This window comes from Nocardioides sp. FY1077 (assembly GCF_058681775.1).
This window is the reverse complement of sequence record NZ_JBZWDB010000003.1, coordinates 228,834-342,481: the sequence shown is the minus strand read 5'-3', so window position 1 is coordinate 342,481 and position 113,648 is coordinate 228,834. Positions and strand designations below refer to the sequence as shown.

General features: G+C 73.8%; 101 protein-coding genes (1 of these 101 only partly in view). 66 read left to right on the top strand and 35 right to left on the bottom strand.

Annotation, left to right across the window (positions count from 1 at the left end; translation table 11 throughout):
* Positions 1–203: 203 nt before the first annotated feature.
* From AC4OR8_RS11145 to AC4OR8_RS11125, 5 genes are all read right to left on the bottom strand, one after another.
* Positions 204–1,079, bottom strand: coding sequence for an ABC transporter ATP-binding protein (locus AC4OR8_RS11145; protein ID WP_492165625.1), 876 nt, complete (start codon positions 1,077–1,079; stop codon positions 204–206).
* The gene (locus AC4OR8_RS11140) at positions 1,076–2,008 is read right to left on the bottom strand and encodes an ABC transporter ATP-binding protein (protein ID WP_492165624.1); all 933 of its coding nucleotides are present in this window, start codon (positions 2,006–2,008) and stop codon (positions 1,076–1,078) included. The genes AC4OR8_RS11145 and AC4OR8_RS11140 overlap by 4 nt, the downstream gene beginning before the upstream one ends.
* Positions 1,998–2,972: a branched-chain amino acid ABC transporter permease gene (locus tag AC4OR8_RS11135; RefSeq protein ID WP_492165623.1), complete on the bottom strand. Its 975-nt coding sequence runs from the start codon at positions 2,970–2,972 to the stop codon at positions 1,998–2,000. The genes AC4OR8_RS11140 and AC4OR8_RS11135 overlap by 11 nt, the downstream gene beginning before the upstream one ends.
* A 15-nt stretch (positions 2,973–2,987) precedes the next feature.
* Positions 2,988–4,304 (bottom strand): branched-chain amino acid ABC transporter permease, encoded by a 1,317-nt coding sequence (locus AC4OR8_RS11130; RefSeq protein ID WP_492165622.1) that lies wholly within the window; start codon positions 4,302–4,304, stop codon positions 2,988–2,990.
* Positions 4,305–4,521: 217 nt separating this feature from the next.
* Complete coding sequence (locus AC4OR8_RS11125; protein WP_492165621.1) at positions 4,522–5,286, bottom strand: DUF554 domain-containing protein; 765 nt, start codon at positions 5,284–5,286, stop codon at positions 4,522–4,524.
* A gap of 130 nt (positions 5,287–5,416) precedes the next feature.
* On the opposite strand from AC4OR8_RS11125, the gene AC4OR8_RS11120 reads away from it, so the two are divergent.
* Positions 5,417–5,992: a GNAT family N-acetyltransferase gene (locus AC4OR8_RS11120; protein WP_492165620.1), complete on the top strand. Its 576-nt coding sequence runs from the start codon at positions 5,417–5,419 to the stop codon at positions 5,990–5,992.
* A 16-nt stretch (positions 5,993–6,008) separates the two neighbouring features.
* On the opposite strand, the gene AC4OR8_RS11115 is transcribed toward AC4OR8_RS11120, so the two are convergent.
* The gene (locus tag AC4OR8_RS11115; RefSeq protein ID WP_492165619.1) at positions 6,009–6,452 is read right to left on the bottom strand and encodes a hotdog fold thioesterase; all 444 of its coding nucleotides are present in this window, start codon (positions 6,450–6,452) and stop codon (positions 6,009–6,011) included.
* Positions 6,453–6,512: 60 nt separating this feature from the next.
* Between AC4OR8_RS11115 and polA the strand changes: the two genes are divergently transcribed.
* The gene (polA, locus tag AC4OR8_RS11110) at positions 6,513–9,206 is read left to right on the top strand and encodes a DNA polymerase I (protein ID WP_492165618.1); all 2,694 of its coding nucleotides are present in this window, start codon (positions 6,513–6,515) and stop codon (positions 9,204–9,206) included.
* A 59-nt stretch (positions 9,207–9,265) separates the two neighbouring features.
* Here polA and AC4OR8_RS11105 read toward each other — a convergent pair whose 3' ends face one another.
* Entirely contained in the window at positions 9,266–10,573 is a 1,308-nt protein-coding gene (locus AC4OR8_RS11105; protein ID WP_492165617.1) for a lipopolysaccharide biosynthesis protein, read from the bottom strand.
* A gap of 177 nt (positions 10,574–10,750) precedes the next feature.
* Here AC4OR8_RS11105 and AC4OR8_RS11100 point away from each other — a divergent pair, with 177 nt between their 5' ends.
* Both AC4OR8_RS11100 and AC4OR8_RS11095 read left to right on the top strand, forming a co-directional pair.
* The gene (locus AC4OR8_RS11100) at positions 10,751–11,359 is read left to right on the top strand and encodes a hypothetical protein (protein ID WP_492165616.1); all 609 of its coding nucleotides are present in this window, start codon (positions 10,751–10,753) and stop codon (positions 11,357–11,359) included.
* A complete protein-coding gene (locus AC4OR8_RS11095) occupies positions 11,356–14,076 on the top strand; it encodes a hypothetical protein (RefSeq protein ID WP_492165615.1) in 2,721 nt (906 codons plus the stop codon). Before AC4OR8_RS11100 ends, AC4OR8_RS11095 begins: the two co-directional genes overlap by 4 nt.
* 87 nt (positions 14,077–14,163) lie before the next feature.
* Here AC4OR8_RS11095 and AC4OR8_RS11090 read toward each other — a convergent pair whose 3' ends face one another.
* Positions 14,164–14,967, bottom strand: coding sequence for a class I SAM-dependent methyltransferase (locus AC4OR8_RS11090; protein ID WP_492165614.1), 804 nt, complete (start codon positions 14,965–14,967; stop codon positions 14,164–14,166).
* Between the two features lie 41 nt (positions 14,968–15,008).
* A complete protein-coding gene (locus AC4OR8_RS11085) occupies positions 15,009–15,905 on the bottom strand; it encodes a hypothetical protein (RefSeq protein ID WP_492165613.1) in 897 nt (298 codons plus the stop codon).
* Positions 15,906–15,955: 50 nt separating this feature from the next.
* Here AC4OR8_RS11085 and AC4OR8_RS11080 point away from each other — a divergent pair, with 50 nt between their 5' ends.
* The 5 genes from AC4OR8_RS11080 to coaE all read left to right on the top strand — a co-directional run bounded on the left by AC4OR8_RS11080 (position 15,956) and on the right by coaE (position 20,742).
* Complete coding sequence (locus AC4OR8_RS11080; protein WP_492165612.1) at positions 15,956–16,867, top strand: phosphotransferase family protein; 912 nt, start codon at positions 15,956–15,958, stop codon at positions 16,865–16,867.
* A 65-nt stretch (positions 16,868–16,932) separates the two neighbouring features.
* Positions 16,933–17,550 (top strand): hypothetical protein, encoded by a 618-nt coding sequence (locus tag AC4OR8_RS11075; RefSeq protein ID WP_492165611.1) that lies wholly within the window; start codon positions 16,933–16,935, stop codon positions 17,548–17,550.
* Between the two features lie 334 nt (positions 17,551–17,884).
* Positions 17,885–19,363, top strand: coding sequence for a 30S ribosomal protein S1 (gene rpsA / locus AC4OR8_RS11070; protein ID WP_492165610.1), 1,479 nt, complete (start codon positions 17,885–17,887; stop codon positions 19,361–19,363).
* A 119-nt stretch (positions 19,364–19,482) separates the two neighbouring features.
* On the top strand, positions 19,483–20,112 hold the full coding sequence (locus AC4OR8_RS11065) for a sulfotransferase family 2 domain-containing protein (RefSeq protein WP_492165609.1): 630 nt from the start codon (positions 19,483–19,485) through the stop codon (positions 20,110–20,112).
* A gap of 42 nt (positions 20,113–20,154) precedes the next feature.
* The gene (gene coaE, locus AC4OR8_RS11060) at positions 20,155–20,742 is read left to right on the top strand and encodes a dephospho-CoA kinase (protein WP_492165608.1); all 588 of its coding nucleotides are present in this window, start codon (positions 20,155–20,157) and stop codon (positions 20,740–20,742) included.
* Between the two features lie 106 nt (positions 20,743–20,848).
* Here the strand turns inward: coaE and AC4OR8_RS11055 are convergent, their stop codons facing one another.
* On the bottom strand, positions 20,849–21,832 hold the full coding sequence (locus AC4OR8_RS11055; RefSeq protein WP_492165607.1) for a sigma-70 family RNA polymerase sigma factor: 984 nt from the start codon (positions 21,830–21,832) through the stop codon (positions 20,849–20,851).
* Between the two features lie 234 nt (positions 21,833–22,066).
* Positions 22,067–24,262 (bottom strand): S9 family peptidase, encoded by a 2,196-nt coding sequence (locus AC4OR8_RS11050; protein ID WP_492165606.1) that lies wholly within the window; start codon positions 24,260–24,262, stop codon positions 22,067–22,069.
* 67 nt (positions 24,263–24,329) lie between these two features.
* On the opposite strand from AC4OR8_RS11050, the gene AC4OR8_RS11045 reads away from it, so the two are divergent.
* From AC4OR8_RS11045 to AC4OR8_RS11035, 3 genes are all read left to right on the top strand, one after another.
* A complete protein-coding gene (locus AC4OR8_RS11045) occupies positions 24,330–25,037 on the top strand; it encodes a LamB/YcsF family protein (protein WP_492165605.1) in 708 nt (235 codons plus the stop codon).
* Between the two features lie 83 nt (positions 25,038–25,120).
* Complete coding sequence (locus AC4OR8_RS11040; protein WP_492165604.1) at positions 25,121–25,726, top strand: 5-oxoprolinase subunit B family protein; 606 nt, start codon at positions 25,121–25,123, stop codon at positions 25,724–25,726.
* Positions 25,723–26,601, top strand: coding sequence for a 5-oxoprolinase subunit C family protein (locus AC4OR8_RS11035; RefSeq protein WP_492165603.1), 879 nt, complete (start codon positions 25,723–25,725; stop codon positions 26,599–26,601). Before AC4OR8_RS11040 ends, AC4OR8_RS11035 begins: the two co-directional genes overlap by 4 nt.
* Positions 26,602–26,613: 12 nt before the next feature.
* On the opposite strand, the gene AC4OR8_RS11030 is transcribed toward AC4OR8_RS11035, so the two are convergent.
* Positions 26,614–27,993 (bottom strand): DNA polymerase IV, encoded by a 1,380-nt coding sequence (locus AC4OR8_RS11030; protein ID WP_492165602.1) that lies wholly within the window; start codon positions 27,991–27,993, stop codon positions 26,614–26,616.
* 196 nt (positions 27,994–28,189) lie between these two features.
* On the opposite strand from AC4OR8_RS11030, the gene AC4OR8_RS11025 reads away from it, so the two are divergent.
* Both AC4OR8_RS11025 and AC4OR8_RS11020 read left to right on the top strand, forming a co-directional pair.
* On the top strand, positions 28,190–29,320 hold the full coding sequence (locus AC4OR8_RS11025) for a DUF4192 domain-containing protein (RefSeq protein WP_492165601.1): 1,131 nt from the start codon (positions 28,190–28,192) through the stop codon (positions 29,318–29,320).
* Between the two features lie 34 nt (positions 29,321–29,354).
* The gene (locus AC4OR8_RS11020) at positions 29,355–30,818 is read left to right on the top strand and encodes a glutamate-cysteine ligase family protein (RefSeq protein ID WP_492165600.1); all 1,464 of its coding nucleotides are present in this window, start codon (positions 29,355–29,357) and stop codon (positions 30,816–30,818) included.
* A gap of 395 nt (positions 30,819–31,213) precedes the next feature.
* Here AC4OR8_RS11020 and AC4OR8_RS11015 read toward each other — a convergent pair whose 3' ends face one another.
* A complete protein-coding gene (locus AC4OR8_RS11015; RefSeq protein ID WP_492165599.1) occupies positions 31,214–31,624 on the bottom strand; it encodes a hypothetical protein in 411 nt (136 codons plus the stop codon).
* A gap of 107 nt (positions 31,625–31,731) precedes the next feature.
* On the opposite strand from AC4OR8_RS11015, the gene AC4OR8_RS11010 reads away from it, so the two are divergent.
* The 7 genes from AC4OR8_RS11010 (at position 31,732) to egtD (ending at position 39,030) form a co-directional block, all read left to right on the top strand.
* Entirely contained in the window at positions 31,732–32,133 is a 402-nt protein-coding gene (locus AC4OR8_RS11010; RefSeq protein ID WP_492165598.1) for a universal stress protein, read from the top strand.
* 73 nt (positions 32,134–32,206) lie between these two features.
* Entirely contained in the window at positions 32,207–32,776 is a 570-nt protein-coding gene (locus tag AC4OR8_RS11005) for an HhH-GPD-type base excision DNA repair protein (RefSeq protein ID WP_492165597.1), read from the top strand.
* A 136-nt stretch (positions 32,777–32,912) separates the two neighbouring features.
* A complete protein-coding gene (locus AC4OR8_RS11000) occupies positions 32,913–34,532 on the top strand; it encodes an RNA polymerase sigma factor (RefSeq protein ID WP_492165596.1) in 1,620 nt (539 codons plus the stop codon).
* Between the two features lie 228 nt (positions 34,533–34,760).
* Positions 34,761–36,041: an ergothioneine biosynthesis glutamate--cysteine ligase EgtA gene (gene egtA, locus AC4OR8_RS10995; RefSeq protein WP_492165595.1), complete on the top strand. Its 1,281-nt coding sequence runs from the start codon at positions 34,761–34,763 to the stop codon at positions 36,039–36,041.
* A complete protein-coding gene (gene egtB, locus AC4OR8_RS10990) occupies positions 36,034–37,365 on the top strand; it encodes an ergothioneine biosynthesis protein EgtB (RefSeq protein WP_492165594.1) in 1,332 nt (443 codons plus the stop codon). The genes egtA and egtB overlap by 8 nt, the downstream gene beginning before the upstream one ends.
* The gene (egtC, locus tag AC4OR8_RS10985) at positions 37,358–38,056 is read left to right on the top strand and encodes an ergothioneine biosynthesis protein EgtC (RefSeq protein ID WP_492165593.1); all 699 of its coding nucleotides are present in this window, start codon (positions 37,358–37,360) and stop codon (positions 38,054–38,056) included. The genes egtB and egtC overlap by 8 nt, the downstream gene beginning before the upstream one ends.
* Positions 38,053–39,030 carry an L-histidine N(alpha)-methyltransferase gene (gene egtD / locus AC4OR8_RS10980; protein WP_492165592.1) on the top strand — a complete coding sequence of 326 codons (978 nt, stop codon included), beginning with the start codon at positions 38,053–38,055 and terminating at the stop codon, positions 39,028–39,030. Before egtC ends, egtD begins: the two co-directional genes overlap by 4 nt.
* A gap of 144 nt (positions 39,031–39,174) precedes the next feature.
* Here the strand turns inward: egtD and AC4OR8_RS10975 are convergent, their stop codons facing one another.
* A complete protein-coding gene (locus tag AC4OR8_RS10975) occupies positions 39,175–39,390 on the bottom strand; it encodes a DUF7455 domain-containing protein (RefSeq protein ID WP_492165591.1) in 216 nt (71 codons plus the stop codon).
* 412 nt (positions 39,391–39,802) lie between these two features.
* Here AC4OR8_RS10975 and AC4OR8_RS10970 point away from each other — a divergent pair, with 412 nt between their 5' ends.
* From AC4OR8_RS10970 to AC4OR8_RS10960, 3 genes are read left to right on the top strand one after another with little or no spacing between them, the layout of a single operon-like run.
* Entirely contained in the window at positions 39,803–41,884 is a 2,082-nt protein-coding gene (locus AC4OR8_RS10970) for a DNA gyrase/topoisomerase IV subunit B (protein WP_492166412.1), read from the top strand.
* A 57-nt stretch (positions 41,885–41,941) separates the two neighbouring features.
* The gene (locus tag AC4OR8_RS10965) at positions 41,942–42,409 is read left to right on the top strand and encodes a hypothetical protein (RefSeq protein ID WP_492165590.1); all 468 of its coding nucleotides are present in this window, start codon (positions 41,942–41,944) and stop codon (positions 42,407–42,409) included.
* Positions 42,410–42,424: 15 nt separating this feature from the next.
* Complete coding sequence (locus tag AC4OR8_RS10960) at positions 42,425–43,465, top strand: GNAT family N-acetyltransferase (protein ID WP_492165589.1); 1,041 nt, start codon at positions 42,425–42,427, stop codon at positions 43,463–43,465.
* A gap of 29 nt (positions 43,466–43,494) precedes the next feature.
* Here AC4OR8_RS10960 and AC4OR8_RS10955 read toward each other — a convergent pair whose 3' ends face one another.
* The 4 genes from AC4OR8_RS10955 to AC4OR8_RS10940 form a co-directional block, all read right to left on the bottom strand.
* Positions 43,495–43,989, bottom strand: a complete 495-nt coding sequence (locus AC4OR8_RS10955) for a beta-class carbonic anhydrase (RefSeq protein ID WP_492165588.1) — start codon at positions 43,987–43,989, stop codon at positions 43,495–43,497.
* Between the two features lie 80 nt (positions 43,990–44,069).
* Positions 44,070–45,863 carry an MFS transporter gene (locus AC4OR8_RS10950; protein ID WP_492165587.1) on the bottom strand — a complete coding sequence of 598 codons (1,794 nt, stop codon included), beginning with the start codon at positions 45,861–45,863 and terminating at the stop codon, positions 44,070–44,072.
* A 7-nt stretch (positions 45,864–45,870) separates the two neighbouring features.
* Entirely contained in the window at positions 45,871–46,602 is a 732-nt protein-coding gene (locus AC4OR8_RS10945) for an LppX_LprAFG lipoprotein (RefSeq protein ID WP_492165586.1), read from the bottom strand.
* 4 nt (positions 46,603–46,606) lie between these two features.
* A complete protein-coding gene (locus tag AC4OR8_RS10940; protein ID WP_492165585.1) occupies positions 46,607–49,165 on the bottom strand; it encodes a DNA gyrase/topoisomerase IV subunit A in 2,559 nt (852 codons plus the stop codon).
* Positions 49,166–49,593: 428 nt separating this feature from the next.
* Between AC4OR8_RS10940 and AC4OR8_RS10935 the strand changes: the two genes are divergently transcribed.
* The 5 genes from AC4OR8_RS10935 (at position 49,594) to AC4OR8_RS10915 (ending at position 55,316) form a co-directional block, all read left to right on the top strand.
* Positions 49,594–49,878, top strand: a complete 285-nt coding sequence (locus tag AC4OR8_RS10935; RefSeq protein WP_492165584.1) for a GIY-YIG nuclease family protein — start codon at positions 49,594–49,596, stop codon at positions 49,876–49,878.
* Positions 49,879–50,106: 228 nt separating this feature from the next.
* Positions 50,107–52,818, top strand: a complete 2,712-nt coding sequence (locus AC4OR8_RS10930) for a bifunctional acetate--CoA ligase family protein/GNAT family N-acetyltransferase (protein ID WP_492165583.1) — start codon at positions 50,107–50,109, stop codon at positions 52,816–52,818.
* 46 nt (positions 52,819–52,864) lie between these two features.
* On the top strand, positions 52,865–53,479 hold the full coding sequence (locus tag AC4OR8_RS10925) for a sulfotransferase family 2 domain-containing protein (RefSeq protein ID WP_492165582.1): 615 nt from the start codon (positions 52,865–52,867) through the stop codon (positions 53,477–53,479).
* 88 nt (positions 53,480–53,567) lie between these two features.
* Entirely contained in the window at positions 53,568–54,155 is a 588-nt protein-coding gene (locus tag AC4OR8_RS10920) for a DUF5998 family protein (protein WP_492165581.1), read from the top strand.
* A gap of 9 nt (positions 54,156–54,164) precedes the next feature.
* On the top strand, positions 54,165–55,316 hold the full coding sequence (locus AC4OR8_RS10915) for an alkaline phosphatase family protein (RefSeq protein WP_492165580.1): 1,152 nt from the start codon (positions 54,165–54,167) through the stop codon (positions 55,314–55,316).
* Positions 55,317–55,365: 49 nt separating this feature from the next.
* On the opposite strand, the gene AC4OR8_RS10910 is transcribed toward AC4OR8_RS10915, so the two are convergent.
* A complete protein-coding gene (locus AC4OR8_RS10910) occupies positions 55,366–56,040 on the bottom strand; it encodes a thymidine kinase (protein ID WP_492165579.1) in 675 nt (224 codons plus the stop codon).
* Positions 56,041–56,118: 78 nt separating this feature from the next.
* On the opposite strand from AC4OR8_RS10910, the gene AC4OR8_RS10905 reads away from it, so the two are divergent.
* Positions 56,119–57,432: a GNAT family N-acetyltransferase gene (locus AC4OR8_RS10905; protein ID WP_492165578.1), complete on the top strand. Its 1,314-nt coding sequence runs from the start codon at positions 56,119–56,121 to the stop codon at positions 57,430–57,432.
* A 3-nt stretch (positions 57,433–57,435) separates the two neighbouring features.
* Here the strand turns inward: AC4OR8_RS10905 and AC4OR8_RS10900 are convergent, their stop codons facing one another.
* From AC4OR8_RS10900 to sepH, 3 genes are all read right to left on the bottom strand, one after another.
* On the bottom strand, positions 57,436–59,436 hold the full coding sequence (locus AC4OR8_RS10900) for an SDR family oxidoreductase (RefSeq protein ID WP_492165577.1): 2,001 nt from the start codon (positions 59,434–59,436) through the stop codon (positions 57,436–57,438).
* Between the two features lie 638 nt (positions 59,437–60,074).
* Positions 60,075–61,394, bottom strand: a complete 1,320-nt coding sequence (locus AC4OR8_RS10895; RefSeq protein ID WP_492165576.1) for an HNH endonuclease signature motif containing protein — start codon at positions 61,392–61,394, stop codon at positions 60,075–60,077.
* A 248-nt stretch (positions 61,395–61,642) separates the two neighbouring features.
* Entirely contained in the window at positions 61,643–62,674 is a 1,032-nt protein-coding gene (gene sepH, locus AC4OR8_RS10890; RefSeq protein ID WP_492165575.1) for a septation protein SepH, read from the bottom strand.
* 106 nt (positions 62,675–62,780) lie between these two features.
* On the opposite strand from sepH, the gene AC4OR8_RS10885 reads away from it, so the two are divergent.
* Positions 62,781–63,416 carry a trimeric intracellular cation channel family protein gene (locus AC4OR8_RS10885; protein ID WP_492165574.1) on the top strand — a complete coding sequence of 212 codons (636 nt, stop codon included), beginning with the start codon at positions 62,781–62,783 and terminating at the stop codon, positions 63,414–63,416.
* Positions 63,417–63,458: 42 nt separating this feature from the next.
* On the opposite strand, the gene AC4OR8_RS10880 is transcribed toward AC4OR8_RS10885, so the two are convergent.
* Positions 63,459–64,706 (bottom strand): MFS transporter, encoded by a 1,248-nt coding sequence (locus tag AC4OR8_RS10880; RefSeq protein WP_492165573.1) that lies wholly within the window; start codon positions 64,704–64,706, stop codon positions 63,459–63,461.
* Positions 64,707–64,849: 143 nt separating this feature from the next.
* Here AC4OR8_RS10880 and AC4OR8_RS10875 point away from each other — a divergent pair, with 143 nt between their 5' ends.
* The 3 genes from AC4OR8_RS10875 to AC4OR8_RS10865 all read left to right on the top strand — a co-directional run bounded on the left by AC4OR8_RS10875 (position 64,850) and on the right by AC4OR8_RS10865 (position 67,343).
* A complete protein-coding gene (locus AC4OR8_RS10875) occupies positions 64,850–66,025 on the top strand; it encodes a ferrochelatase (RefSeq protein WP_492165572.1) in 1,176 nt (391 codons plus the stop codon).
* Positions 66,026–66,045: 20 nt separating this feature from the next.
* The gene (locus tag AC4OR8_RS10870; protein ID WP_492165571.1) at positions 66,046–66,867 is read left to right on the top strand and encodes an inositol monophosphatase family protein; all 822 of its coding nucleotides are present in this window, start codon (positions 66,046–66,048) and stop codon (positions 66,865–66,867) included.
* A 185-nt stretch (positions 66,868–67,052) separates the two neighbouring features.
* Positions 67,053–67,343: a DUF4193 domain-containing protein gene (locus AC4OR8_RS10865; protein WP_492165570.1), complete on the top strand. Its 291-nt coding sequence runs from the start codon at positions 67,053–67,055 to the stop codon at positions 67,341–67,343.
* Between the two features lie 114 nt (positions 67,344–67,457).
* On the opposite strand, the gene AC4OR8_RS10860 is transcribed toward AC4OR8_RS10865, so the two are convergent.
* Together AC4OR8_RS10860 and AC4OR8_RS10855 are read right to left on the bottom strand one after the other, a co-directional pair.
* Complete coding sequence (locus tag AC4OR8_RS10860; RefSeq protein ID WP_492165569.1) at positions 67,458–67,775, bottom strand: DUF4235 domain-containing protein; 318 nt, start codon at positions 67,773–67,775, stop codon at positions 67,458–67,460.
* A 19-nt stretch (positions 67,776–67,794) separates the two neighbouring features.
* Positions 67,795–68,265: a DUF3093 domain-containing protein gene (locus AC4OR8_RS10855; protein WP_492165568.1), complete on the bottom strand. Its 471-nt coding sequence runs from the start codon at positions 68,263–68,265 to the stop codon at positions 67,795–67,797.
* A 74-nt stretch (positions 68,266–68,339) separates the two neighbouring features.
* On the opposite strand from AC4OR8_RS10855, the gene dut reads away from it, so the two are divergent.
* From dut to AC4OR8_RS10835, 4 genes are read left to right on the top strand one after another with little or no spacing between them, the layout of a single operon-like run.
* Positions 68,340–68,891: a dUTP diphosphatase gene (gene dut, locus AC4OR8_RS10850; RefSeq protein WP_492165567.1), complete on the top strand. Its 552-nt coding sequence runs from the start codon at positions 68,340–68,342 to the stop codon at positions 68,889–68,891.
* Positions 68,888–69,649 (top strand): DUF3710 domain-containing protein, encoded by a 762-nt coding sequence (locus AC4OR8_RS10845; protein ID WP_492165566.1) that lies wholly within the window; start codon positions 68,888–68,890, stop codon positions 69,647–69,649. Before dut ends, AC4OR8_RS10845 begins: the two co-directional genes overlap by 4 nt.
* A gap of 4 nt (positions 69,650–69,653) precedes the next feature.
* A complete protein-coding gene (locus AC4OR8_RS10840) occupies positions 69,654–70,016 on the top strand; it encodes an OB-fold nucleic acid binding domain-containing protein (RefSeq protein WP_492165565.1) in 363 nt (120 codons plus the stop codon).
* Positions 70,013–70,747 (top strand): DUF3159 domain-containing protein, encoded by a 735-nt coding sequence (locus AC4OR8_RS10835; protein WP_492165564.1) that lies wholly within the window; start codon positions 70,013–70,015, stop codon positions 70,745–70,747. Before AC4OR8_RS10840 ends, AC4OR8_RS10835 begins: the two co-directional genes overlap by 4 nt.
* A 40-nt stretch (positions 70,748–70,787) precedes the next feature.
* On the opposite strand, the gene AC4OR8_RS10830 is transcribed toward AC4OR8_RS10835, so the two are convergent.
* Together AC4OR8_RS10830 and AC4OR8_RS10825 are read right to left on the bottom strand one after the other, a co-directional pair.
* Positions 70,788–71,459 carry a potassium channel family protein gene (locus AC4OR8_RS10830; protein WP_492165563.1) on the bottom strand — a complete coding sequence of 224 codons (672 nt, stop codon included), beginning with the start codon at positions 71,457–71,459 and terminating at the stop codon, positions 70,788–70,790.
* 1 nt (position 71,460) lies between these two features.
* Positions 71,461–72,108, bottom strand: coding sequence for a potassium channel family protein (locus tag AC4OR8_RS10825; RefSeq protein ID WP_492166411.1), 648 nt, complete (start codon positions 72,106–72,108; stop codon positions 71,461–71,463).
* A 47-nt stretch (positions 72,109–72,155) separates the two neighbouring features.
* Between AC4OR8_RS10825 and AC4OR8_RS10820 the strand changes: the two genes are divergently transcribed.
* The 3 genes from AC4OR8_RS10820 (at position 72,156) to AC4OR8_RS10810 (ending at position 78,415) form a co-directional block, all read left to right on the top strand.
* On the top strand, positions 72,156–74,198 hold the full coding sequence (locus AC4OR8_RS10820) for an APC family permease (RefSeq protein ID WP_492165562.1): 2,043 nt from the start codon (positions 72,156–72,158) through the stop codon (positions 74,196–74,198).
* Positions 74,195–75,370: a class I SAM-dependent RNA methyltransferase gene (locus tag AC4OR8_RS10815; RefSeq protein ID WP_492165561.1), complete on the top strand. Its 1,176-nt coding sequence runs from the start codon at positions 74,195–74,197 to the stop codon at positions 75,368–75,370. The genes AC4OR8_RS10820 and AC4OR8_RS10815 overlap by 4 nt, the downstream gene beginning before the upstream one ends.
* A gap of 198 nt (positions 75,371–75,568) precedes the next feature.
* A complete protein-coding gene (locus tag AC4OR8_RS10810) occupies positions 75,569–78,415 on the top strand; it encodes an aconitate hydratase (protein ID WP_492165560.1) in 2,847 nt (948 codons plus the stop codon).
* A 101-nt stretch (positions 78,416–78,516) separates the two neighbouring features.
* On the opposite strand, the gene AC4OR8_RS10805 is transcribed toward AC4OR8_RS10810, so the two are convergent.
* Entirely contained in the window at positions 78,517–79,788 is a 1,272-nt protein-coding gene (locus AC4OR8_RS10805) for an alpha/beta fold hydrolase (RefSeq protein WP_492166410.1), read from the bottom strand.
* 95 nt (positions 79,789–79,883) lie between these two features.
* Between AC4OR8_RS10805 and AC4OR8_RS10800 the strand changes: the two genes are divergently transcribed.
* From AC4OR8_RS10800 to AC4OR8_RS10765, 8 genes are all read left to right on the top strand, one after another.
* Complete coding sequence (locus tag AC4OR8_RS10800; RefSeq protein ID WP_492165559.1) at positions 79,884–81,221, top strand: hypothetical protein; 1,338 nt, start codon at positions 79,884–79,886, stop codon at positions 81,219–81,221.
* A complete protein-coding gene (locus tag AC4OR8_RS10795) occupies positions 81,208–81,723 on the top strand; it encodes a SigE family RNA polymerase sigma factor (protein WP_492165558.1) in 516 nt (171 codons plus the stop codon). Before AC4OR8_RS10800 ends, AC4OR8_RS10795 begins: the two co-directional genes overlap by 14 nt.
* Positions 81,720–82,022, top strand: a complete 303-nt coding sequence (locus AC4OR8_RS10790; protein ID WP_492165557.1) for a thiamine-binding protein — start codon at positions 81,720–81,722, stop codon at positions 82,020–82,022. The genes AC4OR8_RS10795 and AC4OR8_RS10790 overlap by 4 nt, the downstream gene beginning before the upstream one ends.
* 134 nt (positions 82,023–82,156) lie before the next feature.
* Positions 82,157–82,765 (top strand): thioredoxin-like domain-containing protein, encoded by a 609-nt coding sequence (locus tag AC4OR8_RS10785; RefSeq protein ID WP_492165556.1) that lies wholly within the window; start codon positions 82,157–82,159, stop codon positions 82,763–82,765.
* Positions 82,766–82,836: 71 nt separating this feature from the next.
* Complete coding sequence (locus tag AC4OR8_RS10780) at positions 82,837–84,780, top strand: M3 family metallopeptidase (protein WP_492165555.1); 1,944 nt, start codon at positions 82,837–82,839, stop codon at positions 84,778–84,780.
* Positions 84,781–84,849: 69 nt separating this feature from the next.
* A complete protein-coding gene (locus AC4OR8_RS10775) occupies positions 84,850–85,254 on the top strand; it encodes a YjbQ family protein (RefSeq protein ID WP_492165554.1) in 405 nt (134 codons plus the stop codon).
* Positions 85,254–85,796 carry a GNAT family N-acetyltransferase gene (locus AC4OR8_RS10770; protein ID WP_492165553.1) on the top strand — a complete coding sequence of 181 codons (543 nt, stop codon included), beginning with the start codon at positions 85,254–85,256 and terminating at the stop codon, positions 85,794–85,796. The genes AC4OR8_RS10775 and AC4OR8_RS10770 overlap by 1 nt, the downstream gene beginning before the upstream one ends.
* Positions 85,797–85,833: 37 nt before the next feature.
* Positions 85,834–86,205 (top strand): hypothetical protein, encoded by a 372-nt coding sequence (locus AC4OR8_RS10765; protein ID WP_492165552.1) that lies wholly within the window; start codon positions 85,834–85,836, stop codon positions 86,203–86,205.
* Positions 86,206–86,785: 580 nt separating this feature from the next.
* On the opposite strand, the gene AC4OR8_RS10760 is transcribed toward AC4OR8_RS10765, so the two are convergent.
* On the bottom strand, positions 86,786–87,556 hold the full coding sequence (locus AC4OR8_RS10760) for an SDR family NAD(P)-dependent oxidoreductase (RefSeq protein ID WP_492165551.1): 771 nt from the start codon (positions 87,554–87,556) through the stop codon (positions 86,786–86,788).
* Between the two features lie 79 nt (positions 87,557–87,635).
* Here AC4OR8_RS10760 and AC4OR8_RS10755 point away from each other — a divergent pair, with 79 nt between their 5' ends.
* From AC4OR8_RS10755 to AC4OR8_RS10725, 7 genes are all read left to right on the top strand, one after another.
* On the top strand, positions 87,636–88,184 hold the full coding sequence (locus AC4OR8_RS10755; RefSeq protein WP_492165550.1) for a TetR/AcrR family transcriptional regulator: 549 nt from the start codon (positions 87,636–87,638) through the stop codon (positions 88,182–88,184).
* Positions 88,185–88,475: 291 nt separating this feature from the next.
* Entirely contained in the window at positions 88,476–89,804 is a 1,329-nt protein-coding gene (locus AC4OR8_RS10750; RefSeq protein ID WP_492165549.1) for an HNH endonuclease signature motif containing protein, read from the top strand.
* Positions 89,805–90,369: 565 nt separating this feature from the next.
* Positions 90,370–91,140 carry a hypothetical protein gene (locus AC4OR8_RS10745; protein WP_492165548.1) on the top strand — a complete coding sequence of 257 codons (771 nt, stop codon included), beginning with the start codon at positions 90,370–90,372 and terminating at the stop codon, positions 91,138–91,140.
* Positions 91,141–91,244: 104 nt separating this feature from the next.
* On the top strand, positions 91,245–92,708 hold the full coding sequence (locus tag AC4OR8_RS10740) for a PepSY-associated TM helix domain-containing protein (protein ID WP_492165547.1): 1,464 nt from the start codon (positions 91,245–91,247) through the stop codon (positions 92,706–92,708).
* Between the two features lie 150 nt (positions 92,709–92,858).
* On the top strand, positions 92,859–93,527 hold the full coding sequence (locus tag AC4OR8_RS10735; protein ID WP_492165546.1) for a TasA family protein: 669 nt from the start codon (positions 92,859–92,861) through the stop codon (positions 93,525–93,527).
* A 129-nt stretch (positions 93,528–93,656) separates the two neighbouring features.
* Entirely contained in the window at positions 93,657–94,277 is a 621-nt protein-coding gene (locus tag AC4OR8_RS10730) for a signal peptidase I (protein WP_492165545.1), read from the top strand.
* Positions 94,274–94,636 carry a hypothetical protein gene (locus AC4OR8_RS10725; RefSeq protein ID WP_492165544.1) on the top strand — a complete coding sequence of 121 codons (363 nt, stop codon included), beginning with the start codon at positions 94,274–94,276 and terminating at the stop codon, positions 94,634–94,636. Before AC4OR8_RS10730 ends, AC4OR8_RS10725 begins: the two co-directional genes overlap by 4 nt.
* A gap of 19 nt (positions 94,637–94,655) precedes the next feature.
* Here the strand turns inward: AC4OR8_RS10725 and AC4OR8_RS10720 are convergent, their stop codons facing one another.
* Positions 94,656–95,465, bottom strand: a complete 810-nt coding sequence (locus AC4OR8_RS10720) for a response regulator transcription factor (RefSeq protein ID WP_492165543.1) — start codon at positions 95,463–95,465, stop codon at positions 94,656–94,658.
* A 124-nt stretch (positions 95,466–95,589) separates the two neighbouring features.
* On the opposite strand from AC4OR8_RS10720, the gene AC4OR8_RS10715 reads away from it, so the two are divergent.
* The 4 genes from AC4OR8_RS10715 to AC4OR8_RS10700 all read left to right on the top strand — a co-directional run bounded on the left by AC4OR8_RS10715 (position 95,590) and on the right by AC4OR8_RS10700 (position 99,033).
* Positions 95,590–96,057: a hypothetical protein gene (locus AC4OR8_RS10715; protein ID WP_492165542.1), complete on the top strand. Its 468-nt coding sequence runs from the start codon at positions 95,590–95,592 to the stop codon at positions 96,055–96,057.
* Positions 96,058–96,295: 238 nt separating this feature from the next.
* Positions 96,296–97,600: an MFS transporter gene (locus AC4OR8_RS10710; protein ID WP_492165541.1), complete on the top strand. Its 1,305-nt coding sequence runs from the start codon at positions 96,296–96,298 to the stop codon at positions 97,598–97,600.
* A 60-nt stretch (positions 97,601–97,660) separates the two neighbouring features.
* On the top strand, positions 97,661–98,335 hold the full coding sequence (locus AC4OR8_RS10705; protein WP_492165540.1) for a hypothetical protein: 675 nt from the start codon (positions 97,661–97,663) through the stop codon (positions 98,333–98,335).
* A gap of 20 nt (positions 98,336–98,355) precedes the next feature.
* Positions 98,356–99,033 carry a response regulator transcription factor gene (locus tag AC4OR8_RS10700; RefSeq protein ID WP_492165539.1) on the top strand — a complete coding sequence of 226 codons (678 nt, stop codon included), beginning with the start codon at positions 98,356–98,358 and terminating at the stop codon, positions 99,031–99,033.
* An 88-nt stretch (positions 99,034–99,121) separates the two neighbouring features.
* Here AC4OR8_RS10700 and AC4OR8_RS10695 read toward each other — a convergent pair whose 3' ends face one another.
* Entirely contained in the window at positions 99,122–99,331 is a 210-nt protein-coding gene (locus AC4OR8_RS10695) for a DUF6458 family protein (RefSeq protein WP_492165538.1), read from the bottom strand.
* A 226-nt stretch (positions 99,332–99,557) separates the two neighbouring features.
* Between AC4OR8_RS10695 and AC4OR8_RS10690 the strand changes: the two genes are divergently transcribed.
* A complete protein-coding gene (locus AC4OR8_RS10690) occupies positions 99,558–100,232 on the top strand; it encodes a vitamin K epoxide reductase family protein (RefSeq protein ID WP_492165537.1) in 675 nt (224 codons plus the stop codon).
* Here AC4OR8_RS10690 and AC4OR8_RS10685 read toward each other — a convergent pair.
* Both AC4OR8_RS10685 and AC4OR8_RS10680 read right to left on the bottom strand, forming a co-directional pair.
* Complete coding sequence (locus AC4OR8_RS10685; protein WP_492165536.1) at positions 100,211–101,053, bottom strand: MBL fold metallo-hydrolase; 843 nt, start codon at positions 101,051–101,053, stop codon at positions 100,211–100,213. The two genes, AC4OR8_RS10690 and AC4OR8_RS10685, sit on opposite strands and share 22 nt — an antisense overlap.
* An 81-nt stretch (positions 101,054–101,134) precedes the next feature.
* Positions 101,135–101,800: a TetR/AcrR family transcriptional regulator gene (locus tag AC4OR8_RS10680; protein ID WP_492165535.1), complete on the bottom strand. Its 666-nt coding sequence runs from the start codon at positions 101,798–101,800 to the stop codon at positions 101,135–101,137.
* Between the two features lie 71 nt (positions 101,801–101,871).
* Between AC4OR8_RS10680 and AC4OR8_RS10675 the strand changes: the two genes are divergently transcribed.
* Together AC4OR8_RS10675 and AC4OR8_RS10670 are read left to right on the top strand one after the other, a co-directional pair.
* Positions 101,872–103,191, top strand: coding sequence for a cytochrome P450 (locus AC4OR8_RS10675; protein ID WP_492165534.1), 1,320 nt, complete (start codon positions 101,872–101,874; stop codon positions 103,189–103,191).
* Positions 103,192–103,279: 88 nt separating this feature from the next.
* Entirely contained in the window at positions 103,280–103,750 is a 471-nt protein-coding gene (locus tag AC4OR8_RS10670) for a DUF1360 domain-containing protein (RefSeq protein WP_492165533.1), read from the top strand.
* Between the two features lie 37 nt (positions 103,751–103,787).
* Here AC4OR8_RS10670 and AC4OR8_RS10665 read toward each other — a convergent pair whose 3' ends face one another.
* Entirely contained in the window at positions 103,788–104,699 is a 912-nt protein-coding gene (locus AC4OR8_RS10665) for a GTP-binding protein LepA (protein ID WP_492165532.1), read from the bottom strand.
* 266 nt (positions 104,700–104,965) lie between these two features.
* Between AC4OR8_RS10665 and AC4OR8_RS10660 the strand changes: the two genes are divergently transcribed.
* Positions 104,966–105,772, top strand: coding sequence for an endonuclease/exonuclease/phosphatase family protein (locus AC4OR8_RS10660; RefSeq protein ID WP_492165531.1), 807 nt, complete (start codon positions 104,966–104,968; stop codon positions 105,770–105,772).
* Between the two features lie 245 nt (positions 105,773–106,017).
* Here the strand turns inward: AC4OR8_RS10660 and AC4OR8_RS10655 are convergent, their stop codons facing one another.
* Complete coding sequence (locus AC4OR8_RS10655) at positions 106,018–107,262, bottom strand: ROK family transcriptional regulator (RefSeq protein ID WP_492165530.1); 1,245 nt, start codon at positions 107,260–107,262, stop codon at positions 106,018–106,020.
* A gap of 272 nt (positions 107,263–107,534) precedes the next feature.
* Between AC4OR8_RS10655 and AC4OR8_RS10650 the strand changes: the two genes are divergently transcribed.
* On the top strand, positions 107,535–109,658 hold the full coding sequence (locus AC4OR8_RS10650) for an MMPL family transporter (protein WP_492165529.1): 2,124 nt from the start codon (positions 107,535–107,537) through the stop codon (positions 109,656–109,658).
* A gap of 73 nt (positions 109,659–109,731) precedes the next feature.
* Positions 109,732–113,648, top strand: the 5' portion of a protein-coding gene (locus AC4OR8_RS10645) for a 3-keto-alpha-glucoside-1,2-lyase-like domain-containing protein (RefSeq protein ID WP_492165528.1). 808 nt of this gene lie beyond the right edge of the window; 3,917 of the gene's 4,725 nt are visible here — the first part of the coding sequence; its start codon is at positions 109,732–109,734; its stop codon lies beyond the right edge, outside the window.

Below are 113,648 nucleotides of genomic sequence, written 5' to 3'. Positions count from 1 at the left end.
GCCCAGCGGGTGTCCTGGCAACCGCGCTCAGCGGGCGCGCGGCGTCACCGGTCCGCAGCAGGGTTGTCGGGGCAAACCCTTGGTTGTCGACCGAGGCTTCGGCCGACAACCAAGGGTTTCACCGGATGTCCGGTGAAACCCGCAACGCACACGCGCCCGCCCCCAGCAGGGGACGGGCGCGGCGTACGGCGGTGAGCTGCGGCTCAGGCCTTCTTGGCCAGGGTGCCGAGGTAGAGCTCGATGACCTTGGGGTCGGTGGCGAGCTCGCGGCCGGTGGCGGTGTAGGCGTTGCGGCCGTGGTCGAGCACGTAGCCGCGGTCGCAGATCTGCAGGCAGCGCGCGGCGTTCTGCTCGACCATGACCACGGAGACGCCGGCGCGGTTGATCGCCCGGGTCTGCATGAACACCTCGTCCTGCATGACGGGGGAGAGGCCCGCCGAGGGCTCGTCGAGCAGCAGCACCGACGGCTCCATCATCAGCGCGCGGCCCATGGCGACCATCTGCCGCTCACCGCCCGAGAGCGAGCCGGCCCGCTGGGCGCGACGCGTCCCGAGCGCGGGGAAGATGGAGGTCACGAAGTCGAAGCGCTCGGTGTACTTCGACGGGGCCTGGTAGCAGCCCATCTGCAGGTTCTCGGCGATGGTCAGGCTCGGGAAGACGTTGTCGCTCTGCGGCACGAACCCGATGCCCTTGCTGACCAGGCTGTCGGCGCGCTGGTTGGTGACCTCCTCGCCGCGGAGCAGGACGGTGCCGGTGTGCACCTTCACCAGGCCGAAGAGCGCCTTGAGCAGCGTCGACTTGCCGGCGCCGTTGGGACCGATGATGCCGACGAGCTCGCCGGGCTGGCAGTACAGGTCGGCGCCGTTGAGGATGTTGACCCCGGGCAGGTAGCCCGCGATCAGGTTGTCGGCGCGCAGGACGGCGCCGTCGGCGGCCGCGAGGTGGGCGGTGCGGGCCGCGGCGGCCCGCTCCTCGGCGGCACGCTCGACCGCCGACGCCGACGAGACGGCCGTGGCGCCCGAGGGCTCGCTCGCCCCGGTGCGGTCTCCGGGGGAGCCGGGGGTGGGGTCGGTGCTCATCGGGTCTCCTTGCCGGGCAGGATCTCGGCCTCGGCCTCGGCCGCGAGGAGGTCGGGGTCGAGCTCGCGGATGTCGGTGTCGTGGTGGGCGCCGAGGTAGGCGTCGATCACGCGCTGGTCGGCCATGATCGAGTCGGGCGGGCCCTCCGCGATCACCTTGCCCTGGGCCATCACGACGACCCAGTCGGAGATGTCGCGCACCATGTCCATGTCGTGCTCGACGAAGAGCACGCTCATGCCCTCCTCGCGCAGCGACTTCACGTGGCCCAGCAGCGACTGCTTCAGGGCGGGGTTGACCCCGGCCATCGGCTCGTCGAGCATCACCAGCTCGGGCTCCACCATCAGTGCGCGCGCCATCTCGAGGAGCTTGCGCTGCCCGCCCGAGAGGGAGCCCGCGAAGTCGGACTCCTTGGCGTCGAGCTTGAAGCGGGCCAGCAGCTCGCGCGCCCGCACGGTGTTGGCGTCCTCCTGGGCGCGCCACAGGAACGCGAACGGCCCGGCCCAGAAGCGCTCACCGCGCTGGCCGGTGGCCCCGAGGCGCATGTTCTCCAGCACGGTCAGCTTGGAGAGCACCTTGGTGAGCTGGAAGGTGCGGACCATGCCCATCCGGGCGACCTTGGAGGCCGAGACCCGCTTGAGCGACTTGCCGTTGAAGTAGCGCTCCCCGGTGTCGGGCTGGTCGAAGCCGGTCAGCAGGTTGAAGAAGGTCGTCTTGCCGGCGCCGTTGGGCCCGATGAGCGCGGTGATGACGCCGCGCTGGATCTCGAGGTGGTCGACGTCGACGGCCTTCAGGCCACCGAACTGGCGGGTGATGTTGTCGACGGTGACCACGGGGTCGGGCTTGGGGACGCCGGGCTCGCGGGCCAGGCCGGCCAGGGCGGCCGCCGCGGCGTCGCGCCCCGTCGGGGCGGGTGTGGTGTCAGCGGGCATCGATCGCGATCTCCTTCTTGTCCCCGAAGATTCCCTGCGGGCGGTAGATCATCAGCAGCATCAGCGCCAGGCCGACGGCGGCGAAGCGGACGTTGCCGATCTGGGTGTTGTCCATCAGTGCCTCGGGGATGAGCCCGTTGTTGGTCAGCATCTCCAGGGCCACCCCGAGGAACGACAGCAGCGCCCAGAAGATCACGGCACCGATGACCGGCGACAGCACGCGGGCGGCGCCACCGAGGATGAGCATGGTGAAGGCGATGAACGTGAAGTCGGTGCTGAAGGTGTCGGGCTGCACCGAGGCCGGGCCGAGCGCCCCGACGAAGCCGCCGAGGGCGCCGATGACGCCACCGAGGATGAGCGCCTGCATCTTGTAGGAGTAGACGTTCTTGCCGAGCGAGCGCACGGCGTCCTCGTCCTCTCGGATGCTCTTGAGCACGCGGCCCCAGGGGCTGCGCATCAGGACGAACACGAAGAGGCAGACCAGCACGACGACGATCCAGCCCACCGTCATGACCCACAGGTCGTTGCGACCGAAGGAGAGGAAGCCGTCGTCGAGGGCGGGGTAGGGGTTGAGGTCGCGGAAGCTGCCGGTGAAGCCGCTGACGCCGTCGCGGGCGTTGAAGTAGTCCTTGAACGACGTGGTGAAGATCAGCCGCAGGATCTCCGCGGCGGCGATCGTCACGATGGCGAGGTAGTCGGCGCGCAGGCGCAGCGTCGGGATGCCCATGATCAGCGCGAGCGCGACCGCGGCGAGGATGCCGAGCAGCAGCGCCACGCCGAGCGGCAGGTCGAACGAGGCGATCCCGACGGCCATCGCGTAGGCGCCGGCGGCGGCGAAGGCGGCCTGGCCGAAGTTCAGCAGGCCGGTGTAGCCGAAGTGGATGTTGAGCCCCATGGCTGCGAGCACGTAGGAGATCGCGATCGGGGTGAACGCGTCGTGGAGCGGGGTGGTGATGAGGTCCATGGTCTTCCTTCCGCCTCAGCCGATCCGTTCCCGGCGGCCCAGCAGGCCTTGGGGACGGACGAGCAGGATGACGATCAGCAGGAGCAGGGCTCCGGCGTTCTTGAGGTCGGACGGGATGACGACGGTGGAGAGGTCGATCAGCACGCCGATGATGAGGCTGCCGACCAGGGCGCCCCACACCGAGCCGAGGCCACCCACGCAGCAGGCCGCGAAGAGCAGCAGCAGCACGAGCTGGCCGATCTGGTAGGTCACGCCGAGCTGGAAGCCCAGGAACACCCCCGACAGCGCCGCGAGCGCGGTGCCGACGATCCAGACCAGCGAGATGACCCGGTCGACGTTGATGCCGGTGGACGCCGCGAGCGCGGGGTTGTCGGCGACGGCGCGGGTGGCGCGGCCGAGGCGGGTGTAGGAGAGGCCCAGGATGACCACCGTCAGCACCACGACGCAGGTGATGGCGATGATGATGTCGCGGGTGGTGTAGGTGAACAGGCCGAACGCGTCCTTGCCGTCGGGCGTCAGGTACTCGTCGTAGTTCTCCTGCCGCGAGCCGGTGAGGTAGGCGTAGATGTTGCGCAGGAAGAACTGCAGGCCGATGGTCACGATCATCGCCGCGATCAGGCCGATGCCGCGCCGGCGCAGCGGGCGCCACAGCACGCTGTCCTGCAGCCAGCCGAAGCCCATCGCGACCACCACCGTCAGCGGCACCGCGAGCAGGAATGGCACGCCGGCGACGTTGAGGAAGTAGGCCGTCATCGCGCCGAACGTCACCAGCTCGCCGTGGGCGAAGTTGGTCAGGCCGGTGGTGCCGAACACCATCGACAGGCCCAGGGCGGCCATCGCGAGGATGAGGCCGAAGAGCAGCCCGCTGTAGATCAGGCCGGGCACGCGGTCCCAGGCCGTCTCGACCTCGCGGTTGTCGGGGCCGATGAGGAACGTCGTGTTGAGCGTGCTGAGCCCGCTCTCCAGGGTGTTCGTGGTCGAGGCGCCCGGACGCATCGTCACGCCCTCGGGCAGCGTCGACTCGTCGAGCTCGACGGTCACCGGGCCGGGGGCGGACTCGAAGGTGATGGTGAAGACGCCCTCGGCGTCGGTCTCGCCGGTGACGGGCTCGGCGCCGGGCGGTGTCACGGTGACCACCACGCCCTCGACCGGTGCGCCGTCGGCGGCGGAGTTGACGAGGCGTCCGGTGACCGTCTTCTCGGTGGTCTCGCCGGTGCCGCCCGCCTGGGCGGGCCCGGCCGCGAGGCCGAGGGAGACGGTGAGGGTGACCATCAGCAGGACGAGGGCTCGCAGCAGCGATCTCCCTGTCGCCTTGGTGTGACCGGTGTGCATGTGGCTCCTGTCGGCCTCGGGCTGTGCTCGCCGCGCGGGATGGCCGCGCGTCACGCCGGGTGTGGTGCGCCACCTCCGGATCTCCCGGGGCGTCGGCGCCCGTGAACCTTATTGGGTCGGGGCCCCGGCGAACAGCACTTGAGGTAACGACACGAGCACAGTCGCGTTGCGCCCGGCGCCCCGCGCCGGAGGGAGCACAGGGTCCGGCACGGCCCGTTCAGCGCGCGGCGGCGACCAGCGTGACCAGCAGGGGAGCGACCAGCAGCGCCGGCAGCAGGTCGGCCACGGCCACCTCCCGGATGCGCAGCAGGCGCAGCGCCACCCCCACCAGCAGCAGGCCGCCGGTGGCGGTGACGGCGTCGAGGTGGGCGTCGGGCAGGACGTCGCCCAGGCCGAGGCCCACCAGCGTCAGCCCGCCCTGCACGACCACCACGGTCAGCACGGAGGCGGCCACGCCCCACCCGAACGACGCCGCGAACGCCATCGCGGCGAACAGGTCGAGCACCGACTTCAGGTAGAGCTGCTCGGCGCCGTTGCCCAGGCCGTCGTTGAGCGCACCCAGGATGGTGAGCGGCCCGGTGCAGAACACCAGCGACGCCACGACGAAGCCCTCCACGAACCGGTGGCGCTCCGCCGTACCGGTGGAGGTGGTGTCCCCGGGCGTGCCGCCGAGGCGGCGCTGCAGCCGGCCGCCGAGGCCCTCCACCCGCTGCTCGAGGCGCAGCAGCGAGCCCGCGATGCCGCCGAGCAGCATCGCGCCGAGCACGATCAGCATGGGCGCGCTGTCGCCGACGACCGCCGCCAGGCGCGGGGAGAGCACCTGCGCGGCCGAGGTGGCGGCGATGAGCAGGGTGACCAGCCCGAGGGCGTCGGTGACCAGCTCGCGGGTGCGCACCGGGAGGCGGTTGCCGAGCAGCACGCCGGCGCCGGCGCCGAGCAGGACCGCCACGACGTTGACCAGGGTGCCGGTTCCGGGGACCACGCCCACTCCTCCCGATGCCTGGCTGGGGCTGCGACGTGGGGGAGCGTAGTCTCGCCCCGGTGCGACGCTCCTGCCGGACCCGGCGGGACGAGACGAGGACCCCGATCGGGGTCGGGGGAGGCCCGAGACGATGTTCCGCTCGCTGGTGTCCCTGCGGCCCGCCGAGGTCGGCGACGCGCTGTTCCTGGCCGGCATCTGGACCGACTCGCTGCGCCACGCCGACACCCAGGACCAGATGGCCGACGTCGAGGTGGTCATCAAGACCGCCCTGGAGTCGCCCGACCAGCGCCTGCTCGTCGCGGAGTACGACGGGGAGCCCGCCGGTGCGGTCTTCCTGCGGCTGACCACGGTCAGCCCCCTCAACCTCGAGCCGGTCGTGCAGGCCTGCTCCCCGCACGTGCTGCCGTGCTTCCGGCGCCACGGCGTCGGGCGCACCCTGATGGAGTCGGCCGTCGCGTTCGCCGAGGAGCTCGGCGTGGGTCACGTGATGACCGCGGCGTCGGCGGGCTCCCGCGACGCCAACCGCTTCATGGCCCGCCTGGCCCTCGGCCCGCAGGCCACGCTGCGCCTGGCCGCCACCGCCGTCGTGCGCGGCAAGATCGAGGCGCAGCGACCCGGCGCCACCCGTGGCGCCTCGCGCCACCAGCGCGGCCAGGTGCTCGCCGCGCGGCGCTCGCGCCGGCGCGCCGAGGCCCAGACCGGCTGACCCGCCGGCCCGGCGGTCACATGCCGAGCGTCTCCTTCGGCACCAGCGCGCAGGTGATCCGCGAGGTGCAGACCCGCTTGCCGCGCTCGTCGGTGACCACGACCTCCCAGCAGGCCGACGAGCGGCCCAGGTGCACCGGAGTCGCCGTGCCGGTGACCGTGCCGCCGGTGGCCGAGCGGTGGTGGGTGGCGTTGATGTCGACGCCCACGGCGACCTTGCCCAGCGGCTCGGCGTGCAGCGCGGAGCCCACCGAGCCCAGGCTCTCGGCCAGCACCACCGACGCGCCGCCGTGCAGCAGGCCGTAGGGCTGGGTGTTGCCCTCCACCGGCATGGTGGCCACGACCCGCTCCACGCTGGCCTCGAGCACCTCGATGCCCATCTTCTCGTTCAGCCGGCCCATCCCGTGGGGCATGCTCGCCATCAGGTCCTCGACCGACCGTGCCGGTGTCTGCTCGCTCATGGGCGTCAACCTACGCGCCGCGAGGGAGGGGCTGTCCGTCGTGACGGCTAGAGTCGCCGGGTGCCCGTGAAGAGCTCCACGACCGCCGCGCCCGCCCGTCCGCGACTGCTGCTGCTCGACGGCCACTCGCTGGCCTACCGCGCGTTCTTCGCCCTGCCGGTCGACAACTTCTCGACCTCCACGGGCCAGCACACCAACGCCGTCTACGGCTTCACCTCGATGCTGATCAACGTGCTGCGCGACGAGCAGCCCACCCACCTCGCGGTGGCCTTCGACGTCTCGCGCCAGACCTTCCGCCTCGAGCAGTACGCCGAGTACAAGGCGGGTCGCAACAAGACGCCGGGGGAGTTCAGCAGCCAGCTGCCGCTGATCGAGGAGGTGCTCGACGCCCTCCACGTGCCCTACCTGAAGAAGGAGGGCTACGAGGCCGACGACATCATCGCGACCCTGGTCACCCAGGCGCTGGCCGCCGACATGGACGTCCTGGTGCTCACCGGCGACCGCGACTCCCTCCAGCTGGTCACCGAGTCCTCCACCGTGCTCTACCCCATGCGCGGCGTCTCCGACCTCGCGCGGATGACCCCGGAGGCCGTGGAGGCCAAGTACGGCGTGCCGCCGCACCGCTACCCCGAGCTGGCCGCGCTGGTGGGGGAGGACTCCGACAACCTGCCCGGCATCCCCGGCGTCGGCCCGAAGACCGCGGCGAAGTGGATCACCACCTACGACGGCCTCGACAACGTGATCACCCACGCCGACGAGGTCAAGGGCAAGGCCGGTGACAACCTGCGCGCCCACCTCGGCGACGTCATCCGCAACCGTCAGCTCAACGCGCTGGTGCGCGACCTCGAGCTCGAGCTGCACCCCGACGAGCTCGCCGTGCGCCCCTGGGACCGCCAGGAGGTGCACACCCTCTTCGACGGCCTGGAGTTCCGCGTGCTGCGCGACCGGCTGTTCGAGACGCTGTCGTCGGAGGAGGAGCTGGAGGGCCCGGGCTTCGAGGTGGAGGGCACCACCCTCGGCGCCGACGAGGTCGCCCCGTGGCTCGCCGAGCGCGGCACCGGCGTCGTCGGGGTGCACGTGCGCGGCGCCTGGGGCGCCGGCTCCGGGCGCGTCGACGGGCTGGCGCTGGCCGGGGCCGACGACGCCACCGCCTACCTCGAGGTCGCCACCCTCACCCCCGACGACGACGCAGCGCTCGCGGCGTGGTTGGCCGACCCGGAGCGGCCCAAGGTGCTCCACGACGCCAAGGGCCCGATGCTCGCGCTGGCCGCGCAGGGCTGGCCGCTGCACGGACTGCAGAGCGACACCGCGATCGCGGCCTACCTCGTGCGCCCCGACCAGCGCTCCTACGACCTCGCCGACCTCACCCTGCGCTACCTGCGCCGTGAGCTGCGCGAGGAGACCGAGGGCGAGCAGGGCCTGCTCTTCGACGAGGACGACGCGGTGGCCGACGTCGCGATGCTGCGCGCCCGGGCCGTCCTCGACCTCGCCGAGGCCCTCGACACCGCCGTGGAGGAGCACGGCGGCCGCGAGCTGATGGCCGACGTCGAGCTGCCGCTGGTGGCGCTGCTCTCCCGCATGGAGCAGGTGGGCATCGCCGTCGACACCGACCACCTCGAGTCGCTCGAGGCCCACTTCGGCACCGAGGTGAAGCAGGCCGCCGAGGAGGCCTTCGCCGTCATCGGCAAGGAGATCAACCTCGGCTCGCCCAAGCAGCTGCAGGTCGTGCTCTTCGACGAGCTCGACATGCCCAAGACCAAGCGCACCAAGACCGGCTGGACCACCGACGCCGACGCGTTGCAGGCGCTCTACGTGAAGACCGAGCACCCGTTCCTGCTCCACCTGCTGCGCCACCGCGACGTGATCCGGCTGCGCCAGACCATCGAGGGCCTGCTGAAGACCGTGGCCCCCGACGGGCGCATCCACACGACGTTCAACCAGACCATCGCCGCGACCGGCCGCCTCTCCAGCACCGACCCCAACCTGCAGAACATCCCGGTCCGCACCGAGGAGGGCCGCCGCATCCGCGAGGGCTTCGTGGTCGGCGGCGGCGGCTTCGAGTCGCTGATGACCGCCGACTACAGCCAGATCGAGATGCGGATCATGGCCCACCTCTCCGAGGACGACCTGCTCATCGAGGCCTTCCGCTCCGGGCGCGACTTCCACTCCATCACCGCGGCGCGGGTCTTCGACACCCCCGCCGACGAGGTCACCAGCGAGCAGCGCGCCAAGATCAAGGCGATGAACTACGGCCTGGCCTACGGGCTGTCGGCGTTCGGCCTGTCGCAGCAGCTCGGCATCGAGCCGGGCGAGGCGCGGGGGCTGATGGAGGAGTACTTCGAGACCTTCGGCGGCATCCGCGAGTACCTCGGCGGCATCGTCGACGAGGCCCGCCGTTCGGGGTTCACCGAGACGATCATGGGCCGGCGCCGCTACCTGCCCGACCTCACCAGCGACAACCGCCAGCGCCGCGAGATGGCGGAGCGGATGGCGCTGAACGCCCCCATCCAGGGCTCCGCCGCCGACCTGATCAAGGTGGCGATGCTGCGCGTCGAGCGTGGCCTGGCCGCGCAGGGCCTGCGCTCGCGGATGCTGCTGCAGGTGCACGACGAGCTGGTGTTCGAGGTCGCGACCGGGGAGGCCGAGGCCCTCGAGGCGCTGGTGCGCGCCGAGATGGGCAGCGCCGCCGACCTCGCGGTGCCGCTCGACGTCTCCGTCGGCACCGGCCACAGCTGGCACGACGCCGCGCACTGACCCGGGCCCCGCTGGGGCCACGCCCGGCGCCGCTGGGCCGCTCGGACCGCGCGGGTGTCCTACGCCGCGGGCTCGCTGCGCCCGACCGGGGTCCCGACCGGGGTCTCGACCGGGGGCCGCCTCATTCGCCACAGGCTCAGCCCGAGCAGCAGGGCAAACAGACCGCTGTCGACAGCGACGACCGTCGTGAGGAGCCCGGCGAGGGAGCTCGTGACCGATGCGCAGGCCACGAGCACCGCGACAGCCAGCCAGACGACAGCCGCCGATCGCTTGCCTTGCCGCGCCAGGACCGAATACACCAGCAGCTGGAGCATGGCGAGCAAGGTGCCGAGAACGGCGAAGACCCAGAGGGAGCCCTCGACGTCCGCGTACTCACCGCCGCCCACGAACACGATTGCCAGGTCATCGAGAAGCCACGCGCCGCCGGTGCAGAGCACACCCAGCGCAGCGGTCAGTCCGAGGCTGCGGCCCAGCGTCCGACGCCGCTCCTCCGGTGTGGACATTGCCGGGAACGCCACCACGACGACGAACTGCGGAAGGAAAAGCACCGCCTTCACCACGATGAGGCCGGCGGCGTAGAGACCGGCGTCATGGGAGTCGAGGACGTTGCGGGCGACCACGATGTCGGCGTTCGTGAGCGCGAAGAACGCCAGGAGTGCGGCCGAGGCGAGGGTCGCCTCCTTGAGTACGGGGCCGGTCTCGTGGTGCCGACTCGAGGCTGGGTCGGCGCCACCCTCACGTGCGGGTCGTAGGACCCACCATCCGACGAGGGCAGGTACGAACAGCCCGAGCATCACGCCGACCATCGCGCTGGTCTCGGAAGGCGCCACGACGAGGCACACCGTGCCGAGGACCACCCGCGGGACACCGACCCCCAGGTAGATCAGCGAGAGGGGGAGCCACCGTCGTTCGCCTTGCAGGATGCCTGCTTGACCGCCCATCACGGTCAGTGGCACGGCAGAGACCGCCAGCAGCACAGCGGGCCAGATCGAATCGAGCTGGAGCACCTGCGTGACAACAGGTGACAGGGCCAGCATCACCGCACCCAGGCCCCACGCCGCCCGCCAGCTCACACCGAGGACGACCCTCTCGATCTGCTCGACATGGGACACATCGGCAGACACCCGGCGTGCGGCGGTGGCCTGGAGACCCAGCTGCAGTACCGCGACCACCATGAGCAACGCCATGAGTGAGGCGACGGCTCCGTACTGCGTGGGCCCGAGCAGACGCGCGGAGATCATCTGGAACGCGTACGTCGCGACGTTCATGACCGCCATCGCGATCGCGATGCCCGCGCTGCTGCGGAGGACCGCGGGGACCCCGCGGCGATCCGGCGGCGATTCGCGGCGATCCGTCGTGGCAGTCACGGCCCGAGACTAGGTGACGCCCTCAGCTGTCCCCTCATCTCATCGCCTGCAAACGCGCGCGGAATGAGACGGACACCACGTCTTGGCCTAAGGTTACCCGTGAGTTCGCTTCTGGGAGGGAGTGAGCCCCCAGGTCCTGTCATGTGGCCTGGACTTCACAGGGAGGGGCGCTTTCGCATGCGCACAACATTTCTGACCGGTCTGCTGCTCGCCGCCGCAGCAGCGCTGACCGTGATCATCAGCGGAGCGCTCGACCTGGATGTCGAGTCTGTCGCGCTCTTCGGCATCGCACTCGGCGCAGTCGTCGGCCTAGCGCCCGGCAGCACACCGGCGTGGCGCCTCGGCGGGTTCGTCGCAGGCCTGCTGATCGCCTGGGTGGGTTACCTGGTACGTGCCGCGGCGTTGCCCGACACGACCATCGGCGTCGCCGTATCGGTGGCACTGGTGATCGCATGGTGCACGGCCGCCGCGGCCGCCAGCGTGGGGCGTATCGCCCTGTGGTCGACCCTCCTCGGCGCAGCCGGCCTCGCCGGTGCGTACGAGTCTGTGTTTGCCGCAGCGCCGAGCGAAGTGGTCTCGTCGTCGACCGACACCGTCACCGCGGTGGCTCTCACCTTCGCCCTCGGGTTCGTGCTGGTGGCCGCACTCGGCGCTGGACGGGCCATCAGCCACGCCGGGCCGTCCCAGCAACGAGATGACGGCGATGCACTGCGCCGGCTCAACGACCCCGTCCTTCCCATGGCCGGAGACCCGGCCTCCCACCGCACGCTGGAGCAGACCCGATGAGCCGTTCGTCCACCCACGCCGCCCGCCGCTCCGTGCGCCGGCCTCTCCACGTCGCTGCCGTCGTGACGGCAACCGCTGTTGTTGCTTCCTGGGGCGTCGGATCGGCCGCAGCGGCCTCCGACTCCGCGGACGGTGACGTGGACGTGACCAACACCGAGACCGTGCAGGTCTACACCTCCGCCGACGGTGCGGTGGAGACCCAGCGGGTCTACGAGCAGGTCATGTTGACCGGCGACGGCACCGTCGACGTGTCCAACCCGGTCTCCACCGACGGTCTGCGCAACCTTGAGGGGTTCGGCGGGTTCGACGTCGAGGACGGCAACCAGGTCACCTCGGTCGATGTCGACGGCACCGAGGAGCTTCGGACCGTCAGTGACTTCGACGGCGACCTGCCGCTGTCACTGGCGGTTTCGTACGAGCTGGACGGCGAGTCCATCGACCCGGACGACATCGTGGGTGAGTCCGGTCAGCTGTCGGTGTCCTACACCGTCAAGAACATCAGCGCCGTGCCCACGGAGCTGACCTACGACGACGGCAGGGGCGGCACCATCACGGAGACGGTCGACGTCCCGGTGCCGATGGTCGGGTCACTGACGACGGTGGCCCCGCCGAGCTTCGACAACGTCACCTCCGGCCAGGCCAACATGGCCGGCGACGGCAAGGGCGGCACGAAGATGTCGTTCACGATGACGCTCATCCCGCCGATCGGGTCGGACACCGCAACCTTCGGGTACACCGCGGACATCGTCGACGGCGTCGTGCCACGCGCCGACATGTCAGCGCTCCCGGTGAATCCCCTGGAGAGCCCCAGCTTCGCCAGCGCGGCCGGCAGCTACAAGGGCGGCGCTGAAACCGGCGTGGAGCTGACGAACGGCGCCGTGGAGATCGACTCCAACCTGCTGAAGCTGCGCGACGGCGCCGGCGACCTGCTCGCCGGTCTGGTCAAGCTGCGGGACGGCGCGTCCGAGCTCTCTGACGGTCTCGTCGACGAAGCAGCGCCGGGGTCGCAGGAGCTTGCAGACGGTGCAGCGGAGCTCCAGGCTGGGCTGGGTCGCCTCGACGCGGGCGCGGGTGAACTCGCCGACGGCCTCGGCGACCTCAATGAGGGCGCCGAGCAGTTGGCCGACGGAAGCGGCAAGCTAGCCGGCGGAGCGGGTGACCTCGACGCCGGTGCTTCCGCGCTTGACGAGGGTGCTGGGAAGCTCGACGCCGGTGCAGGTCGCCTGGCCAGCGGCACGGGTGAGCTCAAGGACGGCACGGAGCGCCTGCGCGCCGGCACTGGGGCTGCACTCGCCGGTGGCCAGCAACTGACTGGCGGTCTCAGCCAGATCAGCGATGGTCTCGACACCCTTGGCTCAGTGGAGGGTCTCCCGGCTGCCGAGGCTGGTGCAGCGGCACTCAAGGCCGGGGTCGATGAATTGATCCTGGGCTTGGGAAACGCGGACAACCCAGCATCGCTCGTGGGCGGGCTGGCCAAGCTTGCTGCCGGCCTCGGCGAGGCTCAGACGGGAGCCGCCACGATCAGCGGTGGGCTGACCTCCGTGCGGGACACCGCGCTCGCACCGTCGCAGGCTGGGCTCTCCCAGGTCATCGGTGGCTTGCAGGCAGCCGTTGCGAGCAACGCTTCCGCGGAGAGGATCCAAGGTGCAGTTGCCGCTGTGGCAACCTCTGGTGACTGTGGTCCGAACTGCCAAGCCGCAGTGGGGCAGCTTGTTGGGACCCTCGGCAGTGTGGATGCCAGCACCAAGGCATCGCTGAACGGGGCGATCGGCGGCTTGCAGCAGGTCAGTGCAGGTGTGTCCGGTGCGATCGGTGCCCTCAACACCCAGCTCATTCCTGGTGCAAATCAGCTGGCGGCCAGACTGGGTGAGGCGAAGACTGGTGCTCAGACGTTGACGACGGGAGCCACCAAGGCGCGGGACGGACTGCTTGCGGTTCAAGCCGGTCTGGTCAAGCTGCAGACGGGCATCGCTGCGGCCGCCGCGGGTGTCGTTGCTCTGTCCGCTGGTGCAGAATCCGCGGTGCAAGGGAGCAGCGAGCTGACTAGCGGGCTTTCACAGCTGGACTCCGGTGCGACCGACCTCGATGCCGGTGCGGGTCGACTGGTCACCGGTGCGGGCGACCTCGCAGAGGGCACGGGCACTCTCGCCGCGGGTACTGGCGACCTGGCCGCTGGCACGGGTGCCCTTCTCGACGGGGCGAGGCTCCTCGCCGGCGGTTCGGATGAGCTATCTGCCGGGGCGGCGAAGGCTGCCGAGGGTTCGGGCCTCCTCGCCGAGGGTGCGACGGACGCTGCTGATGGATCCGACCTCTTAGGCGGCGGTGCCGCCGACCTCGCCGCAGGGCTCACCAGCGCTGCGGAGGGTTCTACCCTGCTCGCGGGCGGTCTCATTGAAGCCGCCAACGGCGCGCCGGCCCTGGTGGATGGTGCCCAGCGCTTGTCCGACGAGGGCACGAAGAAGCTGATCGCCGCCGGTGAGGGCACCGCACAGGAGTACGGCCTCATGTACGCCACCCTGGTCGCCGGTGCCGAGCGGGCCCAGACCGAGGACATGGCCTACGGCGCTCCGGAAGGGGCCGAGGGGCTCACCGCCTACAGCTACGTCATCCAGGGCGAGAACGGCGAGGGCAACCGCAACTTGGTGCGTGGTGCCGCGGCGCTGACGCTGCTCGGGGCCGGAGGCGGGCTGTTCTTCCTCCGCCGCAGGTTCCTGTGACCTGAGGGCCACCAGCACGCCCACGACGGGCCCGGACCGACACGGTCCGGGCCCGTCGCGCACCTCGGGTGCGCGGCCCGGCGGGGCTCAGTCGCGCAGGTCGCAGGCCAGGATCGCCGTGCCGGGGGTGAACCGGCCGCGGGTGGCCGACCAGCCGCCCCACACCCGGTCGTGGTGGTCGGGCCACTCCGGCTCCACCAGCCGGGTGATCGCGAACCGGTGCCCGGCGAGCACCGCCACCCAGTCGCCGAGGGTGCGGTGGTGCTCGACGTACGACACGCGGCCGGTCGCCTCGTCGACCTCGACGTACGGCGTGCGGTCCCAGTACGACTGGGACGCCACCAGCCCGGCCTCGCCGGGGTCGTCGGGGAACATCCAGCGCGTCGGGTGGGTGATCGAGAAGGCGAAGCGCCCGCCGGGACGCAGCACGCGGGCGGTCTCCGCCACGGCGCGGTCGAGGTCGCTGACGAACTGCAGCGCGCCGAAGGAGGAGAAGACGACGTCGAAGGAGGCGTCGGCGAAGGGCAGGTCGGTGGCGGTGGCCTGCACCGACGGCACGGCCGGGCCGGTGACCTCGTCGATGCGGCGGGAGTGCTGCAGCTGGCGGAACGACAGGTCGACGCCGTAGGAGCGTCCGCCGGCCGCGCGCACCCAGCGGCTGCACTGACCGGCGCCCGAGCCGACCTCCAGCACGTCGCGCCCGGCGACGGGGCCGAGCACGCCGGCCTCCGCCTCGGTGAGGCCCTCGGGCCCCCACACGAAGCCGGCGTCGCCCAGGAACTCCCCGTGGGTGGCCTGGTAGTCGTCGGCGTAGCGGTCCCAGTCGGGGCCGTTGGCCCGGCGCGACTCCGCCTCGTCGACGACGCGGCGCTCCACCCGCACCGGCGGCATCGGCGGGTGCGAGCGGGAGTCTGGTGCCTCCGGGGGACGGGTCACGGCAGCGCGACGGGCTTGCGGCGGCCGGGCAGCCGGCCGACGAGGTCGCCGAGCGGGCCGACCGCACGCCCGAGGGCGTCGGCCGACTCCGCCAGTGACGGCACCACCTGGGCCAGCTCCACGAGTCGCGGCTGGATCCCCTCCAGGGTGTCGCCGAGCGTGACCAGCTGGTCGAGGGTGCCGCCGTCGGCGACCAGCTTCTCCAGGAAGCCGTCCTCGGTGAGCATGCGGTCGGCGAGGCCGCCGGGGCGCAGCACCGCGTCGAGGACGCCCTCGGGCGCGGTCAGCCGGTCGAGGGCGCCGCCGTCGGCGAGCAGCCGGTCGAGCAGCCCCTCGTGGGCGATGAGCTGGTCGAGCGCCCCGCCCTCGGCGAGCAGCCGCTCGAGCGGGCCGTCCGGCGCCAGCAGCCGGTCGACGGGCCCGTCGGGGGCCAGCAGCCGCTCGAGGCCGCCGTCGCTTGCGCTGAGCCGGGCCAGGGGCCCGTCGTCGTCCAGCAGCCGGTCGAGCAGCCCGCCGCGCTGCAGCAGCCGGCCCACCGGGCGGTCGGGCGAGGTGAGGTCGTTGACGGTGCGGGCCAGCCGCATCGGGCCGTCCTCGTCGGTGAGCACGTCGGTGAGCTGCTGGGCCAGGCCGTTCTCGCCGATCACCCGCAGCACCAGGTCGGCGTACCCGCCGGGACGGCGCAGCGGGCCGTCGGGGGCGGCCAGGCGCCCCAGCTGCAGCGTGGTCTGGGTGGCGGCCACGCCCACCCGCACCGGCAGCATCGCGGCGTCGGCGGCCGCGGCGAGCGCCCCGGGCAGGTCGCGCGGCAGGCGACGGGGGAGCCCGGCGGGCCAGCGCAGCGCCGGTGCGGGTCGGCCGGGGGTGGCGGGGCTGGGCAGGGCGGGGCTCACGGGGTTCACCGTACGGCGCCCGGGACGCGGGCCGTGGCAGCATCTGGCCCATGAGCGGTGCGCACGACGACGTCGCCGGGCTGACCCCGCTGGCCGGGGGCTGGTCGGGGGAGACGTTCCTGGCCGAGGTGGCCGGCGAGCGCTCGGTGGTGCGCGTCTACACCGGCGGTCGCGGGCCCGACGCCCCGGCGGTGGACGCCGCCGTGCTGCGCCTGGCCCGGGGGCTGCTGCCGGTGGCGGAGGTGCTCGAGGTGCGCCACGGCGACCCCGCCCGCGGCCTGCCGGCGCTGTTGGTCACCTCGTTCCTGCCCGGGGTGCGCGGCGACCTGGTGGTGCCCGACCTCGACGACGCCGACCTCGCCTCGCTGGGCGAGGAGCTGGGCCACGCCCTGGCCGAGCTCGCCGGCGTGCGGCTGCTGCGCCGGGGCCCGTTCGTCGACGCCGAGCTGCGCATCGGGCACCACGAGCCACCCTGGGACGTCGACGGGCTGCCCGCGCTGGTGGAGCTGCTCGCCTCCGCCCTCCACCTCACCGCCGAGGAGCTGCGCGGCCTGCAGGAGGTCGCGGCAAGCGCCCAGGAGCTGCTCGACGGGCTGGCGACGACCTGCCTGGTCCACGGCGACGTGAACCCGAAGAACCTGCTGCTCGACCCCCGTCCCGGCCGCGGGCGGTGGCTCGCCGGGCTCGTGGACTGGGAGCACGCCCACGCCGGCCTGCCGTGCGCCGACCTGGGCAACCTGCTGCGCTTCGACCGGCAGCCGGCCTTCCACGACGCCGCGCTGGCGGCGTACGCCGGGCGCCTCGGCCTCGCGCCCCCGGACGTGCTCGCGCTCGCCCGTGCCGCCGACCTGCCGGCGCTGCTCGAGCTGGCCACCCGGCGCGGGCAGAACCCGGTCGCGGACCGGGCGCACGAGCACCTGCGTGCCATCGCGCGGACGCGTGACCTGCACGCGGTCCCGTAGGGCCGGCCCCAGCAGGACGCGGTGGCACCCAGGTGCGTCGGCGGCCCGTGAGTAGCGTCCGGTGGGTGAGCACCCCTGACCCCGACGCCGTCGTCCTGACCTCGGCGTGGGCTCGCAGGTCGTGGGCCGTGGCGCACGCGCTGACCGCCCTGGCGCTGGTCGGGGTGCTGCTGTCGTGGACCGGTGTCCTGGTCGTGGTCGGTTCGAGGGTCGTGCCGTTCTGGGGGGTCGCCCTCGCCCTGCTGCTCGGGTGGACGGCCCTCCGGCTGGGCCTGAGCGCGTGGCGGGTGTCGAGGCCGTCCCCGGCGACCCGGTGGCGGTGGGTGCACCGTTCGGTCACGGCGAGCGCGTGGGTGCTGGTCCCGCTGACGGCGGCCGCGGGCGGGTTCGGCGGGCCGTCGTACGTGGTCGTGGAGCCGGCCGGGTCCGGTGGGTGCCGGGCGGTGGTGACGGAGAGCAGCTTCCTGGCGACCGGGTGGGGGACGGTGCACGTCGCCGGCAGGTGGGGGCCGTTCGCGCCGAGCGTGGGCAGCTACCGGACAGACGACGGGTTCCGGCCGGTGTCGACGGGGTCGTACAGCGTCAGCTGGGACGGGCGGTCCGGTGGGTTGCTGAACGTGGGTGGGACGTTGCCCGGTGGCGACGGTGAGAGTGGCTCCGGCCTCTTCGTCTTCACGTGCTGAGGGCGGCCGCCGACAGGTCGCTGCCCCTGCAGCCGGCCTCGGGCGGGTGGGTCGCGGTCGGACGAGTCGTCCGGAGTCGTCCGGAGCCGGGTGGCCCTGGACGGTCCCGGGCCCGTCCCGGCGCGGGTTGGACGCGGCCTCGCGCGCGGGCGTAGGCTGAGTCAGCGCTCGAGGTCTGCCTGCGTCCCGGACGGAGTGGACCCAGGCTCGCTATCGCGCCCGCCGGCGACCGTCCCACTGGTCGTGCGTGCCGGGCACCGGACCACCTGATAGCGAAACCCGCCTCCTGCGCGTGTCCGTACGACTTCTGCCCATCCAAGGAACTACTTCCCTTATGACGAGCACCATCTCCATTCTTCCCGACTACGACGCGCCCCAGGTCGCGATCAACGACATCGGGTCGGAAGAGGACTTCCTCGCCGCCATCGACGCGACGATCAAGTACTTCAACGACGGCGACATCGTCGCCGGCACCATCGTGAAGGTCGACCGCGACGAGGTCCTGCTGGACATCGGTTACAAGACCGAGGGCGTCATCCCCTCGCGCGAGCTGTCGATCAAGCACGACGTCGACCCCTCCGAGGTCGTCTCGGTCGGTGACGAGGTCGAGGCCCTGGTCCTCCAGAAGGAGGACAAGGAAGGTCGTCTGATCCTGTCCAAGAAGCGCGCGCAGTACGAGCGCGCCTGGGGCACGATCGAGCAGGTCAAGGAGGAGGACGGCGTCGTCGAGGGCACCGTCATCGAGGTCGTCAAGGGCGGCCTCATCCTCGACATCGGCCTGCGCGGCTTCCTGCCGGCCTCGCTGGTGGAGATGCGTCGCGTCCGCGACCTGCAGCCCTACGTGGGCCAGACGCTCGAGGCGAAGATCATCGAGCTCGACAAGAACCGCAACAACGTCGTGCTGTCGCGTCGTGCGTGGCTCGAGCAGACCCAGTCCGAGGTGCGCCACGGCTTCCTGACCCAGCTGCAGAAGGGCCAGATCCGCAAGGGCGTCGTCTCCTCGATCGTCAACTTCGGTGCGTTCGTGGACCTCGGCGGCGTGGACGGCCTCGTGCACGTCTCCGAGCTGTCGTGGAAGCACATCGACCACCCCTCCGAGGTCGTCGCCGTGGGCGACGAGGTCACCGTCGAGGTGCTCGACGTGGACATGGACCGCGAGCGTGTCTCCCTGTCGCTGAAGGCGACGCAGGAGGACCCGTGGCAGCACTTCGCCCGCACCCACCAGATCGGCCAGATCGTGCCGGGCAAGGTCACCAAGCTGGTGCCCTTCGGTTCGTTCGTCCGTGTCGAGGAGGGCATCGAGGGCCTGGTGCACATCTCCGAGCTCGCCGAGCGCCACGTCGAGATCCCCGAGCAGGTCGTCCAGGTCAACGACGACGTCATGGTCAAGATCATCGACATCGACCTCGAGCGTCGCCGCATCTCGCTGTCGCTGAAGCAGGCCAACGAGACCGCCGCCGCCGCCGACGTCGAGGAGTTCGACCCGACGCTCTACGGCATGACCGCGACGTACGACGAGCAGGGCAACTACGTCTACCCCGACGGCTTCGACCCCGAGACGGGCGAGTGGCTCGAGGGCTTCGACGACCAGCGCGCGGTCTGGGAGGAGCAGTACGCCAAGGCGCACGCCCGCTGGGAGGCCCACGTCAAGCAGCAGGCCGAGGCCAAGGTGGCCGAGGTCGAGGCCGGCGAGGCCACCTCGTACTCCAGCGGTGGCTCCACCGAGGAGGAGACCGAGGCCGAGGGCGGTTCGCTCGCCTCCGACGAGGCCCTGCAGGCCCTGCGCGAGAAGCTCACCGGCGGGGCTTCCTGACCCGCAGCAGCACCTGACCGGCGTCCGCGCCGGATCGCCCGAGGGCCCGACCACCGCGAGGTGGTCGGGCCCTCGTGGCGTCTGCGCCCGGGCCGGGCCGCGCTGGTACCTTGCCGCCCATGCTGGTCTCGCACGAGTCGCGCGTGCTCTTCGTCCACGTGCAGAAGACCGGCGGCACCAGCATCGACCGGGTCCTCGAGGCGGTCGTCCCCGACGTCGCCTACCTCAAGGGCCTCCCGCAGGGTAGGCACTCCACGCTGGGCCAGGCGCTGCAGGTGCACCCCGAGCTCGCCGACTACTGGACCTTCGGCTTCGTGCGCAACCCGTGGGCACGGCTGGTGTCGTGGCACGCGATGATCAAGCGCAACGAGCAGTACGTCGCCGAGGGCAGCCAGAAGGCCATCGACCGGCTCGCCGCCAACCGGCTCTGGCGCCGGGTGCAGGAGCGCTACCCGACGTTCGACTCGTTCGTGCTCGAGGGCCTCGACGCCACCCGCCAGCTGCGCACCCCGCAGATCGACTACCTACGCACGCCGACCCGCACCGCCGACTTCATTGGTCGCCAGGAGAGCTTCGGTGACGACCTGCGCACCGTCGTGGACCACCTCGGCGCGCCCTGGCCCGCGCAGGTGCCGCACGCCAACCAGGGCGCCCCCACCGACTACCGCGACGCCTACACCGACCGCACGCGCGACAAGGTCGCGGAGGTCTTCGCCCGCGACCTGGAGCACTTCGGCTACACCTTCTGAGCCGGGCGGGGGCCGGCGTGAGGTCGGCCCTAGGCTGCCGCCATGCGAGTGGGACTGACCGGAGGCGTGGCGTCGGGCAAGAGCACGGTGGCCGCGGTGCTGCGCGACCTGGGGGCGGTGGTCATCGACGCCGACGCCCTGGCCCGGGAGGTGGTGGCCCGCGGCACGCCGGGCCTGGCCCGGGTCGTCGAGGAGTTCGGCGAGGCGCTGCTGACCGCCGACGGCGACCTCGACCGGCCCGCGATGGGGCGGCTGGTGTTCGGCGACGCCGACGCGCGTCGCCGCCTCGAGGCGATCGTGCACCCGCTGGTCTTCGAGCGCTACGTCGAGCTGGAGGCCGCCGCCCCCGAGGGTGCCGTCGTCGTGCACGACGTGCCGCTGCTCGCCGAGACCGGCCGGGCGGGGGAGTTCGACGCGGTGGTGGTCGTCGACGCGCCCCGCGAGGTGCAGCTGGAGCGGATGCTGGAGGACCGCGGGTGGACCCGCGAGGACGCCGAGTCGCGCCTGGCCGCCCAGGCCGCGCGCGAGGACCGGCTGGCTCTGGCCACCCACGTCGTCGACAACACCGGCAGCCGCGACGACCTGCGCCGCCGCGTCGAGGAGGTCTGGGCAGCCCTCACCGCGTCCTGACCCGGGTGGGTGCGCCACCGCCGGCGGAACCGGACGGGACCCGGACGCACGAGGACCCCCGCCACCAGGTGACGGGGGTCCTCGGGGGGTCCAGGGCGGCGGCGCCTCAGGCGGCCGAGCCGGCCGCGAGGTCCGGGTCGGCGTAGCGCCGCAGCTTCTGCAGCGCCTCCCGCTCGAGCTGGCGCACCCGCTCGGCCGAGATGCCGTGCTTCGCGCCGATGTCGGCCAGCTTGTGCTGGCGCCCGTCGGTGAGGCCGTAGCGCGAGCGGATGATGTCGGCGGCGCGGTCGTCGAGGTGACCGACCAGGCTGTTGAGCCGGTCGCGCGACTCGACGTCGAGCACGGTGAGGTCGGGACCCGGGGAGGTCTCCTGCGCCATCAGGTCGCCCAGGCTGGTGTCGCCGTCCTCGTCGACGGGGGTGTCCAGGCTGACGTGCTCCCGGCCCCAGGAGATGAGGTCGAGCACGCGGTCGACGTCCATGCCGAGCTCGGCGGCGATCTCGGCCGGCTCGGGGTCGCGGCCCAGCTGCCGCTCCAGGGTGCGGCGGGCGCCGCCGACCTGGTTCAGCTCCTCCACGACGTGCACGGGCAGCCGCACGACGCGGGCCTGCTGGGCGATGCCGCGGGTGATGGCCTGGCGCACCCACCAGGTCGCGTACGTGGAGAACTTGTAGCCCTTGGTGTAGTCGAACTTCTCGACCGCACGGATCAGGCCGGTGTTGCCCTCCTGGATCAGGTCGAGCATCGGCATCTGCGCCCGGCCGTACTTGCGGGCGATCGAGACCACGAGGCGCAGGTTGGCGGTGATGAAGGTGTCGACGGCGCGCTGGCCCTCAGCGGCGAGCCACTCGAGCTCCTCCTGGGAGGCCGAGAGGGGGGCGCCGCCCTTGCGGCGGCCCACGCGACCCTGGGCGAGCAGGTGCTCGGCCATCAGGCCGGCCTCGATGGTCTTCGACAGCTCCACCTCCGAGGCTGCGTCGAGGAGCGCGTTGCGCGCGATCTCGTCGAGGTAGAGTCCGACGCTGTCGCGTCCCTCGATCTCTCGCGTGGTCGAGGTGCTCCGGGTGCGGGTGGCGGTGCTGGTAGCCATCGTGGACCCCTCCTTCTGCTCGTGGGCGCCGTCGGTGCGTCTCACGTCGTGTTCAACGCCCTGGGGTGACGGATTTCTTCCGGTTCCCCGTGAGGCCTTCACCCACCACGACGTGCGGCGGATACCGAGAGTTGCGTGACCAGTCAACTCTCAGCGACTTCTCAGAACCTCACCCCTCAGGCCCTCCCACCCACACCCGCGAGCCGCGCGACGGCTCACCCGAACGGCTCCGGCTCAGACGGGCTCGGCCTCCGCGAGGCCCATCCGGTCGAGGATCCAGGCCAGGGTGAAGGCCCGGTCGTGCCACGACTTGTAGCGCCCGGACACCCCGCCGTGGCCACCGGCCATCTCGGTGCGCAGCAGCACGTCGGGGCGGGCGTCGGGAGCGGTGGCCCGCAGCTTGGCCACCCACTTCGCGGGCTCGACGTACAGCACGCGGGTGTCGTTGAGCGAGGTCTCCGCCAGGATCGGGGGGTAGGCCTGGTCGCCCACGTTGTCGTACGGCGCGTAGGAGGCCATGTAGGCGTACACCTCGGGGTCGGCCTCGGGGTTGCCCCACTCGTCGTACTCGGTGACCGTCAGCGGCAGCGTGGCGTCGAGCATCGTGGTCAGCGCGTCGACGAACGGCACCCCCGCCACGATCCCGCCGAACAGCTCGGGCGCCTGGTTCGCCACCGCACCCATCAGCATGCCGCCGGCGCTGGCGCCCTCGGCCACCAGCGTGGCGGGCGTCGACCAGCCGGTGTCGACGAGGTGGCGCGCGCAGGCGACAAAGTCGGAGAACGTGTTCTGCTTGGTGGTCATCTTGCCCTGGTCGTACCACCGCCGGCCCATCTCGCCGCCGCCGCGCACGTGCGCGATCGCGAACGCCGCGCCGCGGTCCAGCAGCGACAGCCGAGCCACCGAGAAGTAGGGGTCCATCGACGCCTCGTAGGAGCCGTAGCCGTAGAGCAGCGTCGGCACCGGGCGCGACCCGCCGGTCTCGTCCTCCCGGGCGCCGATGCGGCACACGACCGAGATCGGCACCTGCTCGCCGTCGTCGGCGGTCGCCCACAGCCGGTGCTCCTCGTAGTCGGCGGGGTCGTAGCCGCCCAGCACGGGGGAGCGGCGCAGCAGCGTCAGCTCGCGGGTGCGCACGTCGTAGTCGTAGACCGACGACGGCACCGCCAGGGTGGTGTAGCCGATGCGCACCGTGGGCTGGGTGAAGCCGGGGTTGCCGCCGGATCCGACGGTGTAGACCGGCTCGTCGAACTCCACGAGGTAGTCGTCGCCGACCCCGTCGTCGCCGAGCTCGAGGATGCGCACCTGGGTCAGGCCGTTGCTGCGCTGGTGCACCACGAGGTGGCCGGCGAACGCGTCGACGTCCTCGAGGCGGACCGCCGGGTCGTGGGGCACCAGCGGGACCCAACCCGCTGCGGGGGTGGGCTCGAGCGGGGCGACGGACAGCTCGAAGTCGGGGCCGGTGGCGTTGTGGGTCACCAGGAAGACGTCGTCGCCGGCGATGACGGCGTGGTCGAGGGAGTACTCCACGCCCTCGACCCGCTCGGCGAACAGCCGCCAGCCGGCCTCGGGGGTGCCGGGCTCGGCCCGGGTGTCGAGGTAGCGGTACTCGCTGGTGGTCTTCGAGCCCACCGCCACGACCAGGAAGCGCTCCGAGCGGGTGCGGCCCACGCCGGTGAAGAAGCGGCCGTCGGTCTCGTGGTGCACCAGCTCGTCGTCGGCCTGCGGGGTGCCGAGCACGTGGCGCCACACCTTGTCGGGGCGCCACGAGTCGTCGACGGTGGAGTAGTAGCAGCTGGCGCCGTCGGGGTGCCAGGTGACGCCGCCCATCACGCCGGTCAGCTCGTCGTCGAGCGGGGCGCCGGTGGCCAGCTCCTTGAAGCGCACGGTGTAGCGCTCGTCGCCGACGGTGTCGGTCGACCACGCCAGCACCCGGTCGTCGAGGCTGATCGCGGAGCCGCCGAGGGAGAAGAACTCGTGGCCCTCGGCCAGCTCGTTGAGGTCGAGCAGGACCTGCTCGCCGGGCAGCGCGGGCTGGTCGGGTGCTGCGTCCTCGGCGGGGCGCGGCGGCGTCCAGTCGTCGGGGTCGACCACCGGCACGCGGCAGCTGGCGCCGTACTCCTTGCCCTCGAAGGAGCGCGAGTAGTACCAGTGGCCGCGGTTGCGGGTGGGCACCGACAGGTCGGTCTCCTGCGTGCGGGCCTTGATCTCGTCGAACACGGCCTGGCGCAGGCCGGCGAGGTGGGCGGTGCGCTCCTGGGTCCAGGCGTTCTCGGCCTCGAGGTGCGCGACGACGTCGGGGGAGTCCTTCTCGCGCAGCCACTCGTAGTCGTCGGTGCGGGTGAGCCCGTGGATCTCGCGGCTGGTGGGACGGCGCTCGGCCGCGGGCGGTGCCTCGGGGGACGGGACGGTGGGGGACGGGGGCGTCATGGACCGACCCTAGCCAGGCCCCGCCACGGCCCTGTGCGGGCCCGCGCCGCCCCGGTAGCGTCCTCCCGTGGCCCGCGTCGACCTGAACGCCGACCTCGGCGAGGACGTCACCGACGACGACGGCCTGCTCGCCGTGGTCACCAGCGCCAACGTGGCCTGCGGCTACCACGCGGGCTCGCCGGCGGTGATGCGCGCGGTCTGCGACGGCGCGGCGGCGCGCGGGGTCGCCCTCGGCGCGCAGGTCTCGTACGCCGACCGCGCCGGCTTCGGCCGGGTGGCGCTCGACGTCGCCGAGCACGTGCTGCGCGAGCAGGTCGCCGACCAGGTCGGCACGCTCACCGACCTCGCCCGCGCGGCCGGCACCGACGTCACCTATCTCAAGCCGCACGGTGCGCTCTACCACCGCACCCTCGACGACGAGACGCAGGCGCGCGCCGTGCTCGCCGGCTCCGGGGCGCTGCCGGTGCTCGGCATGCCCGGCGCGCTGCTGCGTCGTGCCGCCGACGCCGGGCGGGGCGTGCACCTCGAGGGGTTCCCCGACCGGGGCTGCACCGCCGCGGGCCGGCTGGTGCCGCGCGACGAGCCGGGGGCGCTGGTCACCGACCCCGACGACGTGGCCCGGCGCGCGGTCGACCTCGCCGCTCGCGTCGCGTCGCTCTGCGTGCACGGCGACCATCCCGGCGCCGTGGCCCGGGCCCGCGCCGTGCGGGCCGCCCTGGAGGACGCCGGGTGGACGCTGGGGCCCTTCGCCGCGCCGCCGGGCCGGTCGTCGTGAGGTCGGTCGGCGGCGCGGCCGGTGCGGGTGGCGGGGGCGGTGGGGGTGGCGGGGGCGGTGGGGGTGGCGGGGGCGGTGGGGGCGTGCTCGGCGTGCGGTCGTACGGCCCGGCCGCCCTGCTGGTGGAGGTCGACGACGCGGCCGCGGCGACCGCGCTCGCGGGGTGGCTGCGGCGCGAGGGGGTGCCGGCGCTCGACGTCGTGCCGGCGGCGCGCAGCGTGCTGGTCGACGGCGTGGGCGGGGGAGACGGGCTCGCGGCCGTCCGGGCGCTGGTGGGGCGCTGGGAGCCCGGCGCCGACGTGGCGAGCGGCCCGCTGGTGGAGGTGGCGGTCGACTACGACGGCCCCGACCTGGGCGACGTCGCCGCCCGCTGGGGCTGCTCGGTCGAGGAGGTGGTGGCCCGGCACACCGCGCAGGAGTGGACCTCGGCCTTCTGCGGGTTCGCGCCCGGGTTCGCCTACCTGGCCGGGCTGCCCGCCGACCTCGCCGTGCCACGGTTGGCCACCCCCCGGGCGCGGGTGCCGGCCGGTGCGGTGGCGCTGGCCGACCGGTGGTGCGGGGTCTACCCGACCGCCTCGCCGGGCGGGTGGCGGCTGCTGGGACGCACCGACGCCGTGCTGTGGGACGCCGGGCGGCGCGACCCGGCGCTGCTGGCGCCGGGCACGCGGGTGCGGTTCGTGGCCCGGTGACCGTGGCGAGGAGCGGCGCGGGGCCGGGGTGGCTCGAGGTGGTGGAGCCGGGCGCGCTCACCACGGTGCAGGACCACGGCCGCGCCGGCCTGGCCCACCTGGGGGTGCCCCGGGCGGGTGCGCTCGACCGGCCGGCGGCCGACCTGGCGACCCGCCTGGTCGGCGACCCGCCCGGCACCGCCCTCCTGGAGGCCACCCTGGGCGGGCTGGTGCTGCGGCTGCACGGGCCGGGCCGCTGGTGCGCGGTGACCGGGGCGCCGCTCGAGGTCGCGGTCGACGGCCGGGCCCGCGGCGTCGACCGGCCCGAGTGGCTGGCGCCGGGGTCGGAGCTGCGGCTGGGCCGACCCGCCCGGGGCGTGCGCAGCTACGTCGCGCTCGCCGGTGGCGTCGACGTCGCGCCGGTGCTCGGCTCCCGCTCCCGCGACACCCTGGCCGGCCTCGGACCGCCCCCGCTCGCCGCGGGCGACCGGCTGCCCCTCGGGACGCCGCACGGCCCGCCCGCCCCGCTCGACACGCCGCGCGTGCCGACGTACGGCGCGACGCTGCGGGTGGTGCCCGGCCCCCGCGCCGACTGGCTGGGGCCCGACGCCGTGGCCCGGCTGGCGGGCGGCAGGTGGGTGGTGGGCGCGGCGTCCGACCGGGTCGGGCTGCGCCTCGACGGCCCGCCGCTGGAGCGGGCCCGCGTCGGCGAGCCCGCCAGCGAGGGTGTGGTGCTCGGCGCCGTGCAGCTGCCGCCCGACGGGCGACCGGTGGTGTTCCTGGCCGACCACCCCACCACCGGCGGCTACCCCGTGGTCGCCGTGGTGGTGCCGGCCGACCTGCCGCGCTGCGCCCAGCTGCGCCCCGGTGACCCGGTGGTGCTGCGCCCGGCGTGACACCGGACGTCGTCAGCCGGGCGGAGCGGTGCCGTCGCCGGGCCCGTCGCTGGGCCCGTCGCTGGGCTCGTCGTCGGGGTCGGGTGTCGTCCACGGCGTCAGCGCAGGGTCGTCGACGGCGTACGACCGCACCGGCCCGGCGGGGGTGTCCGCGGTCTCGAAGCGCACCGTGACCACCCCGCGACCCGAGCCCCACACCCAGCCCCGGCCCATCTCGGCGTGCACGACGTCGGCGCCGGGCGCCCAGGCGTCGCGCCGCCGCATCGCCGGGAGGTCCTCGGGCAGGTCGGGCTCCTCCTCCACCCCCGTCTCGCCGAACAGGTCCTCCTGGATCCAGTCGGCGAGCCCGGAGACGCCCACGCCGAGCAGCCGCACCCCGCCGGAGAGGTCGGAGGACGCGAGCAGCTCGGTGAGCAGCGCGCGCGCCACCCGCGCGATGGTGGCCGCGGAGTCGGTGGGCGAGGGCAGGGTGCTGGACCGGTTGACCGTGGTGAAGTCGTGGCGGCGCACCTTGATGGTGACGGTGCGCCCCGACAGGCCGTGCTTGGCGAGCCGCGCGGCGACGTCGCCGGCCTGCCGGGTCAGCAGCGCCTCCATCAGCCGGCGGTCGGTCAGGTCGGTGTCGTAGGTGCCCTCCTGGCTCACCGACTTCGCCTCCCGCTCGGCCACCACGGGCCGGTCGTCCATGGCGCGGGCGAGGTGCCACAGACCGGTGCCGTGGGAGCGGCCGTTGAGCCGCACGAGCTCCTCCAGGCTCACCGCCTCCAGGTCGGCGACGGTGACGATGCCGGCGCGGCGCAACCGCTCCGCGGTGGCCGGGCCCACCCCGGGGATCACCGTCGCCTTCATCGGTCGCAGCAGCTCCTGCTCGGTGCCGGGCGCCACCACCACGAGGCCGTCGGGCTTGTCGATGTCGCTGGCCACCTTGGCGATGAACTTGCTCGACCCGACGCCCACCGAGGCGGTCAGCCCGCGGGTGGCCGCGGTGACCCGGCGGCGCAGCTGGTCGGCGTACGCCGTGACCGTCTCGACCTCGAGGTCGGGCAGGTCGGCGCGCTCGAGGTCGACGAAGGCCTCGTCGAGCGAGAGCGGCTCCACCAGCGGCGACACCGAGCGCAGCAGGCGCATCACCACGGCGCTGGCCTCGCGGTAGGCGTGGAAGCGCCCGGAGAGGTAGGCGGCGTGCGGGCAGCGCGAGCGGGCCTCGCGCGCCGACATCGCCGAGTGCACCCCGAACACCCGCGCCTCGTAGCTCGCGGTGGCCACGACGCCACGCCCGCCGGTGCCGCCGACGACGACCGGCTTGCCGCGCAGCGAGGGCTTGTCGCGCTGCTCCACGGAGGCGAAGAACGCGTCGAGGTCCAGGTGGAGGACCGAGGCCTGGGCGCGCACGCCCGGCAAGGTACCCGTCGCCACCGACGGTCATCACCTGCCCGCTCCCCGGGCGCACCGCCGCACCGGGCCGCACCGCGGGCCGGCCACCACAGGACGACCCACCATCCGTCCCCAGGCACCCGGTCGGGGCCGTCGTCCCCAGGGCCGAGGCGGCGGCCCCGGGGCCGGGGGCGGCGGCGGGGAGCGTCGGAGCATGACCCCGACCGACCCCACGCCCACGTCCACCCCCTCGACCCCGTCCCGCGCGGCCCGCGCGCCGTCGGCGCTGCCGCCCCTGGTGGCGCGCAGCCCCGAGGACGTCCTGGCCATGGTGCCGGTCGTCCTCGGCTTCACCCCGTCGGAGTCGGTCGCCATGCTGACCTTCGGCGCCACCCGCACCTTCCACGCCCGCGTCGACCTGCCCGGCGCCGTCGAGCAGGCGCGCGACCCCGGCGCGGTCGGCACCATGGTGGCCTCGCTGCTGGAGCCGTCGGTGCGCCACCGCGTGCGGTCGGTGCTGTTCGTCGTCTACACCGACGACGCCGAGGCCGCAGCGACCGCGCGGCGCCGCCTCGTGACGGCCTTCCGGCACCGCGGGGTCGAGGTGGTCGACGTGCTGCGCTCCGACGGGCGCCGCTGGTGGCCGCTGCTGCGCCGGCGCGCGGGGGTGCCGTCCCACGGCGTCCCGTACGACGTCTCCGACCACCCGTTCACCGCCCAGGCCGTGCTCGCCGGCCGGGTCACCCACGCCAGCCGCGCCGACCTGGGGCGCAGCCTCGAGCCCGACGCGGCCGACCGCGTCGTGGCCGACGAGGTGGCCGCGTTGATGGCCGCCGCGCCGGCCCGCGACGCGTGGACGCCCGACGCCCTGCTCGACGAGGGCGGCTGGCTGTGCGCCCTGCTCGTGCGCCACGTGCGGGAGCGCACCAGCCCGACCGCCGACGAGCTGGCCCGGCTGCTGGCCGACCTCCAAGTCGTGCGGCTGCGCGACGCGGCCTGGAGCGTCGTGCGCCCCGACGAGGCCGCGGCCTGGGTCGACCTGTGGACCGGTGTGCTGCGGCGCTGCCCGGCCGAGGAGGTGGTGGCCCCCGGCGCGCTGCTGGCGTTCAGCGCCTGGCTCAGGGGCGAGGGGGCGCTGGCGTGGTGCGCCCTCGACCGCGTCGACGCCGTCGACCCCGGCTACCCGCTCGCCGGCCACCTCGAGCAGCTGCTGGTGCAGGCCGTGCCGCCCACCGGGTGGGTGCACGACGGCGACTGGAGCGCGGGCCTGCGCCGGGAGCGCCCGCGCCGGGAGCGCCCGAGCCGGGAGCGCCCGAGCCGGGAGGGCCTGGACCGGGCGGGGTGAGGCGTCCCCGGCGCGTGGGCCCTAGGGTCACGTCATGGGCGATGAGGTGGAGCCGCAGGAGTTCACGCGCGCAGACCGGACCCGGCACCGCGAGAAGGTGCGGCGCTGCCTCGACGTGTTCGCCCGGATGCTGCGCGAGGAGCGCTTCGACACCGACGACCCGATGACCGGGCTCGAGGTCGAGCTCAACCTCGTCGACGACCGCGGTGACCCGGCGCTGAAGAACGCCGAGGCGCTGGCGGCCATCGCCGACCCCGACTTCCAGACCGAGCTCGGGCAGTTCAACATCGAGATCAACGTGCCGCCGGCGCGGCTGCGCGAGGGGGGCCTGGCGACCTTCGAGGACACCCTGCGCCGCAGCCTCAACGACGCCGAGCAGAAGTCGGCGGAGGTCGGGGCCCACCTGGTGATGATCGGGATCCTGCCGACGCTGGCCGAGGGCCACATGGGCATGCACTCGATCTCGGCCAACCCGCGCTACCGGCTGCTCAGCGACCAGATCCTCGACGCCCGCGGCGAGGACCTGCGCATCGCGATCAGCGGCGCCGAGGAGCTCGACACCACCTCCGACTCGATCCTGCCCGAGGCGGCGTGCACCAGCACCCAGTTCCACGTGCAGACCTCGCCCGACCAGTTCGCCGCCTACTGGAACGCCTCCCAGGCGATCGCGGCGGTGCAGGTGGCCACGGCCGCCAACTCGCCGTACCTGCTCGGCCGCGAGCTGTGGCGCGAGACCCGCATCCCGCTGTTCGAGCAGGCCACCGACACCCGCAGCGAGGAGCTGAAGGCGCAGGGGGTGCGGCCCCGGGTGTGGTTCGGCGAGCGGTGGATCACCACCGTGTTCGACCTGTTCGAGGAGAACGTGCGCTACTTCCCGGCGCTGCTGCCGGTCACCGAGGAGGAGGACCCCCTCGCGGTGCTGGAGGCCGGCGGCACCCCGAGCCTGCAGGAGCTGCGCCTGCACAACGGCACCATCTACCGCTGGAACCGCCCGGTGTACGACGTCGCCGGCGGCACGCCCCACCTGCGGGTGGAGAACCGGCTGCTCGCGGCCGGTCCGACCGTCGCCGACACCGTGGCCAACGCGGCGTTCTACTTCGGGCTGGTGCGGGCGCTGGCCGAGAGCGAGCGGCCGCTGTGGTCGCAGATGTCGTTCAGTGCCGCCGAGGAGAACTTCCACGTCGCCGCCCAGCAGGGCATCGACGCCCACGTCTACTGGCCCGGCGTCGGACAGGTGCGCGCCACCGAGCTGGTGCTGCGCCGGCTGCTGCCACTGGCCCACCAGGGCCTCGAGGCGTGGGGCGTGGAGGCCGCCGAGCGCGACCGCCTGCTCGGCATCATCGAGCAGCGCTGCCTGCTCGGCACCAACGGCGCCGAGTGGTTCGTCACGCAGATGGCCGCGCGCCGCGCCGAGGACCGCTACGACGCCCTGCGCGCCGTGCTGCTCGACTACCGCGAGCGGATGCACACCAACGAGCCCGTCCACACCTGGACCTGACGCCTGGTCCGTCCCTGCGCGTGCGGGGTCGTGTGCCTGGGGGCGCGCTGGGCCGCGTCGTGGGGCACACGACCCGCGGTCGTCGGTGCTCGGCCGGCTGGCTGGTGGGTGCCGGGCGGGGTCGTGTGCCTGTCGGCGCGCCGGGCCGCGTCGTGGGGCACACGACCCGGGACCTCGGTGCAGACTGCCGGGCTGGCCGGGGCGGGGGAGGGTCGTGTGCCTGCGGGCGCGCCCGGTCGCGTCGTGGGGCACACGACCCGCAGCCACGACCCGCAGCAGCAGCGCCGCACACCGTGAGCCGGGGGAGCGCCGGGCTCAGCGCACCCGGAGCCGCTGCCAGCTGCGGCCCACCCCGCTGCGCGGGTCGCGCCAGGCGTTGCGGCCCACGACGACCATCACCAGCGGCAGCCCGACCTGGGCGCAGGCGCAGGCGGCGGCGCGGGCCCAAGCGGCGTCGACGTCCTGCAGGTCGAGGTCGCCGGTGCGCTCGACCAGACCAGTGGCGCCGCCCGCGGCCCGGCGCCGCCACGGCCGACCCGCCGCGCCCGCACCAGCAGCGCGGCGACGACGTCGACGCGCAGGCCGTGGTCCCAGGGGCCCGTGTCGTCGTCGAGCGCCAGCGAGGCGGTGGCCCCGCCGGGGGTGCCGACGTGCAGCACCGGCACCCGCACCCGGGTGGGCCCGGAGCAGGCGACGTCGAGCACGGCGCGCCGCAGCAGCGCCTCGATCCGCGGGGGCACCGGCTCGCCCAGACCGCCGTCCGCGCCGTGGGCTGCCGCCCGCCAGGGGAGGGGCTGCTGGCTCATCCGACCACCCTGCCCCGGGGGCCGGCCGACGGGCGCCCGTCGTCCACAGGCTCCCGGACCCGCCGCTGATCCGTTAGGTTGCCACCAGGACCAACGAGGGAGTGCAGATGGGGACCGTGGTGGTCGGGTACGTGGCCAAGCCCGAGGGCGTCGCCGCCCTGGACAAGGCGATCGAGGAGGCCACGCTGCGCGGCAAGAAGCTCGTCGTCGTGAACTCCCACCGGGGAGGGGCCGAGTACGACGAGGCCGCCTCGTCGAAGGCCGAGGCCGACATGGACTCCGTGCGGGCGCGCCTCGACGCCGCCGGCATCGAGTACGACCTGCGCCAGCTGGTGCGCGGCTTCGAGCCGGCCGAGGACCTGATCAGCATCGCGGAGGCCAACTCCGCCGAGCTGCTGGTCATCGGCCTGCGCCGCCGCTCGCCGGTGGGCAAGCTGATCCTGGGCAGCAACGCCCAGCGCATCCTGCTCGACGCGCACTGCCCCGTGCTGGCCGTCAAGGCCGACTGAGCGCCGCCGGAGGAGCACCGCCGGACGAGCACCGCCGGACGACGCCGGCCGCTCCCGCTGGCATCCTGGTCCCATGGCCATCCACATCACCGGTGACGACGCCGCCGACAAGGTGCTCGCCGACCCGTTCGCCCTGCTGGTCGGGATGATGCTCGACCAGCAGTACCCGATGGAGCACGCGTTCCGCGGTCCGGCGAAGGTGCTGGAGCGCTTCGGCACGCTGGAGCCCGCCCGCATCGCCGCTGCCGACCCCGAGGAGTTCGCCGCGCTGTGCGCCCGGGCGCCCGCGATCCACCGCTTCCCCGGCTCGATGGCCGCGCGCCTGCAGGAGCTCGCCGGCATCGTGGAGGAGACGTACGGCGGCCACGCCGAGCGACTGTGGACCGAGGCCGCCGACGGGCGCGACTTCCTGCGCCGGATGACGGCGCTGCCCGGCTTCGGCAAGCAGAAGGCCCAGATCTTCGTGGCGCTGGTCGCCAAGCAGCTCGGGGTGCGCCCCGACGGCTGGGAGACCGCGGTGGGCGCCTACGCCGAGGACGGCTACCGCTCCGTGGCCGACGTGGTCGACCCCGCCTCGCTGCAGAAGGTGCGCGAGCACAAGAAGGAGCAGAAGGCCGCGGCCAAGGCGGCCTCCGGCTCCTGAGCGCCGTCGCGGCGACCGGCCGCGGGGTCCCGGCGGACGGGGCGGTGGCGAGCGGGACTGGTCCGCCGTGGCAGAATGAAGCAGCGGCTCTTGACGACAGCGGGCCTCGCCGCGCCCCCACGCCAGTTGACGAGAGGTGTTCGTGTCCTCGAACGCACGCAAGATCCCCGCCGAGGTGCTCGCCCACCCGGCCGTCGCGGCCCTCATCGAGCAGGGCAGCCCCACCGGGAACGTCAGTCCGGAGGAGGTCCGCCAGGCCAGTGAGGACGCCGCCATCGAGCCGCGTCACCTCAAGGCGCTGCTGGCCCACCTCAGCGGGGTCGGGATCTCCGTGAACGTCGGTGTCGCCCCGGCGCGCGCCGTGGCCGCGACCTCCACCCGCAAGACCACCACCGCGAAGACGGCCAAGAAGGCGCCGGCGAAGACCGCGGCAGCCGCGAAGACCGCCACCACCGCGGCCAAGGCCGTCGCCGACACCGCCGTCGACACCGTGGCCGACACCGTCGCCGCGGTCGCGCCCGCCGCTGCCGCCGCCGCGACCACCGCGAAGAAGGCCGTGGCCAAGAAGACGGCCACCAAGACCGCCGCGAAGCCCGCCACCAAGGCTCCCGCGAAGAAGGCGGCCGCCGGCAGCGCTGCGACCACCGACACCGTCGAGGCGGTCGTCGTCGCCGAGCCCGCCCTGGGTCCCGACGGCAAGAAGCTGCTGCCCGACGTGCCCGACGAGCAGTTCGAGAAGGACGTCAAGGCCGACCCCACGATCGTGGAGGACGAGAAGCAGGCGTCCTTCGTGGTCTCCGCCGCCGACGAGACCGACGAGCCCGAGCAGCAGGTCATGGTGGCCGGTGCCACCGCCGACCCGGTCAAGGACTACCTCAAGCAGATCGGCAAGGTGCCCCTCCTCAACGCCGAGATGGAGGTCGAGCTGGCCAAGCGCATCGAGGCCGGCCTGTTCTCGGAGGAGAAGCTCGCGAAGGGCGGCAAGATCCGTCCGGCGCTGCTCGAGGAGCTCGAGTGGATCTCCGAGGACGGCCGCCGCGCGAAGAACCACCTGCTCGAGGCCAACCTGCGCCTCGTGGTCTCGCTGGCCAAGCGCTACACCGGTCGCGGCATGCTGTTCCTCGACCTCATCCAGGAGGGCAACCTCGGCCTGATCCGTGCGGTCGAGAAGTTCGACTACACCAAGGGCTACAAGTTCTCGACGTACGCCACCTGGTGGATCCGTCAGGCCATCACCCGCGCGATGGCCGACCAGGCCCGCACCATCCGCATCCCGGTGCACATGGTCGAGGTCATCAACAAGCTGGCCCGCGTGCAGCGTCAGATGCTCCAGGACCTCGGGCGCGAGCCCACCCCGGAGGAGCTCGCCAAGGAGCTCGACATGACCCCCGAGAAGGTCATCGAGGTCCAGAAGTACGGCCGCGAGCCCATCTCGCTGCACACCCCGCTCGGCGAGGACGGCGACTCCGAGTTCGGTGACCTCATCGAGGACTCCGAGGCCATCGTGCCGGCCGATGCGGTGTCGTTCACGCTGCTGCAGGAGCAGCTGCACGCGGTCCTCGACACGCTGTCGGAGCGCGAGGCCGGCGTGGTCTCGATGCGCTTCGGCCTCACCGACGGCCAGCCGAAGACCCTCGACGAGATCGGCAAGGTCTACGGCGTGACCCGCGAGCGGATCCGCCAGATCGAGTCGAAGACCATGTCGAAGCTGCGTCACCCCTCGCGCTCGCAGGTCCTGCGCGACTACCTCGACTGATCGTCTGCTCCACCCCGGCGCCCCGGTCCTGCTCTGCAGGGCCGGGGCGCCTGTGCGTCTGGGTGTCGGGGCCCGAGCCGCGACCGCTGCGTGGACTCACCCGGAGGAGGGCTCGCATTCGGCGCCGCCGTGGGGTTGGCTGCGGGGGAGGACGGTCGCACGTGGACCGCCCCAACACCGACCCGCGGTCGCCACGACCGGTCCGGACCAGGAGGGGGCACGAGTCGCATGAGCACCACCCACGAGGCACCACCCGAGACCAGCGTGCAGGCGCTCGCCGACGACGACGTGCTGGTCGGCTCCGACCCCGTCGCAGCGGCGGCGGCGTACATCGCCGCCCAGGCCCTGCGACCCGACACGGGAGGCCGCGTCGGGCTCGAGCTCGAGCTGCACCTGGTCGACCTGGCCCGGCCGGAGCGCCGGGTGGCCTGGGCCGACGTGGTCGGCCTGGTGGCCGCCCTGCCGCCGATGCCGGCCGGCAGCACGGTGACCCTTGAGCCCGGCGGCCAGGTGGAGCTGTCGACCCCGCCGCACGCCGACGTCGTGTCGTCGGTCGCCGCGCTGCGCACCGACCGGGAGGTGCTGCGCGCGGCCCTGGCCGCCCAGGGCCACGCCGCGGTCGCGCTCGGTGCCGACCCCCTGCGTCCGCCGCAGCGGGTCAGCCCGCTGCCGCGCTACGACGCGATGGAGGAGCACTTCCGGGCCCGCTCGTGCGGCGGTGCGGGGCTGGCGATGATGACGAGCACGGCGGCGCTGCAGGTCAACGTCGACGCCGGGCCGGCCCACGGCTGGGCCGACCGGCTCGCGCTGATGCAGGCGCTGGTGCCGGTGCTGGTGGCCGTCTCCGCGGGGTCGCCGTACCTCGGGGGACGCGCGTCGGGCTGGAGCTCGATGCGGCAGGAGACCTGGCAGGGCATCGACTCCGGACGCAGCGATCCCGTGGCCGGCGGTGAGCCCGGGGTGGCCTGGGCGCTCTACGCCCTCGACGCCCCGGTGATGATGGTGCGCGACGGCGCCGGCATGCGGGCGCTCACCGACCGCGTCACGTTCGCGGCGTGGCTGCGCCGTCCGGGGCTGGTCGGGCGCCCCGCCACCCTCGCCGACCTCGACCACCACCTCACCACGCTGTTCCCGCCGGTGCGCCCGCGCGGGTACGTCGAGGTGCGCTGCCTCGACGCCCTGCCCGACCGCTGGTGGCCGGCGCTGGCCGCGCTGGTGGCCACCCTCGTCGACGACCCCGTGGCCGCCGACCGCGCCGCCGAGCTCTGCGAGCCGGTGGCCGGTGCCTGGGAGCGCGCCGCACGCGACGGCCTCGCCGACGCCGGGCTGCGCCGCGCCGTCGTGGGGTGCGCCGACGTCGCCGCGCGCCGGGTGGCCCCCGGCCTGCGACCCGAGCTGGAGGCACTGGCCACGCTGGTGGCCGACGGCGGGTCGCCGGGCCAGCAGCTGCGCGCCGTGGCCGAGGCTCGCGGACCCCTCGCGCTGCTGGAGGAGGAGTCCCGTGCCTGAACCCCGTGACGCCCAGCCCGACACCCCGCCCCGCACCCAGCCCCGGGACACCCGGCCCCGCGAGCGCCTGGCCCGCGGCCTGGCCGAGGCCCGGGCCCGCACGCTGGCGCTCACCGACCTCGACGAGCGTGAGCTCATCGCCCAGCACAGCCCCCTGATGAGCCCGCTGGTCTGGGACCTCGCCCACATCGGGCAGCAGGAGGACCTGTGGCTGTTGCGCGGCGGCCGCGCCGAGGCCCAGGGCCTGCTGCCGGCGCGCATCGAGAAGCTGTACGACGCCTTCGAGCACCCGCGGGCCACCCGGGTGGGCCTGCCGCTCCTGGGCCCGCGGGAGGCCCGCGGCTACCTCGCCGACGTGCGCGGGCAGGTGCTCGACGGGCTCGAGCGCGCCGGTGACGACCCCGCCGACCTGTTCGCCTTCACGATGGTCGAGCAGCACGAGCAGCAGCACGTCGAGACGATGCTCGCCACCCACCAGCTGCGCGACGGCGAGCCGCTCCTCGGCCTCGGCGCGCCGCTCCCGCCCGGACGGCCGCTGCCGGCCGACGCCGTGCGGGTGCCGGCCGGGCCGTTCGTGCTCGGCGTCGACGGCGTCGACGAGCCGGGCTCGCTCGACAACGAGCGTCCCGCCCACGTCGTCGACCTGCCTGCCTTCGCCATCGCGCGCCGCCCCGTGACGAACGCCGAGTGGCGGGGCTTCGTCGACGCCGGCGGCTACGACGACCCCGCGTGGTGGTCGCCGCGCGGCTGGGTCCACCGCCTCGAGGCCGGGCTGGAGCGGCCCCAGTTCTGGGCCGCCGACGGCTCGCGCCGCCGCTTCGGCGTGGTCGAGGAGGTGCCCGACGACGAGCCGGTGCAGCACGTCTGCTTCTTCGAGGCGGAGGCGTTCGCCGCGTGGGCGGGCGCCCGGCTGCCCACCGAGCAGGAGTGGGAGAAGGCCTGCGCCTGGGACCCCGTCGCCGGGCGCCGGCGCCGCTGGCCCTGGGGCGAGAGCGAGTGGACACCGGCGCTGGCCAACCTCGGCGGCGCCGCGCTGCGGCCCGCCCCCGTGGGCGCCTACCCCGCGGGCGCCTCGGCGTACGGCGTGGAGCAGCTGGTCGGCGACGTGTGGGAGTGGACGTCGTCGTCGTTCGAGCCGTGGCCCGGCTTCACCCCGATGCTGTACGCCGACTACAGCGCCCCGTTCTTCGGCGGCGACCACCGCGTGCTGCGCGGCGGCTCGTGGGCGGTGGGCGCCGGCGGCATCCGCCCGTCCTTCCGCAACTGGGACCTCCCGGTGCGCCGCCAGATCTTCAGCGGACTGCGACTGGCCTGGGATGTGTAGGCATCTCGCCTGGCTCGGCGCCCCGCGCAGCGTGGCCTCGCTGGTGCTCGACCGGCCGCACGGGCTGCTCACCCAGTCCTACGCCCCGCGGCGGCAGGCGCGCGGCCTGATGAACGCCGACGGCTGGGGTGTCGGGTTCTTCGCCCCCGACCGGGCCGAGCCGGTGCGCTGGCGCTCGTCGCGCCCGCTGTGGGCCGAGCCGTCGTTCGCCTCGGTGGCCCCGGTGCTGAGCTCCGGCGCGGTGCTGGCCGCGGTGCGCTCGGCCAGCCTGGGCATGCCCGGCGACGAGACCGCCGCGGCCCCGTTCACCGACGGGCGCTGGCTGCTGTCCCACAACGGCGTGGTCGACCGCGCCGTGCTGCCGCCCACCCACGCCGCGGAGTCGGTGTGCGACGCGGCGGTGCTCGCCGCCCACGTGCTGGGTCGCGGGCCCGACGCGCTGGCCGACACGGTGTGCGAGGTGGCGGCGGCCGACCCCCGCGCCTACCTGAACGTGCTGCTCACCGACGGCTCGCGCGTGCTCGGCACCACCTGGGGCGACCCGTTGTCGTACCTGGTGGAGCCCGACGGCGTCGCCGTGGCCAGCGAGCCCTGGGACGACGACCCGCGCTGGGTCGACGTGCCTGACCGCCACCTGATCGAGGTGACCCCCGCCGGGGTCGCCGTGACCCCGTTGGAGGACCCCCGTTGACCACCCCTGAGCGCCCCGCCGCCGGCGTCCACCTCGACCCGGGCGCCCTGGCCCGGCAGATGGCCGACGACGTGCGGGCCGGGCTGACCGCCTCACCGAAGGTGCTGCCGCCGAAGTACTTCTACGACGGGCGCGGCAGCGAGCTGTTCGACCAGATCACCCGGCTGCCGGAGTACTACCCCACCCGCGCCGAGCGGGCGATCCTGGCCGAGCGGGCCGCCGAGATCGCGGACGCCGGGGCGCAGACGCTGCTCGAACTCGGCAGCGGCACCTCGGAGAAGACCCGGCTGCTGCTGGAGGCGATGACCGCGGCCGGCACGCTGCAGCGGTTCGTGCCGTTCGACGTCGACCCGGTGGTGCTCGAGGAGGCCAGCCTCGCGGTGCACGCCGACTTCCCCGACCTGCTCGTCGAGCCGGAGGTGGGGGACTTCGAGAAGCACCTCGGCGACCTGCCGCGCCACCCGCGCACCATGGTGGCGTTCCTGGGCTCCACCATCGGCAACCTCGACCCCGCCCAGCGCCGCTCGTTCCTCGACGGCGTGCGCGGGGTGCTCGGCGACGACGGCTGCCTGCTCCTCGGCACCGACCTGGTCAAGCCGGCCGAGCGCCTCGTCGCGGCCTACGACGACGCGCAGGGGGTGACCGCGGCCTTCGACAAGAACGTGCTGGCGGTGATCAACCGCAGCCTCGACGCCGACTTCGACGCCGACGCGTTCGAGCACCGCGCGGTGTGGGTCGGCGAGCACGACCGGGTGGAGATGCGGCTGGAGTCGACGCGCGACCAGGTCGTGCGGCTCGGGGCGCTCGACCTCGAGGTCGGCTTCGCCGCCGGCGAGCAGGTGCGCACCGAGATCTCCACGAAGTTCCGTCGCGAGGGCGTGGAGGCCGAGCTCGCCGCCGCCGGCCTCGAGGTCACCCGGTGGTGGACCGACCCCGCTGGCGACTTCGCGCTGTCGCTGTCCCGGCCCCGCTGAGACTCGGCCCCGCTGAGACTCGGCCCCGCTGGGACCCGGGCCCGCTGGGGACCTGAGGTCCCGACCTGCCGCGGAGACGCCGACGGCCCCGGACGCGAGGTCCGGGGCCGTCGGGGGGCTGGTGGGTGGGTGGGAGCTCGTCCGTCAGGAGGACGCGGGGGTGCCGCCGAGCTTGTGGGTCTCGTCGACGACGTTCGCCGCGACCTCCTTGAGCTTGTCGCCGTGCTCACGCGCGTGGTGGGCGCAGAACAGCAGCTCGCCGCCCGACTGGAGCTCCACACGGAGGTAGGCCTGGGCGCCGCAACGGTCGCAGCGGTCTGCAGCAGTCAGCGCAGAGCTGGGGGCAAGTGCAGTAGTCACATCGGCCTCTTTTCTAGGTCATCCGGTGTTGTTCTCAACGTAGCGACGGGGGCCAAGATTCCCGGTCCCGTGTGGTGCACGACACCGCCGTCCCTCGGGAGAACGGTGCCCCTTCCCCGCCTCCTCAACGCCACGACGGCGGTGTCGTGTCCGAAGGGGTGAGGGGTGGAGCGGTGTCGCCGGTGCGGTCGTGCGGGTGAGGCCGGTCGTGCGGGGGTGCTGCGGTTGCCGAGCAGTGTGTCGCGGGTACTGCACCGACAGTGTCACCTGCCGCGGCGGGTCGCGGGACGACTGGTCGTGATCCGGTCGTTTCGTGTCCACATCGTGACGAGGGCCTCGACCCCCCGGGTGCGCGAGCCTGTCCGGACTGTCGGTGCCTCAGCAGTAGGTTCGACACCGTCACCCCGCCCGGATTTGCAGGAGCCCCACGATCGCCGACAACACCTACAACGCCGCCCACCTCCTGGTCCTCGAGGGCCTGGAGGCGGTGCGCAAGCGCCCGGGCATGTACATCGGGTCCACCGACACCCGGGGCCTGATGCACTGCCTGTGGGAGATCATCGACAACGGCGTCGACGAGGCGCTGGCCGGTGCCGCCCACCGGGTGGAGGTCACGCTGCACCCCGACGGCTCGGCGGAGGTGCACGACGACGGCCGCGGCATCCCCACCGACAAGGAGCCGAAGACCGGCCTGCCCGGGGTCGAGGTGGTCGCCACCAAGCTCCACGCCGGCGGCAAGTTCGGTGGCGGGTCCTACGTCGCCACCGGCGGCCTGCACGGTGTCGGGCTCTCGGTGGTCAACGCGCTGTCCTCACGCATGGACGTCGACGTGCAGCGCTCGCCCGCCGAGCAGGGCCTCTCGTTCCAGCGCGGCGTCCCCGGCGTGTTCGACGCCGACGGGCCGACCGCGGGCTTCGCTGCCCGGTCGGGGCTGACCCGCAAGGGCAAGCGGGTGGCCAAGGGCCGCTCCGGCACCCGCATCCGGTTCTGGCCCGACCGCCAGATATTCACCGCCGACGCCCGGTTCGTCTACGACGAGCTGGTCACCCGCGCGCGGCAGACGTCGTTCATCGTGCCCGGCCTCGAGCTGGTGCTGCGCGACCTGCGGGGCGAGGAGGTGGTCGAGGAGTCGTTCCGCCACGACGGCGGCATCTCGGAGTTCACCGAGTTCCTCGCCGCCGACGAGCCGGTGACCTCCGTGCTGCGGCTGCAGGGCATGGACACCTTCACCGAGACCGTGCCGCTGCTCGACGAGCAGGGCCACATGACGCCGCGCGAGATCGAGCGCGAGCTCCACGTCGACGTCGCGGTGCGGTGGGGCACGGGCTACGACACCGAGCTGCGCTCGTTCGTCAACGTCATCGCCACCCCCAAGGGCGGCACCCACCTCAGCGGCTTCGAGGGCGCCCTCACGCGCACCTTCAACGACGTGATGCGCGCGACCAAGGCGCTGAAGGTCAACGACGACGACGTGGTCAAGGACGACGTGCTCGAGGGGCTCACCGGTGTGGTCGCCGTGCGCCTGGCCGAGCCGCAGTTCGAGGGGCAGACCAAGGAGATCCTCGGCACGCCGGCCGCGCGCACCGTCGTGCGCAAGGTCGTGGCCGCCGAGCTGAAGAAGTTCCTCACCTCGACCAGGCGCGAGGAGAAGGCCCAGGCCAAGCTGGTCATGGAGAAGGTGGTGGGCGCGTCGAAGACGCGCCTGGCCGCCCGCGCCCACAAGGAGACCCAGCGCCGCAAGAACGCCCTGGAGTCCTCCGCGCTGCCCTCCAAGCTCGCCGACTGCCGGGCGAACGACAACGACCGCACCGAGCTGTTCATCGTCGAGGGCGACTCCGCGCTCGGCACCGCCAAGCTCGCCCGCAACTCCGAGTTCCAGGCGTTGTTGCCCATCCGCGGCAAGATCCTGAACGTCCAGAAGGCCTCGGTGGGCGACATGCTCAAGAACACGGAGTGCGCCTCGATCATCCAGGTGGTCGGGGCGGGGTCGGGGCGCACCTTCGAGATGGAGGCCCGCCGCTACGGGCGGATCATCTTCATGGCCGACGCCGACTCCGACGGCGCCCACATCCGCTGCCTGCTGGCCACGCTGTTCTTCAAGTACATGCCCGACCTGATCGCCGAGGGCCGCGTCTACTCCGCCGTCCCGCCGCTGCACCGCATCGAGCTCTCCAACCCCAAGAAGGGGATGGACAAGTACGTCTACACCTACTCCGACGACGAGCTGCAGCGTCGGCTCGCCGAGCTGACCAAGAAGAACGTCAAGTGGAAGGACCCGGTGCAGCGCTACAAGGGTCTCGGTGAGATGGACGCCGACCAGCTGGCCGAGACCACCATGGACCCGCGCCACCGCACCCTGCGGCGCATCACGGTGGACGACGCCGACGTGGCCTCACAGGTGTTCGAGCTGCTGATGGGCTCCGAGGTCGCGCCGCGCAAGGAGTTCATCGTGCACGCCGGTGGTCAGCTGACCGAGGACGACATCGACTTCTGACGTCGCCGACAGGGCGCGGGCCCGGCCGGGCCGGAGCCGGCGGGCTAGGGTCGGCGCATGGAGAACGACGTGACGACGGTGGCCTGGCGCGAGACCACCCCGCCCGCGGTGCAGGGCGACCTCGACGCGATGGTCACCCTCGCCGTGCAGACCGCCCACCAGGGCCTGGAGAAGCGCGGGGGGTTCCAGCCGTTCGCGGTGCTGCTGGCCGACGACCGGCGTCCCGAGCTGACCTGGATCGACCCGAGGGTGAGCGGCCCGGAGCCCCGGGCGGCCGACCTGGTGCCGATGCTCCACGCGACGCTGCAGGAGCAGCGCGACCGGTTGCTGGGCGCGGGGGTGGTCGTCGACACCAGCGTCGCCGCAGGTGACGCCGTCCGCGTCGAGGTCGAGCACCGCGACGGCGGCCCCGCGCTGGTCGTCGTGGTGCCCTACCGCTCGAGCTGGGTGGCCGGCGAGGTCAGCCTCGGCGAGCGGCGTACGGCGGTCGGCACGCGCCGGCTGTGGGCCGACCCGGCGTCCTGAGGAGGGCCGCTCGGCGTGAAGGTGCTGGTCACCGGCGCACCCGCGGCCGGCAAGTCGACGCTGGCGCCGGTGCTGGCCCGCGAGCTGGGGCTGCCGCTGCTGGCCAAGGACGCCGTCAAGCGGTCTCTGGCGCGCTCGCTCGGCGCGCCCGACGCCGACGCGTCTCGGCGCCTGGGCGCTGCGGCGGTACGAGTGGTGGCCGAGCTCGCCGAGGAGGTGGGCGGCTGCGTGCTGGACAGCGTCTGGGTCGACCGCGCGTGGGCCCGTGAACGGCTGGTGGCGCTGCCGGGTGCAGTGGTGGAGGTGCACCTGACCGCGCCGCTCGAGGTGCTGCGCGAGCGGTACGCCGTGCGGACGGGTCGCAGCGACCCCGCCGAGCACGCGTCAGCACGCACCGAGCAGGAGCTGTGGGGCGGCGCCGCCCGGGAGCCGGTGGGCGGCGGGTGGCCGGTGGTCGAGGTGGACGCGAGCACCGACATCGACGTCGCTGCACTCGCGGCCCGGGTCGCCTCGGCGCAGGGGCTGCGGGTCTCGGGCCCCGCGGCACCGGGGGTGGCCGACGAGGTGTGGCCGCTGTACCGCGACGTGCTCGACGACGTCGCCGACCCGGTGGCGTGGCGCGAGCAGGTCTGGGACCGACACCGGGACCGCGAGGCCTACCGGCTGGCCCGCGCCCACGACGGTGACGCGCTCGTCGGCTTCGCCTACGGCTACACCGGCCGCCACGGGCAGTGGTGGACCGACCAGGTGGCCGGGCGACTGGCTGCGGAGGCCGCGACGCAGTGGCTCGGCGGCCACTTCGAGGTCGTGAGCCTGGCGGTCGCGCCCGCGGCCCGCGGCCGGGGTGTCGGGGGCTCGCTGCTGCGGGCGCTGACCGCGGGGCTGCCGCACGAGTGCCGGCTGCTGATGACCACGGCCGACCCCGACGACCCCGCACGGCGGCTCTACGCCCGGGAGGGTTGGCGCGTGCTCGGCCCCGGCGTCGGCGACGACCAGGTCGTCATGGGGCGTCGGGCCGACCCCCCTCCCGCCGCCCCGGTCCTGTCGAGCACCTGAGGGCAGGGGATGGACCCCCTGAGGCCAGCTCAGACCTTGTGCTCCAGCAGGCCGGTGTCGACGTCGTAGAGGAAGCCGCCGACCAGGACGCTGTCGGGCACGAGCGGGTGGCTGCGCACCTTGGCGACGTCCTCGGCCAGGGCGGCGTCCTGGTCGGTGACGACGTGGAACTGCTGCCACGAGGCGTCCTGGCCTGCGGAGGCGGCGACCCGCTCGCGCAGCTCGGCCTCGGTGTTGCTGGCCACCGCGCAGCGGGTGTGGGGCACCACGAGCACGCGCTGCACGTTGAGCAGGTGCACGCCGAGCACGATCGCCTCGAGAGCCTGCGGGGTCACCCGACCGCCGGGGTTGCGGAAGATCTTGGCGTCGCCGGGGGCGAGGCCGACCATGCCCAGCGGGTCGATGCGGGAGTCCATGCACGTCACGAGGGCCACGCCGGCCGCGGCGATGCCGTCGAACCCGCCGTAGCGGAAGTCGTCGGCGAAGGACCGGTTGGCGCTCAGGAGGTCGTCGAAGTCCGTCATGCGGCGAAAGGTAGCCGAGCCGGGACCGGGCGTGGCGACCGTGCCGGAGGTCGGACAGCGAGACGACCGACGGGTCGGCCTCAGCCGCCCGTGCGCAGGGCGGCGCGGGGGTCGACCGAGCGGGTCGGCGCCGAGCGCAGCAGCACCAGCGCGAGCACGGCCGCGACGGCGGCGCACGCGGCGGCGCCGAGGAACACCGTCTGCTCCTGGGCGATGCCGGCCAGCTTGAGCAGCTCGGTGAACTCCGCGCAGCGGCTCTCCCCGGCCCCGCAGACCTCGGAGATCGGCGGGATCGCGTCCTCCTCGGCGTAGTAGCGGCGCAGGCCCAGCGTGGTGAGCGCCGAGATGCCGACCAGCATGCCGACCATGCGCGCCACGACCACCATGGCGCTGGCCAGGCCGTGCACGGCGTCGTCGGTGGAGGCGAGGACGGCGGCGTTGACCGGGGCCAGCGCGAGGCCGAAGCCGAGGCCGGCGACGACCAGGGCCACGGTGTAGGACGAGCCCTGCAGCGTGGTGAGGTCCCAGCGCGACATCAGCAGGAAGCCGACCGCGGCCATCGCCATGCCGACGGCGGTGACCACGCCGGCCGGCACGCTGCGGGTGAGGTAGCCGCCGATCACGGCGCCGACCGGCAGCGCCACCAGGAAGCGCACCAGGACGAGCGCGGCCATCAGCTGGGAGTCGGGGTACTCGGTGGTGCGGGCGAACAGCGGCACGTCGATGAGCGCGGCGATCAGCGCGGCGCCGACGAAGAACGACACGACGACCGCCCCCCACGCCGGGCGGCGGCGCAGCGCACCGCGGGGCAGCAGCGGTGCCTCGGCCCGGCGCAGGTGCACGACCAGCACGACGCTCGCGACCGCGGCGCCGAGGAGGTACCAGAGGCCCTGGTCGGAGAAGACCTGCACCCGCGGGTCGGCGGTGGCGAAGGCCAGGATGACCCCGCCGAGGGCGACGGCGAGGTAGGTGGCGCCGACGACGTCGGCCTCGCGCAGGCCGCGGGCCCACGCCCGCAGGTCGACCAGCGGACGGCGCGCGGTGGCGCAGCGCAGCACCAGCAGGACCAGCGCCACCACGGTGGCCAGGCCGAGCGGGGTGAGCCACCGGCCGTCGCCGGCGTACGGGATGAACAGCCGGCCCCAGGTGAGGTCGCGCAGCAGCTGCACCGGCTGCACGAACACGAGCGCGCCGAGGCCCAGCACGGCCAGCAGCAGCACGACGCCGACCGGATCGGGGAAGCGGGGGCGCCCGGCGCCGGGCAGGGTGGGGGACGCGGCGGTGCGACCCGCCACGGAGCGGACCGCCGCGGCCAGCACCAGCCCGACGGCCAGGTTGACCGCGAAGATGGCCCGCCAGTCGGCCACCGCCAGCACCGCGGCGCCGAACAGCGGGCCGAGCACGCTGCCGATCTCCTGCACCGCGGAGACCAGCCCGAGCGGCACGGCGCGCCGGTCCTTCGGGTAGAGGTCGGCCACCAGGGCCAGCGTCGCCGGCACCAGCCCGCCGCCGCCGACGCCCTGCAGGAACCGGCCGGCCACCATGCTCGGCAGGTCGTAGGACAGCGCGGTGACCAGCGAGCCGAACGCGAACAGCACCAGGCACGCCACCAGCACCGGCACCCGGCCCCGCAGGTCGGCGATGCGGCCGATCAGCGGCAGCATCGCGACGTAGCCCAGCAGGAAGCCCGACACGATGGGCGCGGCCCGCTGCAGCTGGTCGGGGGAGAGCCCGACGCCGGTCATCATGTCGACCAGCGCCAGCACGACGACGTAGGTGTCGGCGGCGGCGAACGCCACCGCGATCGCCGCGAGCGCGAGCATCAGGCGGGCCGGGGCGGCCACGGGACCGCGCTGGTCGTCGGCCGCGCTCACGCCGGCCTCACGGCGCGGTGATCTCCTGCTCGGTGCCGTACTGGTCGAAGTCGATGGTGTAGGTCACCTGGGCGTCGCCGCCGTAGAAGGCCCCAGTGACGACCATGCGGCGCAGCTCGTCGTCGTCGGTGATCGTGTAGGCGGCGTCGAAGTCGCCCTCGGCGGTGGGGAGGATGTTGCCGGCCGCGGTGTCGGGGACGGTGCCGCTGTACTCGGTGAGGACCTCGCGGTTGCCCTCCCCGCCGCGCACCTGCTCGCCGACCTCGATGTCGGTGGTGGCGGTCAGCAGCGTGGAGAAGCCGTTGTCGGGCGCCAGCAGCTGCGCCGGGTCCTCCGGGGCGCCGAACTCGCCCGGGTCGATGACCTGGTAGCCCGAGGTGAAGGGCAGCTGGGCGTAGGTGTCGCCGTCGATGGCCACGATCGGGACGTCGGGCTCGAGGCCGCTGTAGCGCACGGTGATCGAGCCCTCCAGCGCCAGCGCGGGCTCGTGGGTGCCGACGACGTCGGCGCCGACCAGGCCGTCCTGGTCGTCGGGGAGGTTCTCGGCGGCGAGCACGACGTGCACCCCGCTGGTGGTGTCGAGCACCTCCTTGGCCTGCGCCAGCACCTCCTCGGGAGTGGCCTCCTCCTCGCCGCCCGACCCGCTCTCGCCGGAGCAGGCCGACAGCGTGAGCAGGACGGCGGCGAGCCCGGCGACGCCGGCGCGAGGACGGCGCGAGGGCCGGCGGGGGAGCAGCATGCGGTCAGCCTCGCACATCGCCGGGAGCCTCGGCCGTGCCCGCGTCCGGGGTCTGGTCGGGCCCCGCGTCGGGTCCTGCGTCGGGCCCGCCGGTGGAGGCACCGGTGACGCGCAGGCCGACCGGACCGGCGACCGCGGCCACGGGCTGGCTGGCCGGGACGCCGGAGCCGTCGCGGCGCCCGGTGGCCTCGGGCAGGTCGACGGGCGCCCCGCTGGCGGCCGCGGCGCGCGCCGGGGCGGTGCCGGCCCAGGCGAGCACGAGCGAGTCCTCACCGCGCAGGAAGCGGTGGCAGCGCACGCCGCCGGTGGCGCGGCCCTTGGCGGGGTACTCGGTGAACGGGGTCACCTTGACCGATCCCGGCTCGGTGCCGGGCAGGGCGGTCGAGGAGCCGGAGGCCGTGACGACGACGGACCCCTCGGGGGCGTCGGGGTCGACCACGCCGAACCACGAGACGTGCTGCCCGGGGGTGAGCCGGATGCCGGCGATGCCGCCGCCCGTGCGGCCCTGCGGACGCACCGCGTCGGCGGCGAAGTGCAGCAGCTGGGCGTCGCTGCTGATGAAGCAGAGCGTCTCCCGGCCGGTGGCCAGCTCGACGGCCCCGACGACCTCGTCGCCGTCGGCGAGGCGCACGACGTCCCACTCCTCGCGGCCCAGCACCTCCGGGTTGACCCGCTTGACCACGCCCTGGCGGGTGCCGAGAGCGAGGCCGGGCCCGGTGGTGGCCAGCGTGACGAGCGCCAGGGCGCGCTCGCCGGCCTCGAGCGGCAGCACCTCGCTGACGGGCAGGCCGCCCTGGAGGTTGGGGTCGTTGGCCGAGGCCGGGATCGCCGGCAGGTCGAGCACGCCCAGGCGCAGCAGCCGACCGCGCGAGGTGACCACGCCCACCTCGCCACGGGCCGTGGCCTCGACCACCGAGACGACGACGTCGTGGCTGGTGCGCCCGCCGCCGGAGCCGGGCGCCCGGGCGGTGGTGGAGCGGGCCAGCAGCCCGCCGGAGGACAGGAAGGCGAAGCAGGGCTCGTCGGCCACCTCCAGCGGCACGGTCGCGGCGGTGACCGCCGTGCCGGCCGACTCCAGCAGCACGGTGCGCCGCGGCGTGCCGTACGTCGTGGCGACCTCGGCCAGCTCGTCGGAGACCACCCGGCGCAGCAGCGCCGGGTCGGCCAGGATCGCGTCGAGCGCCTCGATGTCGCGGCGCAGCTCGCCGCTCTCCTTCTCCAGCTCGAGGCGGCTGAACCGGGTGAGCCGGCGCAGCTGCATCTCGAGGATGTAGTCGGTCTGGGCGAGGCTGAGGTCGAAGACCTCCATCAGGCGGGCGCGGGCGGCGCCGGTGTCGTCGCTGGTGCGGATGACCTGGATGACCTCGTCGATGTCGAGCAGCGCCACCAGCAGGCCCTCGACGAGGTGGAGGCGGTCGGCCAGGCGGGTGCGGCGGAACTGCGAGCGGCGGCGCACCACCTCGTAGCGGTGGGCCAGGAACACCTCCAGCAGCTGCTTGAGCCCCAGCGTGCGGGGCTGGCCGTCGACCAGCGCCACGTTGTTGATGCCGAAGCTGTCCTCCAGCGGCGTCTGCCGGTAGAGCTGCTCGAGCAGCGCCTCGGGGTGGAACCCGTTCTTCACCTCGATGACCAGCCGCAGGCCGTGGTCGCGGTCGGTGAGGTCCTTGATGTCGGAGATGCCCTGCAGCTTCTTGCCCTGCACGAGCACCTTGATCCGCTCGACCACCTTCTCGGTGCCGACGCCGTACGGCAGCTCGGTGACCACGATGCCCTTGCGGCGACCCATGGTCTCCACCCGCGCGGTCGCGCGCATCTTGAACGTGCCGCGTCCGGTGGCGTAGGCGTCGCGGACGCCGTCGAGGCCGACGATCTTGCCGCCCGTGGGCAGGTCGGGGCCCGGCACGAAGCGCATCAGGTCCTCGATGCTCGCCTGCGGGTCGGTGATCAGGTGGCGCAGCGCCTGCACCACCTCGACCAGGTTGTGGGGCGCGCAGTTGGTCGCCATGCCCACTGCGATGCCGGTGGTGCCGTTGACCACCAGGTGGGGGATGGCCGCCGGCAGCACCGACGGCTCCATCTCGCGGCTGTCGTAGTTGGGCCGGAAGTCGACGGTGTCCTCGTCGATGCCGGCCGTCATCGCCACCGCGGCGGTCGCCATCCGGCACTCGGTGTAGCGCATCGCGGCGGGGGAGTCGTCGGGCGAGCCGAAGTTGCCGTGCCCGTCGACGGTCGGCAGCCGCATCGCGAACGGCTGCGTCATCCGCACCAGCGCGTCGTAGATGGCACCGTCGCCGTGGGGGTGCAGCCGACCCATGACCTCCCCGACCACGCGCGCGCTCTTCACGTGGCCGCGGTCGGGACGCAGCCCCATGTCGTTCATCGTGTAGAGGATCCGGCGCTGCACCGGCTTGAGGCCGTCGCGGGCGTCGGGCAGCGCCCGGGAGTAGATGACGGAGTAGGCGTACTCGAGGAAGCTGCTGCGCATCTCGTCGCCGACGTCGATGTCGAGGATGTGCTCCTCGAAGTCGTCGGAGGGGGGAGGGGGTGCGGTACGCCGTGCCATGGGGCCATCATCGCCGCCGCGCCCGGCGGACCGCGCAGGGCCACGCCGTACCGGCCCGCCGCTGCGCTCCCGACCGCGAGTGCACGGTGGTCTCGAGACGGTCGCTGGCGCTCCCTCCTCGACCAGCGGGCATCGGTGGTTGAGGAGCGAGGAGCGCCAGCGACGAGCGTCTCGAAACCACCCTCGCGCGCCGGTGGTCTCGAGACGGTCGCTGGCGCTCCCTCTCAACCACCGGGCGACGGTCGCTGGCGCTCCCTCCTCAACCACCGGGCGACGGTCGCTGGCGCTCCCTCCTCGACCACCGCCGACGTGCGGTAGTCGGTGGTTGAGGAGCGAGGAGCGCCAGCGACGAGCGTCTCGAAACCACTTCTCCACAGGCCGCCGACGTCCCGGTTGCCTGCAGCGGCCCCGCTCCGGACCCTGTGGGCATGGCCTGGACCTACATCCTCGAGTGCGCGGACGGCTCCTACTACGTCGGCAGCACGGTGGATCTGGAGCGACGGGTGTGGGAGCACGACCAGGGCCTGGGCGCGGCGTACACGCGTCGGCGACGGCCGGTCCGGCTCGTCTGGAACGCCCAGTACGACTCGGTGGAGCAGGCCTACCGGTACGAGAAGCAGATCCAGGGGTGGCGCCGTGACAAGCGCGAGGCGCTGGTGCGTGGTGACTTCGAGCTGCTGCCCCGGCTCGCCAGTCGTGCCCGTCGGACGTAGCCGGCGCCGTGGCGGTGGTTTCGAGACGGTCGCTGGCGCTCCCTCCTCAACCACCGTGTGCCGTGGCGGTGGTTTCGAGACGGTCGCTGGCGCTCCCTCCTCGACCACCGTGTGCCGTGGCGGTGGTTTCGAGACGGTCGCTGGCGCTCCCTCCTCAACCACCGTGGACGGCCGTGGGGGTTGCCGCCGCGGCCCCGGCCGGGGGTGCGACCCGCTAGATTCCGGGGTGTGAGCACGACGCCGACGACCCCGACGACGCCCCCCGCCCCGCCGCGGCACTGGGAGGCCGACGTCCTGCTGCGCGACGGCCGCTCGGCCCACATCCGCCCCATCACGCCCGAGGACGCCGAGCTGCTGGTGCAGTTCTACGCCCGCGTCTCCGACCAGTCGAAGTACTACCGGTTCTTCTCGCCGATGCCGCAGCTCTCGCCGCGCGACGTCGACCGGTTCACCCGCGTCGACCACCAGGACCGGGTGGCGTTCGTGCTGCTGCTGCAGGGCCGGATGATCGCGGTGGGCCGCTACGACGTGGTCCGCACCGGCGAGGCCGAGGTCGCCTTCCTCGTCGAGGACGCCCACCAGGGCCGTGGCATCGCCCAGCTGCTGCTGGAGCACCTCGCCCAGGCCGGGCGCGAGCGCGGGCTGGAGAAGTTCGTCGCCGAGGTGCTGCCCGACAACAGCCGGATGATCCAGACCTTCCGCGACGCCGGCTACCGCGTGGCGAGCGAGTACGAGGACGGCGTCCTGCAGCTGGTCTTCCCCATCGACGCCACCGACACCGCGGTCGGCGTCATGCACGGGCGCGAGCACCGCGCCGAGGCCGCCTCGATCGAGCGGTTCTTCAACCCGCGCTCGGTGGCGATCGTCGGCGCCAGCCGCCGCCAGGACACCATCGGCCAGACGCTGGTGCGCAACCTCGTCAACGGCGACTTCACCGGTCGGGTGTACGCCGTCAACCCGACGGCGGGCGCGGTGTCGGGGCTGCCGGCGTACAAGTCGGTCTCCGAGATCCCCGACGACGTCGACGTGGCGATCGTGGCGGTGCCGGCCGACGCCGTGCAGGACGTGGTGCTCGACTGCGCGGCCAAGGGCGTGCACGGCCTGGTGGTGATCTCCTCGGGGTTCGCCGAGACCGGTGAGGAGGGCCGCCAGCGCCAGCGCCGCCTCGTGGGACTGTCCCGCTCCTACGGCCTGCGCCTGATCGGCCCCAACTGTCTCGGGGTGATCAACACCGACCCCGGTGTCTCGGTCAACGCCTCGCTGTCCTCGGTGATGCCGCCGCGCGGTCGTGCCGGCTTCTTCTGCCAGTCCGGCGCGCTGGGCTCGGCGATCCTGGAGAAGGTGCAGAACCGCGGCCTGGGGCTGTCCACGTTCGTCAGCGCCGGCAACCGCGCCGACGTCTCGGGCAACGACCTGCTGCAGTACTGGGAGGAGGACGACTCCACCGAGGTCGTGATGATGTACCTGGAGTCGATCGGCAACCCCCGCAAGTTCTCCCGCATCGCCCGGCGGGTCTCGCTGCGCAAGCCGATCGTCGCCGTGCGCTCGGGGCGCACCACCCAGGGCGTGCCGATGGGCCACGCCGTGCGCAAGATCGCGGCCCCGCCGGAGGCCGTCGACGCGATGTTCCGCCAGGCCGGGGTCATCCAGGTCAACACGCTGGAGGAGATGTTCGACGTCGCCCAGCTGCTGGCCCACCAGCCGCTGCCGCGCGGGCGCCGGGTGGCGATCGTCGGCAACTCGGACGCGCTGGGCCTGCTCGCCGCCGACGCCGCCGCCTCCGTGGGGCTCGTGGTCAACAAGTCGGTGGCCCTGGGCGCCGAGGCCGGCGCCGACGACTTCGAGGACGCCCTCGACGCCGCGATCGACGACCCCGACGTCGACTCCGTGGTGGCGGTCTACACCCCGCCGCTGAACGTGTCGGGGGAGGAGGTGGCCAACGTGCTCGCCGCGATCGGCGAGCAGTCCGACAAGCCGCTGGTCTCCACCTTCCTCGGTGTCGAGGGCGTGCCCGAGCTGCTGCGGGTGCCCGACGTGGCCGGCTCCACCGCCGGGCGCGGGTCGGTGCCGTCGTACCCCGCGGTGGAGGCGGCCGTGCGGGCGCTGGCCCGCGTCGTCGAGTACGCCGTGTGGCTGCGCACCCCCGACGGGGTGCCGCCCGACCCCGACGAGGTCGACCAGGTCGGCGCCCGCGCCGTGCTCGACGAGCTCCTCGGCGCCCATCCCGACGGCACCGACGTGCCGCCCGACGTGCTGGCGCGGCTGCTGGCGACGTACGGCATCGAGCTGTGGCCCGCCCGCCCGGTGGCGACGCTGGCTGAGGCCGTGGCGGCCGCCGAGGAGCTCGGCTGGGACGTCGTGCTCAAGGCCACCGCCGAGCACCTGCGGGAGCGGCCCGACCTCTCCCACGTGTGGCGCAGCATCGACGACGAGCGCGAGCTGGCCGACGCCTGGCAGTCGCTGACCGTCCTGATCGGCGACCCCGTGGCCTCGGGCTTCGTGGTGCAGCGCACCTCCCCGTCGGGGGTGCCGGTGGCGGTGCGCAGCATCGAGGACCCGCTGTTCGGGCCGGTCGTGTCGTTCGGCATCTCCGGCCCGCTGATCGAGCTGCTCGGCGACAAGTCCTACCGGATCCCGCCGCTGGGCGAGCGCGACGCCGCCGCCATGGTGCGCGAGGTGAAGTCGTCGCCGATGCTGTTCGGCTACCGCGGTGCCGAGGTCGTCGACGTGGCGCAGGTGGAGTGGCTGATCCGCCGGGTGGCGCAGCTGCAGAACGACCACCCGCAGATCAGCTCCCTCGAGCTGCCGCTGGTGCTGGCCGGCCCCCACGGCGCCTCGGTGCTGACCGCCCACGCCCGCACCGACCCGGTCGCCGACGCGCGCTCCGACTGGTTCGTGCGGCGGATGCCGAGCCCGCCGAGCGACACGCTGCCCACCTGAGACCTGTCCGCCAGGACGGGCTGACCCACGCCGTAGGATCCGCCGCATGGTGATCTCCGACAGTGCGCGGCTGCTCTTCGTGCACGTGCAGAAGACGGGTGGCTCGACCATCCAGCGGGCCCTCGAGCCGGCGCTCCCCGACGCCCGCCAGGTCACCGGCATGGACCGGCACTCGATGCTCGGCGCGATCCTGCGCGAGGAGCCCGACCTGACGTCGTACTGGACGGTCGGCTTCGTTCGGAACCCGTGGGCGCGGATGCTGTCGTGGTTCCGCATGGTCGAGCGCTTCCGCGAGACCGAGCGCGACGGCTCGGTGGTCATCGAGCGCAAGAACCAGTTCATGCGCGGGGTGGCCGAGAGCTGCCCCGACTTCGAGACCTTCATCATGAAGGGCCTCGACGAGTGGACCCGGCTCCAGGTGCCGCAGGTGCGCTACCTGTCCACCAAGACCCGCCGCGCCGACATGATCGGTCGCCAGGAGAGCCTCGAGGCCGATCTGCGTGCGGTCTTCGCTCGCTGCGACCTGCCGTGGACGCCGCCGAAGAGCGTGAACGTCGACAAGGCGCGCCCCGACTACCACGAGCAGTACACCGAGCCGATGCGTCGCCGCGTCGAGTCGGTCTTCGCCAAGGACATCGCGGTCTTCGGCTACACCTTCTGAGTCCTGCCGGCCGGGGGCCCTCGCTGGGGCGGGGGCGCCGGTGCGCCCTCGGCGGGGTCGGTGGGCCGCGCCGTGACAGACTGCGGCCATGCGTGCCGCCCGTACCGACGACCGCGACCGGAGCCGCGAGCTCAAGGCCGCCATCGACCGCACCGGCTACTACCCCGAGGTCGTCGCCGACGGTGTGGCCGCCGCGGTGGCCGGCGAGCAGGTGGTGGCCTGGTTCGTGCACCACGAGCCCACCTTCGAGGACGACGAGGTGCGCCGCCACCTCAGCGTCGTGGCGCTGACCCCGACGCGCCTGGTGCTGGCCCACACCGACGAGCACGCCGGCGACGACCTGCTGCCCCGTCCCTACACGTCGACCTCCACCGAGGCCGTGCGCCTCTCGGCGGTGAAGTCGGTGGTGGTCACGCGCATGGTGGCCGACCCCACGGCCGGGCCGAGCCACCCCGCGGAGGCCGTGATGACGATCGGCTGGGGTGGGGTGAGCCGCCTCGACCTGGAGCCGGCCGGCTGCAACGACCCCCAGTGCGACGCCGACCACGGCTACACCGGCGTGCTGGCCTCCGACGACTTCTCGCTGCGGGTCTCCGCGGCCGCCGACGGCGCCGACGCGGTCTCCGGGCTGCTGACCTTCGCCGAGGCCCTGTCCGCGCGCACCCACCTGGCCTGAGGTCGCGCGGTGAGCACCGGGACCGACGGGTTCCTCGCGCCGGCGTACGGCGAGCGGTCGCTGGGCGACGTCGTGCCGGCCGTCGCGGCCGCGCTCGGGCGCTCGCTGCGCGACCCCGACGGGCAGGTGGTGGCCCCGCCGCCCGGGCTGGTGCTCCCCGACGCGTCGGCGTACGTCGTGTTCCTCGTCGACGGCCTCGGCGCCCGGCTGCTCGAGCGCCACGCCCACGTGGCGCCGTACCTGTCGGCGCTGGCCGCGGGGCACTCCGCCGCGACCTGCGGGGTGCCGTCCACCACCGCCACCAGCCTGACGTCGCTGGGCACCGCGCTGGTGCCGGGCTCCCACGGCGTCGTGGGGTTCACCTCTCGGGTGCCGGGCACCGACCGGCTGCTCAACGCGCTGCAGTGGTCGAGGGGCGTCGACCCGCTGGAGTGGCAGCCGCAGAGCACGGCGTTCGCCCGGCTCGGCCGCGCCGGGGTGGGCGTGACGGTGGTCAACAAGCGCGAGTTCGCCGGGAGCGGGCTGACCGTGGCCGCCCACCGCGGCGCCGACTACGTGGGCGCCGACAAGGTCGGCGAGCGGATCGCCGCCGCCGTGGCGGCCTCGGCGGTGCGCCCCTCGCTCACCTACCTCTACGACGGCGACCTCGACTGGACCGGCCACCGCTGGGGCGTGCGCTCGAGCCAGTGGCTGCAGCAGCTGGCGATGATCGACGCCGAGGCCGAGCAGCTGCGCGAGGCGCTCCCCGCGCACGTGCGGCTGCTCGTGGTGGCCGACCACGGCATGGTCGACTCACCGCAGGAGTCGCGCGTGGACGTCGACGAGGTGCACGAGCTGCGCGACGGCGTGGCCCTGCTCGGGGGCGAGGCGCGCTTCCGCCAGCTCTACTGCCAGCGCGGCGCCGTCGACGACGTGGTCGCGACCTGGCGTGCGGTGCTGGGGGAGCGGGCTGAGGTGCTGGCCCGCGAGGACGCCGTGGGCCGCGGCTGGTTCGGCTCCGTGTCGGCGTCGGTGCTGCCGCGCTACGGCGACGTGGTGGTGGCCTGCCACGGCGACAGCGCGATCCTGTCCACCACCGACTGGCCCTACGAGGCCGGACTGGTGGGTCTGCACGGCTCGCTGACCCCCGACGAGATGCTCATCCCGGTGCTGGTCGACTGAGCGCGCCGACGCCTCGGACCGGCGGGACCGGCGGGACCGGCGGGACCGCTCAGCCGAACGGCAGCGGCTCGGGGGCCAGGCTCACGGCCTTGGCGCGCGCGGCGGTGAGCCGGCGGCGGTGGTGCTGGCGGCACAGCACCTCGTAGGCGACGTCGGCGTCGGCCTCGCTGGTGGTCGCCGGGTCGTCACCGGTGAGGTCGACGTCGCCGACCACGATCACCTCGCCCTCGAGCACCATCACGCCGTTCTCGGTGCGGGCGTTGTGGGTGGCCCGCTTGCCGCACCAGCACAGCGCCTCGACCTGCAGCACGTTCATCCGGTCGGCGAGCTCGACCAGGCGCGCGGAGCCCGGGAACAGCTCGGTGCGGAAGTCGGTGAGGATGCCGAAGGCGAACACGTCGATCTGCAGCTCGTCGACCACCTTCGCCAGCTGCTCCACCTGCTCGCGGGTGTAGAACTGGGCCTCGTCGCAGATCAGGTAGTCGACGCGCTCGCCGCGGGTGAGCGACTCCACGACGTAGCGCCAGAAGTCGAAGCCGGGGTCGACCTCGAGGGCCGCGTGCACCAGGCCGAGCCGGCTGGAGACCTGGCCGGTGCCGGCGCGGTCACGGGTGACGAAGATGCGGCCCTGGCGCCCGCGCGCGGCGTGGTTGTGGTTGGTCTGGAGCGCGAGGGTGCTCTTGCCGGAGTCCATCGTGCCGGTGAAGAAGTGCAGTTCGGCCACGAGGAGCGATCCTGCCACGACGCCCCGGACGTGGCCGACGGCGGGACCGTCCCCGCCCGGGCCGGGCAGGATGGGGTCATGACCGACCGCGTGGCCGCGCCGCTGATCTCCGTCGACGAGCTGCGCGAGCGGCTGGCGGACCCCGCGGGCGGGGTCACCGTGCTCGACGTCCGCTGGCGCCTGGGCGGGCCGCCCGGGCGGCCCGAGCACCGCGCCGGCCACGTGCCGGGAGCGGCGTACGTCGACCTCGAGACCGAGCTGGCCGCACCCGCCGAGACGGGCCCCGGTGGACGCGGGCGCCACCCGCTGCCCGACGACGCGACGTTCGTGGCGGCGATGCGCCGCGCCGGGGTGTCCGCGCGCCGTCCGGTGGTCGTGCTCGACGACTGGTCGGGCCTAGCGGCCGCCCGGGCGTGGTGGCTGCTGCGCTTCCACGGCCACCGCGACGTGCGGGTGCTCGACGGTGGGTGGGCGGCCTGGGTGGCGGCGGGCGCACCGGTGGAGACCGGTGACGTCACCCCCGAGCCGGGCGACCTCACCGCCGACCCCGGCCACCTCCCGGTCGTCGACTCCCGCGCCGTGCTCGACGTCGACGTGGTGGTCGACGCCCGCGCGCCGGAGCGCCACCGCGGCGAGGTGGAGCCGGTCGACCCGGTGGCCGGTCACCTGCCCGGCGCGGTGAACGTGCCGGCCACCGACAACCTCGGCCCCGACGGCCGGCTGCGTAGCCCGGGCGACCTGGCGGCGGCCTATGCCGCGGTGGGGGCGGTGCCGGGCGCGCAGGTGGCGGCCACCTGCGGCTCCGGGATCACTGCCGCCCACGACGTGCTGGCCCTCGAGGTGGCCGGCGTGCGCGCTGCCCTGCACGCCGAGTCGTGGAGCGGCTGGCTCACCGACCCGCGCCGTCCGGTCGTGGTGGCGGGCGACCTGCTGCTGCGACCCGGCACCACCGACGACGTCGCCGCGCTGGTGGCGACGGCCCACGAGGTGTGGCCGGCGGCGTACGACGTCGACCCGGGGTACGCCCGCACGACGCTCGAGACGTGGTGGACGCCCGCCGCGCTCGTCGCCTCGCTGGGCGTGACCGACTGGGTGGTGGCGGTGCGCGGCGACCGGGTGGTCGGCGCCGGCAACGTCGACCTGCGCCACGACGTGGCGACCGTGTGGACACTGCTGGTGCACCCCGCCGAGCAGGGCCGCGGCGCCGGCACCGCGGTGCTCGAGGCGCTGGCCCGGGTGGCCGGGGGTGCCGCGCTGCGGCTGTCGTACGTCGAGGGCGACAGGCGGGCGGCCGCGTTCTGCGCCGCCCGCGGGTTCGTGCCGGTGGGCGTCGAGCCGGCCGCCGACGGGACGCCTGCCCACGTCGTCGTGGAGCGCCCTGCTACGTCGTGAGGCTCACCAGTGCACGCCACGGAACAGCCGGGCCAGCATGATCTGCTCCGACTCGCGGGCGGGGTCGTCGCCGCGGGCCGCTGCGGAGTCGGGGAACACGTGGAAGGCCATGTTCAGCACCCGGAACGCCAGCTTGGGCGCCAGGGTGTGCAGCACGGCCCCGGCGTTGCCGAGGGCGGTGTTGATCTCGTGGGGCCGCTCCACCATCGCGCGCACGACGAGGTCGGCGGCCTGCGCCGGGGAGATCGTGGGGAACTTGTCGTAGATCTTGGTCGGGGCGATCATCGGCGTGCGCACCAGCGGCATGTGGATGCCGGTGAAGGTGACGCCGTCGCCGACGAGCTCGGAGGCGACCACGTTGCTCCACGAGTCGAGCGCCGACTTCGAGGCGACGTACGCCGAGAAGCGCGGCGGGTTGGTCTGCACCCCGATCGAGGAGACGTTCACGACGTGCCCGCTGCGCTGCGCGCGCATGGTGGGCAGCAGGCCCATCACCAGGCGGATCGCGCCGAAGTAGTTGAGCTGCATGGTGCGCTCGAAGTCGTGGAAGCGGTCCTGCGACAGCGCCAGCGAGCGGCGGATCGAGCGGCCGGCGTTGTTGACCACGACGTCGACCGAGGGCAGGTCGGCGACGAGCTGGGTGCACAGCGCGTCGATGGCCTCGAGGTCGGAGAGGTCGCAGGGGTAGACGTGGGCGGTGCCGCCGTGGTGCTCGATGAGCGCCCGGGTCTCCTCCAGCTTGTCCTTGCCGCGTGCCACCAGCACGGGGATGCCGCCGGCCTGCGCCACCTTCAGCGCGGTCGCCTGGCCGATGCCGGAGGAGGCACCGGTGATCACCACGTGGCGACCGGCCAGGGCGTTGCGGGTGGCGCGGTCGTTGCCGGTGGAGTCGTCGAGGTGCTCCTCCCAGTAGGTCCACAGCGTGTCGGCGTACGACTCGAGGTCGGGCACCGCGATGCCGGAGCCGGCGAGCGCGCGCTCGGTGCGTCGGGAGTCGAAGACGGCCGAGAAGCTGGTGTGGGCCAGCACCTCCGCCGGCACGCCGACGCGGGCGGTGAGCGGGTCGAGGGCGGCCTGCACCCACGGGTGGCCCACCACCCGGCCGACCAGGGCGGTGGGACGCAGCGCCCCGGGCAGGCGGCCCAGGGGGCCGGCGGTGGTCAGGCGCCGGTCGAGCGGGGTGGCGAACGTCGGGGCGCTGGCGGCGGCGCAGAACGCGTTGACCATCTCGGTCACCGGCTGCGGCTCGGGGTTGACCAGGTGGAACGCCTCGCCGTCGTGGCCGGGCAGGTGGGCGAGGTGGTCCATCGCGGCCGCGACGTAGTCGACCGGCACGACGTTGGTGTCGCCGAGGTCGACGCCCACCAGGGGCACCCACGACGGCAGCGTGTCGCGCAGCCGCTTCATCAGCGGGAAGAAGTAGTAGGGCCCGTCGACCTTGTCCATCGCGCCGGTCTGCGAGTGGCCCACCACGATGGCCGGGCGGTAGACCCGCCACGGCACCGTCGACTCCTCGCGCACCAGCCGCTCCGACTCGTGCTTGGTGCGGTGGTAGGGCGAGGGCAGGTGCTGGCCCTCCGCGAACATCGTCTCGTCGAAGACGCCGCGGTGGTCGCCGGCGGCGGCCACCGACGAGACCTGGTGGAAGCAGCCGACCTCGAGGTCGGCGGCGAGCTGCAGCGCGGCGCGGGTGCCGCCGACGTTCATCGCCTCGTTGGCCTCGGCGTCGGCGGTCATGTCGTAGACCGCGGCGAGGTGGAAGAAGTGCTCCACCTCCCCGACGTGCTCTGACACCCACGCGGGGTCGACTCCGAGGCCGGGCGCACCCAGGTCGCCCACCACCGGCGTCACCCGGTCCGACCCCCACCGGCGCACCAGCGCCTCGAGGCGGGCCAGCGACCCGGCCCGCACCAGCACGAACACCTCGCCCTCGCGGTGGTCGAGCAGCTCCTCGACGAGGTGGCGTCCGATGAACCCTGTGGCGCCGGTCACGAAGTACGACATGGCGGCAGGCTACTCGCCACGCCCGCTGGGGGCTCTGCTCGACCACCGCCGCGCGCCTTGCTCACCCGACGCCCCTGCCCGCCTCGGTGGTCGAGTGGCCTTCTCGGTGGTCGAGTGACGAGGAGCGCCAGCGACGAGGTGTATCGAGACCAGCTGACCGTCCGCCGGGAACTGGACCAGGGCAGGTGCCAGCGCTGGCTCCCGAGGTTTCAAGACACGGGCGCCAGCGCGCCCTGCCGACCATTGAACGGGGGATCGGGCGCTGCGCGCCCTGCCGACCAACGAACTGGCCGCTCCTCGGTGGCCGAGTGCCGAGGAGCGCTAGCGACGAGGTGTATCGAGACCGCCCACCCGTCCGCTGGGGACTGGCCAGGGGGGCTCCCAGCGCGGGCTGCGGGGGTTTCGACACGGGCGCTAGCGCGCCCTGCTCAACCAACGAAGGGGCCGGGCGCTGCGCGCCCTTCCCGCCAACGAACCCCGCCTCGGTGGTCGAGTGCCGAGGAGCGCTAGCGACGAGGTGTATCGAGACCACGGAACCATCCGCTGGTACGCGCCCAGGGCAGGTACCAGCGCGGGCGGCGGGGGTTTCGACACGGGCGCTGCGCGCCCTGCCGACCAACGAACGACAGAGGCGTCGCTCAGGTGAGGTGGGTGGTGCCCGAAAGGTCGACGGCGTACCGGTGCCCGTGGGGACTGGTCCATTCGTACGCCGCGGCGGCGGTGCGGGTGTAGGTCCAGCCGTCGTGGGTCTTGGCCCGGTGATGTCGCCGACACAACGACGCCAGGTTGGCAGTAGCCGTCTGGCCGGGTGGGCCGCCGTCGGACAGTGCCCGATAGGCAGCGATGTGGTCGACGTCGGATGACCGGGCTGGGCGGGTGCAGTGGGGGAAGCGGCAGGTGCCGTCGCGCTGCACGACCTGCTCGCGCATTCGGTCGGGGACCTCGTAGGCGTCGGTGCGCAGCTGCTCGGCGAGGTCGAGGACCGGCCGGACCGTCACTCGGGTGCCGGTGGCGCACCGGGTCTTGACCTGGTCGGCGGTGACGAACGAGCGGGTCCTCTCGACCCGGGCGAGGTGCAGGCCGGTGTCGTCGCGGAGGGCGGCGTCGCTGAGGTGGACGTGTAGCACGACCTGCCGGGCGGGGCGTCGGCGTGGGGTGGGCTCGGCCTCGGTGTCGTCGCGGGTCAGGTCGAGGGCCGTCTGGGCACGAGCGATCTCCCCGACTGCCATCGCGCGGCGGGCGTCCAGGGACTCGGTGCAGCCGAGGTCGGCCAGCTGCGCCGCGCAGTGCGCGACCGCGGCGTCCAGGTCCAGCGCGTCAGCGAGGTCGAGGTCGCCCTGCACGTGCATGGTGCCGAACACCGACACCTGGGAGGTGTCCACGTCGAAGCAGCGGTCGTCGGCCGCCTTCGCCGCTCTCAGCCGTGCCTGGTCGGGGTCGTGACGGACGATGGCCTCGTCGATCAACCGGTCCAGCGCCCGGAAGCCGATCTTCGAGGCCGCCGGCGCGACGTGGCGGTCCACGAACGCCGCCGCGTCCGGGCTCAGCGCCAGCGTCTGCTCCGCCACCCGGCGGGCGCGCCACACCGCGACGTCACCGGCGGTGACGCGGGACCACAGGTGGGGGAGGCGGTGGGCGATCTCGAGGGCGTGGCCGACGTACCGCATCCCGGCGTCGCTGGACATGCCCAGCGCAGCAGCCAGCTCCACCACCGCGAACTCCGATACGAGCGGCGCACCGACACCGGCGACCGCCAGCTGGCGGTCGGTGCCGGGCACGGTCGCTGCGTCCTCGAGCACGTCGTCGTACGGCTCGACCTCATTGGCAGCCGCCCACCTGACTGTTGCCACCAGCTGCGCCACCTCAGCGGCATCTGCCGCTGCCCGGTGGGTGCAGACCTCGCTCAGCAGCGCGTCGGTCGACGCGTCCTGACGGCGGTAGCGGAGGGCGCTGGGCATGCCCTCATTCTACTCGAACACGCGTTCGAGTGCAGTGGTTCTCCACCGGTCGATCACCCTGGTTGCGGGGTCTCGATACGCCTCGTCGCTGGCGCTCCTCGGCACTCGACCAGCGAATGGCGGGGGGTCTCGATACGCCTCGTCGCTGGCGCTCCTCGGCACTCGACCAGCGAATGGCGGGGGCTCGATACACCTCGTCGCTAGCGCTCCTCGGCACTCGACCGGCGGAGAGCAGGTGCGGCGGCGGGTCAGTCCTGCTTGCCGCCGCCGAACATGATCTCGTCCCAGCTCGGGACCGAGGCGCGGCCGCGGCTCTTCTTCACCGGACGACGCGGGGGTGCCTCGGGCTCGGGGGTGCCGGGCAGCGTGGGGGCGTCGTCGTCGACGACCGCGTCGTCGAGCGCGGCGGCGTCGGCCGCGTCGTCGCGGGCGGTGGCGTCGTCCTGGCCGCCGATGCGCTCACCGGCGTCGTCGTCGGGCGGGGTGGGGTCGAGGAAGGCCTCGACGGGGCTGTCGGTGGTGGGGGAGACCATCTCGATGGCGTCGTCGCCCAGCGGCAGCTCCTGGTCGCCACCGTCCACCGACCCGACGGTCGCGGCAGGCTCGGCGACCTCGTCGTCGGTCGGGGACCCGAGGCGGCGCTGGCGGGCCCGCTCGAGGTCGTCGCGCGGCTCGGCGGGGGCGGCGGCGGGCGGCGCGGTCGGCAGCGTCTCGCCGACGAGCCACCGGGCGTCGTCGTTGTCGAGCACGACGAAGTTGCCGGGCACGTCGAAGGTGAACTCGGCGATGCCCTCGCGCTGCGCGGCGGCGTACTGGGCGACCAGCGACCAGCGGCCGTCCTCACGGCGCCAGGAGTCCCACTCGACCTGGCCGGGGTCGGTGTCGTGGGCGCGCAGGTGGGACGACACGGCGTCGCCGAGGGTGCGCCCGGCCGACCCGTCGCCGCCGCGGCGACGCACCGAGGAGCGCTGGGCCCGCTGGGCGACGTGCTCGCGCTCGGCGAGCACGGGTCCGGCGTACGCCATGACCCGGTCGAGGTCGGTGCCGGCGGCCTCGGCGACGGCCTCCGGGGTCTCGCCGGCCCGGATGCGGGCCTGGATGTCGCGGGGGCGTAGGGCGCTGTCCATGGTGTTCTCCAACCGAGCGGGGCGTGAGGTGTCTCCGCGGAGTGCGGCGCGCAGCCGCGCGTCGTTGTCGAGGGTGTGCTCGACCCCGTCGTCACCCACCAGGAGCAGGCGCTTCCCGTCCTCGCTCACGCCGGCGAGGGTCAGGTGCACCATGGCGCGAGCCTACGCCAGCGCGTGCCCCTCGTCGGGGAGCCGGGGCACCGCGCGCCCGCCCGTGACCTGCGGCGACACCGTCGGGCGGCCTCGGTAGCCTCCCCGGGTGACCACGCCGGAGCCGAGCACCACGCTGCTCGTCCTCGACCTCCTGGGCATCTTCGTCTTCGCCATCTCCGGCGCCCTGGTCGCGGTGCGCAAGGAGCTCGACGTGTTCGGCGCGATCGTGCTGGCCGGGGTCACCGGTCTGGGCGGGGGGTTCCTGCGCGACGTGCTGATCGGCGCGGTGCCACCGGCCGCCCTCGCCGACTGGCGCTACCTGCTCGTGCCGCTCGCGGCGGGGCTGATCACCTTCGTCTTCCACCCCGCGCTGGGGCGCCGTGAGCGCGTGGTCAACGTGTTCGACGCCTTCGGCCTGGCGCTGTTCTGCGTCGCCGGGGCGCTCAAGGCCCTCGACTACGGCCTGGGCCCGCTGCCCGCGGCACTGCTCGGCATGGCCACCGGGATCGGTGGCGGCATCCTGCGCGACGTGCTGGCCGGGCGGGTGCCGGTCGTGCTGCGCGGCGAGCTCTACGCGATCCCGGCACTGGCCGGTGCGGGGGTGGCGGTGCTCGGCACCCGCGCCGACCTGCCCGGCGTCGGCGTCGTGCTGGTGGCCGCCGCCGTCTGCCTGGTGTGGCGGCTGCTCGCGCTGTGGCGCGGTTGGCAGGCGCCGCTGCCGCGCGGCCCCGCGAGCGTCTGACCCCGGGCGTACGCCGGCAGGGCGTACGCCGGCGGGGCGGCGTCAGCCCCGGGCCGGCGCCTCGCCGGGGGCGGGCACGTCGTGCGCCGGCTCGTCGTGCGCCGGGCCGTCGGCCGCGTCGCCGCGCGGCAGCAGCTGGGCGGCGACCAGCGCCAGCAGGCCCGCGCCCACCGAGACCAGGTAGGCCGCGGAGGCACCCGAGGAGTCGACCACCACACCGCTGATCGTGGCGCCGGGGGCGACGCCGGCGACGAGCCCGGTCTGCATGATCGCCATGCCCTCGGTGAGCCGGGCCCGCGGCACGGTGCGCTCGGTGAGCGACAGCGTGGCGACCATCGTGGGGGCGATGGCCACCCCGCCCACGAGCAGCAGCAGGCCCATCAGGGCGAGGGAGTCGACGAAGACCAGCGGCACCATCGCGGCCGCCATCGCCGCCGAGCCCCACCGCACCCGCACGGCCGGGCCGCGGCGCCAGGCCACGGCACCGGTGACCACGCCGGAGGTGAGGCTGCCCAGCGCCCACAGCGCGAGCAGCCCGCCCGACCACGCCTTGGCGCCCTGCTCCTCGGCGAACGCGACGGTGGTGACCTCCGCGGCCCCGAACAGCACGCCCAGCGCGGCGCACACGACGGCCAGCGGCGCGACGGTGCGCCACGGCAGCGGGGTGCGCGGGCCGGTGGTGTGGTCGTGGCGGTGGGCCGGCGGCTCGGTGCGGTGCTGCCCGGCGAAGGCGAGACCGCCGGCGGTGCCGGCCACCACCGCGACGCCGAGGCCGGCCACCGGGTGCACCGCCGTGGCCAGCAGGGTGACCAGGATCGGACCGACGATGAAGCAGGCCTCGTCGACGACCGCCTCGAGGGCGTAGGCGGTCTGCACGTCGGCGGGGCGGCTCAGCACGTAGGACCAGCGCGCCCGCACGCACGAGCCGATCTGCGGCAGGGTGCCGCCGGCCAGCGCGGCGACGACGTACGTCGTGGCGATCGGCCAGCCGGCCTCCACCGACCACACGAGCACGACCATCGACAGCCCGAACAGCACGCTGGAGGCGGTGAGCACCCGGCCCTGGCCGAAGCGGTCGAGGAGCCGGCCCTGCACCACGGCCATGATGGCGTTGGCCACCATGTAGGCCGCCGAGACCGCGCCGGCGACGCCGTAGGAGCCGGTGGACGCCTCGACGAGCAGCACGATGCCCAGGCCGGCCATCGACATCGGCAGGCGCGCCACCATGCCGGTGGCGGAGAAGAGCAGCGCACCCGGCTCGCGCAGCACCCGGCGGTAGGTCGACAGCATCGACGCGAGCGTAGGTCGGCGCCCGGCGCCCCACCAATCGCGGACCGGTCGTCGGTGGCCCGCGTGACGGGGGTCGCACGCCGTGGAGCCGGGTCGGGCCCGAGGGGTGAGGGCCGCCCCGGGCACCCACCTACGATGAGGACGTGAGCGAGAACCCCCTGGACGCCGTGGCCGACGTCGACGTGAGCCCCTACGACGCCCTGCTGCTGGTCTCCTTCGGCGGCCCCGAGGGCCCCGACGACGTCGTGCCGTTCCTCGAGAACGTCACCCGCGGGCGCGGCATCCCGCGCGAGCGGCTCGAGGAGGTCGGCAAGCACTACCACCTCTTCGGTGGGCGCTCGCCGATCAACGACCAGAACCGCGACTTCATCGCGTCGCTGGAGGCCGACCTGGCCGGCGCCGGCATCGACCTGCCGGTCTACTGGGGCAACCGCAACTGGGACCCCTACCTCGCCGACACCCTGGCCCGGATGGCCGCCGACGGGATCACCCGGGCCGCCTGCTTCGTCACCAGCGCCTACTCGTCGTGGAGCAGCTGCCGGCAGTACCGCGAGAACCTGTTCGACGCCGTCGACGGCCTCGAGGGCGCGCCCCGTCTCGACAAGCTGCGCCACTACTTCAACCACCCCGGCTTCGTGGAGCCGGTCGTCGACGCGACGCTCGCGGCACTGGCCGACCTGCCCGACGACGTGCGTGCCGGCGCCCACCTCGCCTTCGTCACCCACTCCATCCCGCTGGCGATGAACGACAGCAGCGGCCCGCCCGAGCAGGGCGGCGGCGCCTACGTGCGCCAGCACCTCGACGTCGCCGCGGTGGTCGCGCAGCGGGTGGCAGAGGAGACCGGCACCGTCCACCCCCACGAGCTCGTCTTCTGCTCGCGCTCCGGTGCCCCGCACGTGCCGTGGCTCGAGCCCGACGTCAACGACCACCTCGAGACGCTGCACGGGCGTGGGGTGCCGGCGGTGGTGATGGTGCCGGTGGGCTTCGTCTCCGACCACATGGAGGTCATCTACGACCTCGACACCGAGGCCGTGGAGACCGCTGCCGGGCTCGGCCTGCCGGTACGCCGCGCCGCGACGGCCGGCACCGACCCCCGCTTCGTCGCCGCCGTGCGCGACCTGCTCGTCGAGCGCGCCACCGTGGAGCGCGGCGGCGAGGTGGCCCGCGCCGCCCTCGGCGAGACCGGCCCGATGTGGGACGTCTGCCCGCGCAGCTGCTGCGCCAACCCGCGCGCGGCGCGCCCCGCGATCCCGGGCTCCGACCCGCTGCCGGCCGACGTGGCCGCTCGGGTCCCGGGCCAGTCGGTCCCCGTCGCGTGAGCGCAGCGGTGGCGCCGGGCGTGGGTGACACCCCGCGCGAGCTCGCCGACCTCGCGCTAGCGGTGGCGCGCACCGCGGCCGTGCTGGTGCAGGAGCGGCGCGCCGCCGGCCCGCAGGTGGCCGACACCAAGTCCAGCGACATCGACATCGTCACCGAGGCCGACCGCGCCAGCGAGCAGCTGATCCGCTCGCTCCTGCTCGCCGCCCGGCCCGACGACGCGATCATGGGCGAGGAGGGCGACGACACCCCCGGGTCCTCCGGGGTGCGCTGGATCGTCGACCCGATCGACGGCACCGTCAACTTCCTCTACGGCATCCGCCAGTACGCCGTGAGCGTGGCGGCCGAGCGCGACGGCGAGGTCGTGGCCGGGGTGGTGCTCAACGCCGCCACCGGCACCACCTACCGCGCCCACGTGGCCCACGACGGGGTCGACGCCGTCACCGAGTGCGACGGCCGGCCGCTGCGGGTGCGCCCCGGCACCGACCTGTCCACCACGCTCGTGGCGACCGGCTTCTCCTACGACCGGCGCGTGCGCGCGCTGCAGGCCCGCGCGATGGTGGAGCTGCTGCCGCGCGTGCGCGACGTCCGCCGGCTGGGTGCGGCGGCCCTCGACCTGTGTGCGGTGGCCGAGGGGTCGGTCGACGCCTACGTCGAGGAGGGCGTCAACCCGTGGGACCACGCCGCCGGCGGACTGGTCGCGCGGCTGGCCGGTGCCCGCACCGAGGAGCTGGTGGGAGCCGGTGGGCTGACCCTGCTGGTGGCCGCCCCGGCTGAGACCTTCGACACCTTCCGCGAGGCCGTGGTGGCCGCGGGATTCGCCGCGGAGCAGCGGGGGGCCTGATCCTGGGTGGAACGCCCCAGGAGGGGCACCGGGGGCCCTGGCCCCGGGGCCGCAGGACGGAATAGCCGCCCAGGGGCCGACGTTGACGCGTCGCCACACCAGACCGGTGTGCGCAGGCCGGACCTGATGGTGCACAATTCGGCGCCGACGGGGGCGACCGGCAAGGACGAGGGGAGTGACTGACGATGGCGACTGACTACGACGCACCGCGCAAGAACGAGGAAGACCAGTCCGAGGAGAGCATCGAAGAGCTCAAGGCGCGTCGCCACGACAAGAACTCCGGGAAGGTCGACGAGGACGAGGCCGAGGCCGCCGAGGCGTTCGAGCTGCCCGGCGCCGATCTCTCCCACGAGGAGCTCGCCGTCGAGGTGAAGCCCAAGCAGGACGACGAGTTCACCTGCATGAGCTGCTTCCTGGTGCACCACCGCTCGCAGCTGGCTGACAGCAAGAAGATGATCTGCCACGACTGCGCCTGACGCAGCACCACGGAGCAGCACGCGGCACGACGCCGCAGCACGGCACGAGGGCCGCACCCCGCCAGGGGTGCGGCCCTCGTCGTCGTCCGGGGTGCCGGCGTCGCCGGCAGGGGGTCAGGTGCGGGCGGGCGACTTGCGGCCGTCCTGGCCGTCCTTGACCAGGTCGGGGGGCAGGTGGCCGGTGGACTTCGCGTAGTAGCCGGCGGCCTTGCGGGCGGCGAGCATGCGCGCGATCTGGATCAGCGTGCCGCTGGCCGCGGCCCAGGCCACGGCCTCCCAGATCTCGACGTCGGGGTCGGCGGGGTTGGCCGGCGGGTTCTTGCCCGTCGCGGCCTTCCACGAGGTGTTCAGCGTCTTCTTCGCCACCGCGGCCGCGCCGAGCGCCGCCGCGAGGGAGAAGACCGACCAGATCTTGGAGCTGTCCGTAGCCATGCCTGGACCCTAGCGCGGGTCAGCGGCGCGGGCGTTCACCCGCTGCGGTGGTCAGCACTGCCGCCAGCTCGTCGGGTCGGCGGGTGCTGAGCAGCCAGTACGGCGTCGGGTCGGCGGGGTCGACCAGGCCCACCTTGACCGCGCGCTTGCGGTAGGGCCGCAGCAGCAGGTAGGCCCGCGCGTCGGCGTCGCGGCCGGCGGTGCGGCGGGTGGCCTCGGCGTCGAGGGCCTCCACGGACCCCACGTGGTGGAGCGCGATGCGGGCGCGGCCGGCGCGCAGCACGCCGTCGGAGACGCTGATCACCGCCGAGCCGTAGGAGACCAGCAGCGCGGTCATCAGCGCCACCGCGACGGCGGTGACCAGCCAGGCCACGATCCCGGGCACCGCCACGACCACGGCGAGCCACAGGCTGGCCACCAGCATGGTGCCCTGCGCCCACCAGCGCAGCGGCACGCCGAGGCGCTCGTGGTAGGTCGGCGGCGTGCTCACCGCACCAGTTTCCCACCCTCCGGGGGTGGTGGTGCGCCCGGGGCCGCCGGCGCGGTGGCCTAGGGTCGGCGGCCATGACCGACCAGTCCCACGACGCCGGGCCCGCCGACCTCGACCTGCCGGTCGTGCGCCTCGACCCCGACCTGCCGCTGCCGGCCTACGCCCACCCCGGCGACGCCGGCGCCGACCTGCTCACCACCGTCGACGTCACGCTGGCGCCGGGGGAGCGGGCGCTGGTGCCGACCGGGATCGCGCTGGCGCTGCCCGCGGGGTACGTCGGCCTGGTGCACCCGCGCTCGGGCCTGGCCGCGCGCCACGGCCTGTCCATCGTCAACAGCCCCGGCACGGTCGACGCCGGCTACCGCGGCGAGGTGAAGGTGCTGCTGGTCAACCTCGACCCCGCCGAGCCCGTCGAGCTGCGCCGCGGCGACCGGGTGGCGCAGCTGGTGGTGCAGCGCGTCGAGCGCGCCCGGTTCCGCGAGGTCGGCGAACTCCCCGACAGCGCGCGCGGTCACGGGGGTTACGGTTCTACCGGAGGCTTCGCCCAGACCCAGGCGCCTCCTGCGTCACGCCGCCGACCCGCGCCGACCGACCCTGACGACCCACCGAGGAGCACGCTCTCGTGAAGTTCCGCCGCAAGTCCCAGGCCAGCGACGAGGACGTCGCCGCCGCGTCGGCCGCGGAGGCCGCTGCGGCCGCTGCGGCCGCCGAGCCGGCCCGCGGACCCTTCGACGCCGACGACCTGCCGGACGACGGCGTCGCCCGCGCCGACCTTGGCTCGCTGCTCATCGAGCCCACCCCCGACCGCGAGCTGCGGCTCCAGGTGGAGGAGTCCAGCGGCCGGGTGCAGGCCGTGATGGTGGCCGGTCCCGACGGTGCGCTCGAGCTGCGCGCCTTCGCCGCGCCGCGCCACGGCGACCTGTGGGGCGAGGTGCGTCCGCAGATCGCCGACGACATGGTGCGACGTGGTGGCACCGCCACCGAGGTGGAGGGCCCCTTCGGTCCCGAGCTGCGCTGCGAGCTGGCCACCCAGCTGCCCGACGGGCGCACCGGCGTGCAGCAGTCGCGCATCATCGGCGTCAACGGCCCGCGGTGGATGCTGCGCGCCACCCTGATCGGCGGACCGGCCCGCACCCCCGAGGAGGCGGGCGACTGGGAGCACCTGATCACCCGCGTCGCCGTGCGCCGCGGCACCGGGGCGATGCCGGTGGGTGAGGCGCTGCCGGTGCAGCTGCCGGAGAACGCGCGCCGCGTGCAGCCGGCCGCGGCCCGGCCCCCCCAGGGCCCGGTCCCCGCAGCGACGGAGGCCGCCCCTCCGAACGCCCCCGAGGCCGAGCCCGACCCGGCCGCGCCCGACCCGGCCGCGCCCCGGCCGGCGGAGTAGCGCCGTGGGGGAGAAGAGCCGCCTGCGGCGCAGCATCAGCAAGTGGGCCAACAGCTCCGACCAGCACGCCCGCGACATGCGCGAGACCTACTGCGAGTCGGGCCACGACACGATCGCCACCGCGCCCGACCGCGAGCGCGTCGTCCTGCGCGGCACGCTGCGCACCGTGACCCTGCGCCCGCGCGGCGGCGTACCGGCCCTCGAGGCCGACCTCTACGACGGCTCCGGCGTGATCACGATCGTGTGGCTGGGCCGCCGGCGCATCGCCGGCATCTCCCCGGGCGTCTCGATGCAGGTGCAGGGCCGCATCGGCTTCCACGACGGCGTGCGGGTGATGTACAACCCGCGCTACGAGCTCATCCCGTGAGCGCACCGGCGCCGGGCACCGGCGACCCGGCCGCCGCGGCCACCGCAGGACCGCCGGCGTCGGTGGAGACCGTCGAGGCGGTCGTGCGCGCCCAGCTCGTGAAGGCGCTGGGCGGGAAGCGCGGCATGGTGGAGGCGGCGGTGCCGACCCTGCTGTTCACCGCCGTCTGGCTCACCACCCGCGAGCTCACCCTCGCCCTGGTGGTCGGCGGCGCCGCGGCGGCGCTCGCGCTGCTGGTGCGGCTGGTGCAGCGCACCACCGTGCAGTTCGCCGTCAACGCGCTCGTCGGCATCGGCATCGGGTGGTTCTTCGTCACCCTGTCGGCGCGCGGCGGCGGCACCGAGGACGAGCAGGCCCTCGCCTACTTCCTGCCCGGGCTCATCTACAACGGCGTGTACGCCGTGGCGATGGCCTTCACCTGCCTGATCCGCTGGCCCCTGGTCGGGTTCATGGTCGGCAGCGTGACCGGCGACCCCACCGCCTGGCACGCCGATCGCCAGGTCGTGCGGCTGTGCACCACGCTCACGTGGCTGCTCGCGGTGCCGTGCGTGATCCGGGTGGCGGCGCAGCTGCCGCTGTGGCTGGCCGGTCAGGCCGAGGCGGTGGACGTCGACACCGTCGTCGCCGCGCTCGGGGTGCTCAAGATCGTGCTCGGGTGGCCGCTGCAGCTCGCCGCGCTCGCCGCGATGACCTGGGTGCTGGGCCGCAACCGCACCCCGGTCGCCGCCTGACCGCCTGACCGCCTCGGCCGACCGTCGGACCGGCCCCCGCTCAGCCGCCGTGCGCGGAGGGGGCCAGCAGCCGCTCGAGCTCGTCCTCGGCCTCGGCCGGCACGACCAGCAGCAGCTCGTCGCCGGCCTCGACCGGCTGCTCCGGCGTCGGCACGTAGACCTGCCCGTCGCGCAGGATCGTCACCAGCGCGCAGTTGCCCGGAAGCGGGATCAGGCCCGACGGCTTGCCGACGTACGGCGAGTCGGCGGGCAGCGTCATCTCGACCAGGTTGGCGTTGCCCTGGCGGAAGGTGAACAGCCGCACGAGGTCGCCGACGCTCACGGCCTCCTCCACCAGCGCCGACATGATCCGCGGGGTGGAGACGCTGACGTCCACGCCCCAGGCCTCGCTGAAGAGCCACTCGTTGTTGGGGTGGTTCACCCGCCCGACCGTCCGGGGCACGCCGAACTCGGTCTTGGCCAGCAGCGAGGCGACCAGGTTGGCCTTGTCGTCGCCGGTGGCGCAGATCAGCACGTCGCAGCGCTCGAGGCGGGCCTCCTCGAGCGAGGACATCTCGCAGCAGTCGGCCAGCAGCCACTCGGCGTCGGGCACCCGCTCGGGCTTGATGGACGCGGCGTTCTTGTCGATCAGCAGGACCTCGTGGCCGTTGCCGATCAGCTCGCGGGCGATCGAGCGACCCACGGCCCCTGCCCCTGCGATGGCGACGCGCACGTCAGCCCTCCTCCGGTCCTCGGTCGAGCACGGCGTAGGCGTGCGCCGCGTTGTCCTCGCGGATCACGAGGTGGAGCATGTCGCCCTCCTGCAGGATCGAGTCCCGCGAGGGCAGCATGCCCTCGCCGAGGCGGTCGATCCAGGCGATCCGGCTGCGGCTCTGCTCCTGCATCTGCACCGTGCGGTGGCCCACCCACGACTCCGGTACCGACACGTGGTCGACGCGGATCGTGCCGCTGGGGTCGCGGAAGTCCGGCTCGGCGCCGGCGGGCAGGATCCGGCGCAGCACCTGGTCGGCGGTCCACTTCACGGTGGCGACCGTGGTGATGCCGAGGCGCTGGTAGACCTCGGCGCGGCCCGGGTCGTAGATGCGGGCCACGACCTGCTGCAGGCCGAAGGTCTCGCGGGCCACCCGGGCGGCGATGATGTTGGAGTTGTCGCCGCTGGAGACCGCGGCGAACGCGTCGGCGCGCCGGATGCCGGCCTTCTCCAGGACCTCCTGGTCGAAGCCGTAGCCGGTGACCTTGTCGCCGTTGAAGCCCGGCCCGAGCCGCCGGAACGCGTCCGGCTCGCTGTCGATGATCGACACCGTGTGGTTCCGGTCCTCGAGGCTGCGCGCGAGCGTCGAGCCGACGCGGCCGCAGCCCATGATCACAACGTGCACGCTGCGAACCGTATCCCGTAGCCTTCCCGGTCGTGGGGGTCGGCGACGTCTCGAAGAGAATCCTGCTCGGACGGAAGCTGCGGAGCTCCCAGCTGGGCGAGACGCTGCTGCCCAAACGGATCGCACTGCCGGTGTTCGCCAGCGACGCGCTCTCCTCGGTGGCCTACGCCCCCGACGAGGTCTTCATCATGCTCTCGCTGGCGGGCGCGTCGGCGTACGTCTGGTCGTGGAAGATCGCGATCGCGGTGGCGCTGGTGATGGCCGCGGTGATCGCCTCCTACCGCCAGACCGTGCACGCCTACCCCAGCGGCGGCGGCGACTACGAGGTGGCCACGGTCAACCTCGGCGCCCGCGCCGGCACCACCGTGGCCAGTGCGCTGCTGGTCGACTACATCCTCACCGTGGCGGTGTCGATCTCGTCGGGCGCCCAGTACGCCGCCTCCGCGCTGCCGGTGCTCAGCGGCCACGAGGCCACCTTCGGCGCGGTGCTGGTGGTGGTGCTGATGGCGATCAACCTGCGCGGCATCAAGGAGTCCGGCGGGTTCTTCGCGGTCCCGACGTACCTGTTCATGGTGGCGATCCTCGGCATGTGCGCGCTGGGGCTGTTCCAGCTGGTCACCGGCGACCTGCCGCGCGTGGAGTCCGCCGACCTCGAGATCACCCCCGAGGAGGGGCTCGACGGCCCGCTGACCACGTTCGGCCTGATGTTCCTGCTGGCCCGGGCGTTCTCGTCGGGCTGCGCCGCGCTGACCGGGGTCGAGGCGATCTCCAACGGCGTGCCGGCGTTCACCCGTCCCAAGAGCAAGAACGCCGCCACCACGCTGCTGCTGCTGGGCCTGATCGCCATCTCGATGATGGTCAGCGTCATCGTGCTGGCACGCCAGATGGGCCTGCGCTACGTCGACCCGCACGACCTCGACCGGCTGACCCGCGACGGCCAGCCGCTGCCCGCCGACTACGACCAGCACACCGTGATCGCCCAGATCGCCGACGCGGTCTTCCGCGACTTCCCGCCGGGCTTCTACCTCGTCGTCACCGTCACCGGCATCATCCTGGTGCTGGCCGCCAACACCGCGTTCAACGGCTTCCCGGTGCTGGGCTCGATCCTGGCCAACGACGGCTACGCCCCGCGGGCGCTCGGCTCGCGCGGCGACCGGCTGGCCTACAGCAACGGCATCGTGTTCCTCGCCGTGATGGCGATCGTGCTGATCCTGGCCTTCGACGCCGAGACCACCCGGCTGATCCAGCTCTACATCGTCGGCGTCTTCGTCTCGTTCAACCTCAGCCAGCTCGGGATGATCCGGCACTGGACGCGCCACCTGCAGACCGAGACCGACCCCGGCGAGCGGCGCCGGATGATGCGCTCGCGCGCCATCAACGCCGTCGGGCTGTCGTTCACCGGGGTGGTGCTGGTCATCGTGCTGGTCACCAAGTTCCTCGCCGGGGCCTGGATCACGATCCTGGCGATGCTGTTCTTCTACGCCCTGATGCGTGCGATCCGCACCCACTACGACCAGGTGGCGCTCGAGCTGGCCGCCGACGAGGAGGACCGGGTGATGCCCACCCGGGTCCACGCCATCGTGCTGGTCTCCAAGCTGCACAAGCCGACGCTGCGCGCGATGGCCTTCGCCAAGGCGACCCGGCCCAACGTGCTCGAGGGCGTCTACGTCTCCGTCGACACCGCCGCCACCGACGCGCTGCTCGCCGAGTGGGACGAACGCCGGATGGACGTGCCGCTGAAGGTGCTGCACTCGCCGTACCGCGAGCTGGTGCGCCCGATCGTCGAGTACGCCACCGAGATCCGCCGGGCCAACCCGCGCGGCGTGGTGGCCGTCTACATCCCCGAGTACGTCGTGGGGCGCTGGTGGGAGCAGCTGCTGCACAACCAGACCGCGCTGGTGCTGAAGGGGCGGCTGCTGTTCACCCCCGGCGTCATGGTCACCTCGGTGCCCTACCAGCTGCGGTCCTCGCAGATCGCGCGCGAGCGCCAGCTCAACGACGACTTCCGGGTGCGTCCCGGTGACCTGCGCCGCGGCCAGGTCGACCCCCGTGACCCCGAGGAGCTGCGCCGATGAGCCGACACCCCCGCCCCCGCAAGGCCCGAGGCCGCTCCAGGGCGGGCGAGCGCTTCGAGGTGGAGGTCGGACCCGTCGCCCACGGAGGTCACTGCGTCGCCCGGGTGCCCGACGGCGACGACCAGCGCGTGGTGTTCGTGCGCCACGCCCTGCCCGGCGAGCGCGTCGTGCTCGAGGTGACCGAGGGCACCGACGGCGACCGCTTCTGGCGCGCCGACGCCGTCGACGTCGTGTCGGCCTCGCCCGACCGCGTCGAGCCGCCGTGCCGCTACGCGGGGCCCGGCCTGTGCGGCGGCTGCGACTTCCAGCACGTCGCCGTCCCGGCCCAGCGCGAGCTGAAGGCCGCCGTCGTCCGCGAGCAGCTGCAGCGCCTGGCGCGCCTCGACGTGCCGGTCACCGTGGAGGAGGTGCCCGGTGACGACCACGGGCTGCACTGGCGCACCCGCATGCAGTACGTCGACCTCGGCACCGACGACGCCGGCCGTCGGCGCACCGGCATGCGCAAGCACCGCTCGCGCGCGGTGGTGGAGATCGACGAGTGCCTCATCGCCCACCCCGACGCCCGCGAGCCGGCCCCGGGGACGCTCGTCGAGAGCGTCGGGGGACTGGACTTCGAGGTGGCCGCCGACGGGTTCTGGCAGGTGCACCCCGGCGCCCCGGCCACGCTGGTCGACGCGGTGCTGGGTGCGCTCGCGCCGCGGGCCGGCGAGTCGGTGCTCGACCTCTACTCCGGCGTGGGCCTCTTCGCCCGCGTCCTCGGCGACGCCGTCGGCACCGACGGCCGGGTGGCGGCGGTGGAGGCCGACCGCACCGCCTCGCGGCACGCCGACGCCAACCTCGCCGACGTCCGCGCCCGGGGCACCGGCGTCGAGGTGGTCTGCGGACCCGTGGAGGCGGTGCTGGGGCTGCGCGCCGAGGAGGGCACCGACGCCGTCGACCTCGTCGTGCTCGACCCGCCCCGCACCGGTGCCAAGCGACCCGTCGTGGAGGCGATCACCGCCCGCTCGCCCCGCGCGGTGGCCTACGTCGCCTGCGACCCCTCGGCCTTCGCGCGCGACGTCGCGATCTTCGCCGAGCACGGCTACGCGCTCACCTCGCTGCGCGCCTTCGACCTCTTCCCGATGACCCAGCACGTGGAGTGCGTCGGGCTGCTCGAGCCCGCCGCCGGCTGACCCGGCGCCGTGGGGCGGCCGTGGTCCGCCCGGAATCGCTCGACATGATGTATCTTGACATCAAGACATATCGCGGCCCGTCCGTCGCCCAGGGTTAGGACAGCCTTCCTTTCAGGGGTGCCCGTCCCGACGGCAAGATGGCCGTGGCGGACCCCGGACGTCGACGCACACGCGACGCAACAGAGGAGATGGAAGCGCATGCCCAGTCAGGACAGCTTCGGTGCCAAGAGCACCCTGGACGTGGACGGCAAGTCCTACGAGATCTTCCGACTCGACGCGGTGAGCGGTGACGGCCTCGACGTCGCGAGCCTCCCGTTCAGCCTCAAGGTGCTGCTGGAGAACCTCCTGCGCACCGAGGACGGCGCCGACATCACCGCCGACGACATCCGCGCCATCGCCGGCTGGGACCCCGACGCCGACCCGAGCAAGGAGATCCAGTTCACGCCGGCGCGCGTGATCATGCAGGACTTCACCGGTGTCCCGTGCGTGGTCGACCTCGCCACGATGCGCGAGGCGATGGCCGAGCTCGGCGGCGACGCCACCAAGATCAACCCGCTGGCCCCGGCCGAGATGGTCATCGACCACTCCGTCATCGCCGACGTGTTCGGCACCCCCGAGGCGTTCGGGCGCAACGTGGAGATCGAGTACGAGCGCAACCGCGAGCGCTACCAGTTCCTGCGCTGGGGCCAGGGCGCCTTCGACGACTTCAAGGTCGTCCCCCCGGGCACCGGCATCGTGCACCAGGTCAACATCGAGCACCTCGCCCGCACCGTGTTCACCCGCGAGGTGGACGGCGAGCTGCAGGCGTACCCCGACACCTGCGTCGGCACCGACTCCCACACCACGATGGTCAACGGCATCGGCGTGGTCGGCTGGGGCGTCGGCGGCATCGAGGCCGAGGCGGCCATGCTGGGCCAGCCCGTCTCGATGCTCATCCCGCGCGTGGTCGGCTTCAAGCTCAACGGCGACCTGCCCGAGGGCACCACCGCCACCGACCTGGTGCTCACCATCACCGAGATGCTGCGCAAGCACGGCGTCGTCGGCAAGTTCGTCGAGTTCTACGGTCCCGGCGTCTCCGCGCTGCCGCTGGCCAACCGCGCCACGATCGGCAACATGAGCCCGGAGTTCGGCTCCACCATCGCGGTCTTCCCGATCGACGAGGAGACCACCAAGTACCTGCGCCTCACCGGCCGCTCCGAGGAGCAGCTCGCGCTGGTCGAGGCCTACGCCAAGGAGCAGGGCCTGTGGCACGACCCGGCGGCCGAGCCGCGCTTCTCCGAGCAGCTCGAGCTCGACGTCTCCACCGTCGTGCCGTCGCTGGCCGGTCCCAAGCGCCCCCAGGACCGCGTCGCGCTCTCGGAGGCCAAGACGTCCTTCCGCGGTGCGCTGGCCGACTACGTCGACGAGGGTGACACCGACACCGACCCCGACGACGCCGCCGAGGCCACCGGCTACGACGAGACCGTCGAGGAGTCCTTCCCGGCCTCCGACGCCCCGTCCCACGAGGGCGAGTCCTCGGCGCCGCCGCGCGACTACGTCTCGGCCGCCCCGGCCGACGGTGGTCGCCCGAGCAACCCGGCCCTGGTCACCCTCGCCGACGGCACCCAGTTCGAGCTCGACCACGGCGCCGTCACCATCGCCGCGATCACCTCCTGCACCAACACCTCGAACCCCTCGGTGATGATCGGCGCGGCCCTGCTGGCCAAGAAGGCCGTCGAGAAGGGCCTGCAGCGCAAGCCGTGGGTCAAGACGACGCTGGCGCCCGGCTCGAAGGTCGTCTCGGACTACTACGACAAGTCCGGCCTCACGCCGTACCTCGACAAGCTCGGCTTCAACCTCGTCGGCTACGGCTGCACCACCTGCATCGGCAACTCGGGCCCGCTCATCCCCGAGGTCAGCCAGGCCGTCAACGACAACGACCTCGCCGTGGTCTCGGTGCTCTCGGGCAACCGCAACTTCGAGGGCCGGATCAACCCCGACGTGAAGATGAACTACCTCGCGTCCCCGCCGCTGGTCGTCGCCTACGCGCTGGCCGGCTCGATGGACGTCGACCTGTTCACCGACCCGCTGGGCCAGGACACCGACGGCAACGACGTGTACATGAAGGACATCTGGCCCACCGCGGCCGAGGTCGAGGACGTCATCGCCGACGCGATCACCGCCGAGATGTTCGCCGAGGACTACGCCGACGTCTTCGCCGGCGACGCGCAGTGGCAGTCGCTGCCCACGCCCGAGGGCAAGACCTTCGCCTGGGACCCCGAGTCGACCTACGTGCGCAAGCCCCCGTACTTCGACGGGATGCCCGACGAGCCGGCGCCGGTCACCGACATCGAGGGCGCCCGGGTGCTGCTGAAGCTCGGCGACTCGGTCACCACCGACCACATCAGCCCCGCCGGTGCGATCAAGAAGGACTCGCCGGCCGGTCGCTACCTCGCCGAGCACGGCGTCGAGCAGCGGGACTTCAACTCCTACGGCTCGCGGCGCGGCAACCACGAGGTGATGATCCGCGGCACCTTCGCCAACATCCGCCTGCGCAACCAGATCGCGCCCGGCACCGAGGGCGGCTTCACCCGCGACTTCTCCGAGGGCGGCGAGGTCACCTCGGTCTTCGAGGCCTCGGAGAAGTACCTGGCCGCCGGCACCCCGCTGGTGGTGCTGTCGGGCAAGGAGTACGGCTCCGGCTCCTCGCGTGACTGGGCCGCGAAGGGCACCGCGCTGCTCGGCGTGAAGGTCGTCATCGCCGAGTCCTACGAGCGCATCCACCGCTCCAACCTGATCGGCATGGGCGTGCTGCCGCTGCAGTACCCCGCCGGCCAGAGCGCGGAGTCGCTCGGGCTCACCGGCGAGGAGACCTTCGCGGTCACCGGCGTCACCGCGCTGAACGACGGCACCACGCCGAAGACGGTCAAGGTCGTCGCGACCCGCGAGGGCGGCGAGGACGTCGAGTTCGACGCGGTGGTGCGCATCGACACCCCCGGTGAGGCGAACTACTACCGCAACGGCGGCATCATGCAGTACGTGCTGCGCAGCCTGCTCAAGGCCTGACCTGCTCCACCCCGGTGCCCCGGACCGCTTCGGCGGTCCGGGGCACCGGTGCGTGCGGGGCGGTCCGGGTGGGTGCCGAGCGGTTCGGGGGCGTCCGGCGCTCAGGCGGTCGGCGGGGGCACCAGGTCGAACAGGTGGCGCAGCACCGTCTCCGGCGAGGTGCGCAGGCCGTCGTGCTCGTGGGCGTCGGTGACCCACGTGCGCAGGCCCGGCACCAGCTCGGCGGTCTCCAGCGACAGCCGGGCGTCAACGTACGGGTTGCGGGCGTAGACGGCCGCGGCGCACGGCACCTCGCAGCCGGCCAGCGACCGCTCGTCGTACAGCCGGGGCCAGTCGCGCTGGGCGAGCAGGTCGGCGGCGGCGGCGAACGGCGCGAGGTCGGAGTCGTCGTCGAGGGTCGCGCGCAGCACGTGCTCGCCGAGGAACAGCGTGGGGTCGTCGTGGAACGCGCCGGGCATGGCCCGCTCGGCGGCCCAGCCGGTGACGCCGCCGTCGGCGTAGCAGGCCTCCTGCAGCAGCGTGTAGAGCGGGTTGCGCGACCCCCACGGCGTCTGGTGGGCGAGGTCGTGGCGGAACCCGCGCGAGAGGGGGTCGAGCTCGAGCAGGTGGTGGAGCACCTCCGAGCCGTACGACATGCCCAGCACGTTGCCGGCGCCGCGGAACCGGGCCGGGGTCAGCCGGTCGCCGTTGGGCAGCACGATGCGGCCCTCGGCGGCGAGCTCGTGCACCCGGCGCACGCGGTCGAGGTCGTCGGGGTAGCGCTCGTGGTGCAGCCGGTTGCGCTCGAGCACGGTGGCGTAGGTCGCGGCGTACACGTCGTCGAGGGGGCGCCCGACCGGCGGGACGCCGCCGGTGAAGTAGCCCGCGGCCAGGGAGCCCGGTGCCACCGACAGGTAGTGCAGCAGGCAGAACCCGCCGAACGACTGCCCCAGCACCGACCAGCGCTCCACGCCGAGGTGGGCGCGGAACAGCTCGGCGTCGGCGACGATCGCGTCGGCGCGGAACAGCGCGAGCCGGTCGGCCTGCTCCTCGGGCGTCGCGCCGACCTCGTCGGGCCCGCCGACCGGGGTCGAGCGGCCGGTGCCGCGCTGGTCGAGCAGCAGCACCCGGAAGTGGGGGAGCGCCTGCGCGAGCCAGCCGGGTCCGGTGGGCGACGCCGTCGGTCGCGGGGCCTCCGAGCCCGGCCCGCCCTGCAGGAACACCAGGTAGGGCCGCTCGCCGCCGCCGGACGCCACCACCTCGCGGGCGAAGACGACGATCGAGCCGCGGGCGGGGTCGGCGTGGTCGAGCGGCACCACCAGCTCGTGCTCGACGTGGGTCGTGCCGTCGGGCAGCGCGGTCGTGCGGGGGTCACGGGCGACGGGGGAGGTCATCACCGGGCCAGTCTGGCGTGTCGGGGCAGCGGCGACGACCCCTCCTGCGACCGGCCCCGTCGCGTATGAGGGGGTAGGACCCCGAGGAGGACCCGATGACCGCGCCCGACACGCTCCGACGACGTCTCGCCGACCTGGCCGAGGACGTGCAGGTCGGTCCCGACCCCGGCGACGCCTGGGACCGGGGCACCCGCTGGCAGCGGGAGCGCCGCGCCGGCACCGTGGGCGTCGCGGCGTTCGCCGCCCTGGTGCTGGTGGTGCTGGCCGGCGTGACCTGGCAGCGCGCGCGCCCGACGGTCGCCCCCGCGTCGTCGGACGCCGTCGCGGCGCTGCCCGACCGCTTGTGGGAGCCGGGCACGTGGTTGCCCGGCACGGGATCCACCGGCCCCGTGGGTCCGCTGGCCGCGGTGGTGCTCGCCGAGCGCGGGGGGTGGGCCGGCGGGTCGGACGGGCTCGTCGGCGTCTCGGCACTGGACGGCGGCTACGCCTACCTCGACCTGCCGGACGCCGCGCACGACGGCACCGGACGCCTCGCCGAGACGCCCGCGCTGGCGCCGGACGGTCGGCACGTCGCCTACTGGACCACCGGCACGACCTCCGCCTCGCCCAGCTCGGACAGCGGCCCGGTGACCGGGGTCGCGGTCTACGACACGGTCACGGCCGAGGTGGTGCGCCACGAGGTCGACACGGCGCACGGGCTCGGGTCGACCTCGCTGACCTGGGCCGACGACGACACCCTGGTCCTGGGCTACGGCCAGTACCTCGGCGGCGACGACGACCCCGACATGGACCAGGGCTCGATCGCCTTCGGCCCGGTGGCCACCTGGGACCTCGGCGACGAGGCCCCGGTGGTGCGCCGCGACGTGGAGCGGGGCGCCACGGTGGTCGACGCCGTCGACGGCGTGCTGCTCGACGAGAGCGGCGACCGTCCGCTCCTGCGTCCGGACGGGCGGGCCGCACCGCTCCCCGTCCCTCCGCGTGCCTGCGGGACCGCCGTGCTCGACCCGTTGGCGGAGCGCGTCGCCGTGGCGTCCGGCCGCGGGACGCGACAGGCCGACCGCTGCCCGAACCGCGTCCTGGTGGGTGACGTCGCAACAGGGACGACGCGTGTCGTGCCGGACTCCGACCGCACGTGGGAGGTGCTGGGCTGGGTCGGCGACGACGTGGCCGCGGTGCGTCTGCGCACGGTCGACGGCGAGCAGGTGATGACCGTCGACCTGCTCGACGTGCAGGCCGGGCGGGCGCAGCGCGTGCTCGCGACCGACGCCACGATGACGTTCCAGCTCGCCACCGACCTGCTGGCCCGACCCGCGCGACCGGGGGTCGAGCCGCCGACACCGCTGGACCCCCGGGTCACCAGCGGGACAGCCCTCGCGGTGGTCGCCCTGGGCCTGCTCGCCGTCCGCGCCTGGAGGCGCCGTGACCTCCCCTGACCGCGCCGGCTTCGAGGAGTTCGTGGCCGCGCGGCGCCCGGCGCTGCTGCGCACGGCCTACCTGCTGACCGGCCACCACGACGACGCCGAGGACCTGGTGCAGCTGGCGCTGGCCAAGACCGTGCCGCACTGGCGCAAGATCGCGGCGCGACCCGAGCCCTACGTGCGGCGGGTGCTGGCGCGGGAGAGCGTCTCGCGCTGGCGTGCCCGCCGCTGGCGGGAGACGTCGACGGCGGTGCTGCCCGAGGTGGAGGCACCCGACGCGCGGCTCGACGACCTCATCGACGACCGCGCGGTGCTGCGCGAGGCCCTGGCGAGCCTGCCGCCGCGCCAGCGCGCGGTGGTCGTGCTGCGGTACTTCGACGACCTCAGCGAACGGGAGACCGCCGAGGCGCTCGGCGTGGCGGTCGGCACGGTGAAGTCGCAGGCGCGGGACGCGCTGACCCGGCTGCGCACCGCCCTGCCCGCCGACGACCCCCGTCCCTCTACGGTGGAGCAATGATCGTGGCCTTCAGCATCAGTCCCACCAGCGGCGACGAGACCGGCGGCGTCTCCGAGGCGGTGGCGGCCGCCGTGCGGGTCGTGCGCGAGTCGGGACTGCCCTGCGAGACCAATGCGATGTTCACCAACATCGAGGGGGAGTGGGACGAGGTGATGGCGGTGGTCAAGCGCGCCGTGGACGTCGTCGCGGCCGTCTCACCCCGCGTCGGGCTGGTGCTCAAGGCCGACATCCGTCCCGGGTGGGACGGGCAGCTCACCGCCAAGGTCGAGCGCGTCGAGCAGATCCTCGACCGGGGATGACGCAGGTCCCGCCCGGTCCGCCCCCCTCTGGTCCGCCGCCGGCAGGTCCGCCGCCGGCAGGTCCGCCGCCCTACGGCTCGCCGCCGGCAGGCCCGCCGCCGGCCGGCCCGCCGCCGGGCTGGACGGCGTACCCGGTGGGTGGTCCGCCGCAGCCGCCGCGTCGCCGCCGTACGCGCCTGCTGCTCGCCCTGGCCGCCGCCGTGCTGATCGTGGCCGCGGCGGTGCTGGTGCCGCTGCTGGTCACCCGCGCCGAGGACCCGCCTGCCGAACAGCCCACGCTCGCGGCGGTGGAGCAGTACACCGACCTGCCCCGCGAGCACGTCGACGGCGACGTCGACTACCCGCAGTCGCCGCCCGTGGGCGGTCCCCACGACCCCGTCTGGCTCGACTGCGGCGTCTACGAGGAGCAGGTGCGCGAGGAGAACCTCGTGCACGACCTCGAGCACGGCACGGTGTTCATCGCCTACGAACCCGGACTGGCCGAGGACGTCGTCGCGGCCCTGGCCGACGTGCTGCCCGACAACGGCATCATGTCGCCGTGGGAGGGCCTGGACTCCCCGGTCGTCGTGACGGTGTGGGGCGAGCAGCTGGCCCTCGACGGCGCCGACGACCCCCGGCTCGACCTCTTCCTCGACGCGTTCGGCAACGGCGAGACGGCTCCCGAGCGGGGCGTGTCGTGCGCGGGCGGCGTCGACGACCCCGACGGCACCGTCGCGGCCGAGGAGCCCGGCCTCGCCGCCTGAGCCCTGCCTCGTCGCGTGAGCCCGCCGGTCGACCGGACCCGGTACGTCGGCGCGCGGGCTAGCCTGCGCGGGTGACCCCCGACGCCGGCCCGGCCGCCCCCGCTCCGCTCGTCCTCCCCGGGGTCGGTGACGCCGAGGCCTGGCACGCCTTCCTCGCCGACCGAGGCAGCGGCGGGCTCGCCGAGGCGCGCCGTACGGCCGACGCGATGCGCGCCCTCGACCCGGGTGACGCGAGCGCCCTGACGCTCTGGAACGACCTGCACCTCGCCCTCGCCAACGCCTTCGCGGTGTGCTCGCTGCTCTCGCAGGTGCACCCCGACGCCGCCCTCCGCGGGTCCGCCGAGGCGCTGGAGCAGGAGCTCCACCGCTTCCGCACCGCGCTGGTGCTCGACGCCGCCCTCCACGACCGGCTCGCCTCGGTGGAGCACGCCGTCGACGACCTGGGCGACGGCGCCCAGCGCCTGCTCAACGACGCCCTGCGCGACTTCCGCCGGGCAGGCGTCGACCGCGACGAGGAGACCCGGGCCCGCCTCACGCACCTCGCGGAGCGGGCCGGCGAGCTGGCCCAGGAGTTCTCCCGCACCATTCGCGACGGCGCCGCGGCCACCCGGGTGCCTGCGACGGCCCTCGACGGGCTGCCGGCCGACTACGTCGAGGCCCACCCGGTCGACGCCGACGGCACGGTGGAGATCACCACGGCGTACCCCGACACCCACCCGTTCCTCACGTTCTCCACCGACCGCGAGGCCCGCCACGCGGTCGCCACGACGTTCTACACGCTCGCCCCGGCCAACGACGCCGTGCTGCGCGAGCTGCTCGACGTGCGCCACGAGCAGGCCACCACCCTGGGCCACGACGGCTGGCCCGACCACGACGCCGAGGTCAAGATGATCGGCACCGGGGCGGCCGCCGGCGAGTTCGTCGACCGCATCGCCGCCGACGCACGCGCCGCCTCCGACCGCGACGTCGCCGTCCTGCTCGAGCGGGCCCGCGTCGACCACCCCGACCTGGCGCAGGTCGACGTCGCCGACAGCCGCTACTACACCGAGCTGGTGCGCCGCGAGCGCCACGACCTCGACGCGCAGGCCGTGCGCGCGCACTTCGACTTCACCCGGGTGCGCCGCGGTCTGCTCGACGTCACCGGCCGCCTGTTCGGGCTGACCTACACGGACGTGCCCGACGCGCCGGTGTGGCACGAGGAGGTCACCGTGCACGACGTCTCCCTCGACGGCGTCGTCCTGGGGCGGATCTACCTCGACCTCCACCCGCGACCCGGCAAGTACCACCACGCCGCGCAGTTCGACCTGGTCAGCGGTGTCGCCGGCCGGCAGCTGCCCGAGGGCGTGCTGGTGTGCAACTTCGGGCGCGGGCGGATGGCCCACTCGGAGGTGGTCACCCTGTTCCACGAGTTCGGCCACCTGCTCCACCACGTCCTGGCCGGGCGTCACCCGTGGGTGCGCTTCTCCGGGGTCGCGACCGAGTGGGACTTCGTGGAGGCCCCCAGCCAGCTGCTGGAGGAGTGGGCCTGGGACGCCGCCGTGCTGGCGACCTTCGCCACCGACGACGACGGCCGGGCCATCCCCGCCGACCTGGTGGCGCGGATGCGTGCGGCCGAGGAGGTCGGCAAGGGCTGCTACGCCCGCACCCAGATGTTCTACGCCGCCGTGTCCTACCAGTTCCACCGCGACCGGCCCGCCGACCTCACCGCGCGGCTGATGGAGCTCTCCGAGCAGTACGCCGCGTTCGCGGCGCTGCCCGGCACGCACTTCCACACCTCGTTCGGCCACCTGGGCGGCTACACGTCGGCGTACTACACCTACATGTGGAGCCTGGTGATCGCGAAGGACCTGTTCTCCGCCTTCGACCCCGCCGACCTGATGGCGCCCGAGGTCGCCACGCGCTACCGCGACCGGGTGCTGGCCGCGGGCGGCAGCGCGGACGCCGCCGACCTGGTCGAGCGGTTCCTGGGCAGGCCGTACGACGCCCGGGCCTTCCGCGCCTGGCTGGAGGGCTGAGCCTCCGCCCCGGCCGGGCCCACCCCCGGGTGAGGTCGCGGCCCGGCGGCGCCTGGCACGATCGCCGACATGGACTCCGAGACCCGCACCTTCCGCACCGGCGGGCGCGAGCGCGTCCTCGACATCACCCGCGAGGTGGCCGACTTCTGCGCCGGGCGCGGTGACGGCCTCGTGCACGTGTTCGTCCCGCACGCCACCGCGGGGGTCGCGGTGCTCGAGACGGGCGCCGGCAGCGACGACGACCTGCTGGCCGCGCTGGGTGACCTGCTGCCCGCTGACGACCGCTGGCGCCACCGGCACGGCTCGCCGGGCCACGGCCGGTCCCACGTGATGCCCGCGCTGGTGGCGCCGTACGCCTCGCTGCCCGTGCTCGGCGGCGAGGTGGCCCTCGGCACGTGGCAGAGCGTCTGCCTGGTCGACCTCAACGTCGACAACGCCGAGCGCACCGTGCGCCTGAGCTTCCTGGCCGGCTGATGGGCGCGCTGGAGGTGCGCCCGGCGCGGGTCGAGGACCGGGACGCGGTGGAGCGGGTGATCGCGGCGGCGTTCGGCGACGAGGGCCCGCGCGTGGTGCGGCTCGCAGCGGCGCTGGAGACCACGCGCAAGGTCGAGCTGGCCCTCGTGGCCGAGGTGGACGGCGCGCTCGTGGGCCACGTCGTGCTCAGCCGGGCCTGGGTCGACGCCCGCGACCGGCTGCGCCCGGTGCTCGTGCTCAGCCCGCTGTCGGTCGCCCCCGAGCACCACCGCCAGGGTGTGGGTGCCGCGCTGGTGGCCGACGCGCTGGCCCACGCCGCCGCCGACGGCTGGCCGGCGGTGTTCCTGGAGGGCGACCCCGGCTACTACGGGCGCCGCGGCTTCGTCCCCGCGCTCGACCACGGCGTCACCCGCCCGTCGGCGCGGATCCCGGCGGCCGCGTTCCAGGTGGCGCTGACGGCGCCGCTCGACCCGGCGCTGGACGGCGCACTGGTCTACCCCGACGCGTTCTGGGACTGCGACTGCGTCGGTCTCCACGACTGACCTCGTCGTCGAACACGTGTTCGACTAGGGTGGTGCGATGAGCTCCCCCGTCGCCCCGCCCGGCTGGCCGTTGGAGGTGCGCGCGCCCGACGCGCCCGACTGGGAGGCCACCGCTGCCGCCTGGCTGCTCGACCAGTGCCCACCCGACTACCGCGCCTATCCCGCGATGCGCAAGCACGTGGTGGTGCTCGCCCGCTTCGCCCTGCTGCACGTCGAGGCCGGCCAGGCGGCCTGTCGGCGGGGCCTCAGCGAGGCGCGCGCCGACCTGCGCCACGTCGTGCCGCCCGAGGTGGTGGAGGCCGCGGTCGAGACCTGGCTGCGCGAGGACGCCCGCCTCCTCGGCGTACGGCGCTCCGTCGGGCTCGTCGAGGACGCCCTCCGCGGCCGCCGCGACCGCCCCCGCCTCTGAGGTCCGCCCTTCCGCAGCGCCCGGCCCCGTTCTTTCGTTGTTTGAGCAGGGCGCGCGGCGCAGAGTCCCCGTTCGTTCGTTGGTTGAGCAGGGCGCGCAGCGCCCGTGTCGAAACCTCCGCAGCTGGTGCTGGGACCTGCTGTGGGACGGGTGCGAGCGGCCGGTCGTGTGGTCTCGATACACCTCGTCGCTGGCGCTCCTCGGCACTCGACCACCGAGGCGGGACACGTTCTCGACGAGCTGGCCCGTGAAACCGCGCCGGGTGGGGTTCAGCGCGGCCCCGTTGTCGTCAGCCGCCGCTGGTGGAGTCCGTGGGCGGGCGGTCACCGCCTCGTCGAAGACCGCCATCGCGGCGCCTGCGGTCTCACCGGCTGCGGTGAGGGAGGTCAGGGCGTAGCGGGGGTGGTCGTCCAGGAGGTGGAAGATCACGCACTCGTGGCCGCCGGCCAGGACGTACTCGGTGGCGTCGAGTTGCCCGCCCGAGTCTTGTGGCCCGTGCGTGGACCGAAGGCGCCTCGGCGTTTTCTGCCGCGCTGCTCCCGGCTGAGGATTCGCTGGCCGACTGTGTCGTCGATGCCTGTCAGGCCTTGTCGCGCATCATCCGCTCCGCTACTCGCAACCGGAAGCGTCGGGGGAACAGGCGGGTGGACAGCGTGGCCGTGACGCTGTTCGCGAGTCCGTCCACCACCGAGGGGGCCCTCCCCGGCATGGCCTTGAAGGCCGTGTCGACGACCTGCGCGGGTTGCCGCTTGTTCTTGGCTGCTCCCGGGTTCATCGGGGTCTCGGTGTCACCGGGGGCCACCGACAGGATCCTGAGGCCGTGGGCGCGGTTCTCCTCCGACATCGCTTCCGTGAGCATGAGTACCCAGCTCTTGGACGCCCCGTACGCGGCGAGGTGCGGGGTGGGCTGGTAAGCGGCTCCGCTGGCGACGTTGACGATCGTGCCCCGCTTGGCGGCGCGCATCCGGATGATGGCCGCGCGCGTGAGCAGGGTGAGTGCGACGACGTTGAGCTCGACCAGGTGCCGGATGGTCTCCTCGTCGGTGTCGGCCAGGTCTCCTTCGGGAGCCACGCCGGCGCAGTTGACGAGGTGGTCCAGGCGCGGAAGTCCGCTCGTCAGCTCACCGGTCAGCGTGGCGAGGGCAGCCGGGTCGGCGAGGTCGGCGACGTGCACGTCGACGGTGGTGCCGTGCTCGTGGGTCAGCTCGGCGGCCAACGCGTGCAGGGCGGTGGCCGAGCGTGCGACCAGGAGCAGGTCGAACCCCTCACGGGCGTAGCGGCGCGCGAACTGCTCACCGATGCCGGAGCTGGCGCCGGTGACGACGGCGAGGGGGCGGGTCGGGGTGGTCATGGTGTTCCTTCCGGTAGGTGGCCTCCACCGTACCGGATGACTCATCCACTTTGATTCGCAGTCCGGTTAGACTGCTCTGATGGAGGGACTGCGCAAGGACGCCGCACGCAACCGCGCCCGGATCGTCGATGCTGCGCGCGAGGTAGCCGCGCGGGGGGAGCCGCTGGCGTTGAACGCGGTCGCGCGGGCTGCCGAGGTGGGCGTGGGGACGGTCTACCGCCACTTCGCCTCGGTGGAGGAGCTCGAGGAGGTACTCGTGTGGGACCGGTTCGAGGAGTTGGCCCAGATCCTCCGGGCCTCGAGCGGGCCGCTGCTGGAACCGGTGCTGCGAGCGCACTTCGCTCTGCTCGTCGCCGACGAGCTGTTCGAGAAGGTGACCGCTCGGGCGACGCCGGTGCTGCAGCAGACCGATGCCATGCGTCAGGACCTGCTCGAAGGATTGGCGGTGCTGCTGGAGCAGGCCCGGTCGGCAGGTGAGGTGCATCCCGATGTCGACGCGCCGGCTGTGCTGCTGGTGATGTGCGGCGTCGCGCGAGCTGTTCGTGGTGCGCAACTGTCGCCGCAGAGCCCTCTGGCGCAGACGTTGCTGCAGGTGGTGCTCCGCGGTCTGCGCCACGCCGGCGCGTAGCGAGTTGGCCACCCAGACCCCTGATCGCCCACATGTCAAGCATGGCCGCGACGTCGCCGGCCCTCGATCACCCGCACATCAAGCACGAGCGGCAAGCCAACGGTGACCCGTCGGCGGTCATGCACGGCTCCCGCCCGCCGACCTGAAGGCCAGGGAAGTGTCATCATGAAGACCGGCGACAGTGTCACCGATGTGCTGATGCGGAACCGTCACCTATGTCCTGCGAGATGACAAGCCAGAAACCGGTGGACAGTCACTGCATTCGAACGTGTGTTCGAGTAGAATGAGGGCATGCCCAGCGCCCTCCGCTACCGCCTTCAGGACGCGTCGACCGACGCGCTGCTGAGCGAGGTCTGCGCGCACCGGGCAGCGGCAGATGCCGCTGAGGTGGCGCAGCTGGTGGCAACAGTCAGGTGGGCGGCTGCGAACGAGCTGGAGCCGTGCGACGACGTGCTCGAGGACGCAGCGACGGTGCCGGGCACCGACCGCCAGCTGGCGGTCGCCGGCGATGGTGCCCCGCTGGTGTCTGAGTTCGCGGTGGTGGAGCTGGCTGCTGCGCTGGGCATGTCCAGTGACGCCGGCATGCGGTACGTCGGGCACGCCCTGGAGATCGCCCACCGTCTGCCGCGGCTGTGGTCCCGGCTGACCGCCGGTGACGTGCAGGTGTGGCGGGCGCGTCGGGTGGCCGAGCAGACGCTCGCCTTGTCTCCGGATGCTGCGGCGTTCGTGGACCGCCACGTCGCGCCGGTGGCGTCGAAGATCGGGTTCCGTGCGCTCGATCGGCTGGTCGACGAGGCCATTGCGCGCCACGACCCGGCACAGGCTCGGGTCCGAGCGGCGAAGGCCGCCGACGACCGGTGCTTCGACGTGGACACCTCACAGGTGTCGGTGTTCGGCACCATGCACGTGGAGGGCGACCTCGACCTGGCCGACGCGTTGGACCTGGATGCGGCGGTTGCTCACTGCGCCGCGCAGCTGGCCGAGCTGGGCTGCACCGAGTCGCTGGACGCCCGCCGCGCGATGGCCGTGGGTGAGATCGCTCGTGCCCAGACCGCCCTCGACCTGACCCGCGACGACACCGAGGCCGCCCGGACACCGCGTCGACGACCGGCCCGGCAGGTGGTGCTGCACGTCCATCTCAGCGAGGCGGCACTGCGCAACGACGCGCCCGACGACCTCCACCTGGCCCGGGTGGACAAGACCCGCTCGTTCGTGACCGCCGACCAGGTCAAGACCTGGTGCGCCACCAGCCGCACCCAGGTCACGGTCCGGCCGGTCCTCGACCTCGCGGAGCAGCTGCGCAGCGACGCCTACGAGGTCCCCGACCGGATGCGCGAGCTGGTCGTGCAGCGTGACGGCACCTGCCGCTTCCCGCACTGCACCCGCCCCGCCCGGTCATCCGACGTCGACCACATCACCCCCTACCGAGCGCTGAGTGACGGCGGCCCACCCGGCCAGACGTCGACCGACAACCTTGCCTGCCTGTGCAGGCGCCACCATCGGGCCAAGACCCACGACGGCTGGACCTACACCCGCACCGCCGCCGCGGCCTATGAGTGGGTCAGCCCGCACGGACACCGCTACGCCGTCGCCCCGACCGGCACCACCCACCTCACCTGACCGCGCCCTGCTCGGCGGGCAGTTCCTCGCTCGTTGGTCGGCAGGGCGCGCTAGCGCCCGACCCCCTCGTTGGTTGAGCAGGGCGCGCTAGCGCCCGTGTCGAAACCCCCGCAGCCGACGCTGGAACTCGCCCTGGTCGAGTCCCAGCGGATGGTTCCGTGGTCTCGATACACCTCGTCGCTGGCGTGGTTCCTGAGGAGCGAGCGCAGCGAGCGTCTCGAAGGGCTCCTCGGCACTCGATCACCGAAGCGGGCCGGGGTTCGTTGGCGAGTACGGCGCGCAGCGCCCGGCCCCTCATCGTTGGTTGGGCAGGGCGCGCAGCGCCCGTGTCGAAACCCCCGCAGCCGGCGCTGGTACCTGCCCCGGTCCAGTCCCCGGCGGACGGTAGTGGTCCCGATACACCTCGTCGCTGGCGTGGTTCCTGAGGAGCGAGCGCAGCGAGCGTCTCGAAGGGCTCCTCGGCACTCGACCACCGAGGCGGGGTCCGTTGGCCGAGCAGGGCTACCGGCGAGCATCCGGTTCACGAGGAGCGTGGGGCGGGGCGGGGTGCGATGATGGGGCCGTCATGCCGCCGCCCTCGACCCCCACCACGCCGGCAGGCCGGGTGGATCCGGTCGTGCTGTGGCTGCGGGCGCTCGCGCTGACCGCGGTGACCCTGTTCCTCGGGGTGGTGGGGCACGTCTCGGCCGACGGGCTGCTGCCCGGGGCGGCACCACTCGTGGCGCTGTCGACGTCCACCCTGCTCACCTGCGTCGCGGTCCTCGGGCGGCCCGCCTCGACGCTGCGCATGGTGGCCCTGCTGGTCGGCGGCCAGACGGCCGTCCACCTCGTGCTGAGCGCCACCGCCGGCCACACCGGTGCCGCTGACCCGGCCGCTCACCCGGCCGCCCACCCCGCTACCCACCCGGCCACCCACACCGGCACGACCGCGGCCGACGGCGTCCTGCCCGTGGTCGACGGGCGCCGCGTCGGGTCGCTGCTCGACTCCTACCTCGCCCGCGCCCCCGACACCGGGGCCGCCCCGTCGCTGCCGCTGGGCCACCTCGTCGACGACCTCACTGCGCACGCCCCGATGATGGTGGCCCACCTCGTGGCGGCCGCGCTGGTCGGCCTCTGGCTGGCCGTGGGGGAGCGCACCCTGTTCACGCTGCTCGCCCTGGCCGGGACCGTGCTCGTCCGTCCGTGGCTGCTGGTCGCGCGCCTCCGCACCCTGCGCGCGCTGCGGCTGCCCGCCGCGCCCCGCGCCGCCACCGACCGGCCCGACCTGCCACCCCCGGTCACCGCCCTCCTCGCCCGCTGCGTCGTACGCCGCGGGCCGCCCGCTCTCCTCGCCTGAGCCACCCCCGCGCGTCGACGTGTGTCGACGCGCGTCCCTGCGTCCCCGCCCGAGCGCCCCCGTGCGTGCTCGCGCCGCGCGACGCCGACTCCAGGAGAGCCGCGATGACCGATGCCCTGACCACCCCGCCGACCCCCCCGTCCACCCGCGCCGACCGCCCCGACACCAAGCGCCCCGACACCAAGCGCCGCGCGCGCGGCAGCGGACTGTTCCGCGCCGCCTGGCGCTGGCACTTCTTCGCCTCCTTCCTCGTGGTGCCCGTGCTGCTGGTGCTGGCCGTGACCGGCCTGATCTACCTCTTCCGGTTCCAGCTCGAGCCGCTGATGCACGACGAGATCATGCACATCGACCCCCCGGCGGCCGCCGAGGTGCGCCAGCCCTACGCCGCGCAGCAGTCCGCGGTGGAGCGGGCCTACCCCGACGCGACCGTGGTCTCGATGACCGAGCCGGCGGAGGCCGACGACGCCGTCGTGTTCTCGGTCGTGCAGCCCGACGGCACCCCCCGCGACGTGTACGTCGACCCGTTCGGCCCCGACGTGCAGGGCTCGGTCAACCCCGACACGACCCTGTCGGGCACCGCCGTGCGCATCCACGCCGACCTGATGGCGGGTCGCCTCGGCGAGCACCTGCTCGAGCTCGGCGCCTGCTGGGCCATCGTCATGGCGCTCACCGGCTACTACCTCTACGTGCGCGGCGCCAAGGCCCGGCGCCGGGCCCGTGCAGCGGCACGTCCGGGCAGCAGGCTGCGCTCGCGGCACGGCGCCGTCGGGCTCGCGGTGGGCGGCAGCCTGCTGTTCCTGCTGGTCTCGGGACTGCCCTGGACCGGGGTGTGGGGCGAGACGGTGCAGCAGGTGGCGACCGGTCGCGGCAGCTCGCTGTGGAGCACCGACCCGGGCGCGCTCTCGGCCCCGACGTCCACCCTCGACGAGTCGCTGCCGCACGGCCACGGCCAGGACGTGCCGTGGGCGATGGGGGAGAGCGAGGTGCCGCGCTCGGGTGGTCCCAGCGACGACGGCAGCGTGGCCAACGTCGACACCGCCGTGGCGGTGGCCGACAGCGAGGGCCTGCGCCACCCGTTCACCGTGGCGCTCCCGCCCGACGACGTCGCTGCCGACGGGGTCTACTCCGTCATCGGCTACGCCTTCGACGCCCCCTCCGACGAGCGCACCGTGCACGTCGACCGCTACGACGGCGAGGTCGTGTCCACGTACGGCTTCGACGACTACCCGACCCTCGCCCAGGTCGTGTCCCACGGCATCGGCCTGCACGAGGGCCGCAGCCTGGGGCTGTGGTCGTTCTGGGGTGCGGCGCTGTCGTGCCTGGCCATCGTGTTCATGTGCCTCTCGGGCCCGCTGATGTGGTGGCGGCGGCGACCGTCGGGCGCCGGCCGGGTCGGGGCCCCGCGGGGCCGGCTGCCGCTGCGCTCGACCCCGCTGCTGCTGGCAGCCGTGGTGGCGCTCGGGGTGTTCCTGCCGCTGTTCGGGCTCTCGCTGGTGGTGGTGCTCGCCATCGACCAGCTGGTGCTGCGCCGGGTGCCGGCCCTCGCGGGGTGGTTCGACACCGTGTGACGGGGGTCGGGAAGGGGTGGGTGGACCTTGCGGTGGTCTTGAGGGAACGTCGGGTCTTTGCGCGGCTCGGGCTTGAGCCGGCGGCGGCAGAGTTCTGGTCATCAGCACGACGCCGGCAACCGGCCGGCACACGAGACCAAGGACTCCCCGATGCGCACTGCACACAAGACCACCACCCGCCGCTTCTCCAAGGGCGGCTTCCGCGTCGCCGCGTCCGTCGCCCTCGTGGCCGGCGCCGCCTCGGTCGCCGGTCTCGGCACCTTCGGTGCGTTCACCTCGACCACCACCGCGGTCGACGAGACGGTCGCCTCCGGCAACATCGTGCTCACCACCTCCACCCCGAGCCGCGGCTTCGACGTGCCGGTCTCCAAGATGGTGCCGACCGACACCGCCGACCGCGCCATCACCCTGAACCGGGCCGCCAACAGCGAGGCCTTCGGCTCGGTCAAGATGACCACCACCGCCCCCGTGTCCAGCGTGCTCACCACCGACACCGCCAAGGGCCTGCAGATGACCGTCGACCTGTGCAGCCAGGCCTGGACCAAGGCCGCCAACACCGACGAGCTGACCTGTGGCGGCACCGTCACCTCGGTGCTCGCCTCCCGCGCCGTGGTCAACCCCAACGTCGACCTCGGTGCCGCCACCGTGGCCGCGCTCAACGCGGGCACCACCGCCGGCAGCGCCACCACCACCCCCGGCTCCGCCTTCCTGCGGGTGCGCCTGACGCTGCCCGAGGCCGCCGACAACACCTTCCAGGGCAAGAACGCCACGATCTCCTACGTCTTCGACGCCACCCAGCGCGCCGGCAAGGCGATCTGACCCGCCCCACCCGACCCCCGTGCGGTCACCTGGCGGTCCTCGTGACCGCACGGGCACCCACCGCCGGACCGCCGCCCGCCCAGCCGAGCACCCAGCCGCACGCACCGCCCCGACCGTGAGGACCACCCGATGAGCACCACGACCGCCCCCGCCTCCCCGGCGGCCCCGGACGCCTCGGCGACCGGGCGCCACCGCGGGACCGGCGACGCGGTCGAGCGCCGGGGTGCCACGGTCGGGACCGTGCTGTGGCTGGTGGGCAACGTGGTGACCAGCCTCCTGCTCGTCGCCTGCCTGCTCGCCTTCCTGCTGCTCGCGGTGGGGCCCCACGTGCTGGGCTACCGCACCGCCACCATGCTCACCGGCAGCATGGAGCCGGGCATCAGCCCCGGTGACGTCGTCGTGACCCAGCAGCGTCCCGCCGCGGACCTCGCCGTGGGTGACGTGATCAGCTACCAGATCCCGATCGAGGACCACCGGGTCGAGACCCACCGCGTGGTCGAGGTCATCCGCGGCGACGACGGCAGCGTCGCCGTGCGCACCCAGGGCGACGCCAACGCCGGCGCCGACCCGTGGACCGCCGTCATCGAGGGCGACACCGTGTGGCAGATGACCGCCGTGGTGCCCGAGGTCGGCACGGTCGTGCGCTGGCTGCGCGGCCCGATCGTCCAGCACGGCCTGCTGTGGGTCGCCCTCGCCTTCCTCGTCGTCCTCGGGCTCGTCCAGATCTGGACGCGCGAGGACGAGGAGTGAGCGCGGACCTCCCCGTGCTCGACGACGTCGCGCTGCAGGTCATGGCGCGCGAGGTGGCGAACACCGAGTTCGCCGCCGTCTTCGCCCGCCGCTACCGCGCGCTGCTCTGGGCCCGGGTCGACCGGGTGTCCCGCGCCGTCGAGGCCGACGACACCCCGGTCGCGCTCGACGCGGTGCTCAGCCTCCGCGTCGCCTCCACCACCGTCGGCGCCCACCGCCTGGCCCACGCCGCCGGCGACGTCGAGCAGGCCGTGCGCCGCGGTGACCACGACACCGCCGTCGACTGCGTGGGGCTGCTCGCCCCCGTCGCCGGTCGCACCGACCGCGCCCTTGCCGACTACCTCGCGCAGTGCGCCTAGGGCGCTGGTCGGGGAGCGGTCAGCCCGCGACGTCCATCCGGTAGCCGACCCCGCGCACGGTGCGGATGAACGCGCCGGCGCCGAGCTTGCGGCGCAGGTTGCCCATGTGCACCTCCACCAGGTGGGTGTCGGTGGCCCAGTCGGTGCCCCAGACGGTGCGCAGCAGCGTCTCGCGACCCCACACCCGCGCAGGGCTGCGCATCAGCGTGGTGAGCAGGTCGAACTCCGTACGGGTCAGCGGCAGCTCGTCGTCGTCGCGGAACGCCTGACGTCCGTCGACGTCGACCAGCAGCCGGCCGTGGCGCAGCACCTCGTGGTCGGTGGGGGAGGTGTGACCCGTGGCCTGCTCCGCGGGAGCCGGCACGGCGGCCACCGGGGCGCCCAGGTCGATGCCGCCGGCGGGGGTGGGCGCGGGCCGGCGCGGACGGCGGAACAGCACGTTGACGCGGGCCTTCAGCTCGCGCACCGAGAACGGCTTGGCGATGAAGTCGTCGGCGCCGGTCTCGAGGCCGAGCAGCCGGTCGATCTCGTCGTCGCGAGCGGTGATCATGATGACGTAGGCGTCGGTGAGCTCGCGGATGCGGCGGCAGGTCTCGATGCCGTCGATGCCGGGCAGGCCGAGGTCGAGGGTCACCAGGTCGGGGTCGAGGGTGCGCACCGCCTCCACGCCCTCGAGGCCGGTGCCGACCGAGGTCACCTCGAAGCCCTGGGAGCCCAGCGAGATCTCGATCAGCGCTCGGATGTCCTCGTCGTCCTCGACGACCAGCGCCCGTCGCTCCGCCGAGGTCCCGCTCGTCTGCGGCGTGCCGTCCTGCCCCATGTCGCCCATCGCGGGTCATCATGGCAGACCTTGCGGCGCTCTTGAGGAAAGCCGCCGGATCGGTTGAACCCGGCGCGTCACGATGGTCCTACGTCCCGGCACCCGCCGTGCCGTCCCCGTTCAGGAAGCAGCCATGTCCCTCGCCGCCAGCCGCACCAGCGCCGCACTGCTGGCCGTGCTCGTGGCGCTGCTGGTGATGACACCGCAGCTCGCGTCCGCCGCCTTCCGCAGCGCCCCGCCGGCCCAGGCGGTCGCCGTGACGACGGCGACGATGGTGACGCCCACCGACCCCGCGGGCAGCTTCAGCTGCCGCGCCGGCCTCTTCGCCAACGAGAGCGTCGACGTGCGGCTCGACGGCTTCTCCGACACCGGCCAGCTGACCGGCGCCACGTACGTCTACACCCTCGTGCGAGAGGGCGTCGTGCGCGACACCGAGTCGACGTCGGCCCGCACCGCGTCGCTGACCTCGTCGTTCCGCAGCGACTTCGCCGCGACGTCCTGGACGTTGCAGGTGCAGGCCCGGCTCGGCGGGTGGACCAGCACGGTGGCAGCGGTCACCGTGACCTGCCCGGGGCTGACGAACCGCGTCATCGCCTTCTGAGGCACTCGTCGGCGGCTGGCAGCCCGGCTCTGAAAGCAAAATCTGGACGATCGTCCTGATTCGCGCATCTTTTTCCCGGGTCGGGGTGGCGCGGCGGCGCAGACCAGGCATGATGGGCGTCAGCCAGGTCGCGACTGATGCCCCCCAGAAGCCGCGGCCTGGCCTTCTACTTTCCCGGCCGGTGGTCCGTGAGCAGCCCGGCGCCACCCGCCCGCCCCACCCGGGGCACGATGGCTCGGTGACCTCCCGACAGCCCGGCGCCACGTCCGGTGACGCCCCCGACGGCGAGCCGGGCCACCTGCCGGGCTCACCGGGCTACCGGCGGCTCAACCTGGCGATGGCAGCGGCCGGGCTCGCGGCGTTCGGCATGCTCTACAGCACCCAGCCGCTGCTGCCGCAGCTCGGCGCGGCGTTCGACGTCGACCCCACCCGGGCCAGCCTGACCATCTCGGTGACCACCGGGGTGCTGGCGCTGCTGGTCATCCCCGCGACACGGCTCGGAGGACGCTGGGGCCGGGTGCGCACGATGCGGGTGGGCCTGCTGCTCGCGGTGGCCCTCACCCTGCTCAGCGCGCTCGTCCCGACGTACGGCGTGCTGCTGGCGGCCCGTGGGCTCACCGGCGTGGCGCTGGCCGGCGTGGTGGGGGTGGCGATGGGCCACGTGGCCGCCGAGGTGCACCCGCGGGGCCTGGCCACCGCCATGGGGCTCTACGTCGCCGGCAACTCCCTGGGCGGGGTGGGCGGACGGCTGGTGACCTCCGCCGTGGTCGACGTCGGCGACTGGCGCTGGGCCCTGGGTGGGCTCGGGCTGTGCGCCCTGCTGGCCACGGCCGCCTTCTGGCGCTCCGTGCCGGTGCCGGTGCGACCGGTGGACACCCCGTCGCTCCCGCACGACCGGCCGGGGCAGGAGCCGGGCCTGCGCGCGCTGCTGGGCGACCCCGCGGTGCTGGCCGTGCTGGCCCTGCCGCTGCTGCTGATGGGTGGGTTCGTGGCCACCTACAACTACCTGACCTACCGTCTCGCCCAGGCGCCGTTCGACCTGCCCGAGGCGGTCGTGGGCCTGGTGTTCCTGGCCTACCTCGCCGGCTCGGTGGCCTCGGCGGTGGCCGGGCGCAGCGCCGACCGGGTCGGTCGGCCGGTCGTGCTGGCGGTGTCGGTCGGCGTGATGGGCCTCGGGCTGCTGCTCACGCTGCCCGACCGGCTCCCGCTGGTGGTGCTCGGGCTGGTGGTGCTGACGTCCGGCTTCTTCGGGGCCCACTCCGTGGCCAGCGGCTGGGCGCCGGTGGTCGGGCGGCGGGCCCCGGCCCGCGCAGGCGCGCTCTACGTCGCCTCCTACTACCTGGGGTCGAGCGTCTTCGGCGCGCTGGTCGGGCTCGGCTGGCGCGCCGGCGGGTGGCCGGCGACCGTGGCCTGCGTGGGCGCGCTGCTGCTTGCCGCAGCGCTCGCCGCGGGGGTCCTGGTGCGCCTCGTGGCCCGCGTGCCCGGCGGCCCGGACGTGACCGGGGCAGGCTCGCCAGGACGGGCGGCGGTCCGGACACCCTGAGGGGTGGTGACCCCCGGGAGGGCCCCATCGCACGATGGAGCCAGACCTGGGAGGTGCAGGGTGGAGCCGATTCCGGAGTCGGTGGTGGCCGTCGACAACCTCGACGCCGCCTCGGTGGACGACGACCTGCTCGACCGCCTGCGCCTGCTCGGTGACCGGGTGCGCGGGCTGGTGCCGTCCTGCGTCGGGCTGAGCTGGGCGATGGCCGACCTCGACGTCGTGCTGACCCTGGAGGCCACACCGGGGGAGCGGGCCCGCGCCGCGACGAGCACCGGACGACCTGCGCACCCGGCGCCGACCACGGTCGGCGACGACCCCTGCCTCGAGGAGGCGTGGAGCACCTCGGGCCTCGACACCGCGGCCCGCGACGTGCGCGGCACGCTCACCATGCCGATCCTCAACGGGCAGCGCGTGGTCGGCACCGTCGACCTCTACGCCTCCGTTCCGCGGGCGTTCGCCGGCCACCACGACGCGCTGGCCCGGCTCTTCGACGCCTGGGCCCCCGGCGCGGTCACCGACGCCGACCTGGGCTTCTCCACGCGCCGGGAGGCCCAGGACGGCCCGCGCCGGGTGGAGGACGGCGCCGCCATCGACACCGCGACCGGGATGTGGGCGGCGTTCGAGGACATCGACGTCGTCCTCGCCCGCGAGCGGCTGCGCGCGGCGGCCGAGCGGCTGGGGCTGGACGACGCGCAGCTCGCCCGGGTCGTCATCGGCCGCGGCGGACCCCTCTGAGCGACGGGTACCCTCCTGAGGTGTCCACCGACGTCCGCCCCCTGCGGCTCGCCATCGTCAACGACTACCCGTTGGTCGTGAAGGGGCTCGCCGCTGCCCTCGCGCCGTACGCCGAGCGCGTGCGGGTCGTCGAGGTCGACAGCAGGATGCCGGTGGTCAGCGACGTCGACGTGGTGCTGTTCGACACCTTCGCCCAGCCGCAGGGCGAGGGGCCGCAGGTCACCGACCTGGTGCGCTCGGTGGGCAAGGTGGGCGCCCGGCTGGCCGTCTACACCTGGACCGTCGATGCCCGGCTGGTCGCCGACAGCCTGCGCGTGGGGGCCTCGGGCTACCTGCCCAAGTCGATGACCGCGATCGACCTGCTCGACGCGGTGGAGACCCTCCACCGCGGTGGGCGGCACGTGCCCGCCCTGGTCGAGCAGGAGGCCGGGGTCGACGCCGTTCCCGACCCCGCGCTGGTCACCTGGCCCGGACGCGACCTCGGCCTGTCGGGGCGCGAGTCGGAGATGCTGGCGCTGATCGTGCAGGGCCTGTCGAACCAGGAGATCGCCGAGCGGTCCTACCTCAGCATCAACTCGGTGAAGACCTACATCCGCACCGCCTACCGCAAGATCGGCGTGGCCAGCCGGGCCCAGGCCGTCTCGTTCGGCATCGCCCACGGGTTCGAGCCCGAGCGGGTGCGGGTGCTCGAGCGCTGAGTCCCCGCGCGCGACACGAGGGCCCCGCCGCTGCTGCGGCGGGGCCCTCGTCGTCGGTGCCTCCCCGGCATCGGCCGGGGAGCCGGGCTCAGAGCGCGGTGTCGCGGCGCTCCGTGACGTGCACGCTGCGGGTGCGCTGCTGGTTGATGACCAGCGAGACGATGATCGCGAGGATGCCTGCGACGAGCAGGATCCACCCCAGGGTGTCCTCCTGCACGCTCGGGACGTCGAGGGTGAACACGTCGAGCACGAGGACGAGCCCGACGATGATGAGAACGATGCCCAGGCCGATGACCATGAGGGCCTCCTTTGAGACTCCGTGACGCGGGAGGTGGGGCGCGGCGGGTGCCGCTGGCCCCCACGGTGGCGGTACGGCCCGGGTGTGGCAAGTGCCCCAAGGGGTGACAGGGCGTACCGGCAACCCGGGCGGCGCCGTTCCAGGCCGGGCGCTCCCCGCCCTGACCTACCATCGTCAGCGAGCAGGTGACGGTGCCGAGCAGTCGGCCGACGGCGGAGGAGAACCGGTGCAGCAGCAGGCCCAGGCGGTCCCGTCGGTCGTGCCGGACGACGTGCCGGACGACGACGCGCCCCTCGGGCCCCCGGCGTCGGCGCCCTTCGCCGACCGGGCGCTGGCCTGGCTGCTGCTCGTCGGCGGCGTGGTGGGCGGCGTCGCGGCGTTCGTGCTGGCCGTGGAGAAGTACCTCCTGCTCACCGACCCCGACTACGTGCCGAGCTGCAGCATCAACCCCGTGCTCAGCTGCGGCTCGGTGATGGCCACCGACCAGGCCGCGCTGCTGGGGTTCCCCAACCCGCTGATCGGTGTCGCGGCGTTCCCGGTGCTCGTGGTCACCGGCGTCGTCCTGCTCGCCGGCGCCCGGCTCCCGCGGTGGTACTGGCTGGGGCTGCAGGCCGGCGCCACGGCCGGGCTCGCGCTCGTGGTGTGGCTGGCCGACCAGAGCCTCTACAGCATCGGCGCGCTGTGCCCCTACTGCATGGTGGTGTGGGCCGTGGTGGTGCCGGTGGCGTGGTACGTCACGCTGCGCAACCTCGTCAGCGGCGTTCTCGGCGAGCGTGCCCGTCGCTCGCCGGTGACGGGCCTGCTGCGCGACGCGCACGGCCTGGTGCTGGTGCTGGCGCTGGTCGTGCTGCTGGTGCTCGTCGGCGTGCGGTTCTGGGACTACTGGTCCACGCTGCTCTGACCGGCCACGGGACCGGCAGGGCCCTGCGGTGCGAGGTCGACCTCCTCGCCCCGGGTGACGGTGACCAGGCGACCGGGCAGGCGGCGGGCCTCCCAGGTGGCGACGAAGTCGGCCAGCGGTGAGCGGAACACCCCGTAGTCGTCGTGGTGCACCGGCACCGTCGCGCGCGGCTCGAGCAGCTCGACGAGGTCGGCGCCCTGCTCGGCGTCCATGGTGAGCAGCAGCCCCAGCACGCGGGTGCCGCCGAGGTGCAGCACCGCGGCGTCGAGCGGGCCGGTGCGCTCGACCACCGCGCGCAGCCACGGCCGCCGCAGCGTGTCGCCGCTGACGTAGGTGCGGTGGCGCACCTCGCCCTCGCGCGCCAGCTCCAGCACCGAGCCCATCACCGTCGGCAGCAGCCGGCTCACCGGCCCCGGCCCGTGGGTGCCGGGCACGGCGGTCACCCGCAGCTGCCAGCCGTCCTTCTCGAGCACCCGGGTGTCCCAGGTGGCCAGGCCGTCGGCCTCGCCGAAGCCCCACGTGCCGAGCCGGCGCGCCGCGGGCGGCGTGGTCAGCACCGGCAGCGACCGGTCGAGCCCGCGGCGGGCCACCCGGTCGAAGTGGTCGCCGTGCAGGTGCGAGAGCAGCACGGCGTCGAGGCGGGGCAGCTGGTCGGGCTGGCGGGTCGGCTCGGTGAGGCGACGCGACCACAGGCCCTTGCCGAGGTAGGCGCGCTGGCCGCGGTGCAGGAAGTTGGGGTCGGTCAGCAGGGTGAACGGTCCCAGCCGCAGCAGCGTGGTCGCCGTGCCGATGTGCTCGAGCGTCGTGGTGGCGGTGGTCATGCCACCCGGTGCCCCGGCCCACCAGCCGCACGCCGCCGGTCGGCTCGTGCCGGTCGGCTCGTGCCGGTCGGCTCGTGTCGGTCAGTCGGGCTCGCCCGGGGCGAGCACTAGGGCCAGCACCCGCCCGAGGAGGTCGTCGGGCACGGCGCCGGGCTCCACCCGCCGCTCGATGGCGAATCCGTTGGCCAGGGCCATCAGCACGGTGGCCAGCTCGTCGGCGCTGAGCCCGGGCCGGCTCGCCGAGCCGTCGACGCCCTGTTGGGCGACCTGCTGGGCGACCTGCTGGGTGACCGCGGCGCTCACCGCGGCGTGCATCTCACGGCGGCGTGCCCGGAACGACCCGTCGTCACCGCCGCGGGCCGCGCGCTGCCACAGCTCGAAGAAGAGCAGCTGCCAGTCGGCCTGCTCGTCGGCGGCGCGGGTGAGCCGGTCGCCGAGCGCCCGGGCGCGGGTGGTCAGCGGGACGCTGGTGTCGCTCACCGCCTCCAGCCCCAGGTCGAGGTACGCCGACACGCGGTCGTCGGCGAGGGCGTCGACCAGGGCGGCCTTGCTGCCGAAGTTGGAGTAGACCGCGCCCTTGGTGAACCCGGCCGCCGCGGCGACGTCGTCCACGCTGGCGGCGTCGATGCCGCGCCGGGCGAAGACCTCGGCCGCGGCGTCGAGCACGGCGCGGCGCACCTCGTCGCGGGAGGGCCTGCGGCGGGCGGCGGTGGCGGGCTGGTCCGGGCCCGGGGGAGTGGTTGACATCCCTCGCTACGATACTCACACGTATCCGATACTGCACGGTATCGAGACGGTCGCGACGACGGAGGACAGGCATGGGCATCCAGGACCAGGTCGGCACGGCCACGGCGTCCGCGGTGAGGTGGTCCTTCGGGCACGCGCTGCCGTCGTTCGCGATCCGCGGCTCGGCCCGACGCGGCGACCTGCACGGTCGGCTGATCGAGGCCACCCGCGACGGCGCCGCCGTGCCGCTCGACCTCTTCGAGGAGATCCGTGCCGAGGGGCCGCTGCACCGCTCCCGCTTCGCCTACGTCACCGCCTCGCTGCCCGTCGTCCGTGAGGTGCTGACGAGCCCCGACGTCGCGGCGGGCGTGGAGTTCGCCCCGGGCGGGCGCCTGGGCCAGCTGCACTCGTGGGCCGGCGGCAAGGCGCCGGTCGGCCCGCTGACGCCGCCGTCGCTGCTGGTGACCGAGCCCCCCGACCACACGCGCTACCGCAAGCTGGTCACCCGGGTGTTCTCGGTCAAGGCCGTGCAGGGCCTGCGCGAGCGCACCCAGCAGATCGCCGACGACCTGCTCGACCGGCTCGACCCGGCCCGTCCCGTCGAGCTGGTCGAGGCCTACTGCGCCCAGCTGCCGGTGACGGTGATCGCGGAGATCCTGGGCGTGCCCGAGGAGGACCGCGCCACGGTGCTCCGCTTCGGCACGGCGGCCGCCCCGAGCCTCGACCTCGGGCTGTCCTGGCGGCGCTTCCGCCACGTGGAGGCCTCGCTCGGCGAGTTCGAGGAGTGGCTGGGCCACCACCTCGAGCGGGTGCGCCGCGAGCCCGGCCCCGACCTGCTCAGCCAGCTGGTCGCTGCCCGCTCCGAGGACGGCTCCGCGCTCACCGACGCCGAGCTGAAGGCCACTGCCGGGCTGGTGCTGGCCGCCGGCTTCGAGACCACCGTCAACCTGCTCGGCAACGGCGTGGCGCTGCTCGCCGCCCACCGCGACCAGCTCGACGTCCTGCGCGAGCGGCCCGAGCTGTGGCCCACCGCGGTCGACGAGGTGCTGCGCCACGACCCGCCGGTGCTGCTCACCGGGCGCACCGTCGTGCGCGACACCGACGTGGCCGGCACCCGCCTCAAGCGCGGCACTGCGGTGACCACGCTGCTGGCCGCGGCCAACCGCGACCCCGACGTGTTCGACGACCCCGACCGCTTCGACGTGACCCGGGAGAACGCCGCCGACCACGTGTCGTTCTCCTCTGGACGGCACTACTGCCTCGGCGCGGCGCTGGCCCGGATGGAGGGCGAGGTCGGTCTGCGCAGCGTCTGGGACCGGTTCCCCGACCTGGTCGTGCAGCCGGGGGCGAAGCGCCGCACCACCCGCATCCTGCGCGGCTTCGACACCCTGCCGGTGCGCCTGCACGGCTGAGGCCGCGGCGCCCCGCCGTACGACGCGGGTCACACGGACGGCCGGGGGGCGACGGCGCTGGCCGGGCGCGGGGCGGGTACTGGCCCTCATGGCCGACTCCCCGCACGATCCCCACCGCCTGCGCGGCTACCTCGCCACGATGAGCGTCTTCACCGGCACCGTGGCCGCCACCACCGCCGTCGCGGCGGCCCGTGGCGCCCGGTTGCCAGAACGCCTCGACCCGCTCGACCTCGCGCTGGGGGCCGTGGCCACCCACAAGTTCGCGCGGCTGGTCACCAAGGAGGGCGTCACCAGCCCGCTGCGGGCACCGTTCACCACCTTCGAGGGCGAGGCCGGCTCGGCGGAGGTGCACGAGTCGCCCGACGAGTCGACCGTGCTGCGCCACACCGTCGGCGAGCTGCTGTCGTGCCCGTTCTGCCTCGCGGTGTGGATCTCCACCGCCTACGTCGGCGGGCTCGTGCTCGCTCCCCGCTGGGCCCGGGCCTGGGCGGGCGTCTTCACGGTCGTCGGCGGCTCCGACTTCCTGCAGCAGGCCTACGGCCGCGTGCGCACCGACTGAGACCGTCGGCGCAGGGCGAGCCCGCGCCGCCACGGGATCAGGCCGCGGCCGCCAGCGGCGTCCCGGACCGGGCGTGGGCCAGCTCGAGGCACTCGTGGAACGCGCGGAGGACGTAGTCGGGCACCCGCAGCCCGTCCGACCGGACGTCGAGCAGGTCGGCCTCGGTGCGGGCGACGGTGGCCGCGAAGTCCCGGCTGGCCTCCGGCGTGCCGATGCCCAGCGAGATCATCATGTCGCCGAGGTCGCGCCTGTCCTCCTCGTCGTTGGCCGCCACCGGGGCGAACGACACCGCCCGCAGCCGGCGCACCAGCCAGCGCTGCCACTCGGCGAGCTCGGCCCACAGGCCGCGGGCCGACAGCTGGTAGAACGCGTAGTGGCCGGGCTCCTGCCGGCGGATGGGCGCGATGATCGTGTCGACCAGCGCGGTCTCCCCGATCTCGGAGAGACCGTCCTGCAGCCGGTGGTAGGCCAGCAGCGCCGACCGCTCCGTGGTCATCCCGGTCAGGTAGTAGAGCATCCGCACGACGTCCTGCAGGGCCGGCAGGTGGGCCATCGCGCCGACCGTGCGGATCTTCGGCGACAAGGTGGTCAGGTCGGTGGTGGCCGGCGGCAGCCCGAGGCGCACCTGCAGCTCGTCGAGCGCGAGGCCGTGGCGCGCCTCCTGCGGCTGCCACACCTCACGGAAGAAGTGCTCGTCGACCCGGGGCGCGTGGGGGAGCAGCACCTCGAGCTCCAGCGCGTTGCGCTCGACCTCCAGCTCGGCGCGGGCCATGTAGCCGAGCGCCGGGGCGAAGCGCGCGACCACGGTGTCGCGGTCACGCACCGTGAAGTCGCAAGTCGCCACCTCGAGGGGCGGGTGCTCGGCGGCGAGGCGCTCGACGTGGTCGGTCAGTCGTGCGTCGTTCGTGGCGGCGGCGTGACCGGTGCCGTGGCGGAGGAGGAACATCATGGAGGTGGTTCGCCACCGCGGCGCGGAGCGATCGCCCCCCGGGGCGCTTGTGGTGAGCGACACGCCGGCGGCCCGACCCGCCCGGCGGCCCGCGGTGTGCCCGAGCAGGGACCGCGCGAGCAGCAGACGACGAGCACGTGAACCGCCGGTCAAGGGTGGGGCAAGGCTCCGTGGCGGCCCTTGCGACCCGCCGGGGGCCGCCGGAGGCTCGGGTGCGGCCGGCTCGACCGGCCTCCGCCGAGTCCCTCCGATGCCAGGAGCCCCCCTTGAAGAAGCTGCTGTCCGTCCTCGCGGCGCTGATCGCCGCCGTCGCCCTGGCGGCACCCGCCTCCGCCGGTCAGAGCGGCCCCCGCGGTGACGCGGGACCGCCGTACCGCCTGCTGCAGATGAACCTCTGCCTGTCGGGCCTGGCCGGCTGCTACGGCGGCACCGAGTACCCCAGGGTGGTCGACGAGGCGATCGCCCAGATCGGGTCGAGCGACCCGAACGCGGTCACCCTGAACGAGGCGTGCAGCGGCGACGCCGAGCGCATCGCCGCCGAGACCGGCTACCACCTGCGCTTCGCCACGGTGATCTACCGCGGCGCGCCCCTGCCGTGCCGCAACCCCGAGGGCCGCGGCGTCTTCGGCAACGCCGTGCTGACCAAGGAGCAGATCCGCTCCTCGACCGACCAGCCGTTCGCGACCCAGTTCGGCGTGGAGGAGCGCCGGTGGCTGTGCGCCACCACGGTGCGCGGCGTCACGGCCTGCGCGACCCACCTCAGCGTGCGGGGCTCGGCCGGCGCCAGCGCGGCCAACGACGCCCAGTGCGTCGAGCTCGCGCAGGTGCTGGGCCGGTACGCCGCGCAGGGGCCCACCGTGTTCGGCGGCGACGTCAACCGGCAGGAGTCGTGCGCGGCCCCAGGGATGTGGACGCTGACCGACGCCGCCGCCACCCAGGCCCCCGGCATCCAGCACGTCTACGGGTCGTCCCACCTGCGTGCGCCGCGCGGCGAGGTCGTGCCGGCCACCTACACCGACCACGACTTCCTGCTCGCCCACGCCCGCCTGGCGCGACCGCGCGGCGGCGCCTGAGGCGCGGCGCGAGCCGGGCGCCGGAGGGGCGGCAGCGGTTCGGCCCTCAGTCGCCGTTCGCTGGTCGCCGGGCCCCGTTCGCCTACGCCGCCGCGTACGCCGGTGCGCGCCGCTCGGACGGTCGGGCCGGCGCTGGCGCTGCTCGACCGGCGCGATCGCGCCGCTCGGGACGCCTGCGCCGGTTCCGCCGGGTCACCCACGGGCGGGTGCCGCCGGGGTCCAGGCGGCGGTGTGCGCCGCCGGGGCTACCGCGCCGGGGCGGTCGGTGCCGGCGGCCTGGACAGCATGGCGTCGACCGACTGCGGCGCCAGGAACTGCTGGACGGCCATGGTGGCCGCGCCGACGAGGCCGGCGTGCTCGCCGGTCTGCGCCGGGACGACGCTGAGCTCGCCGGTGGCGAGCGGGAGCGACCGGGCGTAGATGACCTCGCGCACGCCGGCCAGGAGGCTGGGTGCGCCGCCCGCCAGGGCGCCGCCGAGGACGATCACCGACGGGTTCAGCAGGCTCACGCACGAGGCGAGGACCTCGCCGATGTCACGGCCGGCGCGGCGGATGGCGGCCACGGCGTCGCGGTCGCCACGCACGAGGCGCTCGAGGACGACCCTGCTGGCGTCGGGGACGCTGACGTGACCGGGGTCGAGCTCCAGCGCGATGGCGCGGGCGCTGGCGATCGCCTCCAGGCACCCGTGGTTGCCGCAGCTGCAGAGAGCGTCGCCCGCGCGGGGACTCTGGACGTGGCCGAGGTCGCCCGCCGAGCCCTGCGCGCCGCGGTGCAGCCGGCGGCCGCTGATGATGCCGGCGCCGATGCCGGTGGCGATCTTGACGAACACGAGGTGCTCGACGTGCGGGTAGACGACGGAGTGCTCGCCCAGGGCCATCAGGTTGACGTCGTTGTCGACGAGCACCGGTGCGCCGATGCGCTCGCCGACCCAGCCGGCGACGTCGAAGCCGTCCCACCCGGGCATGATCGGCGGCTTCACCGGGCGGCCGGTCTGGTGCTCGACGGGACCCGGCAGCCCGATCCCGACACCGGCGAGGTCGGTGCGCGAGCGGCCGACCCGGGCCAGCAGGCGATCGGCCACGTCGACGAGCCAGCCGAGGGTGGCCTCGGGCCCGGCGGCGATGTCGAGGTCGCTCATCTCCTCGGCCAGCACGGTGGCGGTGAGGTCGGTGAGCGCGGCGCGGCCGTGGGTGGCACCGAAGTCGGCAGCGAGCACGAGCCTGGAGCGGGGGTTGAACGCGAACCTCGTGGGCGGTCGCCCACCGGTGGACCGGCTCTGTCCCGAGGGCTGGAGCAGACCCGTCGAGAGGAGGCCCTCGATGCGCCCGGCGACGGTGGAACGCGCCAGGCCCGTGAGCTCGATCAGGTCGGCGCGGGTGCGCGGCTCCCCGTCGAGCATCAAGGTGAGCAGGTCGCCCCCGCCCTGCGGCGCGGCCGACGGCACGGCGGCGGCCACCTCCACGTGGCGGGCGGGAACCGTCTGCGTCATGCGCTCCATCCTCGCACGGTGGCAGGCCACGGCCACCGGGCTGTCACCGACGGGTGGGGCCATTTGCTCGGCGGTCGAACAAAAGTGGACGGAAGTCGTTGACACCCGGGGCGGGCGTGTGACGAAGATGCCCTGCCGCACCGCGTGCGGCGTGGAGGGGACCCGCGGGGCCCAGACCGCCCGGGACCGCCGTTCGCACACGGCTCGGCGTGACAGACGGAGGACACGTGCTCGCGCGACTCGGGGATCGGATCGCCCGACACCGCCTCTGGGTGGTCGCCGCGTGGGCGGCCGTCACCGTGCTGGGCGCCGTCCTCGGCGGGTCGGTCTACGACAAGACCGAGGCGTTGGACAGCACCCGCCCCGGTCTGGAGTCGACCGAGGTGCAGGAACGCATCGACGAGCTCGAGCCCGAGGGTGAGCTCGTCGTGGCGGTCATCGCGGGGCGGGAGTTCTTCGCCACCGACCTCGTCAGCCAGGCCAGCGAGATCATGTACCGGGTCCGCGAGCTCGAGGGCGTCGCCGAGGTGACCGACGCCTACACCTCGGGCGGCCTCATCGGCGACGACGGCCAGAGCTCGCTCGTGGTCGTCGAGCTGGAGCGCGGGCTGAGCGAGGACGAGGCCCTCGCCGTCGCCGACCGCGTGGCGGAGGTGCTGCGCCTCGTCGACGTGCCTCAGGTGCTCGTCGGCGGAGAGCTGCTGGCCGAGCGGGCCTTCGCCGAGCAGGCCATCGCCGACACCGTCCGTGGCGAGGTGACGGCCCTCGGCTTCCTCTGCGTGGCGCTCCTGCTCATCCTCGGCGGGGTGCGCGCCGCCGGCCTCCCGCTGGCCGCGGCCCTCGCCGTCATCGCCACCACGTTGCTGGCCCTCACCGGGTTGGCGGGTCTCGTCGCGGTCACCGAGTACACCGTCAACGTCGTCACGCTGCTCGGCATCGGGCTCGCGGTCGACTACAGCCTGCTCATGGTCTTCCGGTACCGCGAGGAGGTCACCGCCGACCGCACGGCGCCGCTCGAGGTGCTCCTGAGCCGGACGACGGCGTCCGCGGGCCGCGCCGTGCTCGTCTCCGGGCTCGCGGTGGCCACGGCGATGGTCGGTCTCTACGCCTTCGCCGACCCGCTGCTGTCCGCCATGGCGCTGGGGGGTGCCCTGGTGGTGGTGCTGGCCACGGTGGTCGGCCTGACGCTCGTCCCGGCCCTGGTCGCCGTCGCCCACCGCCACCTGCCCGCCCCCGGCACGCGCACGTGGGTCTGGCGCCGGCCCGTTCGCGGGCGGCGCGCACCGGGTGCGCTCGCCGTCCTGGCCGGCCTGGCCCAACGCCGTCCGCTGGTCGTCGCGCTGGCGGGAGCCGGCGCGCTGCTGGTGCTCGCCGTCCCCGTGCTGCAGCTGCAGCTCGCCAACTCCGACGCCTCCGCGCTCACGCCCGGGAGCGAGGAGCGGCTGACCGCCGAGGCGGTGGAGGACGACTTCGAGGCCGCCGTCCAGCCCCTGTCGGTCCTCGTCGACGGCGACCCGGGGATGCCGGAGGTCCAGGCGCTGCTCGACGACCTCGGGGCCCTGCCCGGCAGCGACGAGGTGTTCCTGCGTGCCGACCTGGACGGCGTCACCTGGATCGAGGTGGTGCCGGAGGGGTCGCAGGCCGGACCACGTGCGCAAGCCCTCGTCCGCGACGTCCGGAGCCTCGATGCCCTGCCGCTGCAGGTGGGCGGGCCGGCCGCGGAGCTGGTCGACGCCAAGGACGCCACCGTGGACCGGCTGCCGCTCGCGCTGGTCCTCGTCCTCCTCCCGACCTTCGCACTGCTGCTCGTCCTCACGGGCTCGGTCGTGGTGCCGGTCAAGGCGCTCCTGCTCGACCTGCTCACGCTCGCGGCCACCTTCGGCGTGCTCGTAGCGGTCTTCCAGTGGGGCTGGGGCTCCGACCTCCTGGGCTTCGAGCCGTGGGGTGCCATCGACCTGACCACGCCGCTGCTGCTCTTCGTGTTCGTCTTCGGCCTCTCGATGGACTACGAGGTCTTCCTCCTCGCGCGCATCAAGGAGGAGTGGGACCAGCGACGCGACGACAGTCGCGAGGCCAACGACCGCGCCGTCCTCGCCGGGATCACCGCCACCGGACCGGTGGTCACCGCGGCTGCGGTCTGCATCGGGATCGTGTTCCTCGGCTTCGCCCTCGGCGAGCTGGTGGCGGTCAAGGAGATCGGCGTCGGGATGACCGTCGCCCTCCTGCTCGACGTCACGATCGTCCGCGGTCTGCTGCTGCCCGCCTCGATGGCCCTGCTCGGCAGGTGGAACTGGTGGCGACCGTTCGTACCGGTCTCCGCCCCGGCTCCGGTGGCGGAGCGCGGCGCGAGGCGCCCCGCCGGAGGGCGCAGCGGGGGAGTTCGGACTGAGGGCTAGACAAAAGTCGTGTGATCGTCGTCATAATGGCTCCGCCCGTGTGATCACCGTCATGCTCCGGAAGGACGACCCCGTGTCACCTACCCACCTCCACCCGCCTGCCCGGACCGGAGCCGGACGGCTCCTCGCGGCCGGGCTCGCCGCCGCTCTCGGGGTCGGCGTCATGGCCGCCACGGTCACCCCGGCCTCAGGCTCCGGCGCGCTGGCCAGCGCCGTCCCGGAGGGCAACGAGCCGGGCGTCACGATGCGGGTCTTCCACGTGCCCTACAGCCTGCAGGAGCTCTGCACCCTCAAGGAGGGGCAGACCCCGAACGTCGACCTCCTCCAGCAGGACATCGACTGGACGACTCCCGCCGACTTCGGTGACGCCGGTCGACAGGACAACTTCGTCAGCCAGGCCATCGCCGACCTCGACGTCGCGACGGCCGGCACCTACACCTTCGAGCTGCGCAGCGACGACGGGTCGAAGCTGTGGATCGACGACCAGGTCGTCATCGACAACGACGGCCTCCACGGCGCCGACCCGATCACCGGCAGCGTGCAGCTGTCCGCAGGCAGCCACGACCTGTTCATCGAGCACTTCGAGGCGGGCGGGGGCCAGCAGGTCACCCTGAGCTGGAAGAAGCCGGGAGACACGTCCTTCACGCTCGTCCCCACCTCCGTGCTCTCCACCCCGGCCGGCGTCACCCGGGTGACCGCCCCCGGCAACAAGGAGTGCGAGGGTGCAGCGGACTCGCCCGGCGACGGCCTCCAGCTCGACGGCGTCAACCCCGGCTACGAGCTGATCGACCTGCGGCCGGAGGGCTTCAACCCCAAGGTCACGGGTCTCGCCTGGCAGGGCGACGACCTGATCGTGTCCACCTGGGGCGGTACCGGTGACCCGGTGAACCAGACCTCGCTCGGCGAGCTCTACCGCCTCACCGGCGCCAGGACGGCCGACGGCCCCGAGGACGTCACCGTCACCAAGCTCGTCGGCAACCTGCGTGAGCCCCAGGGCGTCGCGGTCGTCGACGTCGACGAGGACGGCGAGGACGAGTACTACGTCTCCGAGAAGCACCAGCTGAGCAAGCTGGTCGACACCGACGGCAACGGGCTCCTCGACGAGCCCAAGACCGCGCTGTGGACCGTGCCCACCAGCGGCAACTTCCACGAGTTCACCTTCGGTCTGCTGCACAAGGACGGCAAGTTCCACCTCAACACCTCGGTGTCGATCGACTTCGGCGGTGCCACCACCACCCCGCAGCAGGCGCCCACCCTCAACGGCACGCAGGTCCGCGGCAACAGCATCACCGTCGACGACACCACCGGCGCGATGCAGATCGTCGCGGGCGGTCTGCGGACCCCCAACGGCATCGGTTTCGGACCCGCCGGCGAGACGTTCGTGACCGACAACCAGGGGGGCTGGCTCCCGGCGTCCAAGCTGGTCCACGTCAAGCAGGACCGCTTCTTCAACCACATGACCACCCCGGCCGGTCCGTTCCAGGACAACCCCGTCACCAAGCCGGTGCTGTGGCTGCCCCAGAACGAGATCGCCAACTCGCCCAGCACGCCGGTGACCATCCCGGACGGCCGGTTCGCGGGCCAGCTGCTGATCGGTGACGTCACCTACGGCGGCCTCCAGCGCGCCTTCCTCGAGCAGGTCGACGGCGAGTACCAGGGCGCCGTGTTCCGCGGCACCCAGGGTCTCGAGGCCGGCGTCAACGAGGTGCTCATGGACGAGCAGGGCACGATCATCATCGGCGGCATCGGCGGCGGCGGGAACTGGGAGCAGGCCGGCAAGCTGACCTACGGCCTGCAGAAGCTCACCCCCAGCGGCGTGACGCCGTTCGAGATGAAGTCGATGGAGGTCGTCGAGGGCGGCTTCGAGGTCACCTACACCCACCCCGTCGGCGCCGAGACCCTCGCCGACCTGGCGAGCAAGTACGTCGTCAAGCAGTGGGGCTACCGCCCGACCGCCCAGTACGGCGGCCCGAAGATCGACGAGGAGACCCTCGAGGTCACCTCGGCGACCGCGTCGGAGGACGGCCGCACGGTCACGCTGGCCATCGACGGCCTGCGCCCCGACCGCGTCGTGCACCTGCGCTCCCCGCGGCCCTTCGCCTCGGCCGACGGTGAGTCGCTCTACAGCACGGAGGCCTGGTACACGCTCAACAGCTACCCGGGCTACGTCGCTCCCGAGCCGCCCCAGGGCGTCTACGAGCAGGAGGACCAGCAGCTGCTCGGCAGCGCCAACGTGCAGACCGAGCACGCCGGCTACAGCGGCACCGGCTACGTCGGCGGCCTGGACACCGTCGGTGCAGGCGTCCGCTCGGCCATCACGGTCGAGACGGCCGGCACCTACGACCTCAGCCTGCGCTACGCCAACGGCCCGAACCCGTTCCAGGGGCCCAAGACGGTCACCCTCCTCGTCAACGGTGAGAGCCAGGTCGTCACCCTGCCCTCCACCGGGACCTGGCAGACCTACGGCACCTTCCGCAGCACCGTCGACCTGGACGCCGGCGCCAACACCGTCGAGGTCCGGTTCGACGCCGGCAACGACGGCAACGTCAACCTCGACGTCCTGAGCGTCTTCCCGCAGGACGGCGTCCGCTACGAGGCCGAGGACGGGGTGCTGACCAACGGCGCCGAGCTCTCGACCGAGCACGCGGGCTACTCCGGCACGGGCTACGTCGCCGGCTACTTCCGCGAGGGCGCGACGACCGAGCTCACCGTCAACGCGACCACGGCCGGTGTCCACCCGGTGACGCTGGGCTACGCCGCCGGACCGAACCCCTTCGAGGGCGCGAAGCGGCTCACGCTGGAGGTCAACGGCACCGCGCGGCAGATCACCCTGCCGAGCACCGGCACCTGGCAGACCTGGGGCGAGTGGACCGGTGACCTGCCGTTGCAGGCGGGCGCGAACTCGATCGCGCTCCGCTACGTGGGCGGTCAGGACGACGGCAACGTCAACCTCGACTACCTCGACGTCGACCTGCCCGAGCCGGTCGTGTGCGAGCCGACGACCGACCCGGACGACACCTTCGAGGGCACGGCGCTCGACACCTGCCGCTGGACCAACATCCTCAACGAGGACGCCGACGGCTACCGCGTGGCCGACGGCACGCTCCAGATCGACGCCCAGGACGGCGACCTCAGCGGTGGCCGCACCGACGCCAAGAACGTCATCCTGCAGCCGGTGACCGGCGACGACACCAGCACCTGGATGGCCGAGACCACCGTCTCGGTCGACGGCACCGACGACTACCTGCAGGCCGGCCTGACCGTGTGGGGCAGCACCACCGACTACGGCAAGGTCATGGTCATGCGCACCCCGCAGGGCGGCTGGACCACCGAGCTGGCCCGCGTCACCAACGGCGGTCTGCAGTACTCGAACGCGCCGATCACCGCCGGCCAGCAGACGGACGTCCGGCTGCGCCTGTGGTCCGACGGTGAGCTGCTCCAGGGCGCCTACTCGGTCGACGACGGTGCGACCTGGACCGCCATCGGCGACGGCTACGGCATCAACGGCCTGGCCGACCCGCTGGTCGGCGTCGCGGCCTACAACGGCACCGGCTCCGAGGTCGCGACGTTCGACGACTTCACGCTGGGGGAGCCGCCCGTGGTCCCCGACCCGCCGGAGACCTGCGAGCCGGTCGAGCCGGAGCAGGGCTACACCTCGCTCTTCGACGGCACCCGCGCCAGCCTCGAGAACTGGACGATGGGCGACGGGGGCAGGTTCGTCCGCCAGGAGGACTGCTCGATCAAGTCGGTGGGCGCCTTCGGCCTGCTGTACCACGACGACCCGATCGACTACGACTACTCGCTCAAGCTCGACTGGATGAAGCCCGGTGACGACAACTCCGGTGTGTTCGTGGGCTTCCCCGACCCGAAGGGCAGCTCCGGCCCGCCGATCACCCAGGGTCACGAGATCCAGATCGACTCGAGCGACGCGGAGAACAAGACGACCGGTGCGATCTACAACTTCCAGTCGGCCCTCATCGCAGAGCGCGA

Bases quoted from the DNA above. Each gene is read 5' to 3' on its own strand.
- AC4OR8_RS11145 (WP_492165625.1), bottom strand. From the start codon at position 1,079: ATGAGCACCGACCCCACCCCCGGCTCCCCCGGAGACCGCACCGGGGCG.
- AC4OR8_RS11140 (WP_492165624.1), bottom strand. From the start codon at position 2,008: ATGCCCGCTGACACCACACCCGCCCCGACGGGGCGCGACGCCGCGGCG.
- AC4OR8_RS11135 (WP_492165623.1), bottom strand. From the start codon at position 2,972: ATGGACCTCATCACCACCCCGCTCCACGACGCGTTCACCCCGATCGCG.
- AC4OR8_RS11130 (WP_492165622.1), bottom strand. From the start codon at position 4,304: ATGCACACCGGTCACACCAAGGCGACAGGGAGATCGCTGCTGCGAGCC.
- AC4OR8_RS11120 (WP_492165620.1), top strand. From the start codon at position 5,417: ATGTTCCGCTCGCTGGTGTCCCTGCGGCCCGCCGAGGTCGGCGACGCG.
- AC4OR8_RS11115 (WP_492165619.1), bottom strand. From the start codon at position 6,452: ATGAGCGAGCAGACACCGGCACGGTCGGTCGAGGACCTGATGGCGAGC.
- AC4OR8_RS11100 (WP_492165616.1), top strand. From the start codon at position 10,751: ATGCGCACAACATTTCTGACCGGTCTGCTGCTCGCCGCCGCAGCAGCG.
- AC4OR8_RS11095 (WP_492165615.1), top strand. From the start codon at position 11,356: ATGAGCCGTTCGTCCACCCACGCCGCCCGCCGCTCCGTGCGCCGGCCT.
- AC4OR8_RS11090 (WP_492165614.1), bottom strand. From the start codon at position 14,967: ATGCCGCCGGTGCGGGTGGAGCGCCGCGTCGTCGACGAGGCGGAGTCG.
- AC4OR8_RS11080 (WP_492165612.1), top strand. From the start codon at position 15,956: ATGAGCGGTGCGCACGACGACGTCGCCGGGCTGACCCCGCTGGCCGGG.
- rpsA (WP_492165610.1), top strand. From the start codon at position 17,885: ATGACGAGCACCATCTCCATTCTTCCCGACTACGACGCGCCCCAGGTC.
- AC4OR8_RS11065 (WP_492165609.1), top strand. From the start codon at position 19,483: ATGCTGGTCTCGCACGAGTCGCGCGTGCTCTTCGTCCACGTGCAGAAG.
- coaE (WP_492165608.1), top strand. From the start codon at position 20,155: ATGCGAGTGGGACTGACCGGAGGCGTGGCGTCGGGCAAGAGCACGGTG.
- AC4OR8_RS11055 (WP_492165607.1), bottom strand. From the start codon at position 21,832: ATGGCTACCAGCACCGCCACCCGCACCCGGAGCACCTCGACCACGCGA.
- AC4OR8_RS11050 (WP_492165606.1), bottom strand. From the start codon at position 24,262: ATGACGCCCCCGTCCCCCACCGTCCCGTCCCCCGAGGCACCGCCCGCG.
- AC4OR8_RS11025 (WP_492165601.1), top strand. From the start codon at position 28,190: ATGACCCCGACCGACCCCACGCCCACGTCCACCCCCTCGACCCCGTCC.
- AC4OR8_RS11020 (WP_492165600.1), top strand. From the start codon at position 29,355: ATGGGCGATGAGGTGGAGCCGCAGGAGTTCACGCGCGCAGACCGGACC.
- AC4OR8_RS11015 (WP_492165599.1), bottom strand. From the start codon at position 31,624: ATGAGCCAGCAGCCCCTCCCCTGGCGGGCGGCAGCCCACGGCGCGGAC.
- AC4OR8_RS11010 (WP_492165598.1), top strand. From the start codon at position 31,732: ATGGGGACCGTGGTGGTCGGGTACGTGGCCAAGCCCGAGGGCGTCGCC.
- AC4OR8_RS11005 (WP_492165597.1), top strand. From the start codon at position 32,207: ATGGCCATCCACATCACCGGTGACGACGCCGCCGACAAGGTGCTCGCC.
- egtA (WP_492165595.1), top strand. From the start codon at position 34,761: ATGAGCACCACCCACGAGGCACCACCCGAGACCAGCGTGCAGGCGCTC.
- egtC (WP_492165593.1), top strand. From the start codon at position 37,358: ATGTGTAGGCATCTCGCCTGGCTCGGCGCCCCGCGCAGCGTGGCCTCG.
- AC4OR8_RS10965 (WP_492165590.1), top strand. From the start codon at position 41,942: ATGGAGAACGACGTGACGACGGTGGCCTGGCGCGAGACCACCCCGCCC.
- AC4OR8_RS10955 (WP_492165588.1), bottom strand. From the start codon at position 43,989: ATGACGGACTTCGACGACCTCCTGAGCGCCAACCGGTCCTTCGCCGAC.
- AC4OR8_RS10945 (WP_492165586.1), bottom strand. From the start codon at position 46,602: ATGCTGCTCCCCCGCCGGCCCTCGCGCCGTCCTCGCGCCGGCGTCGCC.
- AC4OR8_RS10940 (WP_492165585.1), bottom strand. From the start codon at position 49,165: ATGGCACGGCGTACCGCACCCCCTCCCCCCTCCGACGACTTCGAGGAG.
- AC4OR8_RS10935 (WP_492165584.1), top strand. From the start codon at position 49,594: ATGGCCTGGACCTACATCCTCGAGTGCGCGGACGGCTCCTACTACGTC.
- AC4OR8_RS10925 (WP_492165582.1), top strand. From the start codon at position 52,865: ATGGTGATCTCCGACAGTGCGCGGCTGCTCTTCGTGCACGTGCAGAAG.
- AC4OR8_RS10920 (WP_492165581.1), top strand. From the start codon at position 53,568: ATGCGTGCCGCCCGTACCGACGACCGCGACCGGAGCCGCGAGCTCAAG.
- AC4OR8_RS10905 (WP_492165578.1), top strand. From the start codon at position 56,119: ATGACCGACCGCGTGGCCGCGCCGCTGATCTCCGTCGACGAGCTGCGC.
- AC4OR8_RS10900 (WP_492165577.1), bottom strand. From the start codon at position 59,436: ATGTCGTACTTCGTGACCGGCGCCACAGGGTTCATCGGACGCCACCTC.
- AC4OR8_RS10895 (WP_492165576.1), bottom strand. From the start codon at position 61,394: ATGCCCAGCGCCCTCCGCTACCGCCGTCAGGACGCGTCGACCGACGCG.
- sepH (WP_492165575.1), bottom strand. From the start codon at position 62,674: ATGGTGCACCTGACCCTCGCCGGCGTGAGCGAGGACGGGAAGCGCCTG.
- AC4OR8_RS10880 (WP_492165573.1), bottom strand. From the start codon at position 64,706: ATGCTGTCGACCTACCGCCGGGTGCTGCGCGAGCCGGGTGCGCTGCTC.
- AC4OR8_RS10865 (WP_492165570.1), top strand. From the start codon at position 67,053: ATGGCGACTGACTACGACGCACCGCGCAAGAACGAGGAAGACCAGTCC.
- AC4OR8_RS10860 (WP_492165569.1), bottom strand. From the start codon at position 67,775: ATGGCTACGGACAGCTCCAAGATCTGGTCGGTCTTCTCCCTCGCGGCG.
- dut (WP_492165567.1), top strand. From the start codon at position 68,340: ATGACCGACCAGTCCCACGACGCCGGGCCCGCCGACCTCGACCTGCCG.
- AC4OR8_RS10825 (WP_492166411.1), bottom strand. From the start codon at position 72,108: ATGGGCTGCGGCCGCGTCGGCTCGACGCTCGCGCGCAGCCTCGAGGAC.
- AC4OR8_RS10815 (WP_492165561.1), top strand. From the start codon at position 74,195: ATGAGCCGACACCCCCGCCCCCGCAAGGCCCGAGGCCGCTCCAGGGCG.
- AC4OR8_RS10810 (WP_492165560.1), top strand. From the start codon at position 75,569: ATGCCCAGTCAGGACAGCTTCGGTGCCAAGAGCACCCTGGACGTGGAC.
- AC4OR8_RS10805 (WP_492166410.1), bottom strand. From the start codon at position 79,788: ATGACCTCCCCCGTCGCCCGTGACCCCCGCACGACCGCGCTGCCCGAC.
- AC4OR8_RS10800 (WP_492165559.1), top strand. From the start codon at position 79,884: ATGACCGCGCCCGACACGCTCCGACGACGTCTCGCCGACCTGGCCGAG.
- AC4OR8_RS10790 (WP_492165557.1), top strand. From the start codon at position 81,720: ATGATCGTGGCCTTCAGCATCAGTCCCACCAGCGGCGACGAGACCGGC.
- AC4OR8_RS10775 (WP_492165554.1), top strand. From the start codon at position 84,850: ATGGACTCCGAGACCCGCACCTTCCGCACCGGCGGGCGCGAGCGCGTC.
- AC4OR8_RS10770 (WP_492165553.1), top strand. From the start codon at position 85,254: ATGGGCGCGCTGGAGGTGCGCCCGGCGCGGGTCGAGGACCGGGACGCG.
- AC4OR8_RS10765 (WP_492165552.1), top strand. From the start codon at position 85,834: ATGAGCTCCCCCGTCGCCCCGCCCGGCTGGCCGTTGGAGGTGCGCGCG.
- AC4OR8_RS10760 (WP_492165551.1), bottom strand. From the start codon at position 87,556: ATGACCACCCCGACCCGCCCCCTCGCCGTCGTCACCGGCGCCAGCTCC.
- AC4OR8_RS10755 (WP_492165550.1), top strand. From the start codon at position 87,636: ATGGAGGGACTGCGCAAGGACGCCGCACGCAACCGCGCCCGGATCGTC.
- AC4OR8_RS10750 (WP_492165549.1), top strand. From the start codon at position 88,476: ATGCCCAGCGCCCTCCGCTACCGCCTTCAGGACGCGTCGACCGACGCG.
- AC4OR8_RS10745 (WP_492165548.1), top strand. From the start codon at position 90,370: ATGCCGCCGCCCTCGACCCCCACCACGCCGGCAGGCCGGGTGGATCCG.
- AC4OR8_RS10740 (WP_492165547.1), top strand. From the start codon at position 91,245: ATGACCGATGCCCTGACCACCCCGCCGACCCCCCCGTCCACCCGCGCC.
- AC4OR8_RS10735 (WP_492165546.1), top strand. From the start codon at position 92,859: ATGCGCACTGCACACAAGACCACCACCCGCCGCTTCTCCAAGGGCGGC.
- AC4OR8_RS10730 (WP_492165545.1), top strand. From the start codon at position 93,657: ATGAGCACCACGACCGCCCCCGCCTCCCCGGCGGCCCCGGACGCCTCG.
- AC4OR8_RS10720 (WP_492165543.1), bottom strand. From the start codon at position 95,465: ATGGGCGACATGGGGCAGGACGGCACGCCGCAGACGAGCGGGACCTCG.
- AC4OR8_RS10715 (WP_492165542.1), top strand. From the start codon at position 95,590: ATGTCCCTCGCCGCCAGCCGCACCAGCGCCGCACTGCTGGCCGTGCTC.
- AC4OR8_RS10695 (WP_492165538.1), bottom strand. From the start codon at position 99,331: ATGGTCATCGGCCTGGGCATCGTTCTCATCATCGTCGGGCTCGTCCTC.
- AC4OR8_RS10685 (WP_492165536.1), bottom strand. From the start codon at position 101,053: ATGACCACCGCCACCACGACGCTCGAGCACATCGGCACGGCGACCACG.
- AC4OR8_RS10680 (WP_492165535.1), bottom strand. From the start codon at position 101,800: ATGTCAACCACTCCCCCGGGCCCGGACCAGCCCGCCACCGCCGCCCGC.
- AC4OR8_RS10675 (WP_492165534.1), top strand. From the start codon at position 101,872: ATGGGCATCCAGGACCAGGTCGGCACGGCCACGGCGTCCGCGGTGAGG.
- AC4OR8_RS10670 (WP_492165533.1), top strand. From the start codon at position 103,280: ATGGCCGACTCCCCGCACGATCCCCACCGCCTGCGCGGCTACCTCGCC.
- AC4OR8_RS10665 (WP_492165532.1), bottom strand. From the start codon at position 104,699: ATGATGTTCCTCCTCCGCCACGGCACCGGTCACGCCGCCGCCACGAAC.
- AC4OR8_RS10655 (WP_492165530.1), bottom strand. From the start codon at position 107,262: ATGACGCAGACGGTTCCCGCCCGCCACGTGGAGGTGGCCGCCGCCGTG.